Below are 82,048 nucleotides of genomic sequence, written 5' to 3'. Positions count from 1 at the left end.
GGGATGGGGGCAAGCGGCATACCCAGGAAGCGCTCTGCTGCCCCCATCCCACCTTCCCCCAGAGGGGGAAGGTGCAAGACGGGATCAGGCAGCGCCGATGCCGGCAACCAAGCTGCCCGGCGCCTGCCCGTTCTTCAGCCCGGCCGTAAACGCCAGCATGCGGTCGATCGGCACACGCGCCCGCAGCCCCAGTGCCGGATCGACGTGGATCTCGCCCGCACCCGTCTCCAGCGCATTCGCCAGCTCCACCAACCCATTCATCGCCATCCACGGGCAATGCGCGCAACTCTTGCAGGTGCCGCCGTTGCCGGCGGTTGGCGCCTCGATGAAGGTCTTGCCGGGGTTCAGCGTGCGCAGCTTGTGCAGCATGCCGGTGTCCGTGGCGACGATGAATTCGCTGGCGTCCATGCGCTGCGCGGCATTCAGGATGGCCGAGGTGGAACCCACCGCATCCGCCAGCGCGATCACGTCCGACGGCGATTCCGGGTGCACCAGCACCTTCGCCTTCGGGTGCTCTTTCATGAGCAGTTCGAGCTCCAGCGCCTTGAATTCGTCATGCACGATGCAGGCGCCGTTCCAGCTGACCATGTCCGCACCGGTCTGGCGCTGGATGTAGTCGCCCAGGTGGCGGTCGGGGCCCCAGAGGATCTTCTGGCCCGCCGCGTGCAGGGCACCCACCACGTCGAGCGCGCAGCTCGACGTGACGAGCCAGTCGGCGCGCGCCTTCACGGCGGCGCTGGTGTTGGCGTAGACGACCACGGTGCGGTCGGGGTGCTGGTCGCAGAAGGCACTGAATTCGTCGACCGGGCAGCCCAGGTCGAGCGAGCAGTTCGCGTCGAGGTCGGGCATCAGCACGCGCTTTTCGGGCGACAGGATCTTCGAAGTCTCGCCCATGAAGCGCACGCCCGACACCACCAGCGTCTGCGCGGCATGGTCGCGGCCGAAGCGCGCCATCTCGAGCGAATCGCTCACGATGCCGCCGGTTTCCTCGGCCAGGTCCTGCAGGTCGGGGTGCACATAGAAGTGCGACACCATCACGGCATTGCGCTCACGCAGCAGGCGGCGGATGCGCTCCTTCAGCGCGGTGCGTTCATCGGGCGAAGGCTCGGGGGGCACGCGGGCCCAGGCGTGGCGCGTGTCGCAGGCTGAACCTTTCAGCGCGGGCTGTTCGTAGTCGATGTCGATGACCGGAGACGACATGGGCGGATCAGCCTTCCTGGAAACGCATCGAATAGTCGATGGCTTTGACATCCTTGGTCAACGCGCCCACCGAGATCCGGTCGACACCGGTTTCGGCCAGGGCGCGCAGGCCGTCCAGCGTGACGCCACCGGATATTTCCAGCACGGCCTTGCGGCTTTCGCCGGCTTCGTCATTGATGCGCACGGCCTCGCGCAGCGTGGGCAAATCCATGTTGTCGAGCAGCACCATGCGCGCGCCGGCGTCCAGCGCCTCGCGCAGCTGGGCCAGCGTTTCGACCTCGACTTCGACGAAGGCGGCCCGCGCAGCCACCGGCGCCACGGCGCGCAGGGCGGCCGCCACGCCGCCGGCCGCGGCGATGTGGTTTTCCTTGATGAGCACCGCGTCGTACAGGCCAATGCGGTGATTCAGGCCACCACCGGTGCGAACAGCGTATTTCTGAGCGAGGCGCAGGCCCGGAATCGTCTTGCGGGTGTCGACGATGCGGGCACGCGTGCCTCGCACGGCGTCGGCATACAGGGCGGTCTTGGTGGCGACCGCGCTCAGCAATTGCAGGAAGTTGAGCGCGGTGCGCTCGGCCGTCAGCAGTGCACGCGCAGAGCCTTCGATCTCGACCACGGTCTGGCCGGCCGCGCAACGCTCGCCTTCGGCGCAGAGCCAGTGGATGCGCACTTGCGGGTCGAGCTGCCGCAGGGCCGCCTCGACCCAGGGCGCGCCGCACACCACGGCAGCTTCGCGCGCCAGCACACGGGCGCGCACGGTACGGACGGGATCGACCAGCGACGCGGTGAGGTCGCCGTCGGCAACGTCTTCCTGCAATGCGCGGATGGCATCGGACAGGGCCAGCGCGGCCACGGCCGACGCTGAAAAATCGAAGCGAAGGCTCATGGCTCTTTGTCTCTGCGTTTTTTCTTCAGGAGGATTGACGAGGGGAAGCCGCGGCGCCCGGCTGGACCGATTCCGGCACCGGGTCGCGGCCCGTCAGGGCGGCCACGGCGTCCTGCGGGCTCACGCGGCCGTCGAGCAGGGCGACCACGCCCTCGGCGATCGGCATCTCGACACCAAGGCCGCGCGCGCGCTGCACCACGGTGCGGGCGCAATACACGCCTTCGGCGACGTGGCCGAGCGAATCGACGGCCTGCGCCAGCGTTCGGCCCTGGGCCAGCAGCAGGCCGACCTTGCGGTTGCGCGACAGGTCGCCGGTGGAGGTCAGCACGAGGTCTCCCAGGCCCGAAAGGCCCATGAAAGTCTCGGCGCGGGCGCCCAGCGCGAGGCCGAAGCGGGTCATTTCGGCGAGGCCGCGGGTGATGAGTGCCGCCCGGGCGTTGAGCCCCAGCGCAAGGCCGTCGCACAGCCCGGTGGCGATGGCGAGCACGTTCTTGACCGCGCCGCCCACTTCCACGCCCACGATGTCTTCGTTGGCGTACACGCGCAGCGCGGGTCCGTGGAAGGCATCGACCAGCGTGTCGCGAACCGCGGCATGCGGGCTGGCGGCCACCAGCGCGGTCGGCCGCCCTTCGGCGACCTCCTGCGCAAAGCTGGGGCCGCTGAGCACGCCCGCTCTCAAATCAGGAGCAACCTGCGCCCATATTTCGTGGGCCAGCAGGCCAAAGGATTCGGGAGAACTGTCGAGTGCGGGCTCGACGCCCTTGCACAGCCACGCCACCGCCGCGGTGGTGCCGCGCAGTGCGACGAGCTGCTCGCGCAGGGCGGCCATGGGCGTGGCCACGATGACGAGGTCGGCGCCGGCCTGCGCCTGGGCGATGTCGCCGGCGCGCACGGCGAGCGAGGCCGGCAAAGCCAGCCCGGGCAGGTAACGGGTGTTTTCGCGCGCGGCCGACATGGCGTCGGCCTGAGCGGCATCGCGCGCCCAGAGCGTGACCTCGTGGCGAACCGCCGCGTTGACGGCGACTGCCGTGCCCCAGGCACCGGCGCCATGAACGCAGATCTTCATCGGCGTTGGCGGCGTCTGTGCCGGTTTACTGCGCGAGGGTCGGCGCGGCTTGGCCGGCGGCCTGCGCCTGCTGCTGTTCGTACATCGCCTGGAAGTTGATCTCGGCGAGGTGCACTGGCGGGAAGCCGCCGCGCTGGATCACGTCGGCGACGTTGCCGCGCAGGTACGGGTAGACGATCTGCGGGCATGCGATGCCCAGAATCGCGCCCATCTGGTCTTCCGGCAGGTTGCGGATCTCGAAGATGCCGGCCTGCTTGGCCTCGACCAGGAACACGGTCTTGTCGCCGATCTTGGTCTGCACGGTGGCCGAAACGGTGATCTCGAAGATGCCGTCGGTCACCGGCTGGGCGTCCACGCCGAGCTGGATGTCGACCGTGGGCTGTTCCTGTTCCAGCAGGATCGCGGGCGAATTGGGTTGCTCGAGCGACAGGTCCTTGAGGTAGACGCGCTGGATCTGGAACACGGGATCTTGGGCTTGCTGGTCGGCCATGGCTGAACTTTCGAGGATCAAAACAATGCCCGCCGGGGAAAGGTTCCCGCAGCGGGCTGCAGATGAATGGACTCAAGATTATCGCCCCACGACGAGGCTCATCCGTGAAACACCGCGGAACCGGCTTTGCCGGGCCGCTGGTGTTGCCCCCGGTAGGGGGTTGGAGAAGCGACACGAAGTGCGCGAAGCCTGGGGGAGAGCCTATTTACGCACCCTGCAGCAGAGGCACGAGGCCGCCGCGGCCGTCGAGGGCCATCAGGTCGTCGCAGCCGCCCACGTGCGTCTCGCCGATGAAGATCTGCGGCACCGTGCGGCGCTGGGTGATCTCCATCATGGTGTTGCGGGCCTGCGGGTCGGTGTCGATGCGGATCTCCTCGATCTGCTCGACCCCCTTGGACTTCAGGATCTGCTTCGCACGAATGCAGTAAGGGCAGACGGCGGTGGTGTACATCTTGACGGCTTGCATGCTCTCTACCTTGGGAAGACTCAGGCTTTTTCAACCGGCAGGTTAGCGTCTTTCCAGGCTTTGAGTCCGCCGGCCACGGCTTGGGCCTGCTCGTAGCCCAGCTTCCTGGCCATGGCCACGGCACGCTGGGCGCGGGTGCCGGTGGCGCATACCAGCAGCAGCGGCACGGTCTTGTTCTTGACCGCGCCCGTCAGCTTTTCCTCGAGCTGGTTCAGGGGCACGTTCTTGGCGCCGATCATGTGGCCGGTGGCGAATTCTTCCGGCTCGCGCACGTCGACCAGCACCGCGCGCTCGCGGTTGATGAGCTGCACGGCGCCCTGGGCCGTGAGCGTTCCGCCGCCCGCACCCCGTACCAGCGGCCAGGCCAGCATGGCGCCGGAGCTGAGCGCGATCAGGATCAGCATCCAGTTCGCGGTGACGAATTCGATCAATTTCACGGGGGTTCCTTGAATGGCAAACCGAGGATTTTAGAATGCGAGGTTTCGCAAGCGCAGCCAAAGGCCTCCCACATGCACAAACTGGTATTGATCCGTCACGGCGAATCGACCTGGAATCTCGAAAACCGCTTCACCGGATGGACCGACGTCGACCTCACGGAAACCGGCGTCGAGCAGGCCAAGCAGGCCGGCCGGCTGCTCAAGGCAGAAGGTTACGACTTCGACGTCGCCTACACCAGCGTCCTGAAGCGCGCCACCCGCACCCTGTGGCACACGCTCGACGAGCTCGACCGCACATGGCTGCCGGTGGTCCATTCCTGGCGCCTGAACGAGCGCCACTATGGCGGCCTGCAGGGCCTGAACAAGGCCGAAACCGCCAAGAAGTACGGCGACGAGCAGGTGCTGGTCTGGCGCCGCAGCTACAACACCCCGCCCCCGCCGCTGGAAGCCGACGATCCGCGCAGCGAGCGCAGCGACGTGCGCTATGCCAAGCTGTCGCCCGAGCAGATCCCGCTGACCGAGTGCCTGAAGGACACGGTGGCGCGCGTGCTGCCGTTCTGGAACGAATCGATGGCGCCAGCCATCCGCACGGGGCGCCGCCTGGTCGTCGCGGCCCACGGCAACTCGATCCGGGCGCTGGTGAAATACCTCGACGGCATCTCCGACGACGCCATCGTCGGCCTGAACATCCCGAACGGCATCCCGCTGGTCTACGAGCTCGACGACGACCTCAAGCCCATGCGCCACTACTACCTGGGCGATGCCGCGGCCGCCGAAAAGGCCGCCGCCGCGGTGGCCTCGCAAGGTAAAGGCTGAAGAAACCCTTTTCTGCCGGGCCCTACGTGGAACCCCGGCAGGCAATTTGCTTCCAAGCTGTGTATATTGGTTTGACAGCCGCCGACAAGGACAACCACTCATGATGGGCCAGAAACTGAAGATCACCGGCTGGGTCGCCGCCGGCGCCGTTGCCGGCGTCCTGACCACCGTCTCGTTGCAGACCGTCGCACGCGGATCGCTTGCGCCGCTACCGCTCGAGGAATTGCAGCAGCTCGCTGCCGTCTTCGGCATGGTCAAGAGCGACTACGTCGAGCCGGTCGACGAGAAAAAGCTCATCTCCGACGCCATTTCGGGCATGGTCGCGGGCCTCGACCCGCATTCCCAGTACTTCGACAAGAAGTCCTTCAAGGAATTCCGCGAGGGCACCACCGGCCGCTTCGTCGGCGTGGGCATCGAGATTTCGCAGGAAGACGGCCTGATCAAGGTCGTCTCGCCCATCGAAGGCTCCCCGGCCTTCCGCGCCGGACTGAAGCCCAACGACCTGATCACCAAGATCGACGACACCGCCGTGCGCGGCCTGTCGCTGAACGAGGCGGTCAAGCGCATGCGCGGCGAAGCCAACACCAAGGTGCTGCTGACCATCTTCCGCAAGGACGAAAGCCGCACCTTCCCGGTCACGATCACGCGCGAGGAAATCCGCACGCAATCGGTCCGCGGCAAGATCATGGAGCCCGGCTACGGCTGGATCCGCCTGTCGCAGTTCCAGGAACGCACCGTCGACGACTTCGTGAAGAAGATCGACGAGATGTACAAGGAAGATCCGAACCTCAAGGGCCTGGTGCTCGACCTGCGCAACGACCCGGGCGGCTTGCTCGACGCGGCGGTGGCGGTGTCGTCCGCCTTCCTGCCCGAGAACGTCACGGTGGTCACCACCGACGGCCAGCTGGCCGAAAGCAAGTCCGTCTACAAGGCGGCGCCGGAGTTCTACCAGCGCCGTTCCGGAAGCGACCCGCTGCGCAGCCTGCCCGCCGCGCTGAAGAACGTGCCGCTGGTGGTACTGGTGAACGAAGGCTCGGCCTCGGCCAGCGAAATCGTGGCCGGCGCGCTGCAGGACCACAAGCGCGCAACCGTCATGGGCAGCCAGACCTTCGGCAAGGGCTCGGTTCAGACGGTGCGCCCGCTCGGCCCTGATACCGGCCTGAAGATCACCACGGCGCGCTACTACACGCCCAGCGGCACCTCGATCCAGGCCAAGGGCATCGTGCCCAACGTGCTGATCGACGAAAGCGCCGAAGGCAGCCCGTTTGCCGCCCTGCGCATGCGCGAAGCCGACCTCGAGAAGCACCTGGCCAGCGGCCAGGGCCCCGAAGTCAAGGACCCGGAACGCGAAAAGGCCCGCGACGAAGCCCGCAAGCGCCTCGAGGAAGAAGCCAAGAAGCCGCCGCAGGATCGCAAGGTGCCCGAATTCGGCACCGACAAGGACTTCCCGCTGGTGCAGGCGCTCAACCGCCTGAAGGGCCAGCCGGTGCTCGTGAGCAAGACGCAGGTCATCATCGACAACAAGGAAGAAAAGAAAGAAAACTGAGCCGGGCGGCGCATGGAAGATAGCGATCTGCTGCGCTACTCGCGCCACATCCTTCTGGAGGAGTTCGGCATCGACGGGCAAACGCGCGTCAGTGCCGGGCGAGTTCTTGTCATAGGTGCCGGCGGGCTGGGCTCGCCGGTTGCCCTGTACCTTGCGGCAGCAGGCGTCGGCCACATCGCGCTGGTCGACGACGACGAAGTGGATCTCACCAATCTCCAGCGCCAGATTGCCCACACCCATGCGCGGGTGGGCCTCGCCAAGGTCGAATCGGCCGCGCGGGCCATGCGCGACATCAACCCCGACATCACCATCGAAACCCACGCCCTGCGCGCCGACGAGGCGCTGCTGTCGCGCCTGGTGGCCGAGACTGACGTGGTCGTGGACTGCTGCGACAACTTTGCCACGCGGCATGCCGTCAACCGCGCCTGCGTGGTCCATGGCAGGCCGCTGGTGGCCGGTGCGGCGATCCGCTTCGACGGGCAGTTGAGCGTCTACGACACCCGTGACGCCGCCTCGCCCTGCTACGCCTGCCTGTTCCCGACCGATGCCGCCTTCGAGGAAACGCGCTGCGCCGTCCTGGGTGTGTTCGGTCCCGTGGTTGGGACCATCGGCACGCTGCAGGCCAGCGAAGCGCTAAAGCTGCTGGCCGGCATCGGGCCGTCGCTGGCAGGCAGGCTGCTGATGTTCGACGGACGCAGCACATCTTTCGACACGCTGCGCGTGGCGCGCGACCCGCACTGCAGCGTCTGCGCGCAGCGCCCCGCCCTGCCCGTCCACGGCGTCGTTTAAGGCTGCTTTGCGCCCTTCGCGCGGGCTGCCCCCTTGGCGGGCGCCCCAGCCGCGGGGGTGTTTGCCTGAGCCAGCACACTCTTGCAATCGGAATCCGCACCCGGCCCGGTTTCGACGGTCGCGGCCAGTGCCAGCAGCGGATTGACGGCGCCCAGCGCCAGCGCGGCCAGGCCGCGTCCCGCCAGCGGCCCCGCCTGCAGGCCGCCCTTCGGCGCTCCGAAGGTGCCATTCAATACCAGCGGCGTGCGGATCGACAGGATGTTCTTGCTCTTGGGCTCCGGGTGGATCACGAAGTCGAGCCCCTCGGTTGCCAGGTTGGCCTGGCCGGTGGCGATGAACACGGCGTTGGTCGTGTCCACCATCATCGTGCGCCCCGTCATCAGCCCCTTGTTTACGTCGAAGGCCAACGCCGCGCAGCGCAGCTCGACGTTGCGGTCGCCGCGCAGCACGAACTTGATGATGTCGCCGCCCACCAGCGTCGCGAACACCGGCAGCAGGTTGCCGAACTGGCCACGCCCCGACATGACCGCCACGTCGCCCGACACGCCCCCGAGCCAGTTGGCCACGGTAGTGCCGGAGCCCGACAGGTTGATGCGCCCGTCCAGCCGCCCCACACTGTTGCCCGTCGTTTCGAGCTTGGGAAAGAGGCGGGCCAGCTGCATCGCCCGTACGTCGAGCGAGGCGCGGATATCCGCCGGGTTCTTCGAGGCATCGATGCGGATCGCGCCGGCGAACCTGCCGCCAGCCATGCCGAGGTCGAGCGGATCTAGCGTGAGCACGCCGTTGGCCAGCTTGACCTGAACGCTGCCGCGCTCGAGTGGAATGTCGCGCACGTTGCGGATGCGGTCGGCCGTGTACTTCACGTCGGCGTTCATTGCGCGCACGCGCTCGAAGTCAAGCGGGGTCGCAGGGAGCACCTTGCCGCCCGGGCGCCTGACCTGCGTGATGGTCGGGGGCGGGGCTACGCCTTCCACGGCGTTGGCAGTGCGCGCCGTGGGCTGCAGGCCGATCAACGGGCCGAGGTCGTCCATGTCCATCACGCGCGAACGCAGGTCGCCCGCCAGGTACGGCAACTGGCCGGCCTGGTCGAAGCGCATGTCGCCGGCGATGTCGGACAGTCCCAGCCTGCCGTTGAGGCCGGTGGCCTGCCACAGCTTGCCGCGCTTGCCCAGCTTGCCGCTCAGGACATAGGGCGAAGTCTGTGGCAGCGCGATGCCGAGCAGCGGGTATAGCGCGCCCAGCGTCTGGCCCTTGATCTCGAATTTGGCATCGATGCCGTCGAGCCCCGACAGCTCGGCCACGGTGCCGGCGGCCTTCAGCTGGGTCTGGCCGGCAGCCGCATTGATTTCCATCGGGAACGGCGGCGCACCCGCGGCATTGATCTGCAGCACGTTGCCAGTGCGGCCACTGGCGGTCAGCGGTTGGCCCTTGTAGCGGCCCTTGATTCGGTAGTTGAGCGGCATTTCACCGCGGCTGCTGTCGTAGCTCAGGTCGGCGTGCAGGTCGACGCCGAGGTGCTTGGCAAGGAAGTCGACCACGCCGGTATCGACCTGGATGAGGCCGATGTCGGGCACCGTGCCGGGGTCGGAGGTGTCCTTGCCGAGCGCCCAGGTTCGGCGCCCGTCGGCCTCCATCTGCAACCCGAGCGTCGGCGAGAAAAGCAACAACCGGGGAATGACGACCTTGCTCGTGATCAGCGGCCAGACGCGGATGTCGAACTCGGCGCGGTCCGCCTTGACCAAGTACGGGTCGCGCGCCCAAGAGGGATTGGCAAACTCGATGCCGTCCAGCTTGACCGTTGCCTGCCCCCAGCCAAGGCCCACGTCGAGCCGCCGCGTGATCTCGAACTTGCGCCCCGTTTGCTCGCTGACATAGCGGTTGACCGGTCCGCGCAGCGTGTCCCAGGGGAAGAAGGCGAGCACGATGACCAGCGCCGCGAACAGCAGCACGACGAATGCGAGCAGCTTCTGCCAGAGGGGCCGGTTGCGAAGGATCATCGTTGCCATGGGTCATTGTCACTACGGGCCTCGCGTCGTCCAGGTCGGCGGCGGGCCGCAAAAACCGTGAGGCGCCGCCTACGAAGGTGCGTTGCAGACTGGGCCGGGTATACGCGTCGGAACCCGCCTACAACAGCCGCACGTTGAAGCTTGCATGATGGGGTGACAGAAGCGTCTCACACTCGATATGCAGGCGGTCATGGAGCTAGGCGCCGCGAATGCGCCTGCCAACCTCAGAGGAAGCGCGGTTCGGCATGGATTCCAGATTGCAGACCTACGTCGTCGAAGACAACCTCACGATCCGTGAAAACCTCATTGGTACGCTGGAAGAACTTACCTGCACCACGGTGGTTGGCTTCGCCGAAACCGAGAGCGGCGCGCGCGCGTGGCTGCTCGGCCACCACGGCGAGTGGGACCTCGTCATCGTCGATCTCTTTCTCAAGCAAGGCAGCGGCCTGGGGGTGCTCCAGGCCTGCCAGTCGCGCAAGCCCGTGCAGAAGGTGGTGGTTCTCAGCAACTATGCGACGCCCGATATCAGGCGGCGTTGCGCCGAGTTCGGGGTCGATGCGGTGTTCGACAAGTCGAACGAAATCGACGCGCTGGTCGACTTCTGCATCGGGCAGGCCAAGGCGCTGCATTCCTCGTCCGGAACAGGTTGAAGAAGGAGCCGCTGCATGGGGCCCCTTCCCGCTCGCAGGCCGATCTCAATCGATCAGCTTGTTCTTCAGTGCGTAGTACGTGAGGTCGCTGTTGGAGGAGAGGTTCATCTTCTCCATCAGGCGCGTGCGGTAGGTGCTCACGGTCTTCACCGACAGCGACAGCGTCTTGGCGATATCGCCTGCGGTCTCGCCCTTGGCGAGCTTCAGGAACACCTGGAACTCGCGCTCCGAGAGCTGCTCGTGCGGCGCGGCGTCGTCCTTGCGGTCGAGCTGGCGGGCCAGCAGTTCGGCCACGGCGGGCGTGATGTAGCGCCGGCCCAGCGAAATGGTGCGGATGGCGTTGACGATCTCGATGGGATCACATTCCTTGTTCAGGTAACCGCTCGCGCCCTGCCGGATCAGGTTCATCGCGTAGTGCTCTTCAGGATAGCCGCTGAGGATCAGGATGCCCACGTCCGGCGCCTTGGCGCGGATCATGGCGAGCGCGTCGATGCCGCTTTGGCCCGGCATCGAAAGGTCCATGACCAGCACGTCGAGTTCCGTGGTGCGCACCAGTTCGATGGCCTCGCGCCCGCTTGCTGCCTCACCCGCCACGCGCAGGTCCACGTGCTCGGAGAAGAACTGCCGGAGGCCCGATCGCACGATGGCGTGGTCGTCCACAATTCCGATTTTGATCATCTGTTACTTTCGTCGTTGTGTTGCGGGCATGCGGGTCGCAACATACCGGTCCCTGATTGTTATCAATTATTCACGAACTTGCGCGTCAAGCGACCTTGAAAGTTTCATGCACTGGTTAGCCCCTCCACGAATGGCCGTGAGCCTGCTGCTCGCGGCGCTGGCTGCACTGGCCCTCGTCGGCATCAACGAGGCCGGCTACCGGCAGTCGAGCCGCGCCCTGGCCGACATCGACGAGGCGCAGCAGGTGCGCGGCACGCTCAACCAGATCCTGCAGAACATGCTGGATGCCGAAACCGGCCAGCGAGGGTACCTGCTGACCGGAGAGGCGAGCTACCGAAAGCCCTACGACGACGCGGTCAAACAGGTCGACGGCCATCTCGCCACGCTGCGCCGGCTGTACGCCGCCAGGCCGGCCGAACTCACCCAGCTGGCCGAACTGTCGAAGCACGTGCTGCGCAAGGTGGCCGAGATGGACATGAGCGTGCGGCTGCGCCAGGACGGCAAGGACGACGCCTGGAAGTTCGTCATCACGACCGATGTCGGCCGCGAGGAGATGGAGGCCATCCGCACGACAGCGAGTGAACTGGTGAAGACCAGCAACAACACCTTGCAGCGAAGCCAGCAGCAGGTGCTGCGCTCGCTGCAGCTGGCGCGCGTCGGCACCGCCATCGTGGCGCTGGCGGCGCTGATCGCCTTTTTCCTGTACCTGCGCCAGACGCATGCGCTGCGCTCCATCGGCGAGCGCCAGCAGGAGGCCCTGCAGCGCGAGCGCAATGCGCTGGAGGACGAAGTGCTCGAACGCACTGCCTCGCTGGCCGAACTGGCAACCCATCTGCAGGATGTGCGCGAAACCGAGCGCGGCTACCTCGCGCGCGAGCTGCACGACGAACTGGGCTCGCTGCTCACCGCCGCCAAGCTGGACGTGGCGCGGCTGAAGTCGCGGCTGACGGACGCACCCGACGCCACCCAGCGGCTGCAGCATCTGACCGAGCTGCTCAACAGCGGCATCGCGCTCAAGCGCCGCATCATCGAAGACCTGCGGCCGTCGTCGCTCTCAAACCTGGGGCTGGTCGCATCGCTGGAGATCCTGGGGCGCGAGTTCGGGGAGCGCTCGGGCCTGCAGATCGAGATGGCGCTGGAGCCGGTGACCATGGATGAATCGCGCCAGCTCACCATCTACCGCATGGTGCAGGAGAGCCTCACCAACATCGGCAAGTACGCCGAGGCCAGCGAAGCCACCATCGTGCTGAAGAACTATGAAAACCACGTGATCGTGGAAGTGGCGGACAACGGCAAGGGCTTCGACACGCAGCGCATGCGGCCATCGACACACGGCCTCGCGGGCATGCGGCATCGGGTGGAGGCGGCGCGCGGCAAGCTCACGGTGTCGTCGACGCCGGGCAGAGGCACGCGCCTGAGCGCCATGCTGCCCATCGTCAAACCCGTTTGAGACGCCGGACAGCGCTACTCCTTCACATATCGGCGCAGGGCGACTCGGCCATCTCCTACGCACCCCGCCCCCGGCCGCTGACAGGTCTGCGGCAGTGCCCCACTTAAGGTTGCACCTGTGCCATCCGGTACTTCCTCTGCGGGAGTCCGGCATGCGCCGCTTACAACACAACGAGGGCAGCCTCGAAGGAGTTCCGCATGTTGCATTACGCCGTGGTGTTTCTGGTCATCGCGTTGATCGCGGCCCTGTTCGGGTTCGGTGGCATCGCCGCCAGCGCGGTCGGCATTGCCAAGATCCTTTTCGTGATCTTCGCGATCCTCGCGATTGCGAGCTTCCTTGCCGGCTTGCTACGACGCAAGTAGCGTCGTTACGATCAACAGGCTTGCGCATTTCATTTTTCCGGAAAGGACTTTCACATGAACACGACGACCAAGACTCCCTCGCAACTCGCCGACGACGCCCGCCAGACCGCGCGCGAAGCGGTCGAAACGACCCGCGCCTATGCACAGAACGCGGTGAATGCGGCGGGCGAAAAGGTCCGCGACCTGCAACGCGATGCCGAACCCGCTGTCGAGCAGCTGGCTGCCCGCGTGCAGCAGGCCGTTCAGCGCGGGCTGGACGCCGCGTCCACCACCAGCGCACGTGCGCAGCGCCGACTCGAACAGGCTGCCGACGTCACGGGCCGCTACATCTCCGACCAGCCGGTGCGCTCGGTGCTTCTGGCCGCGGCCGCCGGCGCTGCCATCACGGCGCTCATCGTGCTGGCCAGCCGCCGCAGCCGGGACGACTACTGATCCGCCGACCTTTTTCGCTCCACCCATCCCGGCACCATGCTTCATCCGATTTTCTCCACGGTGCTCGGGCATCCGGAACTGGTCGCTGAACACCTTGCCAACTACGCCGCCCTCGTGCGCCAGGAATCAGCGCAGGCGGGACGCGGGCTCGTCGCCCGCATCGTCGCAGGCGTGCTGGCTGCGGCCTGCGCCGCACTGGCCCTTGGACTGACGGGGGTCGCAGTGCTGCTGGGCGTGATGCACGGCAGCTTTCACTGGGTGCTCGTGGCCGTGCCGGGCGTGGCGCTGGTGATAGCGGCCATCTGTACGTGGTACGCGACGAAGTCCGTTCCGAGCTACGGTTTCGACGATCTGCGCTCGCAGCTGGGCGCCGACCTGCAGGCCTTGCGCGACGCCGGAGCTGCCCATGAACAGCGATGAACGCTCCTCCCTCACCCCGCAGCAGCGCCTGGCCCTCTCGCGCCGCGCGCTGGTGCGGCAGCTGAACGGCGATGCGGACGCCGCGAACGACGACGCACAACCCCGGGCGGAACGCGACCGCGAGCCCGAGGACGAACTGGAATACGCGTTCGACGACCCATCGGCCGCCGCGCCGCGCCGCAAGCGGCACCCGCAAAACCCGCGGCGGGGACGAAACAACGTGTGGCTCTCGATGGGCCGCGGCGTGGTGGAACGCTGGTGGCGCCGGCATCCGGCACACGCGGTCGGCCAACTGGCCCGTCCGCTGCTCGAGCACTATGCGCGCAAGGAGCCGGCCAAGCTGATGGCCGCGGCCGCGGCCACAGGCGCGGTGCTGGTGCTCGTAAAGCCGTGGCGCCTGCTGTCGGCCACGGCCGTGCTTGCAGCGGTACTGAAGACATCCGACGTGGCCGACCTCGTCAACACCTTGATGCGCAAGACCACAAGCCTCCCACGAAAGGACCCTCCATGAAAGTCGATGTTTCCTCATCCTCCAAGGCGGCTCAGCACAAGCACCTGGTGCTGGACCAGGGCGGCCTGGACGCCGCGCGCAACAGCCTCGACGAAGGCGCCGTCACGCCCAGCTATGGCCCCTGGCGCGACGACGTCGTCAAGCTCCTGAACGACGCACTCGCCACCGAACTGGTCTGCGTGCTGCGCTACAAACGCCATTACTTCACCGCCAACGGCGTGGACTCGCCCGCCATTGCCGACGAGTTCCTCGTGCATGCCAACGCCGAGTCGGCACACGCCGACCGCATCGCCGAGCGCATCGTGCAGTTGGGCGGCGAGCCCGACTTCGCACCCAGCCACCTGCTGGACCGTAGCCATGCAGCCTACGACGAGTCGACCGACCTGCAATCGATGGTGCGCGCCAACCTCGTCGCCGAACGCATTGCGGTGGAGGCGTATCGCCAGATGATCACCCTGATCGGCGACAAGGACCCGACCACGCGCCGCATGCTCGAGGACATCCTCTCGGAGGAAGAAGAGCATGCCGACGAACTGAAGGACTGGCTCGGCCATTGACCATCAAGCCGAGGGCCCGGAGAGCTCTCGCCAAAAAAAAGCCCGGCAGAGACCGGGCTTCTTCATTTTTTGCGCCTGGCGCAGGGTGGCGATCAGCCCTTCACTTCGAGCTGGTTGTTCACCGATGTCACGCCCTGCACGCCCTTGGCGATCTCCTCAGCGCGCGCCTTGGCGGCGGCGGTGGGCGCGGGTCCCTTCAGGCTCACGGCGCCGCCCTTCGTGTCGACGTCGATCTTGATCGCGCTGAGGTCCGGGTCCTTGGCGAGGCCTGCGGATACGGAGGCCGTGATGGCGGCATCGTCCATCGTCGCGCTCATCGCGGCGCCGGCGTCCTTGGCAGCTTCCTTGGCACGAGCCATGCCTTCCTTCACCTCGGCCGTGGTGCTGGACGACTCAACCTTGGCCTTGGCATCCCTGACAGCCTCGCCGGTCTTGGCCGCCGCGGTATCGGCCGCTTTCTCGGTCTTGGCTACCGCACTGTCGAGCTTCTCGCCCGCCGTGCGGTTGTCGGACTTGTCGCAGCCGGCCAGCGTCAGCGCAACGCCGGCCACGAGCACGGCGAGCCACGCGCGCGAGTGCGGCGTGGTGATGGGGGTAATGTGTTCGTTCATATGGAAATCCTCCTGTCCGTCGCTCGATTGCGCACGGGAAATGGGCGTCACAGCTTGTTGGCGCCCGACTTGATAGCGTCCTTGGCCCGCTCCTTGACGTCGCCGTAGGTCTTCTGAACCTTGCCGGCGGCCTGTTCGGCAATGCCCTTGCCTTCGAGCTTTTCGCTGCCGACGGCCTTGCCGGCCACTTCCTTCAGCTTGCCCTTGGCTTCTTCCATGCGGCCTGCCAATTGGTCCTTGTTCATGTCGTTGTCCTTCCTGATCGGGTGATGAAATGCGCGGTCCGCAACGGCCCGCCGATTTCAATCTAGGCTTTCGCCGACGGCCGCGGACGCCGACGGAAGCCCGAAGCGGTGTAGGACAACGAGGCTCAGGCGGTGACGATCCATCCTTCAAGCGGATCGAAATTTCGCGGCAGGCCATGGCCGGGCCCGGGGCTTTGCGCGCGCTGCAGTGCCCAGGCCGCCTGCACGAGGCACAGCACCGCGTCGATGTCGTCGCCGCGGGCATCGGCCAGCAGTTCGGCGCGCTGCGGCGCGGTGACGCCAAGCCGCAGGCCGAGGCGCGTGGTGCCCGCTTCGAGCGCGACGAGCAGGTCGGTGCGTGCGGCGAGCCGTTCGGGCGTCTGCTTCGGCAGCTCGTCGCTCTTGTAGCTGCGGCGCCCGATCAACTCCCGCGCCAGCAGGCCGGGATAGGCCTCCAGCGCAATGCGGTCCGCGCCAGGGCCGGCGTGCAGGCCGGGAATGCGTGCACCGGCGGCCAGCAGGCGCGGCACACCTGCGTGGAGCATGTAGGCCACCGGCGGATTGACCCACTTCATCGACGGGCTGGAACCTGCGGGTCCATCGGTCGCACGGTGCGCGAACTTGCCGCCGAGGGGTCGCACCGCACAGAATGCGGCGAAGGTCTCGCGGATTTCGGCGCGGCTCAGGCTGGCGTAATGGGCCATCAACGGCGCCCATTGCACCGGCCATCCCAGATGCTCGACGAGTTCGCGCGGCAGGCTGAATGGAAAATCGAAACCGCCGGTCCAGGCGGGCGTGGCGCACAGCCATTCGCCCCATGCTTCGAGCGTCGAGAAGCGCTGCAGGCCGGTCAGCACGACGCGATTGCCATCGGCGAGTTCACCGGCAGCCACCACGATCGGCTTGCGTGCCGTCGGCGCGCTGGAAAAATCGCAGCCGAACAGCACCATGGCCTCAGCCCATCGCGAGCGCGACGACGCCGGCGGCGATGAACAACGCGCCCAGCAGCCGCAAGAGCCGGTCGCCTTCGCGCAGCAGGTGGCCGCCGACCAGCGCGGCGAACAGCATCGACACCTCGCGCGCCGGCGCGACGTGCGAGATCGGCGCCTGCTGCACCGCGTAGAGCACGAGCACATACGACACGGGGCTGATTGCCGCCACCAGCAGCGCGTACTTCCATTGCGCGCGCCACATGCGCGCTGTGGTCGCGCGGTCCTGCAGTGCGGCGGGCAGCAGCAGCACGAGCCGCACGAAGTTGCTCATGTAGTCGAGCAGGATCGGCGACATCGCCAGGAACTTGACCGCATAGCTGTCGGCCACCGTGTAGGCCGCGATGAAGGCGCCGGTCAGCACGCCGTAGCGGATGCCTTTGTACACACGCTCGCGCTGGGCCGGGTCATGCTTGCCGTGCCACAGGCGCGGGCCACCCGCCACGAGGAACACGCCCAGCGCCACGCCGAAGATGCCGGCCACGCCGACAAGGCTGATCGTCTCGCCGAGGAACAGGATCGCGACCAGCGACGACAGCAGCGGGCCCGAACCGCGCGCCAGCGGATAGACCACCGTAAGGTCGGACTTGCGGTAGCCCCGCAGCAGGATCACATAGTAGAAGACGTGCAGCACGCCGCTCAACGCGACGAAGCCCCATTCGCGCAAGCCCCAGGCCGGCACCACGCGCCAGCCGAGCACGATGCCCACCGGCGCCCACACGACGGCCATGAATACGCCGCTCTGGAAGGCGAAGCGCGCATCGCCGTTCGCCTTCTTGGCGGCGATGTTCCAGCTGGCATGAATGACCCCGGCGAGCAGGATCAGGGCGAATGCGGAGAGCGGCACCTCGATCTATGCGAGGCAGAGCGCGGGGGCCACGTTCTAGTGTCGGCCGACGATGGCCGCGGTGGCCATCAGTTCCTCGAGCAGCGCCAGCGAAACCTTGCCCGAGACCGCATACGGGTTGAGCTCGGGTTTCTCGGAATACTTCAGCAGCGTCGAGGCATTGAGCTTCGACAGGTTGACCTGCCCCATCGTCCAGCCGCCGAAGCGGCGTTCGGAAATCTCCTCGTAGTGCAGCAGCACCACGTCCTTGTGGCGCCCGTCCCGCTGGATGTGGCCGTACAGCTCGCTGATGGCCATGCGGCCACCTTCGATGGCCTGCAGGAAGGTGCCCGCGCCATAGCAGAGGATGCCGGTGATGCCGCAGGTCGTGTTGTGCGAGCGCGATTGCGCAAGGATCGCCTCGATGGCCTCGGGGCTGGTGTCGACGGCGCGGCTGGCGTAGAGAAGTCGGACCAGCATGGCTCAGCCCTTTCGGGGAAGGAGGGAAAGGAATTCGCGGCGCAGGCTCGGATCTTTCAGGAACACGCCGCGCATCACGGAGTTGATCATCTTGCTGTCCATTTCCTTCACGCCGCGCCAGGCCATGCAGAAATGCTCGGCCTCCATGACGAGGGCAAGGCCGTCGGGCTGCGTCTTTTCCTGGATCAGGTCGGCCAGCTGCACCACGGCTTCTTCCTGGATCTGCGGACGGCCCATGACCCACTCGGCCAGGCGCGCGTACTTCGACAGGCCGATCACGTTGGTGTGCTCGTTGGGCATCACGCCGATCCACAGCTTGCCGATGATCGGGCAGAAGTGGTGCGAGCAGGCGCTGCGCACGGTGATCGGGCCGACGATCATCAGCTCGTTCAGGTGCTCGGCGTTGGGAAACTCGGTGAGCGAGGGCGGCGCCACGTAGCGGCCCTTGAACACCTCATTGAGGTACATCTTGGCGACGCGGCGCGCGGTGTTGTCGGTGTTGTGGTCGTTCTCGACGTCGATGACCAGGCTTTCGAGCACGCCCTTCATCTTGACCTCGACCTCGTCGAGCAAGGTCTCCAGCTCCCCGGGCTCGATGAACTCGGCGATGTTGTCGTTGGCGTTGAAGCGCTTGCGCGCTGCGGTGATGCGCTCGCGGATCTTCACGGAGACGGGCGTGCCCTCGTCATCGTCGTTTCGATCGGGGCGCGGGTCGACGTCGGTTTTCCTCAGCATGGCGGGGATCGTACCAGTGAATGGCTCCAGACATTCGGGCCCGCAACGCCCGTCCCTTCTTGGAGCAATGCTATCAATTGAGGAGCGTGAAATCAGCCACCAGCGGCAGGTGGTCGGACATGCGGGCCCAGATCGGCCCGCGCGGCACCGTGCAGGCCTGCGGCTCCAGCCTGCGCCCGTAGACGAAGTCGAGTTGCGCCACCGGCAGGCGCGAGGGGTAAGTGAGCGTGCGCGCACCACGCAGGTCGCTGGTGTCGCGCAGTCCCATGGCGTTCATGGCGTAGCGCATGCGGGCACCCCAATCGTTGAAGTCTCCCGCGACCACCACGGCCTCGTCGGGCGGCACTTCGCGGTCGATGAACTCGCGCAGGCGTGCGACCTGCCGCACCCGGCTGCCCCTGATGAGCCCCAGGTGCACCACGATGGCGTGCACCCTGCGGCCCTCGACGTCGATCACCACGTGCAGCAGCCCGCGTTGCTCGAATCGGTGGTCGGAGATGTCCTGGTGGCTGGTGCGCAGCACCGGCCAGCGCGTGAGCAGCGCATTGCCGTGCTCGCCGTGGCGCGTAACGGCATTGGTCTCATAGACTGCGGTGTAGCCCTCGGGCGCGAGGAAGTCGGCCTGCGGCAGTTCGGGCCAGTGCGCGAAGCGTGTGGCGGCCTGCCGATTCATCTTGCGCACCTCCTGCAGGCAGACGATGTCGGCGTCGAGCTGCTCGATCGCGTGGCCCAGGTTGTGGATCTCGAGCCGCCGCGCGGGCCCGATGCCCTGCACACCCTTGTGGATGTTGTAGGTCGCGACCCGGAGGTTCTGCGCTGCTGTTGCTGCCGGCTGGTTCATCGCGCAAATTCTGGCAGCAACAGGATGGCTTCGGCGTTCGACGGGGAAAAGCACGCGTCCGCCGCTTCGCGGTACGGCAGCCACTTCCAGTCGGTGTGTTCGCGCGGATCGAGCGTGGGCGTCAGGCGATCGGGTACGCAGAGGCCGAACAGGTGCTCGGTGTTGTGCGTCACGCCGGGCGCATAGCGGGCGCGCCACCGTGGATAAATTTCGTAGACATTGCGCAGCTGCCAGTCGGCCAGCCGCGGGGCGAGCGCGGTGCCCTCGCCGCACCGGATGCCGGTTTCCTCGGCCACCTCTCGCGCCGCGGTGAGCGCGAGGGGCTCGTCGGCGGCGTCCTTGCTGCCGGTGACCGACTGCCAGAAGTCGGTCTCGGCATCCGCACGCCGGATCAGCAGCACATCGAGCGCCGGCGTGTGGATCACGACCAGCACCGACTCCGGGATCTTCCAGGGTCGGGGGCTGGTCGTCATGGCCGTATCAGGCTGCCTGGGGCGTGTTGCGCAGCTTGATGTGCAGCTCGCGCAACTGCTTCTCGTCGACCGGGCTCGGCGCCTGCGTCAGCAGGTCTTGCGCGCGCTGGGTCTTGGGGAAGGCGATCACGTCGCGGATCGACTCGGCGCCGGTCATGAGCATGACGAGGCGGTCCAGGCCGATGGCGATGCCACCGTGCGGCGGCGCGCCATACTGCAGCGCGTCGAGCAGGAAGCCGAACTTGAGCTGCGCGTCCTCGGCGCTGATCTTCAACGCGCGGAACACCTTGCTCTGCACTTCCTCGCGATGGATACGCACCGAGCCGCCACCCATCTCGATGCCGTTGAGCACCATGTCGTAGGCCTTGGCGATGCACTTCTCGGGTGCGGTGTCCATGAGGTCTTCATGGCCGTCCTTCGGCGCGGTGAACGGATGGTGCACGGCGCTCCAGCGCTGGCCTTCCTCGTCGAACTCGAACATCGGGAAGTCGACCACCCACAGCGGCGCCCAGCGGTCGTCGAAGAGGCCCGCCTTCTTGCCGAAGGCGCTGTGGCCGATCTTCACGCGCAGCGCGCCGATGGCGTCGTTGACGACCTTTTCCTTGTCGGCACCGAAGAACAGGATGTCGCCGTTGCGCGCACCCGTGCGGGCGATGATCTCGGCCAGCGAGGCGTCGTCGAGGTTCTTGACGATCGGGCTCTGCAGGCCTTCGCGGCCGGCCGCGGCGTCGTTGACCTTGATGTAGGCCAGGCCCTTGGCGCCGTAGATCTTGACGAACTCCTGGTACGCATCGATTTCCCCGCGCGACAGGCCGCCTTCGGCACCGCCGCCAGGCACGCGCAGCGCGACCACACGGCCGCCCTTCATGGTGGCGGCATTCGAGAACACCTTGAATTCCACGCGCTTCATCAGTTCGGTGAGCTCGGTGAACTCGAGCTTCACGCGCAGGTCGGGCTTGTCCGAACCGTACTTGAACATCGCGTCGCCGTACGTCATGGTCGGAAATACCGGCAGGTCGATGCCCGCGGCATTGCGGAACACGTTGCGGATCATGCCTTCGAACATCTCGCGGATTTCTTCTTCGGCGAGGAATGAGGTCTCGATGTCGATCTGCGTGAATTCGGGCTGGCGGTCGGCGCGCAGGTCTTCGTCGCGGAAGCACTTCACGATCTGGTAGTAGCGGTCATAGCCGGCCACCATCAAGAGCTGCTTGAACAGCTGGGGCGACTGCGGCAACGCGAAGAAGCTGCCGTCGTGCACGCGGCTGGGCACGAGGTAGTCGCGCGCGCCTTCGGGCGTGGACTTGCCCAGCATCGGCGTCTCGATGTCGATGAAGCCGTTGGCATCGAGGAACTTGCGCGTTTCCATCGTCACCTTGTAGCGCAGCATCATGTTGCGCTGCATGGCCGGACGGCGCAGGTCGAGCACGCGGTGCGTGAGACGGGTGGTTTCCGACAGGTTGTCGTCGTCCAGCAGGAACGGGGGCGTGACCGAGGGGTTCAGCACCTTGAGCTCATGGCACAGCACTTCGATCTTGCCGCTCTTGAGCTGGTCGTTGGTCGTGCCTTCGGGGCGTGCGCGCACGAGGCCGGTGATCTGCACGCAGAACTCGTTGCGCAGGTTCTCGGCGACGGCGAAGGTCGAGGCGCGGTCGGGGTCGCACACCACCTGCACATAGCCTTCGCGGTCGCGCACGTCGATGAAGATCACGCCGCCGTGGTCGCGGCGGCGGTTGACCCAGCCGCACAGGGTGACGGTCTGGCCCAGCAGGGCTTCGGTCACGAGACCGCAATAGTGAGTACGCATGGCCATAGGAATCCATTCCGGCGCCTTGTGGGCGCGTTCGTTTTTATGAGTTGGAAGACTTCACCGCCACCGTGGCGGGGCCGCCTGGAACGACCACCCCCATCGAGACGATGTACTTGAGCGCTTCGTCCACGCTCATCTTCAGTTCGATGCAGTCGCTGCGCTTGAGCATCACGAAGTAGCCGCCCGTCGGGTTGGGCGTGGTCGGCACGTAGACGCTGAGGAATTCCCCCTCGCCGAGGTGCTCGGCGACTTCGTTGCCGGGCGCGCCGGTCACGAAGGCGATGGTCCACACGCCCTCGCGCGGCCACTGCACCAGCACCGCCGTGCGGAAGGCATTGCCGTTCTCGGAAAACAGCGTATCCGACACCTGCTTGACGCTGGAGTAGATCGAGCGCACCACTGGAATGCGGCGCACCACGGCGTCGCCCCACCCGAGCAGGCGCTTGCCGACGAAGTTGCTGGCCGTGGCGCCCACCACCAGCAGGATGGCCAGCGTGAGCAGCACGCCCAGACCGCGCACCTTGTGGTCGCTGAGCCAGGTCTGCCACTGCGCGGGCAGCAGCCACAGCGTCTGGTCGAGCGTGCCGATGATCCAGTTCAGCACGCCGAGCGTGATGACCAGCGGCACGATGACCAGCAGGCCGGACAGCAACCATTTGCGCAGGGCGAGCATGGCGGTCGGGATCGATCAGTCGCCGCTGGCCGCGGCCGGCGCGGGGGCCGGTGCAGCGGGCGCCGGAGCAGGGCTCGGCGCGGCGACGGTTGTGGAAGAGGAAGACTCGGCGGACTTGCCGCCGTCGCTGGACGCGGGCGCCGTGGACGGTTCGGACTTCTTGCCACCGCCCTCACGGAAATCGGTCACGTACCAGCCCGAGCCCTTGAGCTGGAAGCCGGCGGCCGTGACCTGTTTTTCGAACGCACTCGCGCCGCACGCCGGACACACCGTGAGGGGCGCGTCGGACATCTTCTGCAAAGCGTCTTTGGCAAAGCCGCAGGCACTGCACTTGTAGGCGTAGATGGGCATGGGAAATGAGGTCAAAAAAGCGGCGCAGCTGCCGCTCGCAAAGCCCTCGATTATAGGGCTGCCCCCTGCTTCAGGCCGGTTCCGTCGTCAAAGGCCGGTGCGGCGTGTGAGTGTTCGCCAACCATTGCGGCAGCAGCGATCCGGCCACCATGCCCGCGAACGAGCACAGCACGCCTGCCAGCTGGGCCGGAAACGCACTGCCCCAGGGCATCCACAGGAACAGCAGCCATATGCCGATGCCCAGGACGATCGAGGCGATGGCGCCCTGCGTGGTGGCGCGGCGCCAGTACAGGCCGCACACCAGTGGCACGAAGGCGCCGACCAGCGGCACCTGGTAGGCGCCCGACACCAGTTCGTAGATTGGCGTGCCCTGCATGCGGATGGCGTAGGCAAGCACCGCGGCGCTGAACAGCAGGACCGTGATGCGCATCGTCATGAGGTTCTGGCGGTCGGTGCCGGCGGGGCGGAACTGGCGCCAGATGTTCTCGGTGAAGGTGACGCTGGGCGCCAGCAGCGTGGCCGAGGCGGTCGACTTGATGGCCGACAGCAGCGCACCGAAGAACAGCACCTGCATCACGAACGGCATCTTCTGCAGCACCAAGGTGGGCAGCACCTTCTGCGGATCTTCCTTCAGCAGGGTGGCGGTCTGCTCCGGCATGATCAGCAGCGCGCTGGCCACCAGGAACATCGGCACGAAGGCGAACAGGATGTACGCCAGGCCGCCGATCACCGGCCCGCGCTGCGCCGCCTTGGCACTGTTGGCGGACATCACGCGCTGGAAAACGTCCTGCTGCGGGATGGAGCCCAGCATCATGGTGATGGCGGCCGCGAGGAAGAAGACCATGTCGTGCCAGTTGGGTTCGGGCCAGAACTTGAAGAGGTCCTTGCTGACCGCGAAGGCCACCACCTTGTCGGCGCCGCCGGCCATGTTGCCCGCGAACATCGCGATCACGGCAAGGCCGGCCACCAGGATGATCATCTGGATGAAGTCGGTGACGGCCACCGACCACATGCCGCCGAACAGCGTGTACGCCAGGATCGAGACCACGCCGATCACCATGCCCACGGGAATGCTGATGACGCCACCCGACAGCAGGTTGAACACCAGCCCCAGCGCCGTGACCTGCGCCGACACCCAGCCCAGGTAGCTCAGCATGATGATGAGCGAGCAGGCCACCTCGACGCCGCGGCCGTAGCGCTCGCGGTAGTAGTCGCTGATGGTCAACAGCGTCATGCGGTAGAGCTTGCCCGCGAAGAACAGGCCCACCAGGATCAGGCAGGTGCCCGCGCCGAATGGGTCCTCGATCACGCCGTTGAGCCCGCCCTCGATGAACTTGGCCGGAATGCCGAGCACCGTTTCGGAGCCGAACCAGGTCGCGAAGGTGGTCGTGACGATCATGTAGAGCGGCAGGTGCCGCCCGGCGATGGCGAAGTCGGTGGTGTTCTTCACCCGCTTGGCGGCATAAAGACCGATCGCGATGGTGACCAGCAGATAGACGATGACCAGCGTCAGCAACACGGCAGAAACTCCTCTAGAACAGACGCACGCGCACCAGCAATTGCATGGCGAGCAACCCCAATACAAAACCTATGCCACCGTAGACGATCGTCTGCAGCAAACGGTTGGTGCGTTTCTGCTCGGCCAGCAGTTCGAGCAGCTCGCGGCGGTTGTCGACCGGCCGATTTTCGAGGAAATCGTGCAGCAGGCGCGGCAATTGGGGCAGCAGTTTGGCGTACCGCGGCGCCTCGGCCTTGAGCTGCTGGAACAGCTTTTTGGGGCCGATCTGGTCGACCATCCATTTCTCGAGAAAGGGCTTGGCCGTGGCCCAGAGGTCGAGCTCGGGATCGATGTTGCGGCCCAGGCCCTCGATGTTGAGCAGCGTCTTCTGCAGCAGCACCAGCTGCGGCTGGATCTCGACGTGGAAGCGGCGCGAGGTCTGGAACAGGCGCATCAGCACCATGCCCAGCGAGATTTCCTTCAGCGGCCGGTCGAAGTACGGCTCGCAGACGGTGCGGATGGCCGCCTCCAGCTCGTCGATGCGGGTGCCCACCGGCACCCAGCCGCTCTCGAGGTGCAGCTCGGCCACGCGCTTGTAGTCGCGCCGGAAGAAGGCCACGAAGTTCTGCGCCAGGTATTCCTTGTCCGACTCGGTCAGCGTGCCGATGATCCCGAAATCCAGCGAGATGTAGCGCCCGAAGGTCTCGGGCGCCAGGCTCACCTGGATGTTGCCGGGGTGCATGTCGGCGTGGAAGAAGCCGTCGCGGAACACTTGCGTGAAGAAGATGGTGACGCCGTCGCGCGCCAGCTTGGGAATGTCGACGCCGGCCGCGCGCAGGCGGTCCATCTGCGCAATGGGCACGCCCTTCATGCGCTCCATCACGATGACTTCGGGATGGCAAAAGTCCCAGAACATCTCGGGGATCAGCACCAGGTCGAGTTCGGCCATGTTGCGGCGCAGCTGGGCGGCGTTGGCCGCCTCGCGCACCAGGTCGAGCTCGTCGTGCAGGTACTTGTCGAACTCGCCGACCACCTCGCGCGGCTTCAGGCGCTTGCCGTCGGCCGAGAGGTTCTCGATCCAGCCGGCCATCATGGCCATCAGCGCCAGGTCTTTCTCGATCACGCCGCGCATGTTGGGACGCAGCACCTTCACCGCCACTTCACGCAACTCGCCCTGGTTGGTGCGGATGGTCGCGAAGTGCACCTGCGCGATCGAGGCGCTGGCAATGGGTGTTTCGTCGAACTGCACGAACACGTCGCCCACCGGACGGCGGAACGCACGCTCGATGGTCGCGATGGCCACCGCCGACGGGAACGGCGGCACGCGGTCCTGCAGGAAGGCCAGTTCGTCGGCGATGTCGGGCGGCAGCAGGTCGCGCCGGGTCGACAGCACCTGGCCGAACTTCACGAAGATGGGGCCGAGCCGCTCGAGCGCCTCGCGCAGGCGCTGGCCGCGCGGCGCATCGAGGTTGCGCCCGAACGAGACGACGCGCGCCACCACGCGCAGCCAGGGCTTCTGGAAGCTCGTGAGCACGAGCTCGTCGAGGCCGTAGCGCAGTGCGACCCAGACGATGAACAGGCCGCGGTAGAAGCGCCTCATTCGGCCGCGCTCGCCGAGCCGCCAGCCTTGGCCGAGCGATCGCCGACGAACTGGCGCAGCGCGCCCACGACGCGACGCACGCCGTTGCCGAGCGTGTGAGCGGGCACGTCGCCGATCAGGCGGGCCAGGTCGTCCTCGACGTCCCAGCGCACGTGGTCGACCAGCCAGTTGACCTCGGCCGCCAGCTGCACGTCGCCGATGATCTGCACGGCCGGCTTGTCGCCCCGCAGCGTGGCGCGGGCGATGTCGAAGGGGGATTCGTCGATGACGGTGAGCGTCAGTTCAGGCACCGAGCCCTCAGGTGCCAGGTCGAGGAGGCCGGCCGGCGTGGCCACCAGCTCCATCGTCACGAAGCGCCACTGGAAACGCACCACCCGCCCCTGCTGGCGCAGCAGCCGCTGCTGGGCCTCGGGCTCCTGCTGCAGCACGTGGTTCAGGAACAGGACCGCGCGATGCTGGATCTCGTGGACCGCCCAGTCCGGGGGCTGCAGACGCTCGCCGATGCGATTGAAAAGGTCGCCGAGAAAAGAAAATGGGGACGATGGTGTGGCCATGTCCCCATTATCCCGTCACTGTAGCGCCCCGCGACCCATGGACCACATGCCCTTTTCCAGAAACACCGCGGAACCGGCTTTGCCGGGCTGCTGGTGTTGCCCCCGGCAGGGGGCAGGAGAAGCGACACGAAGTGCGCGAAGCCTTGGGGGGCGAGCCTTTATTTACTGCAGTGCCTGCACCCCAGCCACGAGCCAGCCGCTGTTGCCGCTGGTCGGCTTCGTCATGTTCCACACTTCGCGGAACGGACCCGGGCCGGCCGAGGCGTCTTCGCGGATCATGCCGGAGAACTCCACGCTGGCCATGTAGGCGTCGGGCAGTTCCTCGATGCCGAGCAGCTTGGCGTCGAGCATCACGACTTCGGTCTTGTTCGAGGCGCCGCCCGTGTGGCTGGCGCGGTCGGCCAGCTGGGTACGGATCTCGTCGACCATGCCGTCGGTCATCATCGAACGCAGCATCGAGACGTCGGCGCGGTCCCAGGCATCCTGCAGTGTCACGAAGTTGCGCTTCGCGGCGCCGAGGAAGCCGTCGACGTCGAAGCCCGCGGGGATGCCCCAGGACTGCGAACCGCCGAGCGCCGAGCCGATCATGCTGCCACCGGCCGCGGCACCCGCTGCCGAGAGGCTGCTGCCGTGCGGCGCGTCGTTCGACGGGGTGGCGTCGAAGGCGGCGGCATTGCGCTCCCATGGACGTGCCGATGCGTCGTTGCCCACGTTGGCCGGGCTGTATTGCGCCGGCGCGCTGGCATTGCTCGGGCTGGCGCCCGCGCCCTGGAAGGCGAAGCCGCCCTGGCCGTTGCCGGCAGGCTGCGAGCGCGACTTGATCATGCGCCACACCACCACCGCGGCAAGCACGAGCAGGCCGATCAGCAGGATGTTGCCGAAGCCAGCGCCGAGGCCGAGCGAATGCGCGAGCCATGCGAGGCCCAGGCCGGCGGCCAGGCCGCCGAGCATGGCGCCCCACGGACGCTTCGGCGCGGCCGCCGCGGGTGCGGGCGTTGCGGGCTTCGCCGCTGCAGCGTTGGTCGCGCTCTGCGTGGGGGCGCCGGGCGCTGCCGACGGGACGGCCTCACGCTGCGTCACGTTGGACGACTGCCGTCCGACGGACTTGCCACCGCCCAAGCGCGCAGCCTCGGCCTGGACACTGACCAGCACCAATGCAGCTGCCAGAAACAAAGAACCCAAACTCTTCATGTCGTCTCCTCTGAGCGAAAGATTCGCGTCATCAACACTTGATTCCAACATGGAGGGCGGCGATTCCCCCGGTCATGTTGTGATAGTCCACATGTCCGAAACCGCCCTCTTTCATGAGGGTCTTGAGCTCCTCTTGCGAGGGATGCATCCGGATCGATTCGGCGAGGTAGCGATAGCTCGCGTCGTCGCCGGCCACCAGCTTGCCCAGGCGTGGCAGCACGTTGAAGGAGTACCAGTCGTAGGCCTTGGCGAGCGGCTTCGCGACCTTCGAGAACTCGAGCACGAGCAGCTTGCCGCGAGGCTTGAGCACGCGGTTCATTTCCTTGAGCGCGATGTCCTTGTGCGTCATGTTGCGCAGGCCGAAGGCCACCGTCACCACGTCGAAGTGGTCGTCGGGAAAGGGCAGCTTCTCGGCGTCGCAGACCATGGTGGGCAGCGACACGCCGGCGTCGAGCAGACGGTCGCGGCCGGTGCGCAGCATGGCTTCGTTGATGTCGGTGTGGACCACCTGGCCGGTGGCGCCGACCTTCTTCGCGAAGGCGAGCGCGAGGTCGCCGGTGCCGCCCGCGATGTCGAGCACGCGCGAGCCCTCGCCCACGTTCGCGACCATCACGGTGTATGCCTTCCATGCGCGGTGCAGGCCGGCCGACATCAGGTCGTTCATGACGTCGTAGCGCGAGGCGACCGAATCGAAGACGCCGCGCACGCGGCGTGCCTTCTCGCTTTCGTCGACCGTTTCGAAGCCGAAGTGTGTGGTACTCATGCAACCGATGTTAGGCCCGAAGCCCTCACATCAAGCCGACGACCCCGCGCGTACGGCGGACATTTGTTGCTTTTTCCGCCCGTCCTTCCTGGACGCAGGGCTATCTTTTCGAGAGCACCGCGCAGATTCGCGGCTCAGTGGCTACCGCAGGCGTGGCCGCCCTTGTCGAGCATCGGCGTGTCGCGCTCGACGCCCGCTTCGGCCAGCCGGCGCTCGTAGGCAGCCCACAGCTCGGCCTGCTTCGCGCCCAGTTCGTAGAGCAGGTCCCACGAGTAGATGCCGGTGCTGTGGCCGTCGCTGAAGGTCGGCTGCACGGCGTAGTTGCCGACCGCTTGGAGGTCGACGAGTTCGACGTCGCGCTTGCCCGTCTGCAGGATTTCCTGGCCCGGGCCGTGGCCCTGCACTTCGGCCGACGGCGAGTAGATGCGCATCAGCTCGAAGGGAATGCGGAAGGTCGCGCCATCCGAGAAGCCCACTTCGAGCACGCGCGACTGGCCATGCACGATGATCGACTGCGGCGTCGGTGCGCCCTGTTTCAAGCCTGCCATCAGAAGCTCCTTGTACCCAGGCGTTCGATCATCGCAGCCTCGACGGCCGGCAGGCGCGCGGCGACATGCGCCTCGTGCGCGGTATTCCGTGCGCGCTGCACGGGTGCCCATACCGAGCCCGGGAAATGGCTGTCGTCGGCGAAACGCGCAATCACGTGCCAATGCAGGTGCGGCACCATGTTGCCGAGCGCGGCGATGTTCACCTTGGCGGGATGCAGGTGCTCGCGCAGGCACTGCTCCACCGCCACCACCGCGTCCATGCACAGCGCGCGGTCGGCGGCATCGAGATCCGAGAACTCCGGCGCATGCGCGCGCCAGACCACGCGATAGAAGGCCGGGAAACCTGCCTCTTCCGCGTGGACGACGCGCAGCTTCGCACCCTCGAACACGACGCGTCCGCCAGGGCCTTCGCAGAGCGGGCAGCCTTGCGCCGTCATACCAGCACCCGCTCGATCCCGCCCTGGCTGGCCGCGGCCACGTATTCGGGCATCCAGTCCTTGCCGAGGAGCTTGTTGGCCATCTCGACCACGATGTAGTCGGCCTCGAGCAGTCCGTTGTTCAGGTCGTTGCCGTAGCGCGAGAGGCCTTGCAGGCAGCTCGGGCAGCTGGTGAGGATCTTCACGTTGTCCTTCGCGCCGACCTTGCCGCTGTCGCGCAGCGCGGCCTCGCCCTTTTTCAGCTCTTCTTCCTTGCGGAAGCGGATCTGCGTCGAGATGTCGGGCCGCGACACGCCCAGCGTGCCCGACTCGCCGCAGCAGCGGTCGTTCTTGAGCACGTTGTCGCCGACCAGCGCCTTCACGGTCTTCATCGGGTCCTGCTGCTTCATCGGCGAATGGCACGGGTCGTGATAAAGATAGCCGCCACCGCCGGCATCGGCCAGCGTGATGCCCTTCTCCAGCAGGTACTCGTGGATGTCGATGATGCGGCAGCCCGGGAAGATCTTGTCGAACTGGTAGCCCTGCAGCTGGTCGTAGCAGGTGCCGCAACTCACCACCACCGTCTTGATGTCGAGGTAGTTGAGCGTGTTGGCCACGCGGTGGAAGAGCACGCGGTTGTCCGTGATCATCTTCTCCGCCTTGTCGTACTGGCCGCTGCCGCGCTGCGGATAGCCGCAGCACAGGTAGCCCGGCGGCAGCACCGTCTGCACGCCCGCGTGCCACAGCATCGCCTGCGTGGCAAGGCCGACCTGCGAGAACAGGCGCTCCGACCCACACCCCGGAAAGTAGAAAACCGCCTCGGTTTCCGACGTGGTCGCCTTCGGGTTGCGGATGATCGGCACGTAGTCCGCATCCTCGATGTCGAGCAGCGCGCGCGCCGTCTTCTTCGGCAGGTTGCCCGGCATCTTCTTGTTGATGAAGTGGATCACCTGCTCCTTGACCGGTGCCGGGCCGAGCGTGGCCGGCGGCGCCGAGGTCTGCTTCTTCGCGAGGCCGCGCAGCAGGTCGTTGGCCAGGCGCTGCGCCTTGAAGCCCACGCCCACCATGCCCGCGCGCACCGCCTTGATGGTCTGCGGATTGGTCGCGTTGAGGAAGAACATCGCGGCCGCGTTGCCTGGGCGGAAGCTCTTCTGCCCCATCTTGCGCAGCAGGTTGCGCATGTTCATCGACACGTCGCCGAAATCGATCTTCACCGGGCATGGCGTGAGGCACTTGTGGCACACGGTGCAGTGGTCGGCCACGTCCTCGAACTCCTCCCAGTGCTTGATGCTGATGCCGCGCCGGGTCTGCTCTTCGTAGAGGAAGGCCTCCACCAGCAGCGAGGTCGCGAGGATCTTGTTGCGCGGGCTGTAGAGCAGGTTGGCGCGCGGCACGTGCGTGGCGCACACCGGCTTGCACTTGCCGCAGCGCAGGCAGTCCTTCACGCTGTCGGCAATGGCGCCGATGTCGCTCTGCTGCATGATCAACGACTCGTGCCCCATGAGGCCGAAGCTCGGCGTGTAGGCGTTGGTCAGGTCGGCGTGCAGCGTCTGAGCCTGGCCTGCCGGCGCACGCAGCAGCTTGCCCTTGTTGAAGCGGCCTTCGGGGTCGACTTTGGCCTTGTACTCGGTAAACGGACGCAGCTCCTCGTCGCTCAGGAATTCGAGCTTGGTGATGCCGATGCCGTGCTCGCCCGAGATCACGCCGTCGAGGCTGCGTGCCAGAGCCATGATGCGCACCACCGCGGCATGCGCGGTCTGCAGCATGTCGTAGTTGTCGCTGTTGACGGGGATGTTGGTGTGCACGTTGCCGTCGCCCGCGTGCATGTGCAGCGCGACCCACACGCGGCCCTTGAGCACCTGCTTGTGGATGGCCGCGCATTCGGCAACGATGGGGGCGAACTCCACGCCGCTGAAGATTTCCTGCAGCGGCTGGCGCAGCTGGGTCTTCCAGCTGGCGCGCAGGGTGTGGTCCTGCAGCTGCCGGAACAGCGTGTCGACGTCGCGCAGCCATTCGGCCCAGAGCGCGCGCACGCCCTGCACCAGCGCGACGGCCTGCGCCACGCGGTCTTCGAGCAGCTCGGCCGCCGGGATTTCATGCGCGTCGTCGGTCTTGCCCAGCGGCAGGTTGCCGCGCAGCAGGAAGGCTTCGAGCGCGTCGGTGAGCGCGAGCTTGTTCTGCAGCGACAGCTCGATGTTGATGCGCTCGATGCCGTCGCTGTACTCGGCCATGCGCGGCAGCGGGATCACCACGTCCTCGTTGATCTTGAAGGCGTTGGTGTGCTTGCTGATGGCGGCCGTGCGCTTGCGGTCGAGCCAGAACTTCTTGCGCGCCTCGGGGCTGATGGCGATGAAGCCTTCGCCGCTGCGCGAGTTGGCGATGCGCACCACTTCGGAGGTGACGCGCGCCACCGCATCGGCGTCGTCGCCGGCGATGTCGCCGAACAGCACCATCTTCGGCAGGCCGCCGTGCTTCTTCGACTTGGTGGCGTAGCCCACGGCCTTCAGGTAGCGGTCGTCCAGGTGTTCGAGGCCGGCCAGCAGCACGCCCGAGCGCTTCTGCTCGGCGAACATGAAGTCCTTGATCTCGACGATGCTGGGCACGGCGTCCTTGGCGTTGCCGAAGAATTCGAGGCACACGGTGCGCGTGTGCGCGGGCATCTTGTGCACCACCCAGCGGCAGCTGGTGATGAGGCCGTCGCAGCCCTCCTTCTGGATGCCCGGCAGGCCCGAGAGGAACTTGTCGGTCACGTCCTTGCCGAGGCCTTCCTTGCGGAAGGTGCGCCCCGGAATGTCGAGGCGCTCGGTGCGCAGCTTCGTCTTGCCGTCGGCCGCGTAGTACTGCAGCTCGAACACGGCGCTCTCGGCGTCATGGATCTTGCCGAGGTTGTGGCCGATGCGAGTGACTTCGAGCCATTCGGCCTGCGGCGTCACCATGCGCCACGAGGCGAGGTTGTCGAGCGCGGTGCCCCAGAGCACGGCCTTCTTGCCGCCGGCGTTCATGGCGACGTTGCCACCGACGCACGAGGCCTCGGCCGAGGTCGGATCGACGGCGAACACGAAGCCCGCGCGCTCGGCCGCATCGGCCACCCGCTGGGTGACCACACCGGCTTCGGTCCAGATGGTGGGCACCTGGGCTTCGAGGCCGGGCAGCGAGACGTGTTCGACCTCGGTCATCGCCTCGAGCTTCTCGGTGTTGATGACCACGCTCTTCCATGTCAGCGGGATGGCGCCGCCGGTGTAGCCGGTGCCGCCTCCGCGCGGGATGATGGTCAGGCCCAGCTCGATGCAGCCCTTCACCAGCAGCGCCATCTCGGCCTCGGTGTCGGGGCACAGCACCACGAACGGGTACTCCACGCGCCAGTCGGTGGCGTCGGTCACGTGCGAGACGCGCGACAGGCCGTCGAACTTGATGTTGTCCTTGGCCGTGAGCCTGCGCAGCGCGCGCGTGGCCTTGCGGCGCAGGGCGGCGACCTCGCGGAACTTGGTGTCGAACGCGGCCACCGCCTCGCCCACGAGGCCGGTGAGTTCGCCCACGAGCTGGTCGCGCGGCAGGTCGCTGTCGGGGGTGCGGCGCTTCTGCACCTCGGCCAGGCGGTGCCGCAGGGCATCGACCAGCTGGCCGCGGCGGCGCGGGTTGTCGAGCAGGTCGTCGACGAGGTAAGGGTTGCGCTGGACGACCCAGATGTCGCCGAGCACTTCGTAGAGCATGCGCGCCGATCGGCCGGTGCGGCGCTCGGCGCGCAGGGTCTGGAGCAGTTCCCAGCCGCGCTCGCCCAGCAGGCGAATCACGATCTCTCGGTCGGAGAAGCTGGTGTAGTTGTACGGGATCTCGCGCAGTCGTACGGGCTCTGCGGCCTGTGACAACAGCGTATTCAACGCAGTCGGAGCATTCATCGGGTGGGGCCCTTGGCCAGGCGCTGCGCGCCCATGTAGCCGGGGGAATGATTTTAGGGCAGGGCTTGGGGTCTTGCCTTGGGGTCCTGGCGTTGTCCTTGTGCCAGGGACATCGCGCGGGCTGGGCCGTACCGCATACCGGACGCCTGTCGTGGCTTTGATGCCGCTGCCCTCACCCCAACCCTCCCCTGGAGGGAGAGGGAGCAAAACCGGGAGCGGGCTCCAAGGAAAGGGGCACAGCACCCAGCGCCGTACCCGGGGAAACCCAAATCAGAACAGCACGCGGCTGCGGATCGTCCCGCTCACCTTCGCCAGCTTCTCCAGCGCCAGGTCGGAAGAAGCCGCGTCGATGTCCATCACCACGTAGCCGATCTTCTCGTTCGTCTGCAGGAACTGCGAGGAGATGTTGATGTTGTTGTCCGAGAAGATCTTGTTGATCTCGGACAGCACGCCCGGCACGTTGCGGTGGACGTGCAGCAGGCGGTGCTTGCCCGGGTGCGCCGGCAGCGCCACCTCCGGAAAGTTGACCGAAGAAGTCGAGGTGCCGTTGTCGCTGTACTTGACCAGCTTCTCGGCCACTTCCAGCCCGATGTTGGCCTGGGCCTCCATCGTCGATCCGCCGATGTGCGGCGTCAGGATCACGTTGTCCAGCCCCCGCAGCGGCGACAGGAACTCGTCCTTGTTGGTGCGCGGCTCCACCGGAAACACGTCGATGGCGGCGCCCAGCAGCTTCTTGCTCTTCAGGGCCTCGGCCAGCGGCTCGATCTCGACCACCGTGCCGCGCGAGGCGTTCAGCAGGATGGCGCCCGGCTTCATCGCGGCGATCTCGGCCGCGCCGATCATCCACTGCGTGGCCTGGGTCTCGGGCACGTGCAGCGTCACGATGTCGCTCTGCGCCAGCAGCTGGTGCAGCTCGCGCACCTGGCGCGCATTGCCCAGCGGCAGCTTGGTGACCACGTCGAAGAAGGCCACATGCATGCCCAGCGCCTCGGCCAGCACCGACAGCTGCGCGCCGATCGAGCCGTAGCCCACGATGCCCAGCGTCTTGCCGCGGATCTCGAACGCGTTGTCGGCCGACTTGAGCCAGCCGCCGCGGTGCGCCACCGCGCTCTTTTCGGGCACTCCGCGCAGCAGCAGGATGGCTTCGGCCAGCACCAGCTCGGCCACCGAGCGGGTATTGGAGTAAGGGGCATTGAAAACGGCCACGCCGTGCTCGCGCGCCGCCTCGAGGTCGACCTGGTTGGTGCCGATGCAGAAGCACCCGGCGGCCACCAGCTTGTGGGCGGCTGCGAACACCTCGGCCGTCAGCTGGGTGCGCGAACGGATGCCCAGGAAGTGGACATCGGCGATCTTGGCCTTGAGTTCGGCGTCGGGCAGTGCGCCCGGCAGCGACTCGATGTTGGTGTAGCCGGCGGCGCGCAGCACCTCCACGGCCGAGGGGTGGATGCCTTCGAGCAAGAGGAACTTGATCCTGCTTTTGTCGAGGGAGGTTTTGCTGCTCATGGCGGTCTCGCGGAAGCCCCGGCCATGGCGACAAGCTAGGCCAGAAAAAGGGAGGGCGATGCTAGCATGGTGCAGCGCAGCATGCAGGGTTGTCGCCCGCGCCGGGCATGAGGCCAAAGGGGTTTCCCTGATTGGAAGAAAGCGGCGCTCCGTGCGCCAATGTGACGCGGCTGTGTCATGCACATGCCCTAGCATCCGCGCTTTCCATTTTCCCCTTCAGGAGTCTTCATGCGATTCAAGACGCTCGCGCTGGCATCGGCGTTGGCCGCCACCACGCTGTTCAACGTGGCGCAGGCCCAGACCGAGATCCAGTGGTGGCACTCGATGACCGCCGTCAACAACGAATGGGTCAACGACCTGGCCAAGCAGTTCAACGAGAGCCAGAAGGAATACAAGGTCGTGCCGACCTTCAAGGGCACGTACGACGAATCGATGACGGCGTCCATCGCGGCCTTCCGCGCCGGCAACGCACCGCACATCCTGCAGGTTTTCGAAGTGGGCACCGCCACCATGATGGCCAGCAAGGGCGCGATCGTGCCGGTCGGCCAGGTCATGAAGGACGCGGGCGAGAAGTTCGACCCGGCCGCCTACATCCCCGCCGTGGCCGGCTACTACACCGCCCCCAATGGCCAGATGCTGAGCTTCCCCTTCAACAGCTCGACCACCATCTTCTATTTCAACAAGGACGCCTTCAAGGCCGCCGGCCTGCCCACCGACAAGGCGCCGTCGACCTGGCCCGAAGTGGTCGCCGCCGCCGCCAAGCTCAAGGCCAGCGGCCACAAGTGCCCGTTCACCACGGCCTGGCAGAACTGGACGCAGGTCGAGAGCTTCTCGGCCTGGCACAACGTGGAGTTCGCGAGCAAGTCCAACGGCCTGCAGGGCCTGGACGCGCGCCTGAAGGTGAACTCGCCGCTGCACCAGCGCCACATCGAGAACCTGGCCAGCATGGCCAAGCAGGGCCTGTTCATCTACAAGGGCCGCGGCAACGTGCCTGAAGCCTCGTTCGTCTCGGGCGAGTGCGCCATGATCAACACGTCCTCGGGCTTCTATGGCAACGTGGCGAAGAACGCCAAGTTCGCCTACGGCCTGGCGCCCCTGCCCTACTACCCGGACGTGCCGGGCGCACCGCAGAACACCGTGATCGGCGGCGCCAGCCTGTGGGTCATGTCGGGCAAGAAACCGGCCGAGTACAAGGGCGTGGCCAAGTTCTTCAGCTTCATCTCGACGCCTGAAGTGCAGTCCGCCAGCCACAAGCGCACGGGCTACCTGCCCGTGACCATGGCCTCGTATAAGCTCACCGAGGACTCGGGCTTCTACAAGCAGAACCCCGGCACCGACGTGGCCGTGACACAGATGATCCGCAAGGTCACCGACAAGAGCCGCGGCATCCGCCTGGGCAACTACGTGCAGATCCGCGCCATCGAGGACGAAGAGCTCGAACAGGTCTGGAACGGCAAGAAAACCGCCAAGGAAGCCCTCGACGCCATCGTGACCCGCGGCAACGAGCAGCTGGAACGCTTCCAGAAGGCCAACAAGAGCTGACGATCGACGACCGGACCCCTCGCGTGTCCGGCTAACATCGCCCGCCCCCGTCCGCTCTTGCGCAAGAGCGGGCCGGGCGGGATTTTTTATGTAGAGGGTTCATGGAAAAACGCGTTTTCTTTCGCTCGGGCTGGTTGCCCTGGCTGCTGCTGGCACCGCAGATGGCGGTGATCCTCGTGTTTTTCTTCTGGCCGGCGGCACAAGCCATCCTGCAATCGATGCAGCAGCAGGACGCATTCGGCACATCCGTCGACTTCGTCGGGCTGCAGAACTTCAAGGACCTGTTCCACGACCCGGCCTATGGCGAGTCGTTCAAGACCACCGCCGTCTTCTCGGTGCTGGTGGCCACCATCGGCCTGAGCCTGTCGCTGACGCTGGCCGTCTTTGCCGATCGCATCGTGAGCGGGGGCATGTTCTACAAGACCATGCTGATCCTGCCCTACGCCGTGGCGCCCGCCGTGGCAGCCGTGCTCTGGGTCTTCATGTTCTCCCCTTCGCTGGGCGTGGTCGCCTATGCGCTCGGCAAGATCGGCATCGACTGGAACCACCTGCTCAATTCAAAGCACGCGATGACGCTGATCGTGATGGCCGCGGTGTGGAAGCAGATCTCGTACAACTTCCTGTTCTTCCTGGCTGGCCTGCAGTCCATTCCCAAGTCGCTGATCGAGGCGGCGGCCATCGACGGCGCGCGCCCATGGCGCCGCTTCTGGACGGTGCAGTTCCCGCTGCTGTCTCCCACCACCTTCTTCCTGCTGGTGATGAACGTGGTCTACGCGTTCTTCGACACCTTCGCCATCGTTCACGCGGCCACCGAAGGCGGTCCGGGCAAGGACACGGAAATCCTCGTCTACAAGGTCTATCACGACGGCTTCAAGGCGCTGGACCTGGGTGGCTCGGCCGCGCAGTCGGTCGTGCTGATGGTGATCGTGATCGCGCTCACCATCGTGCAATTCCGCTACGTCGAGAAAAAGGTGCAGTACTGACATGGTTGAAAGAAGAAGCACTCAGGGCGTCCTGGCCCACGTGGTGATGATCCTCGGCGTCCTGATCGTCGCCTTCCCCATCTACCTCGCCTTCGTGGCGTCCACCCACACCGCACAGGAAATCGTGCAGCGGCCGATGCCGCTGCTGCCGGGCTCGAACATGCTCGACAGCTACAAGGGCGCGCTCTTCGGCCGCGCGAGCAGCGCAGGCTCCAACGCCCCGGTGGCCCACATGATGTGGGTCAGCCTGGTGACGGCACTGGTCATCGCCATCGGCAAGATCGCCATCTCGCTGCTGTCGGCCTTCGCCATCGTCTACTTCCGCTTCCCCTTCAAGAAGATCTGCTTCTGGGCGATCTTCGTGACACTGATGCTGCCGGTGGAAGTGCGCATCCTGCCCACCTACAAGGTGCTGTCTGACCTGAGCATGCTGAACAGCTACGCAGGCCTCACGGTGCCGCTGATCGCGTCGGCCACGGCCACCTTCCTGTTCCGCCAGTTCTTCCTGACCGTGCCCGAGGAACTCACCGAGGCATCGCGAATGGATGGCGCGAGCCCGATGCGCTTCTTCTTCGACGTGCTGCTGCCGCTGTCGAAGACCAGCATTGCCGCGCTCTTCGTGATCCAGTTCATCTACGGCTGGAACCAGTACCTGTGGCCGCTGCTGGCGGTCACCAACGAGGACATGTACCCGATCGTGGTCGGTATCAAGCGGCTCATCGCCGGCGGTGACGGCCAGAACGAATGGAACGTCGTGATGGCCACCGCCATCCTCGCCATGCTGCCGCCCGCGCTGGTGGTTGTGCTGATGCAAAAGTGGTTCGTCAAGGGCCTTGTTGATACAGAGAAATAGGCTCGCCCCCAGGCTTCGCGCACTTCGTGTCGCTACGCCTTCCCCCTACCGGGGGCAACACCAGCGGCCCGGCAAAGCCGGTTCCGCGGTGTTCCTGAAAAATATCGGAGAACTCGAATAAACATGGCTGCACTTTCCCTACGCAACGTCATCAAGCGCTACGGCCACGGGCCGAAAGCCAACCAGGTCATCCACGGCGTGAGCGCCGAGATCGCCAACCATGAATTCATCGTGATCGTCGGCCCCTCGGGCTGCGGCAAGTCCACGCTGCTGCGCATGGTGGCCGGCCTGGAGGAAGTCTCGGCCGGCGAGATCGCCATCGGCGGCAAGGTGGTGAACCAGCTCGAACCCTCCGAGCGCGACATCGCCATGGTGTTCCAGAACTACGCGCTGTACCCGCACATGAGCGTGTTCGCGAACATGGCTTACGGCCTGAAGATCGCCAAGGTACCGGTCGATGAGATCAAGGTGCGCGTCGACAAGGCCGCGAAGATCCTCGAACTCGGCCACCTGCTGGAGCGCAAGCCGCGCGAACTCTCCGGCGGCCAGCGCCAGCGCGTGGCCATGGGCCGCGCCATCGTGCGCCAGCCGCAGGTTTTCCTGTTCGACGAACCGCTGTCGAACCTCGACGCCAAGCTGCGCGCGCAGACGCGCCTCGAAATCCAGAAGCTGCACCGCGAACTCGGCATCACCTCGCTGTTCGTCACGCACGACCAGGTCGAGGCGATGACGCTGGCGCAGCGCATCATCGTGATGAACGGCGGCGTGATGGACCAGTTCGCGACGCCCGAAGAGGTGTACTCGCGTCCGGCGACCACCTTCGTGGCGAGCTTCATCGGCTCGCCGCCGATGAACCTGCTCAAGCATGCGCCGGGCGTGCGGCCCGGCCAGATCCTGGGCATCCGCCCCGAACACCTGAAGCTCGACGAGAGCGGCTGGACGGTGCAGGTCGAGCAGGTCGAGCTGCTGGGCGCCGAGCGCCTGGTGTACGGCCGCATCGGCGATGAGCAGATCATCATGCGCACTGACGAAGGCGACCATCCGCCGGTGGCAGGCGACACGGTGAAGATCGCCGCACGCGAAGACAAGCTGCACTGGTTCGACGCCGGCTCCGGCAAGCGCGCGGATTAATGCTCGCCCCCAGGCTTCGCGCACTTCGTGTCGCTTCTCCTACCCCCTACCGGGGGCGGCACCAGCGGCCCGGCAAAGCCGGTTCCGCGGTGCCCCACGAAGAAACCGGGGCCTCACTCAAAGAATGATCATGAATTCCTGGCCCTACCCCCGCTGGGTCGCGCATCGCGGCGCCGGCAAGCTGGCCCCCGAGAACACGCTGGCCGCGTTCCGGTTAGGCGCCTCGCACGGCTACCGCATGTTCGAGTGCGACGCCAAGCTCAGCGCCGACGGCGTGGTCTTCCTGATGCACGACGCCACGCTCGACCGCACCACCAGCGGCCACGGCACCGGTGGCGCCCAGCCCTGGAGCGCGCTGGCGCAGCTCGATGCGGGCAGCTGGCACTCACGCGCCCATGCGGGCGAACCGCTGCCCACGCTGGAGAACCTCGCGCGCTACTGCCTGGCGAACGGCCACCTGCTGAACATCGAGATCAAGCCGACGCCGGGCGTCGAGCGCGAAACCGGCGAGGTGGTGGCGCGTGAGGCTGCGCGCCTGTGGCAAGGCGCGGCCGTACCGCCGCTGCTCACGTCCTTCCAGGTCGAATCGCTGAAAGGCGCGCAAGCGGTGCAGCCAGAGCTGCCGCGCGGTCTGCTGCTCGACACGCTGTGGAACGGCTGGCTCGAAGCCGCGCAACAGTTGGGTTGCGTGACCATCGTCTGCAATCACGCGCTGTGGGACGCCGCAGTAGTCGCGCAGGTGCACGGCGCCGGCATGCGCGCGCTGAGCTACACGGTGAACGACGAATGGGCGGCGCAGCGGCTGATCGGCCTGGGTACCGACGGCATCATCACCGACCGGGTCGACCTGTTCAGCCCGGCCGGCTGAGGCGCACGTTTCTTACAGGCTCTTACCTCATGGCCGCTTCTATGATGCGGCCATGAATCGGACCTCTCGCCTGGCGGGCTTCGGCCTCGCCATCCTGCTGGCCCTGTCGGTGTGCGGCGCGTTCGCGCAGCCCGATGCCAGCATGAACGCCGGCACCGGCAATCCCAACAACAGCGCCAACACCGCCGCCGCGGCAGCCCCCGCGCCCACCGTGGCCGAACTGCGGGCGCAATTCAACAAGCTCACCGCCGACCCGGGCAAGGGCGGCGACGCCGAGGACGACCCGCGCAAGCAGATCGGGCAGATCAACGACATCGGCGCGCAGGCGGACAAATTCGTCGCCGCGCGCACCGGCGACCTCGCAGACCTCAACGCACGCCTGGGCGAGCTCGGCAACCCGCCCGCTGCCGGCAGCACCGAAGACCCCGGCATCACGCGCCAGCGCGCGCAGCTGACGAAGGAGCGCAACGCGCTCGACGCCGACATCCGGCTTGCGAAGCTTCTGTCCATCGACGTGCGCCAGCGCGGCGCCGACCTGGTCACGCAGCGCCGCGCACTGTTCGAGGCCCAGCTCACCGAGCGCGCGGCCTCGCCGCTCACCGAGGCCTTCTGGAACGACCTGCAGGAGGCCTGGCCCGACGACCTGGCGCGGCTGCAGGCCATGGGCACGGCCCTCGGCGACGGCATCGAACAGGCGCTGGCACCCGCATCGCGCACGGCGGTGATCGCCGCGCTGATAGGCGCGCTGCTGTTGGCCTTCCTGGGCGTCTGGGGTGCCGAGCACCTGCTGGCGCGGCTCTCCATGCGGGTGCTGCCGGCCGGCAGGCTGCGCCGCTCGTTGCTGGTGATCGCCATCGTCGCGAGCCACGTGCTGCTGGTGGCGGTAGCCGCGCACGGTTTCGTGGAAGTGCTCAAGACCTACGCCACCTGGGACCCGCAGGCGCGCAAGGCGCTGCAATCGGCGGCGCAGGCGCTGACCTTCATGGCCTTCGTCATCGGCCTGGGCCGCGCGCTGCTGGCCACTTCGCGCCCCTCATGGCGGCTGCCGCCGATCCCCGACGCCACGGCCAGCCGGCTTGCCGCGCTGCCCTGGCTGGTGGCGCTGGTGGCGGCACTGGCCTGGACGCCGGCCGAGATCAATGCGCTGATCGACGCCAGCTTCGCCGCCGTGGTGACCACGCATGTGCTGACGGCGCTGGTGCTGACGGCCCTGGTGGGCACGGTGATCTACCGGCTCAAGGCGCTGCGCGCCGATGCGCCCGAGGCCGGCCTGCCCGAGCGGCCGATGTGGGTCGGCCTGCTGGTGGCGCTGATCGGCATGCTGATGATCGCCATCTGGGTGCTGGTGGCGCTGGGCTACGTGGCGCTGGGCAGCTTCCTGGCCTCGCAGCTGACCTGGAGCGGCATCGTAGCCGCTGCCTTCTACGTGCTGTTCAAGTTCGCCGACGACGTGTTCATGGCCAGCGTAGCCTCGCGCAGCACCTTCGGCCAGAAGCTGCAGAAGAGCTTCAGCCTCGCACCGCAGACGCTGGACCAGGCGGCCACGGTGCTGTCGGGCATCAGCCGCGTGGCGCTGTTCGTCTATATGCTGATCGCGCTGGCCGCGCCGCTGGGCACATCTCCGAGCGAAGTGTTCCAGCGCAGCGGCAAGCTCGGCACCGGCGTGAAGGTGGGCGAATTCCAACTGGTGCCAGGCGCGATCCTGAGCGCGGTGGCGGTGGCGGTGTTGGGCTTCATCGTCCTGCGCATCTTCAAGCGCTGGCTCACGCGCAGCTACCTGCCGAACACGCAGTTCGAGCCGGGCATGCAGAACTCGATCACCACGCTGCTGGGCTACGTGGGCGGCATCATGGTGATTGCGTTCTCCCTGTCGGCGCTGGGCATCGGCATCGAGCGCATCGCGTGGGTGGCGAGCGCGCTGTCGGTGGGCATCGGCTTCGGGCTGCAGGCGATCGTGCAAAACTTCATCTCCGGGCTGATCCTGCTGGCGGAGCAGCCGGTGAAGGTGGGCGACTGGGTGGTACTGGGCACGGCCGAGGGCGACGTGCGGCGCATCAACGTGCGCGCCACCGAGATCCAGCTTGGCGACCGTTCGACACTCATCGTGCCGAACTCGGAGTTCATCACCAAGACGGTTCGCAACATGACGCTGGCCAATGCCGAGGGCCGCGTGCTGATCCGCCTGCCGATGCCGCTGACCACCGACGCGCAGCGCGTGCGCGATCTGATCCTCGCGGCCTGCAGGGGGCACGAAGGCGTGCTGGAAACGCCGGCGCCGTCGCTCACGCTCGAGGGTATCGAGAACGGGCTGCTGATCTTCCAGGCGATCGCCTATGTGGCGAGCCCCCGGCTCGCGGGCGGCGTGCGCAGCGACCTGCTGTTCGTGATCCTCGACGAGCTCAGGAAAGCCGCGTTGCCGATGGCGACGCCGACCACCTTCATGATGGCGCCCTCCGAGCCGGCCGCGGCGGCGCCGGCACCCGCGACGTCCAACTCGCCGATCCCCGGCATGCCGACCTGAGCCTCGTTGCGGCGGCAGCGCGCCAAGGCAGGCCAGGTTCGGGGCTGGCTGGCCCTATCGGCGCCAGCCGCGCATCGCCAGCCACTGGACGGTGCCGCAGGCCACCACAAGCGCAGCGTAGGTCGCCATCATCCCGTCGCGCCCGAACACCACGAGGCCGATCACCGACACGCCGACACCCACGGCAAAGGTCAGCGCCCACTGCACCCACCAGCGCGGGACGCCGGCGCGCCCGCCGCCCAGGAACCGGCCGGCAAGAGCCAGCACCAGGGCCAGGAAGGCCGCCGGAGCGACGAAATTGAACAGGTGATCGAGGAGGGCCAGCAGGTCCATCGGAGGGAATTGCGCGTGCGCCGGGACATGCGGCGAAGGATATGGCTGTCATAGGGAAAGCCATTTGTCCCTCCGCAAGGCTCATGCGGCTGCTGATTTTATAATCACGGCCATGTCAGTCTGGGCTCTCGGCTTGAACCACACGACCGCGCCGCTCGACCTGCGCGGTCGTTTCGCGTTCGCGCTCGACCAAATCGCCCCCACGCTGCAGAGCCTGCGCAGTTCCTTTGCCTCCGGCCGCCACCCCCAGGTCGAGGCCGCGATCATCTCCACCTGCAATCGCACCGAGATCTATTGCGCCTCGGAACAGGCCGCACTCGACCACACCTTCGGCTGGCTGGCGCAAAGCGGCGGCGTGGCCCCGGCCCTGCTGCGATCGCACGCCTACACGCTTCAGGACGACGAGGCCGCCCGCCATGCCTTCCGCGTGGCCAGCGGGCTCGACTCGATGGTGCTCGGCGAAGCTCAGATCCTCGGCCAGATGAAAGATGCCGTGCGCGCGGCCGAAACCGCCGGCGCGCTCGGCAGCACGCTGAACCAGCTGTTCCAGCGCTCTTTCGCGGTGGCGAAGGAAGTCCGCACCGCCACCGAGATCGGCGCGCACTCCATCAGCATGGCCGCCGCGGCGGTCCGGCTCGCTGGCCAGCTCTTCGAAGACCTTCATCAAACGCGCGTGCTGTTCGTCGGCGCAGGCGAGATGATCGACCTCGCGGCCACGCACTTCGCAGCCAAGGAACCCAGGTCGATCGCCATTGCCAACCGCACGCTCGAGCGCGGCGAAAAACTGGCGTCGCGCTTCGGCGCCGAAGCGATGCGCCTGGCCGACCTGCCGGCGCGACTCGCCGAGTTCGACATCATCGTGAGCTGCACGGCGAGCACGCTGCCGATCATCGGCCTGGGCGCCGTGGAGCGCGCGCTCAAGGCACGCAAGCACCGCCCGATGTTCATGGTCGACCTGGCCGTGCCGCGCGACATCGAGCCCGAAGTGAAGGCGCTCGAGGACATCTACCTCTACACCGTCGACGACCTCGCACAGGTCGTGCAACAGGGCCAGGCCAACCGCCAGGCGGCTGTCGCGCAGGCCGAAGTCATCATCGACGCCGGCGTGCAGAGCTTCATGCACTGGCTGGGCCAGCGCGGCACCGTGCCGCTGATCCAGCAGCTCAATGCGCAGGCCGACGAATGGCGTGCCGCCGAGATGGCGCGCGCGCGCAAGCTGCTGGCCAGGGGCGAATCGGTCGATGCCGTGCTCGAGGCCATGTCACGCGGGCTCACGCAGAAGATGATGCACGGCGCCATGGCCGAACTGCACGCGGGCGATGCTGCCTCGCGAGAGCAGACGGCGCAGGCCATCTCGCGCCTGTTCCTGCGCAAAGAGCGTTAGCGACGCTCGTCGTCGCCAGGCCCGATCGGCCGCGGTCTTCATGCGCGCTGCCCTTTTGCGGCAGCACCTCCATATTTTTCGAGTCCCGTTCCTCCGTGAAATCCTTTCTGCGCCACCAACTCGAACGCTACGCCCAACGCCTCGGCGAGCTCGACTTCCTGCTCTCGCGCGAAGACATCATGAGCGACATGGCCCAGTACCGCACCATCTCGCGCGAGCATGCCGAAGTCACGCAGATCGCCGGCCGCTACGAGCGCTACAGGCAGCGCGAGGCCGACATCGCCGGTGCCAGGGAGATGCTCGACGACCCCGACATGGCCGAGATGGCAAAGGAAGAAATCGCGGGCGCCGAAGCCGAGCTGGTGCAGCTCGAAGAAGAACTGCAGCGCCTGCTGCTGCCGAAGGACCCCGACGACGCGCGCAACGCCTTCCTCGAAATCCGCGCCGGTACCGGCGGCGACGAATCGGCCCTGTTCGCGGGCGACCTGCTGCGCATGTACACGCGCTACTGCGAGCGCGCCGGCTGGCGCTGCGAGGTGGTGAGCGAGAGCGAAAGCGAGCTCGGCGGCTACAAGGAAGTGGTGATCCGCGTCGTCGGCGACGAGGTGTTCGGCCACCTGCGCCTCGAGTCGGGCGGCCACCGCGTTCAGCGCGTGCCGGCGACCGAAACACAAGGCCGCATCCACACCAGCGCCTGCACGGTCGCCGTGCTGGCCGAGCCCGACGAGACCGTGGCCGTGCAGATCAACCCGGCCGACCTGCGCATCGACACCTACCGCGCAAGCGGCGCGGGCGGACAGCACATCAACAAGACCGACTCGGCCGTGCGCATCACGCACATCCCCACCGGCATCGTGGCCGAGTGCCAGGACGACCGCAGCCAGCACCGCAACAAGGCCAAGGCGCTGCAGGTGCTGTCGGCGCGCATCCAGGAGAAGGACCGCAGCGAGCGAGCGGCCAAGGACGCGGCCATGCGCAAGGGCCTGATCGGCAGCGGCGACCGCTCGGACCGCATCCGCACCTACAACTTTCCGCAGGGCCGGCTCACCGACCACCGCATCAACCTTACGCTCTACAAGCTGCTCGCGATCATGGAAGGCGACCTTGGCGACGTGCTCGAGGCGCTGCGCGCCGCGCGTGAGGCCGAACAGCTGGCCGAGCTGGAATCGAGCCTGCCAGCGTGATGACCGCCGACGACCCGAAGCCGTCCACCGTGGCGCAGGCACTGGCCGCGGCCGTCGCGCTGGGCGTGGAGCGGCTCGACGCGCAGTTGCTGCTGCTGCACGCGCTGGGCCGGGCGCCGCATGACCGCGCCTGGCTGCTGGCGCACGACACCGATGCGATGCCCGACGCGGCGTGGGCCGCGCTCTGCGCGCAGTTGTCGCGCCGCCTCGCAGGCGAGCCGGTCGCGTATCTGCTCGGCGAGAAGGAGTTCCACGGCCTCGCCCTGCACGTCGACCCACGCGTGCTGGTGCCGCGGCCCGACACCGAGGCGCTGGTCGAATGGGCGCTGCAGTGCCTCGAGGGCCATGTCGCCCCGCGCGTGCTCGATCTCGGCACGGGCAGCGGTGCGATCGCACTGGCCCTGCAACATGCCCGCCGCGATGCTCAAGTCGACGCGGTCGACGCCAGCGCCGATGCATTGGCGGTCGCCCAGGCCAACGCGCAGCGCCTCGGCCTGCCGGTGCGCTTCACCGAAGCGAGCTGGCTCGACGGCGCCGGCAGCGGCTACACGGTCATCGCGAGCAACCCACCGTACATCGCCGCCGGCGACCCGCACCTGCCCGCCCTGCGCCATGAACCCGTTTCCGCATTGGTCGCGGGCGCCGACGGCCTCGACGACATCCGCCAGATCGTGCAGAACGCTCCCGGCCACCTCGCCGAAGGCGGCTGGCTGCTGCTCGAACACGGCCACGACCAGGCCGCGGCCGTGCGTCAACTGCTCGCCGCGCGCGGTTTCGCCGAAGTGCAAAGCCGCGACGACCTCGCCGGCATCCAGCGCTGCTCCGGCGGAATCTGGCGCACGGTGAAATAATCCCCCCAGCCCACTTTTCAGGAGTCCCCATGTCCGACGCCCAGCAACGCATCGACGACCTCGTCAAGACCAACGACCTCGTGCTCTTCATGAAGGGCAACGCAAGCTTTCCGATGTGCGGCTTCTCTGGCCGCGCGATACAGATCCTGAAGGCGGTCGGCGTCGACACCCGAACGCTCAAGACCGTCAACGTGCTCGAAGACGACGGCATCCGCCAGGGCATCAAGGAATACAGCAACTGGCCCACGATTCCGCAGCTCTACGTGAAGGGCGAGTTCGTCGGCGGCTCGGACATCATGATGGAGATGTACGAATCGGGCGAACTGCAGCAGGTCATCGGCGGCGGCGCGGCCTGATTCCACGGGGCCCGCAATGAGCCACGATCACGCGGATCACGGCCATTCGCATGAAGAAGGCGACCAGGCCTGGAAGCACGATGGCGTGCGCGTGATCGCGGCCAACCAGCTCGACACCAACACCGCCCAGACGCCCGGCATGAACCGGGCAGCGGCCATCAACTTCGCCCGCGTGGGCGCGCAGAAGCTCTGGGCCGGCACCGTGACCATCCACGCCGACGCCAAGACCGGCGCCCATCACCACGGGCATCTCGAATCGGTGATCTACGTCGTGCGCGGCCGGGCCCGCATGCGCTGGGGCGAAAAGCTCGAGTTCACGGCCGAGGCCGGACCGGGCGACTTCATCTACGTGCCGCCCTACGTGCCGCACCAGGAGATCAACGCCAGCGCGACCGAGACGCTCGAATGCGTGCTGTGCCGCAGCGATGGCGAAGCGGTGGCGGTCAACCTCGACATCGAACCCGTCGAAAAGCCCGAATCGGTACTCTGGGTCGACCCCACGCATCCGCAGGGCGGGGTCTGAGCACTTTTCGGGTGCCGAGTCATGGCACCATGGTGGCCGTCTTCGACGTGCCACCATGACCCTGACCCAAAGCCTGCTCATCATCGCCATGCTGATCGCGATGAGCGCGTTCTTCTCACTTGCCGAAATCACCCTGGCCGCCTCGCGCCGCCTGCGCCTGCGCCAGATGGCCGACGAGGGCGACCCCCGGGCCGAGAAGGTGCTGCGCGTGCAGGAGCAACCCGGCCACTACTTCACCGTGGTGCAGATCGGCCTGAACGCGGTGGCGATCCTCGGCGGCGTGGTCGGCGAGGGCTCGCTCAGCCCCTACTTCGCGGTGTTCTTCGAGAAATGGCTGAGCGTCGAGGCCTCCACCAACGCGGCCTTCCTGTGCTCGTTCGTCATCATCATCGCGGTGTTCCTGGTGTTCGCCGACCTGTTCCCCAAGCGGCTGGGCATGAGCAACCCCGAGCAGTTGGCGGTGCGCATGGTCGGGCCGATGCAGGTGCTGATCACCACCTTCAAGCCGCTGGTGTGGTTCTTCACGCGTTGTACCGACCTGCTTTTCAAAGTGCTCGGCATGCCGATGGCGCGCGACGACAAGATCACCTCGGCCGACATCCTCGCGATGACCGAGGCCGGCGCACGGGCCGGCGTGCTCGCGGTGCGCGAGCAGCAGGTGATCGCCAACGTGTTCGAGCTGGAGACGCGCCTGGTCAGCAGCGTGATGACGGCGCGCGACAGCATCGCCTGGTTCCTGCACGACGACCCCGAGACGGTGCTGCGTGCGCGCATCGTGGCCGAGCCCTACTCGGCGTATCCGGTGTGCGACGGCGACATCGACCACGTGCTCGGCTACGTCGATGCCAAGGACATGTTCCAGCGTGTGCTGAGCGGCCAGCCGCTGGCCTTCGACCAGGGCCTGCCGCTGCACAAGGCGCTGGTGATTCCCGATCGCCTGTCGCTCACCGAGGTGCTCGAACAGTTCCAGCAGGCGCACGAGGACTTCGCGATCATCGTCAACGAATACAGCCTCGTGGTGGGCGTGATCACGCTCAACGACGTGATGAGCACGGTGATGGGCGACCTCGTCTCCATGCCCGACGAGGAGCAGATCGTGCAGCGCGACGAGAACTCGTGGCTGATCGACGGCGTCACGCCTATCCAGGACGTGCAGCGCGCACTGCACATCGACGAACTGCCTCACTCGGAGGAGTACGAGACGCTGGCCGGCTTCCTGATGGTGATGCTGCGCCGCGTACCCAAGCGCACCGACAACGTGACCTGGGGCGGCTACACCTTCGAGGTGATGGACGTGGACAGCTACCGCATCGACCAGGTGATGGTCACGAAGGGCTCGGCCACCGCCAAGGCGCCGGCCGGCTGACGGAGGCTCAGCCTGCGGAGGCGGGGTCCTTCTCGCGCTCGCGCTCCCTGTCGTTGAACACCCAGAGCCGCTGGTTCGCGAACACTGCGTTCGGGTACGGCGACTTGCCGCGGCTGCCGTTGTAGCGGCCCAGCGTCATGTACAGGTCGCCGTTCTCGCGGTCGAGGTAGTGGCGAAGAATGACGCAGCCGAAGCGCAGGTTGGTCTGCATGTGAAACAACTTGGCCGGGTCGGCGTCGCCGATCACGCGCGTCCAGAACGGCATGACCTGCATGTAGCCACGCGCACCGGCGCTCGACACCGCGAACTTGCGGAAATTGCTCTCGACCTGGACGAGCCCGAGCACCAGGCTCACGTCGAGCCCCGAGCGCTTGGCTTCGTACCAGGCGGTCTGCAGGAATTCGATGCGCGATGGCGCGTCGGCAACCTTCTTGCGCAGCCGCTCGCTCATCTCGCCCAACCAGCGCAGGTAGGCGAGCCGGGCCTCGGTGTTCGCGAACTGGGGCACCGGCGGTGCCTTGTTGTGGATGGCCGAGCTGAGCGCAGTGCGCACCGAGTCGATCAGCGGCTCCTCGATCTGCGCACCGGCCAGGGCGGTCTGTGGCAGCGACAGCATGGCGAGGGCGCTTGCCGTCACGGCGCCGCCCAGGCACTGGCGTCGCGAGAGGCCGCCCTCCACGCTCATTTTGCGAGCTTGCCGGTGATGAACTCCGCAATGCCGGCCGCAGGCACCTTGGTGGCCGCCGTGTCACGGCGGTGCTGGTATTCGAGCTGGCCTTCCTTCAGACCGCGGTCCGAGATCACTACGCGGTGCGGCACGCCGATGAGCTCCCAGTCGGCGAACATCGCGCCGGGGCGCTCGCCGCGGTCGTCGAGCAGCACGTCGACGCCGGCAGCGAGCAGTTGCTCATACAGCGCTTCGGCGGCCACCTTGACCTCAGGGCTGCGGTCCATGCCGATCGGGCAGACCACCACCGTGAACGGTGCCAGCGCGTCGGGCCAGATGATGCCGCGCTCGTCGTGGTTCTGTTCGATGGCCGCCGCCGGCAGGCGCGTGATGCCGATGCCGTAGCAGCCCATCTCGAGGAACTGCGGCTTGCCACCTTCGTCGAGGTAGGTGGCGTTCATGTCCTTGCTGTACTTGGTGCCGAGCACGAACACGTGGCCGACCTCGATGCCGCGCTCGATGGCCAGCACGCCCTTGCCGTCGGGCGAGGCGTCGCCGGCGACCACGTTGCGCAGATCGGCGACCAGGTCGGGCTCGGGCAGGTCGCGGCCCCAGTTGACGCCGGTCATGTGGAAGTCGATCTCGTTGGCGCCCGTGATCCAGTCGGCCATCACGGCCACCTCGCGGTCGGCCACCATCCTGACGGGCTTCTTGAGGTTCAGCGGGCCAAGGTAGCCTGGCTTGCAGCCGAAGTGCTCGTCGATCTCGGCCAGGGTCGCGAAGCGAAAGCCCTTGTCCAGGCCTGGCAGCTTGCCGACCTTGATCTCGTTCATCTCGTGGTCGCCGCGCAGCAGCAGCAGCCAGACCTGCGAGCCCTTGGGGTTGCCTGCGTCGTCGACAATGTCGGTGGCCAGCACGAGCGACTTGACCGTGGTCGACAGCGGCACGCCGAGCAGCACTGCAACGTCTTCGCAGGTGGCCTTGCCCGGAGTGGGCGTCTTCTCGAGCGCCTTGGCGGCGGCAGGGCGCGGGCCGGCCGGGGCCAGGGCCTCGGCCTTTTCCATGTTGGCGGCGTAATTGCTGTCGGGGCAGTAGACGATGGCGTCCTCGCCCGTGGCGGCGATCACCTGGAACTCTTCGCTCAGGTCCCCGCCGATGGCGCCGCTGTCGGCCGCCACGGCGCGATAGCGCAGGCCGAAGCGGTCGAAGATGTTGCGGTAGGCCTGCGCCATGACCTGGTAGCTGGCCTTGGCCGCGTCGAGGTCCCGGTCGAAGCTGTAGGCGTCCTTCATGATGAATTCGCGCCCGCGCATCAGTCCGAAGCGCGGGCGGCGCTCGTCGCGGAACTTGGTCTGGATCTGGTAGAAATTCTTCGGCAGCTGCTTGTAGCTGCGGATTTCCTGGCGCGCGATGTCCGTCACCACCTCTTCGCTGGTCGGCTGGATCACGAAGTCGCGGTCGTGCCGGTCCTTGATGCGCAGCAGCTCGGGGCCCATCTTCTCGAAGCGGCCGGTCTCCTGCCAGAACTCGGCGGGCTGCACCACGGGCATCGTCATCTCGACGGCGCCGGCGCGGTTCATCTCCTCGCGCACGATGGCTTCGACCTTGCGGATCACGCGCAGTCCCATGGGCATATAGGTATAGATGCCCGTGCCGAGCTTCTTGATCATGCCGGCGCGCATCATGAGCCGGTGGCTCGCGACCTCGGCGTCAGCGGGCGCTTCCTTGAGGGTGGAGACAAAAAATCGGGAAGCTTTCATCGGGATTGCGGTGATGGATTCGCTGGATTCGAAGTTTGGAAGTGGGGGACTGCTCCCCCGGAGAGACCCTGAGAGCCTGGCATCGGCAGCTTGCCGACGGCAACCCGGCATGCATAATCGACTCAGTTCAAAAATTGGGGTTTGATTATGCTCGACCGGGACGGCTTCAGGCCCAACGTCGGCATCATCCTGCTCAACCAGAGAAACCAGGTTTTCTGGGGCAAACGCATACGCACGCATTCCTGGCAGTTTCCGCAAGGCGGCATCGACCGCGGCGAAAGTCCCGAGCAAGCCATGTTCCGGGAACTGCACGAGGAAGTCGGGCTCCATCCGGAGCATGTGCGCATCGTGGCCCGTACCCGCGACTGGTTGCGCTACGAGGTGCCGGATCGGTTCATCCGCCGTGACGCACGGGGCCACTACAAGGGCCAGAAACAAATCTGGTATTTGCTGCAACTCACCGGCCACGACTGGGATCTCAACCTGCGTGCCACCGACCATCCCGAATTCGACGCCTGGCGCTGGCATGACTACTGGGTGCCGCTCGACGTGGTCGTCGAGTTCAAGCGCGGCGTCTATGAGATGGCGCTGACCGAGCTTGCTCGCTACCTGCCACGGCAGGATTTCCGCAACCGCTTCCTGCGCAGCAACGTGCGCGCCCGAGAATTCGAGCGCCATTCGCTGGACGCCGGGGCGCCTCCCGGACTGGACCTGCCGCCCGGCGGCAGTTTCGATCCGCATCCCGACATTCCTTCTGCGAGCGATGAACCTCCTGTCCACGACAACAAAGCGCCGTTCCTTCCGACGCAACGCTGAACGCGCCCTTCTTCTGGCCTGCTTCGGCATCCTTGCGGGATGCGCCTCGGGGCCGCACGACACGGACAATCCCGACTGGGCCCAGGGGGGCATGCCGCTGCCGCCCAAGCGCTACGAGACGGACAAGGAGTGGGAGGAAACCGCAACGCCCCCACCGCCGGCCTTCAGCGAAAGCCGCCTGCTGCCGATCGAAATGCCGCCGTACATGAGCTTGAAGTTCGGCATCGACCCGAACACGATCGCGATCACGGGCGACGGCATCGTGCGCTATGTGGTGGTGGCACACAACCGCAATGGCGGCGCCGTCAATGCCTTCTATGAAGGCGTACGCTGCTCGACCGCGGAAATGAAGAGCTATGCGCGCTACAACAACGGCGCCTGGCAAGACGTCGCCAAGCCCGAGTGGAAGCGCCTGAACGACCTGAATTCGAGCTACACCAAGGCGCTGTCGCGCCAGGCCCTGTGCCGCGGCAATGCGCCCCGCGCCTCGATCGGGGAAATGGTCCAGAACATACGCAACCCGATACGGGAAGTGCAATAGTCAATCCACCAACGGGGCTTTGCGCCCCGTTGTTGTTTTCATCAGTTGGGCATCAGCACCATGTTGTCGCGATGGACCATCTCCGGCTCCGCGACATAGCCCAGCAGGCGCTCGAATTCGCTCGAGGGCTTGCGGCACAGCAGGCGCGCTTCCACGCTCGAATAGTTGGCCAGGCCCCGGGCCAGTTCGACGCCATCGACGTCGCGCACCGCAATCACGTCGCCGCGCGAGAACTCGCCCGAGACGCTGGTCATGCCGATCGGCAGCAGGCTCTTGCCTTCGGTCCGCACCTTGGCGGCAGCGCCCGCGTCGACAACGACGGCGCCGCGCAGTTGCAGGTGATCGGCCATCCAGCGCTTGCGGGCCTGGTGCTTGGCTGTCTGCGCCACCAGCAGCGTACCGATGGACTCGCCTCGTGCCAGGCGCAGCAGGGCATCGGACTCGCGCCCCCAGGCGATGACGGTGGAGGCGCCCGAGCCGGCCGCGCGCTTGGCCGCAAGAATCTTGGTGATCATTCCGCCGCGGCCGATGCTGGAGCCGGCGCCGCCCGCCATGGCCTCGAGCGCCGGGTCGCCGGCGGCGGCTTCGTGCACGAACTTCGCGTCGGTGTCCTTGCGCGGGTCGGCCGTGTACAGGCCCTTCTGGTCTGTGAGGATGACCAGTGCGTCGGCCTCGACGAGGTTCGCCACGAGTGCGCCGAGCGTGTCGTTGTCGCCGAACTTGATCTCGTCGTTGACGACGGTGTCGTTCTCGTTGATGACCGGCACCACGCCCAGCTTGAGCAGCGTGACCAGCGTCGAACGGGCATTGAGGTAGCGCTCGCGATCGGCCAGGTCGGCATGGGTCAGCAGCACCTGCGCACTGCCTATCTCGTTTTCGCGCAGCTTGGTTTCGTACATCTGGGCCAGGCCCATCTGCCCCACAGCCGCGGCGGCCTGCAGTTCATGGACCTCGTGCGGCCGGGTTCGCCAGCCGAGACGCTTCATGCCTTCGGCGATCGCTCCGCTCGACACCATGACGACCTCGCGACCCTCGCGCACCAGCGCGGCCAGTTGCCGGCACCATTCGCCGATGGCTGCCTCGTCGAGGCCGCGCCCCTCGTTGGTCACGAGGCTGGAGCCCACCTTGACGACGATACGGCGGGCATCCCGCAAGGCTGTGGATCCGGAGTTCGAGGTCATTTTGCGGTGAATGCTGCGAGGTTGCTTTTTGTCTGTCTATCTGTCCGTTGGCAGCATCACGGGCAATGCTGCGGTGCCGCTAAGCGCCCTCGGGAGGCAGCGGCGTGAAGCGCGGGTCGACGACCACCGGCGCATGCTCGGCCACCTGCTGCGCCTTGACCTGCTGATAGATGGCCTGCACCAGATGTTCGCAGCCTTCGCGCGTGAGCGCCGAGATTTCGAACACCGGCCCCTTGAAGCGCAGGCGCTTCACGAAGTCCTTGACGCGCGCTGCGCGTTCGTCGGCCGGCACCATGTCGAGCTTGTTGAGCACGAGCCAGCGCGGTTTTTCGTAGAGTGCGGCGTCGTACTTCTTGAGCTCGCCGACGATGGCCTTGGCCTGTGCGACCGGGTCGACGTTGTCGTCGAACGGCGCCATGTCGATCACATGCAGCAGCAGGCGCGTGCGCTGCAGGTGCCGCAGGAAGAGATGGCCCAGGCCTGCGCCTTCGGAAGCGCCTTCGATCAGGCCGGGAAGGTCTGCCACCACGAAGCTCTGTTCCGGGCCCACGCGCACGACGCCCAGGTTCGGGTGCAGCGTGGTGAAGGGATAGTCCGCGATGCGCGGGCGGGCGTTCGAAATCGCGCTGATCAGCGTCGACTTGCCTGCGTTCGGCATGCCGAGCAGGCCGACATCGGCCAGCACCTTGAGTTCGAGCTTGAGGCTGCGCTTCTCGCCGGGCCAGCCCGGGGTCTTCTGGCGCGGCGCGCGGTTGATGGCGCTCTTGAAGCGCATGTTTCCGAAGCCGCCGTCGCCGCCCTTGGCGATGGTGATGACCTCGCCCTCCTTCAACAGCTCGAACAGCACTTCGCCCGTTTCGGCGTCGGAGATGATCGTGCCAACCGGCATCTTGAGCGTGATGTCGTCGCCAGCGGCACCGAACATGTCGGAGCCCATGCCGTGCTCGCCGCGCTTGGCTTCGTGCCGGCGCGAGTAGCGAAAGTCGACCAGGGTGTTGAGGTTCGAGTCGGCCACCGCGAACACGTGGCCGCCACGGCCGCCGTCGCCGCCGTTGGGGCCGCCGAATTCCTTGTACTTCTCATGACGGAACGACACGCAGCCGTTGCCGCCATCGCCCGCGGCGATGTCGATGAAGGCTTCGTCGACGAACTTCATGGGATGTCCAGTTTACAAATGAAGAAGCCCCGGCAATGCGGGGCCTCGGGCAGTTCGAAGTGACTCGAGGCTTACGCCGCGGGGGTCACGTTGACCGTGTGCTTGTTGAGTGCACCCTTGTGACCGAACGACACGTGGCCGTCGACCAGGGCAAACAGCGTGTGGTCCTTGCCCACGCCGACGTTCACGCCGGGATGGAACTGGGTGCCGCGCTGGCGCACGATGATCGAGCCTGCGCTGATCAGTTCGCCGCCGAAAGCCTTCACGCCGAGCATCTTGGGCTTGGAATCGCGCCCGTTTCGCGTTGAGCCGCCGCCTTTTTTCTGTGCCATGGAATGTGCTCCTTAGCCGGCGATCGCGCCGATTTGCAGTTCGGTGAACTGCTGGCGATGGCCTTGACGTTTCTGATAGTGCTTGCGACGGCGCATCTTGAAGATGTGCACCTTGTCGTGCTTGCCGTGCGACAGTACCGTGACTGTCACCGTTGCGCCGGACACCAGGGGCGTGCCAACCTTGATTTCAGCGCCGTTTCCGACGGCCAGAACCTGGTCGATCACGATTTCCTGGCCTACGTCCGCAGCAATCTGTTCTACTTTAATTTTTTCGCCGGAAGCAACGCGATACTGCTTGCCGCCGGTTTTTATGACCGCGTACATGTAAACCTCTTAGAAATGAGTCTCCGCAGCGAATTCCGCAGAGCCCAAGATTATAGCGCGGTTTGTGCTTGCTAACCACTTCCAGCCCAACGCGCTCCCGGCAAACCTTGGCGGCTCCCTATAATTTGCGCCTTCCGCCCCTTCCCCAGCCTGGGTCGCCCTCATCCTCCGCAGCGCTCCGCGCCTCCGCTTTGCCAGTTCCCGCCGCCGACACCTCCCCCACCGCCACCGTGCTGGACCTGATTGCCGGCGACATGGTCGAAGTCGACCGTGTGATCGCCCGCCGCCTCGACACGGGCGTGCCGCTGGTCAGCCAAGTTTCAAGATACATCATCTCGGCTGGCGGCAAGCGCCTGCGGCCGGCGCTCCTGCTGCTGATGTCGGGCGCCTTGGGCTATACGGGCGAGCAGCGCTTCAATCTGGCGGCCGTCGTGGAGTTCATCCACACAGCCACCCTGCTGCACGACGACGTGGTCGATGAATCGACCCTTCGGCGCGGCCGGGCGACTGCCAACGAATCGTTCGGCAACCCGGCCAGCGTGCTGGTCGGCGACTTTCTCTATTCGCGCGCGTTCCAGATGATGTTGGATGCCAACAACATGCGCGTCATGCAGATCCTGGCTGAAGCAACCAACGTGATCGCCGAGGGCGAGGTACTCCAGCTGATGAACATGCACGACGCATCGCTGGATGAGGCCGCCTATCTGCGCGTGATCCGCTCCAAGACCGCGAAGCTGTTTGAAGCCAGCACCCGCCTGGCGGCCGTGCTGGCGGGCGCCACCGCCGAAGTGGAGGAAGCCTGCGCCACTTACGGACAGGCGCTCGGCACCGCCTTCCAGGTGATCGACGACGTACTGGACTACGCGGGCGATGCCAACGAGACAGGAAAGAACGTCGGCGACGACCTGCGCGAAGGCAAGACCACGCTGCCGCTCATCTTCGCGATGCAGCACGGAACCCCGGCGCAGAGCGAACTGGTGCGCGCCGCCATCGAAGCGGGCGACACCGCCCAGCTGGGCAAGGTCGTCGAGATCGTGCGCGAAACCGGCGCCCTTGCTGCCTCGCGCGCCGCCGCCGCCGCCGAGGCACAGCGAGCAATTCATGCATTGAAGGGCCTCCCGTCCAATTTGCATGCTTCAGGTTTGCTACAATTGGCGGCTCAGTTGCTTGAGCGACGTGCCTGAACACCTCACCTGAGTTGGCATCTAGGACGATTTCTCTTTTTTCTTGCAACCATCGGGGTGTAGCTTAGCCTGGTAGAGCGCTACGTTCGGGACGTAGAGGCCGGAGGTTCGAATCCTCTCACCCCGACCAGCCATTGGCTGGCATAAATAAATGGCCATGCCTGTTGCTGTGTAGCGATTTACAGCAAAGGACTGTTCAGCGATGATCGTGAAGCATTTTTTCACATCTTTTTCATCCGTTGAATGGCCGCAGCCGAACTTCCAGTTAAAGAAACCTCGCAGATTGCCCTCCCAGGGCTTGCACGCGCCCTGGTGTCGGCAGGCAAGCTTCCTGCCAGGGTGGCCGAGGACATCTACCAGAAGTCCCTGAGTGGCCGCACCAGCTTCATCGCGGAGCTGACCGGCTCTGGCGCCGTCTCGGCCGCCGATCTCGCCCACACCCTTTCCACCGCCTTCGGCGCCCCGCTGCTCGACCTCGACGCAATCGATCCCCAGCGCCTGCCCAAGGACCTGCTCGACCCGAAGCTGTGCCATGCGTACCGCATCGTCGTCCTCAGCAAGCGCAACAACCGTCTGATTGTTGCAACAGCCGACCCCTCGGACCAACAGGCGGCAGAGAAGATCAAGTTCGCTTCCCAGATGGGCGTCGACTGGGTCATCGCGGAATACGACAAGCTGTCGCGAATGATCGAAGCCGCCGCCGTCAGTGCAGCGGAAACGATCAACAACATCGTCGGCAGCGAGTTCGAGTTCGACGACGTCACGGCCGACACCTCGGGCGACAGCAACGAGCAGGCGGTCGCCGAAGTCGAAGACGCGCCGGTCGTGCGCTTTCTCCACAAGATGCTGCTCGACGCGATCGGCATGCGCGCATCGGACATCCATTTCGAGCCCTACGAGCACCAGTACCGCGTACGGTTCCGGATCGACGGCGAGCTGCGCGAAATCGCCAGCCCGCCCACCGTCATCAAGGACAAGCTGGCGTCGCGCATCAAGGTCATCTCGCGGCTCGACATCTCGGAGAAGCGCGTGCCGCAGGACGGCCGCATGAAGCTCAAGATCGGGCCCGATCGCGTCATCGACTTCCGCGTGAGCACTTTGCCCACGCTGTTCGGCGAGAAGATCGTCATTCGTGTCCTTGACCCCAGCAGCGCGCGCCTGGGCATCGACGCTCTGGGCTACGACGCAGACGAAAAGGAACGGCTCCTTCACGCCATCGGCCGGCCCTACGGCATGGTCCTGGTGACCGGTCCCACGGGCTCTGGCAAGACGGTGTCGCTCTACACCTGCCTGAACCTGCTGAACCAGCCGGGCGTCAACATCGCGACGGCGGAAGATCCGTCGGAAATCAACCTGCCCGGCGTCAACCAGGTCAACGTCAACGAACGGGCGGGACTGACCTTCGCGGCCGCGCTGCGCGCCTTCCTGCGGCAGGATCCGGACATCATCATGGTCGGCGAAATCCGCGACCTCGAAACCGCCGACATCTCGATCAAGGCCGCGCAAACGGGCCACCTGGTGCTCTCCACGCTGCACACCAACGACGCGCCGACGACGCTCACGCGGATGCGCAACATGGGTATCGCGCCGTTCAACATCGCATCGAGCGTGATCCTGATTACCGCGCAGCGCCTGACCCGGCGGCTGTGCACCCTCTGCCGCATGCCGGCCGACGTTCCGCGCGAAACGCTGCTCGACGCAGGGTTCAGGGAAGAAGATCTGGACGGCACCTGGAAGCCCTACCGCCCCGTCGGCTGCTCCGCCTGCAACGGCGGATACAAGGGCCGCGTGGGCATCTACCAGGTGATGCCGATCTCGGAAGCCATCCAGGAAATCATCCTGCGCGACGGCAGCGCGCTCGACATCGCTCAGCAGTCCGAAAAAGAAGGCGTGCGTTCGCTGCGCCAGTCGGGTCTGCGAAAAGTCATGCAAGGTCTCACTTCGCTGGAAGAAGTGGTGGCCTGCACCAACGAATAACGAACACACACTGAGAACCGGAGATCGAATGGCAACAGTGGCATCCACCCGCTCCCAGCCCACGCACAAGGAATTTGTCTTCGAATGGGAAGGCAAGGACCGCAACGGCAAGGCGGTGCGCGGCGAACTTCGGGCCGCCGGCGAAAACCAGGTACAGGCTGCACTGCGCCGCCAGGGCGTGCTCGCCTCCAAGATCAAGAAACGCCGCATGCGCTCCGGCAAGGCGATCAAGCCCAAGGACATCGCCATCTTCACGCGCCAGCTGGCGACCATGATGAAGGCCGGCGTGCCCTTGATGCAGTCCTTCGACATCGTCGGGCGCGGCAATGCGAACGCGAGCGTGGCCAAGCTGCTCAACGACATCCGCAGCGACGTGGAAACCGGCACCTCGCTGTCGGCCGCCTTCCGCAAGTTCCCGAAGTATTTCGACAACCTCTACTGCAACCTGGTGGAGGCCGGCGAAGCGGCCGGTATTCTGGAAGACCTGCTGGACCGCCTTGCCACGTACATGGAGAAGACCGAGGCGATCAAATCCAAGATCAAGTCGGCGTTGATGTACCCGACCTCGGTGGTGGTCGTGGCCTTTGTGGTGGTCGCGATCATCATGATCTTCGTGATTCCTGCGTTCAAGCAGGTGTTCACCTCGTTCGGGGCCGACCTTCCCGCACCAACGCTGTTCGTGATGGCCATGAGCGAATTCTTCGTCTCGTACTGGTGGCTGATCTTCGGCGGCATCGGCGGCGGCCTCTACTTCTTCATGCAGGCGTGGAAGCGCAACGAGCGCGTGCAGAAGGTCATGGACCGCCTGCTGCTTCGCATTCCGATCTTCGGCACCTTGATCGAGAAATCCTGCGTTGCACGCTGGACACGAACGCTTGCGACGATGTTCGCGGCGGGCGTCCCCCTCGTCGAAGCCCTCGACTCGGTGGGCGGCGCCTCGGGCAACAGTGTCTATGGCGACGCCACGGCGAAGATCCAGCAGGAGGTTTCCACGGGCACCAGCCTGACCTCGGCCATGACCAACGCCAACCTGTTCCCGTCGATGGTGATCCAGATGACCGCGATTGGCGAGGAATCGGGCTCCATCGACCACATGCTGGGCAAGGCCGCCGACTTCTACGAATCGGAAGTGGACGACATGGTCGCGGGCCTCTCGAGCCTGATGGAACCCATCATCATCGTGTTCCTCGGCACCATCATCGGCGGCATCGTGGTGTCGATGTACCTGCCCATCTTCAAGCTCGGCCAGGTCGTCTGATGCTCGTTTCGAGGGAGTTCGACACCGCGTTCGCCGGTGTGCTGGGGCTATTGATCGGCAGTTTCATGAACGTCGTCATCTACCGCACACCGGTGATGATGTATCGCGACTGGCTCGCCGATGCCGTTGCCAACCTCATGCCGTCGAAGGATGCGCCCTCGCTGTGGTCGCTGGCCTTCGGTCCAAAGGTGTCGCCTCCCGCGGGGCTGGAAGCGGCTGCCGACAAGGCCGCCGCAGTCCTCGAAGCGCAGCCCCCTTTCGACCTGACCCGCCCCGCATCGCGCTGCGGAAACTGCGGGCACAAGATCCGCTGGTACGAGAACATCCCCGTGCTGAGCTATCTCGTGCTGCGCGGGCGCTGCGCGTCTTGCAAGACTTCGATCAGTCCTCGCTACCCGCTGGTCGAACTGGTCACGGGCGCGCTGTTCGCGCTCTGCGCCTGGCGTTTCGGCATCACACCGGCCGGGGTGCTCTGGGCCGCATTCGGCGCCCTGCTGATCTGCCAGTTCCTGATCGATTTCGACACCCAGTTCCTGCCCGACTCGCTCAACTACCCCCTGCTCTGGCTCGGCCTGGTCGGTGCGGCCATGGGCTGGACCGGCGTGCCGCTGAGCTCTGCCGTCTGGGGTGCCGTGTTCGGCTACCTGAGCCTCTGGCTTGTGTACCATGGCTTTCGCCTGGTTACGGGCAAGGAAGGCATGGGCTATGGAGACTTCAAACTGCTCGCCGCGCTGGGCGCCTGGCTCGGCGCCGACTACCTCATCGCGATCATCCTCGTCTCTTCTCTGGTGGGCGCGGTGATCGGTGTGACGCTGCGCGTCGCCGGCAAACTGGCGCACAAGGACATTCCCATCGCCTTCGGCCCCTTCCTGGCCGGCGCGGGCCTCGTCTGCCTCGTGGCGGGCCCCGAAATCGTGAGGCAATGGATTCCGTTCGCCTTTCCCCTCGGCGCACTGATCCATTGACACACCGCATGGTGCGGCGCATCGGCCTGACGGGCGGTATCGGAAGCGGCAAGAGTACCGTCGCGGGGCTGTTGGTCGCCCAGGGGGCGGTGCTGGTGGACACCGACGCCATCGCGCGGGCCATCGCGCTCCCGGGCGGCATTGCCATGCCGGCCCTCGAAGCCGCTTTCGGCGCCGAAATCATTGCCCCCGACGGCGGCCTGGACAGGGCCGCCATGCGGCAGATCGTGTTCGCGGATGCAGGCGCCAAGGCCCGCCTCGAATCCATCCTCCACCCCTTGATCGGCGCCGAAACGCAGCGCCTGGCCGCGGCGGCCGGCGAGGACGCGGTCGTCGTGTTCGATGTTCCCCTGCTCGTTGAATCCGGCCGCTGGCGCGCCCTCGTCGACCGGGTGCTGGTGGTCGACGCCACCGAGGAAACGCAGCTGAAACGCGTCGTCGCACGCTCGGGTTGGGCACCCGAAGCGGTCAAGGCGGTGATTGCCCAGCAGGCCACGCGCCCGGCACGCCGGGCCGCCGCCGATGCGGTCATTTTCAACGAGTCCCTGACGCTGGAGGAACTCGGCCAGCAGGTTCAGGGTCTCTGGGAACGGTGGATTCGGGCAGGCACGCGATAATTTGGCGTTGACGCCGCGACGGCTACACGACGACCACGTCAAACGGCGCACGCCTCAGCGCCCCTCACGATGCTTTTCAATTCGTATTCCTTCATCTTCGTTTTCTTCCCGCTGGTCCTGATCGGCTTCTTCCTGATCGGTACGCGCAGCCCCCGGTCGGCGGCGGGTTTCCTGGCACTGGCGTCACTGTTCTTCTACGGGTGGTGGAGCGTCAAGGCACTGCCCCTCCTGCTGGGGTCGATCTGCATCAACTACTGGTTCGGGCTGCGGCTGACGCCTTCTCCGGGCCGCGAGGACAAGCATCGCAAGGCCTTGCTGATCATCGCGCTGGTGGTCAACCTCGGGGTGCTGGCCGTCTTCAAGTACGCCAACTTCTTCCTGGAAAACGTCGATGCCGGCTTGGCGGCTGCGGGCTTCTCGCAGATCGATCTGGTGCACATCGTGCTGCCGATCGGCATCTCGTTCTACACGTTCACGCAGATCGCCTTTCTGGTCGACTGCTGGCAGGGCAAGGTGCACGAGCGCAGCTTTGTCCACTACGCGCTGTTCGTGACCTATTTCCCGCACCTGATCGCGGGCCCGGTGCTGCATCACGCGCAGATGATGCCGCAGTTCAACAATCCGGCCACCTACCGGTTCAACGCGAACAACGTGGCGCTCGGACTGGGCATCTTCGTCTTCGGCCTGGCCAAGAAGATGCTGATCGCCGACCCGCTGGGGCAGTACGCCGACATGATGTTCAAGGGCGTGCACGAAGGCGTGATGCCCTCGCTGTACACGGCCTGGTTCGGTGTGCTGGCCTACACGCTGCAGATCTATTTCGACTTCTCGGGCTACTCCGACATGGCGGTGGGCCTGTCGCTGTGCGTGGGCGTGCAGCTGCCGCTCAACTTCAGGTCGCCCTACAAGTCGACCAACATGATCGAGTTCTGGCGGCGCTGGCACATCTCGCTGTCAACTTTCCTGCGCGACTATCTCTACGTGCCGCTCGGCGGCAACCGCAAGGGCCCGGCGCGGCGCTACATCAATCTCTTTCTCACGATGCTGCTGGGCGGCCTGTGGCACGGCGCGGCCTGGACCTTCGTCATCTGGGGCGCGCTGCATGGCGCGTACCTGATGGTCAACCACTTCTGGAACGCGAAGGTCCGGCGCGGCAAGACCGGAAGCACGGTGCTCGGCCGCGTGGCCGGCTGGTTCATCACCTTCCTGTGCGTCATGATCGCCTGGGTGGTGTTCCGGGCCGACAGCATGACGGCCGCCGTCGAGATCTACAAGGGCATGCTGGGCCTGCACGGCGCGCCCGTGTCGGCCTTCAGCGAATTCCGCGTACCGTTCCGCAAGCCCGAGTTCTTCCAGACCGTCTTCGCCGGCCTGGTGATCTGCCTGGCGCTGCCGCCCACCATCACGCTCGACCGCTGGATTCCCAACGTCGCGGGCCTGGCCGGACGCCCCCGCCTCCAGCGCCTGGCCACCTGGGTCACGGGCCTGGGCTGCGTCTATCTTTTTGGCCTGTGCGTGTCGAAGTTCGGCAGCTACAGCCCGTTCCTCTATTTCCAGTTCTGAAATGAATCTCCCCCAGGCTTCGCGCACTTCGTGTCGCTTCTCCTACCCCCTCGCCGGGGGCGACGCCGGTGGCCCGGCAAAGCCGGTTCCACGGCGTCCCGCGAATGGAGCATGCCCGGTTCATGCGCTGGAGACCATTCGGAGTGCAGTGGAGAGCTGAGATGGAAGACACGAAATCGGCCAGGACCTGGCTTCGCATCTTCGCCGCGGGCTACCTGGTGTGCTGCGCGCTGCTGGTCGCCAGCCTCTTCACCCCCGTTCCCTACGGCGACCTGACTCGCATCGGCCGCATCTCGGAGCGCGAATTCGGCTGGCAAGTGCCGCCGCCGCCGATTCCCGACGCCGACGTCAAGACCTGGCCAATCAACGAATCCGACATCCTGGTGATCGGCGACAGCTTCTCCGTGCGCTACGCCTGGCAGGCGTCCCTCGTGGGCGCAGGCTACAAGATGACGACCACCCACTGGGACAATCTCGGCGGCACGCTGTGCGACGACTTCCCGGGCTGGCTCGAGAAGTCGGGCTTCAAGGGCAAGGTCGTGATCGTCGAGAGCATCGAGCGCCTGCTGCAGGACCGCATCGAGAAGTCCGAGAGCTGCAAGGCGATGAAGCACGCCTTCAAGCCGACGCCGCCGCCGTTCGAGAACCCGGCCAGGCCCGCGCCCGGCTTCCAGCTCAACTGGGACGCCCAGCTGCTCAGCGGCTGGTTCACGTACCACAACACCAAGGCCATCCTGGCCTCCGACAGCTGGACCAACACGCCCGAGCGCTGGGGCCCGCTGATCGACGCGCGCGTGGTGCCCGATGGCTGCAAGCAGTTCAGCCACCGCGCCTGCGACAAACTGCTGATGACCGCCGAAGACCGCGTCAACGCGGCGCTGACAGCCGAGTCCGCGCAGTTCATGAAGCGCTTCGAGCGCACGGCCGCCCCCTACAAGGTGATGTGGATGGTCGTGCCCAACAAGACCACCGTGTATTTGCAACAAAACCATGCCGATGCATTCCGCGCCGCATTCAACCCGCAAAATATCGGGCCGGACCTGTTTGCGCTGGCCGAGCAGAACCGATTCAAGGTGAAGGATCTTTTCCCCGCCAACGAGACCCACGTTTCGACCCGGGGTTACATTCTTTTTGGGCAGCGTATGCTGGAGGCTGTGCGCGAGGTGTTCCCGCCACCGGTCGCCAAATCGCAATGAGCTCGAACCCGACGTGAAAAACCGATACGCGTGATCCTCTACGAATACCCTTTCAACGAGCGCATCCGCACGTACCTGCGGCTCGAGCACCTGTTTCGCCGCCTCGGCGAGCTGGTGCCCGCTGAATCGCCGCTGTCCCATCACTACGCCCTGGTCACGATCTTCGAGATCATGGACGTCGCCGCGCGCGCCGACCTCAAGGCCGACGTGCTGCGCGACCTCGACAAGCACAAGAACGTCTTCAACAGCTACCGGGGCAATCCGGCCATCGCCGAGGCCGTGCTCGACCAGGTCGTCGGCCAGCTCGAAGGCAACTTCACCGCCCTCAACAGCGTGGCCGGCAAGGCCGGCCAGGCGCTGACGGAGAACGAGTGGCTCATGAGCATTCGCAGCCGCGCCGGCATTCCGGGCGGCACCTGCGAGTTCGACCTGCCCGCCTACTACGCCTGGCAGCACCGCCCCGCCGCCAGCCGCCGCGCCGATCTCGAACGCTGGTCGAACACGCTCTCGCCGCTGGCCTCGTCGATCTACCTGCTGCTCAAGCTGCTGCGCGATGCCGACGTTCCCTACAAGGTGATCGCCAGCAGCGGCCAGTTCCAGCAGAACCTGCCGCAGGGCCGCAGCTTCCAGCTGCTGCGCCTGCGCATCGACCCCAAGCTCGGCCTGATCCCTGAAATCAGCGGCAACCGCCTCATGGTCTCGGTGCGCCTGATGCGCCACGACGCGGACGACCGCCTTCATCAAAGCTCGGACGACGCGCCCTTCGAGCTGACCCTCTGCGCATGACAACGCGGTTGAACAGCAAGGGCGAGCGGATCGTCCGCTGCCCCACATGCGGCGGCGACAGCATCTACGCGCCGAGCAACGCCTACAGGCCCTTCTGCAGCGCGCGCTGCAAGGGCGTCGACCTGGGCGCCTGGGCCAGCGAAGAATTCCGCATGCCGGCCGAAGCGCCACCGGACGACGAGCCTTTCGGCGACCCGAAGATCCAGTAGGCGGCCGCAGGACTACTTGCCGCCGGCGTCCTCGTCGAGCAATGCAGGGTCGACGTACGTCGCAAAGCTGCGTGCGTACCTGGGCCGGAGGTGGCCGATGTCCTTGTAGGCCGGCGAACCGTCGTCGGGCATGCTGCGAATGCACTGGCCGTCGGCGCACAGGCTCGCAAAAGGCTCGATGACCCGTGCGCCGTTGGCCTCGGCCACCTGCTTCAGCCGCGCGTTGAGCACGGCCTGGTCTTGCGGCATCGGGGCCTTGAGCTGTCCGCCGGCGGCCGTCATGCCCCCGAGCCGGCTGCCCTGGATCTGCTTGAGCGGATCGAAATCCATCCCGACCGGATTGCCGAGCACGAGGTAGACCGTCTTGTGCGCCGACAGGCGCTTCAGCACCTCGCCCAGCGACTTAAGCGACAGCTCGATGCCGTCCCCGTTGAGGAACGGGTGCACGGCCTTCCTGTCGTCCAGGAAGTAGTTCACCGTGGGCCCGGCGCCGGTGAAATAGCAGCTCCAGCAGCCCCCGATCACCACCGAATCGATGTCCGGCTTGAGCGCCAGGTCGAGCACGGCCTGGCGCCGCTCCTCGCATCCCGTGTCGGCGCTGCTGAACAGGCCGGGCACGGGCGGGCACGAGCCCTTGGTCGCAAAGTACACCGTGCGGGCCTTGCCGGGCTGCGTGCGCACCAGCTCGAGCGCGCGCGGTGCGTATTGCTCGACGTGGCTGTCGCCGATCAGCAGCACGTTGTGCCTGCCGCTGCCGGTGCGGTAGACGAACTGCCCGCCCAACGCGGTCTCCTCGAAGCCGCCGTAGTAGTTGTCTTCGCGCGTCGCGTCGGCCACCGCCTGCAGGGCCTGGCTGTCGTTGCGCGGAGGAGGCATGCCCAGGAAGACCAGCGCGCCGGCCAGCGCCAGCGCCGCGCCGCCGCCCGCCAGTCCGCGCAGCATGCCTTGCGAGAGATGAAGCTTGACGAAGCGCTCCAGGAAACGATAAGTGGCCCAGGCCAGCACCACCGCCGCCGCCACCAGCACGACGCGCACCTGCAGCGGCGGCTCCCCGCCCGCCACGATGCGCGCATACGAAAGCAGCGGCCAGTGCCAGAGGTACAGCGGATAGCTGATCAGCCCGATCCACACCATGACGCGGTTCGACAGCAGATACCGGTTGAGCACGCCGTTGGGACCGGCGGCGATGCAGCTCACCGCGCCCAGCACCGGCAGCAGCGCCCACCAGCCCGGAAACGCCTTGGTGCTGCGCGTCATGAAGAGGCCGAGCACGATCAGGCCCATGCCGACGACGGACTGCGCATGCTTCGTCCACGGACGCGGTTGCGCCGAACCATTGCTGGCGGCCTGCAGCCGCATCGCCGCCAGCAGGCCGCCGGCCATCAGCTCCCACGCACGCGACAGCGGCGAATAGAACGCCGCCGCGCGGTGCGGCTGCACGGTCAGCACGTTGACCAGGAACGAGATCACCGCCACCGCCAGCGTCACGCGCAGCATCGGCCAGCGCCTGCGCCAGGCCAGCCCCAGCAGCAGAGGCCAGAAGATGTAGAACTGCTCCTCGATGCCCAGCGACCACAGATGCAACAGCGGCTTGGTCTCGGCCGTCGCATCGAAGTAGCCCGCCTCACCCAGGAAGACGAGGTTGGCAAAGAAGGCGGCCCCGCCGGTGGTCTGCTTGCCGAGCTGCGAGAACTCGCCCGGCAGCAGCACGTACCAGCCGAAAGCCAGCGTCGCGAGCAGCACCAGCACCAGCGCAGGAAAGATGCGCCGGATGCGCCGCGCATAGAAATCGCGGTAGCTGAAATCGCCCGCGGCCAGGCTCTGCAGAAGAATGGTCGTGATCAGGAAGCCCGAGATCACGAAGAAGATGTCGACCCCGATGAAGCCGCCCGGCAGCAGGCTCGGAAAGGCGTGGTACGCCAGCACCGAGCCCACCGCGATGGCACGCAGGCCGTCGATGTCGGGGCGGTACTTGGGATGCATGGTTGGCGAAGGCCCGCTCAGCGCGACGGCTGCTGCGCGGCAGGCGCGGTGCGCACCGTGCGGTCGAAGTAGCTCGCCTCTTCCCGGGTGTAGCGCGGACGCAGGTGGTCGGCGTCCTTGTAGGCGGGCGAACCGTCGGGCATCGTGCGCAGGCACTGGTCGGCCTTGCACAGCACCGCCATCGCGTCGATGGCTTCGGCCCCGCTCGCGGCTGCGATCGCGCGCAGCCGGTCATTGAGCTGCTTCTGGTCGGCCGGCAGCGGCGCCGTCGGCGTCGAGGTCATGACCTCCATGTGCGTCAGGCGGCTGCCCTCGATCAGGCGCTTCGGCGAAAACTCCGTGCCGGCGGGGTTGTCGAGCAGCAGGTAGACCTTCTTGCGGCGCGCCAGCTCGCGCAGCGTGAACTCCATCGAAGCCAGCGAACGCTCGATGCCGTCGCCGTTCTGGAACGGGTGTACCTTGTTGCTGCTGTCGCGGAAGTAATAGTCGGTGGCGCCCTGGCCGACGAAGTAGCAGTTCCAGCAGCCGCCGATCACCACCGAGTCGACCTCGGGGCCCAGCGCATAGGCCAGCATCGCGTCGCGCCGCTCGGCGCAGCCGATGTTCTTGTCCGCGTACACGCCGGGCACGGCGGGGCAGGCGCCCTGGGTCGCAAACCAGGCCGACTTGCCTTCCATCGCCAGCGTGCGTGCGAGTTCCATCACGCGCGGCGCGTACTGCTGCACGTGGCTGTCGCCCAGGAACAGCACCCGCCTGGGCCCGCCACCGACCTTGTAGATCAGTTGCTCGCCGATCTGGTCGAGCTTGAAGCCCCCGTAGTAATCGGCGTCCAGCGTGGCGTTGGCCACGGTCTGCAGCTTGGGGCTGCTGTTGCGCGGCTCGGGCACGCCCAGGAAGATGGCGGCGCCCGCCACGGCCACCAGCACCATGCCGGCGCCCAGCGCCTTCAACGTGCCTGCACCCGGGCGATTCCTCGCGAAGCGCTCCACGAAGCGGTACGTCGCCCAGGCCAGCAGCACGCTCGCCACCAACGCGGCGGCGCGGTAGGCCGGCACCGGATGCAGCGGATCGGCTTCCACGATGCGCACGAACGCCAGCAGCGGCCAGTGCCACAGGTACAGCGGATAGCTGATGAGGCCGACCCACACCATCACGCGGTTCGACAGCAGGTATCTGTTCAGCACGCCGGCCGGCCCCGCGGCGATGCAGCTCACCGCGCCCAGCGTGGGCAGCAGCGCCCACCAGCCCGGGAACGCCTTGTTGCTGCGGATCATCACCAGCCCGAGCACGATCAGCCCGACGCCCAGCACCGATTGCACATGGCTGCGCCATGCACTCGGCGCTGGCGGCTTCAGCCGCATGCAGGCCAGGATGCCGCCGACCATCAGCTCCCAGAAGCGGGAGGCCGGCGAGTAGAACGACGCCGCCGGCAGCGGGTGCACCGTCGCCACGTTCACCACGAACGAGACCGCCGCCACCGCCAGCACCACGCGCACGATCGGCCAGCGCTTGCGCCATGCGAGCCCAAGCAGCAGTGGCCAGAAGATGTAGAACTGTTCCTCGATGCCCAGCGACCACAGGTGCAGCAGCGGCTTGGTTTCGGCGGCCGTGTCGAAGTAGCCCGATTCCCCCCAGAACACCAGGTTGGCGACGAACGCCGTGCCGCCCACGGTCTGCCTGCCCAGCTCGCCGAACTCGTCGGACAGCAGCAGGTACCAGCCGGCAAGCAGCGTTGCCAGCAACACCACGATCAGTGCCGGAAAGATCCGCCGGATACGCCGCTCGTAGAAGTCGCGGTAGGTGAAGTCGCCCGCCGCGAGGCTCTGGAGAATGATGGTCGTGATCAGGAAACCCGAGATCACGAAGAAGATGTCGACCCCGACGAAACCGCCCATCAGCGTCTTCGGGAAGGCGTGATAGACCAGCACGGAGCCCACCGCGATGGCGCGCAGCCCGTCGATGTCCGGACGGTACTTGGGGTGCATCAATCAGGAAGCCGGCGCGACAACCGGCGGCGCCACGAACGGCAGGCCACGCTCTTCGCACAGCCACTGCAGCACCGGGAAGGCACCCGGCAGCACCGGCGCCACCTCCAGCGGCAGCTGTTGCCAGGCCATCTGCTGGCCCTCGCGCATCTCGAACTCGCCGCTCCAGGCCGTGACCTTGCACCAGTGCAGGCGCACCAGCGCATGCGGGTAGTCGTGCTCCGTGACCTTCCAGACTTCGGCGCCGTCGATGGTGATGCCGAGCTCTTCATGCAGCTCGCGCCGCAATGCCTCTTCGACCGTCTCGCCCGCCTCGATCTTGCCGCCGGGAAACTCCCAGTAGCCCGCATAGGCCTTGCCTTCGGGCCGGGTCGAGAGCAGCAGTGCGTCGTCGGACAGGCGGATCAGCACGCCAACCGCGACCTCGGTGTGCTTGCGCGCTTCGGTCACGCGTTGCTCCGGCCCGCGTAGTCGCGCGCGAACTGGTAGGCCACGCGGCCGCTGCGCGAGCCGCGCTCCAGCGCCCAGACCAGCGCCTCGGGCCGCGCGGCCTCGATGGCAGCCTTGTCCACGCCGAACGACGAAAGCCACTGCGCGACGATCGCCAGGTACTCGTTCTGGCTGAAGGGATAGAAACTCACCCAGAGGCCGAAGCGCTCCGACAGGGAGATCTTTTCCTCGATCACTTCGCCCGGATGCACCTCGCCATCCTCGGTGTGGGTGTACGAGAGGTTGTCCTTCATGTACTCGGGCAGCAGGTGGCGCCGGTTGCTGGTCGCGTAGATCAGCACGTTGGGCGTCGAGGCCGCGATCGAGCCGTCGAGGATCGACTTGAGCGCCTTGTAGCCCGGCTCGCCCTCGTCGAAGCTCAGGTCGTCGCTGAACACGATGAACTTCTCGGGCCGCTGCGAGACCACCTCGACGATGTCGGGCAGGTCGGTCAGTTCGGCCTTGTCGACCTCGATCAGGCGCAGGCCCTGCGGCGCGTAGGCCTGCAGGCAGGCGCGGATCAGCGACGACTTGCCCGTGCCCCGCGCGCCCGTCAGCAGCACGTTGTTGGCCGGCTTGCCTTCGACGAACTGGCGGGTGTTGCGCTCGATCTTTTCCTTCTGGACGTCGATTTCCTTCAGGCTGTCGAGTGCCATCGCGGCCACGTGCTTCACGGGCTCGAGCACGCCGTGGCCCGAGCTGCGGCGGCGGTAGCGCCAGGCGATCGACGCGTTCCAGTCGGCGGGCGCGGCCAGGGGCTGCGGCAGGATCGACTCGATGCGGCCGATCAGCTGTTCGGCGCGCTCGAGCAGCTTCTGGAACTGCTCGTTCATCTGCGCCCGCCCGGCCGTTCGAAGGGCGTAGAGCGCCCCCTCGGGGGGCAGCGACGACACGAAGTGCGGAGCGTGGGGGTCATCAGGATCTGTAGTCGGCGTTGATCGTCACGTATTCGTGGCTGAAGTCGCAGGTCCACACGGTCTCGCTGGCATTGCCGCGGCCCAGGCCGATGCGCACAGTGATCTCGCTCTGCTTCATCACGCGCTGGCCGTCTTCCTCGCGGTACGACGGGTTGCGCCCGCCCTTGACCGCCACGTGCACATCGTCGAGGAACAGGTCGATGCCGGTCTGGTCGAGGTCGGCAATGCCCGCGTAGCCCACAGCCGCGAGGATGCGGCCCAGGTTCGGGTCGCTGGCATAGAAGGCCGTCTTGACCAGCGGCGAATGCGCCACCGCGTACGCCACCTGCCTGCACTCGGCAGCGTCCCTGCCGCCGTCGACCTGGATGGTGATGAACTTGGTCGCGCCTTCGCCGTCGCGCACGATGGCCTGCGCCAGCTGGCGCGCCACATTCTGCATCGCGGCCACCAGCGCTTGGCCATCGGCCGAGTCGAGCGAGGTGATGGGGGCGTGCGCCGCCTTCTGCGTGGCGATGACCACGAACGAGTCGTTGGTCGAGGTGTCGCCGTCGATGGTCACGCGGTTGAACGAAGCGTCGGCCAACAGCTTGGCCAGCGGCTGGATCAGCGAGGGATCGATCTTCGCGTCGGTCGCCATGAAGCCCAGCATGGTCGCCATGTTCGGGCGGATCATGCCGGCACCCTTGCTGATGCCGGTGATGGCGACCGTGGCACCGCCGATCTGCACCTGCTGGCTGAAGGCCTTGGGGATCGTGTCGGTGGTCATGATGCCCTCGGCCGCGCGCGCCCAGTGGTTCGCATCGGCATCGGCCAGTGCGGCCGGCAGGCCCGCCTCGATGCGGTCGACGGGCAGCGGCTCCATGATCACGCCGGTGGAAAACGGCAGGATCTGCTCGGGCGCGATCTCCAGCTTGCGCGCGAGCGCAATGCAGGTGGAGCGCGTGCGCATCAGGCCGTCTTCGCCCGTGCCGGCGTTCGCATTGCCGGTGTTGATCACCATCGCACGGATGCCGTAGTTCGCGGCCAGGTGGTCGCGGCAGACCTGCACCGGCGCGGCGCAGAAACGGTTCTGGGTGAACACCCCGCCGACCGCCGAGCCTTCGTCGATCAGCACGACCGTCAGGTCCTTGCGGTTGGCCTTTCGTACGCCTGCTTCGGCCACGCCGATGCGGACGCCGGGCACCGCGAACAAGGCGGCAGGATCGGGAGCGGACAGGTTCACTGGCATGGCGATTTCTCTAACGAATGGGTTGCGGGGTCAGCTGAGCTTGCCGTGGCACTGCTTGTACTTCTTGCCACTGCCGCAGGGGCACGGATCGTTGCGGCCGACGCGCGCGAAAGCCGCGGCCTCCGCGCTGAGCGCGCCCAGGCCGGCAGCCGCGATGCGGCGCTGGTTTTCCTCGTCGACGCGGATCTCGACCTCGCCCGTCTCGGTCGGTGCCGAGTAGGTGATGTTCGAGACGTTCTCGCCACGGTTTTCCATCGCTTCCGCGGCTTCCTCGAGCTGCTCGCCCGACTGCACGCGCACTGTCATCAGCTGGCGCGTGACTTCGTTCTTCACCGAGTCGAGCAGCTGGCCGAAGAGCTCGAAGGCTTCGCGCTTGTATTCCTGCTTGGGCTGCTTCTGCGCATAGCCGCGCAGGTGGATGCCCTGGCGCAGGTAGTCGAGCGAGGCCAGGTGTTCGCGCCAGTGGGTGTCGATGCTCTGCAGCAGCACCATGCGCTCGAACTGGGTGAAGTTCTCCTGGCCGATCAATGCGACCTTGGCGTCGAAGGTTTCGTTGGCGTTCTTGAGCACCTTCTCGACGATGTCATCGTCGGCGATGGCGTCCGAGGCTTCGACTTCCTTCTTGAGCGGCATGTCGATGCCCCACTCGTTGAACAGGCTCTTCTCGAGCCCGTCCAGGTCCCACTGCTCTTCGACCGATTCGCTGGGCACGTACTGGCGCACGAGGTCGGTGAAGCAGCCTTCGCGCAGCGCCGCGATCTGCGCCGTGAGGTCGCCCGCATCGAGGATGTCGTTGCGCTGCTGGTAGATCACCTTGCGCTGGTCGTTCGACACGTCGTCGTATTCGAGCAGCTGCTTGCGGATGTCGAAGTTGCGCGCCTCGACCTTGCGCTGCGCGCTCTCGATGCTGCGCGTGACGATGCCGGCCTCGATGGCTTCGCCGTCGGGCATCTTCAGGCGGTCCATGATCGCCTTCACGCGGTCGCCCGCGAAGATGCGCATCAGCGGATCGTCCAGGCTCAGGTAGAAGCGCGAGGAGCCCGGGTCGCCCTGGCGGCCCGAACGGCCGCGCAGCTGGTTGTCGATGCGGCGCGATTCATGGCGTTCGGTCGCGATGATGCGCAGGCCGCCGAGCGACTTGACGAACTCGTGGTCCTTGGTCCACTCGGCACGCACGTGCTCGATGTCGGCCTGCTTGGTGGCTTCATCGCGGCCTTCGTCGTTCTCGATCGCCTCGATCATCTTCTCGATGTTGCCGCCCAGCACGATGTCGGTGCCGCGGCCGGCCATGTTGGTCGCGATGGTGATCATCTTCGTGCGGCCGGCCTGCGCCACGATGTCGGCTTCGCGCGCATGCTGCTTGGCATTCAGCACCTGGTGCGGCAGGCCCACCTGCGTGAGCAGGCCGTCGATGATTTCCGAGTTTTCGATGGACGAGGTGCCCACCAGCACCGGCTGGCCGCGCTCGTAGCACTCGCGGATGTCCTGGATGGCCGCCTCGTACTTCTCGCGCGTCGTCTTGTAGACGCGGTCGAGCTGGTCTTCGCGCTTGCTGACGCGGTTGGGCGGGATGATGACGGTCTCGAGGCCGTAGATCTCCTGGAACTCGTAGGCTTCGGTGTCGGCCGTGCCGGTCATGCCGGCCAGCTTGCCGTACAGGCGGAAGTAGTTCTGGAAGGTAATGGAAGCCAGCGTCTGGTTCTCGGCCTGGATCTCCACGCCTTCCTTGGCTTCCACGGCCTGGTGCAGGCCGTCGCTCCAGCGGCGGCCCGTCATCAGGCGGCCGGTGAATTCGTCGACGATGACCACCTCGCCCTGCTGCACCACGTAGTGCTGGTCGCGGTGGTACAGGTGGCGTGCACGCAGCGCCGCATTCAGGTGATGCATCAGCGTGATGTTGGCCGGGTCGTAGAGCGATGCGCCCTCGGGAATCAGCTTCAGCTCGCCCAGGATGCGCTCGGCATTCTCGTGGCCGTCTTCGGTCAGGAACACCTGGTGCGTCTTCTCGTCGACCGTGAAGTCGCCGGGCACCGTGACGCCCTCGCCCGTGCGCGGATCGGCTTCGCCTTCCTGCTTGGTGAGCAGCGGCACCACCTTGTTGATGGCAAGGTAAAGGTCGGTGTGGTCTTCGGCCTGGCCGCTGATGATCAGCGGCGTGCGGGCCTCGTCGATCAGGATCGAGTCCACTTCGTCGACGATCGCATAGTTCAGCCCGCGCTGGACCCGGTCGCCGGGCTCGTAGACCATGTTGTCGCGCAGGTAGTCGAAGCCGTATTCGTTGTTCGTGCCGTACGTGATGTCGCTGCGGTAGGCCTCCTGCTTTTCCTCGCGCGGCATCTGCGGCAGGTTGATGCCCACCGAGAGGCCGAGGAAGTTGTAGAGGCGGCCCATCCAGGTCGCGTCGCGGTTGGCCAGGTAGTCGTTCACCGTGACCACGTGCACGCCCTGGCCCGACAGCGCATTCAGGTACACCGGCAGCGTGGCGGTCAGCGTCTTGCCTTCGCCGGTACGCATTTCGGAGATCTTGCCGTTGTGCAGCGCCATGCCGCCGAGCAGCTGGACGTCGAAGTGGCGCATCTTCATGACGCGCTTGGAGCCTTCGCGCACGGTGGCGAAGGCTTCCGGCAGCAGGTCGTCGAGCGTTTCGCCCTTGGCGATGCGGTCCTTGAACTCCTGTGTCTTGGCGCGCAGCGCATCGTCGCTGAGCTTCTCGAACTCGGGTTCGAGCGCATTGATGCGTTCCACCGTCTTGCGATACTGCTTGAGGAGCCGGTCGTTGCGACTGCCGAAGATCTGGGTCAGGAAGTTGGTTGCCATTGGGTGGAGATGGGCGGGCGCCTGATACGGCAGGCACTGCGACCGGATTCCCTAAGATATGGTGAAAGCAGTTGGGCGCGCCCGCTTCAAAATCAAGCTTGAAAGCAAGCGGCCTTTTTCCGGCGCGAACGCCGGCAAACCGGGCATTTTAGCTGTCTTGTTTCTAACCCCTGGATTACCCATGTATCGCCGCACGCCCCCTCCCATCTCGCTGCAGGACGCAGCGGAAGGCTCGCCCACCCTGGGCAGCCTGATGGCGCGCGCACGCGACGCTGCGGAGCGGCTCAAGGCCGTCGAGGGATTGATCCCGCCGGCCATGCGCAGCGCCATCCAGGCCGGACCCGCAGAGGGCGACGTCTGGTGCCTGCTGGTCAAGGGCAGCGCCGCGGCCGCCAAGCTGCGCCAGCTGTCGCCGATGCTGGTGACGCGGCTCAAGAACCGGGGATGGGACGTGGCGACCATCCGGATCAAGGTTCACACCGGACGCTGACAGCCCGCCAATGCCCGGAGTTTGATGTTTTGTCTGGAAGTAGATAATATTTCCAAATGACATCCGCGATCGCGCCTTCCAATGCCCAGCTCCTGCTGCTCGACAAGCACCAGGTCGACACCCTCCTCTCCCCCGACGACGTGCTGCAGGCCGTGCGCGAGGCCTTCGTGCTGCACAGCGAACGCGAGGGCCGCGTCTTTCCGGTCGTGCGCGAGCCGCTGCGCACGGGTGGGGTGTTCGGCATCAAGTCCGGCGACGTGCAGGCCCAGGACCTGCTCGGCTTCAAGGCCGCCGGCTTCTGGCCGGACAACCGGCAGCGCGGCGGCGAGCCGCACCAGGCGACGATCCTGCTGATCGACCCCGCGACAGGCCGGCCGCTGTGCGTCATCGACGGCAACACGGTGACGACCGTGCGCACCGGTGCGGCAGGCGGGCTCGGCCTGCAGCAGCTCGCACGTGCCGACAGCACGCGGCTGTGCCTCTTCGGTACCGGCGTACAGGCGCGCATCCAGCTCGACTTCGCGCTGCGGCTGATGCCCTCGCTGCGCGAGGTTCTTTATGTGAGCGCAAACGGCCAGCGCAATGCGGCGTTCGAGGCGCATTTCGCCGGCCGCTGCAACATCGCGCCGGCCACCGACCGCAACGCTGCAGTCGCCCGGAGCGACATCGTGATCACCGCCACCCCGGGCGGCGGCGGCGCGCTCTTCGATCTCGAAGCCGTTCGGCCCGGCACGCACCTGAACTGCGTCGGCGCGGACACCCGGGGCAAGCGCGAACTTCCCGACGGCCTGCTGCCGCGCGTGCGGCTGTTCGTCGACGACCGGACGCAGGCGCAGCAGATCGGCGAAACCCAATGGGCGCCCGACACGGCATGCATCGAACTGGGCGACCTGCTGAGCGGCAAGACGCCCTTCGAGCGAGCCGTCGCCGACATCACCGTCTTCGACATGACCGGCCTCGCGCTGCAGGACCTGACCGTCGCTCGCCTGCTGCATGCGCGCGCCGACGAAACGGGAACGGGCACACGCATCGCGTGGCCCTGGTAGTGCTGGCTACACGGCGACGGCGGCGCCGAACAGCTCGGTCATGAACTGCGTCGATTTCAGGCCAGTGCCTGTCAGCAACGCGACCGTCGTCTCGCTGGCCTTGATGTCGCCGCGCTGCGCCAGCACCTCGATGGCCGCCGCTGCCGAGGCGGACGTCGGCTCCGCGTAGAGCCCGCTCGCTGCCAGCCGGCGCACCGCCGCCGCGATCTGCTCCTCGGTCAGCGCCACCGTCTTGCCATCCGTCTCGCGCAGCGCCTGCAGGATTTCCTGCAGGCGCACGGGCCGCCTGATCGCCGTGCCTTCGGCAATCGTCGGCCGCACGATGCGCTCCACCAGGGTCTCGGCACCCGCCATGAAGCTCGCATCGATCGGCGAGCAGTTCAGCGGCTGCGCCACGAAGATGCGGGGCAGCTTCGCGATCTGCCCCGCCGCCAGCAGTTCCTTGAAGCCGATCCAGCAGCCGAGCACATTGCTGCCCGCGCCGGTCGGAATCACGACGTTGTCGGGCGCGGTGAAGCCCAGGTCTTCCCACAGCTCGTAGGCCAGCGTCTTCGTACCCTGCAGGAAGAACGGATGCCAGTTGTGGCTCGCGTAGAAGATCGATTCCGACTGGCGCACCGCCTCGTATTCGGACTCTTCGCGCCGCCCCGGCACCAGCTGTACCTCCGCGCCGAAGGCCCGGATCTGCGCCACCTTCGGCGCGGGCGTGTAGCTCGGCGCGAGCACCTTCACGCGCATGCCCGCCGCCGCGCCGGCCGCCGCAATCGCCGCGCCGCCATTGCCGGAGCTGTCTTCCAGCACCGCATCGACGCCGATCTGCCGCAGGAAAGACATCATCACCGCCGCGCCTCGGTCCTTGAAGCTGCAGGTCGGATTGAACCACTCGAGCTTGAAGTAGGGCTCGAAGCCGCCCCACCGCTTCTGCACCAGCGGCGTGCAGCCTTCGCCCATGCTCGCGGGCTGCTCGATCGCCACGGGCAGCGCCGCGCGGTAGCGCCACAGCGAGCGGACGCGCGAATCGATGTCGTCGCGCCCGATGCCGGGCAGCGGCGTGACCATCATCGGGTGGCCGTCGTCGGAGCGCCATCGGCGTTCGGACAGGTCGTAGTGCCTGCCGGTGCGGGGATCGACATAGCGTGCGCGTTCTCTCGCGGTCATTCGCGGGCTCCAGTACAAAATTAGATAATACATCCAACACTGTACTTTTTGTATTAATTGGATTGTCCGTCCAGAGCTGGATACATTCCACGGCATGAAGAAGAAGCCGAACAAGCAGCTCCTGGACATGCTGCGCAACATGGCCGAAGGCCTGGGCCAGACCTTTGCGCCCTTCTGCGAAGTGGTGGTGCACGACCTGAGCAACCCGAAGAACGCGATCTACGCCATCGAGAACAGCCTGAGCGGCCGCGAGGTCGGCCAGCCGGTCACCGAGCTGGGCCTCGCTCGCATCCGCGACCCGGAGTTTCCGGCGGTGATCGCGAACTACGCCAACACCTTTCCCGACGGGCGCAAGGTCAAGAGCACGTCCATCGGCATCAAGGACGACAGCGGCGAATACGTGGCCGCGCTGTGCCTCAACGTCGACCTCACGCTGTTCCAGAGCTTCCAAGGCGCGATCTCGCAGTTCACGAAGATCGACGACAAGGATGTGCACGAGCACCTCGAGAGCGGCGGCAACCACTCGGACCGCATCCACGCGCGCATCGACGAGTTCGCGGCGTCGCGCGCGACCACGTCGCGCTCGCTGAAGCCCGCCGACCGCAAGCAGCTGGTGCAGGAACTGAAGAAGGCCGGCATGCTGGAGGTCCGCCGGGGCGCCGAGATTGCCGCGGCGCACATGGGCGTGTCGCGCGCCACGGTCTACAGCGACGCGAAGTAAGGGGCTCGCCTTCTACTGCGGCTGCAGGCCGAAGGCTAGACAGGACGGTCGGGCCAGCTCGGATCGCCGGCCGCGCTGGCGGTCAGCATCAGCACCACATGCGCGTCGGCCGCGACGGCGTTGCTCTCGCGCAGCTGCCGCAGGGCGGCCAGGCCGCCGGCCGCGCACAGCTCGGCGCTGATGCCGGACGCCGAGAGCAGCCGGCGCGCGGCGCGCGCTTCGTTGTCGCCCACGACCACCGCGCCGCCGCCCGTCGCGGCGGCGGCCTGCCATTGCAGGTAGGTGACGGTGGCTCCGGCGGTGGAGAACTGCGCGGTGTGGCCCGGGTAGCTGTCGTTGAGGGGGCCGCCCGCGAGCACGCGCGCCAGGCGCGGGAACGGCTCCACGAGCCAGAGCTTCGGCAGGCGTGCGATGCGCCCCGCGGCCAGCAGGTCGCGAAAGCCCGCGTAGATGCCCCAGGCCAGGTCGCCGCGCGCGGTGGGAATCACGATGTGGTCCGGTAACCCGCCATCGGCCACGCATTCGAGCGCGATCGGCTTGTAGCCTTCGATTGCCAGCGGCGCGCTGCCCAGCGCGGGCAGGCGGTAGTTGGTCAGCGCAAAGTAGCCGGGGTGCTGCGCACGCTCGCGCACGAAGGCCCAGCGGCCCGCGTTGTCGGCGAACACATAGCGCCGCGCGCCGAGTGCATCGAGCTGCCGCGCACAGGTGGCCGGCATGCCTTCGTAGGTGGCCACTTCGCAGCCCAGGCCCGCGGCCCATGCATAGTGCGCCGCCGACACGGCCGCGTTGCCCGACGAGGCCAGCACCAGCGTGTGGGCGTCGAAATCGAGCGCCTGCGCCACGCCCACCGCGGTCATGCGGTCCTTGTGCGAGCCGGTGGGATTGCAAGACTCGTCCTTGATGGCCAGCCGACCCACGTCGAACTGCCGCGCCAGCTCGGGCACGTCCTGCAGCGGCGTCTGCCCTTCGCCCAGCGCGAAACCGGAGGTGTAGGGCATGGGCATCGCTTCGGCACTGCCGGACAGGTAGCTGGCGCGCAGCGCGACGTGAAGGCCTCCGCGCCTGCACGGGGGACATCCGTCGTGCGCCAGCGCGAGGGGGAAGAGCGCATCGCACCGCAGGCACTGCAGGCCGCGCAGGTTCGGGTTGCGCACGGGCCTGGGTGTCCGATTGCGTGCCGCCATGCCCAAGGGGTTGCCCGAAGGATGAGCCGCGGAATCGAGGGGAGGAGCAGCGAACTTGAAGTCCAGCACGGGCGATGTCGTCACGGGATCAGGCATGGGAGGTTGTCACCAAATCTTTTGCAGTCGGAATCAAAAATTGCGCAGGGCCGGATACTCGATCGACAACCAGGCCCATCGATGGGATTCGCGGAAATCGGATACAGCGCCTCCTGCGGCAGGCTCACTTCCAGGTGAATTCGTGGTTCAGCCCGATCGCGAAGCCGCGCACGCCCTGCGGCCCGGTGCGCGACGCGCTCACGTCCACGCTGATCAGCGGCGTGAGGCTGAAACGCCCGCCGATGCGCGAAGTCCAGACGCCCGCCGCACGGTTGCGTTCTGCGATGAGCGACACGGTGTCGTTCAGCGCCCATTCGACGCCCACGCCGCCGCGCGGCGTGCGAAGGCCGGTGCCCAGCGCCCAGTCGGCACCGAAGTTGACATGCACCTGCAGGCTGCTGGCCGGGCGCCACGTCATCGGCACGACGAACTGCCCACCCATGCGGCCGCCGCGCCGCAGGTCCGAGACGATGCCGGCCGACACGGCGGCGCTGAATGGCGCATCCGCCGCCTGCCCGTAGAAGTTCCATTTGACCTGCGGCCCGCCGGTGACCGAGTGCACGCCCTGCATCGAGGTGCGGTCGAAGTTCAGGCCCAGCTCGATGGGACCCACCCGGCAGGCGGGCCCGAGGTGGAACCCCGTGACCGGCTCCGTGCCCGTGCGGCTCCACCAGGTCTCGTACTGGCATTGGCCCGGGTCGAGCGTGCTGGCGTCGTCCACGTCGAAATGGCCGGCGGCTCGTGCGCCAGGACTCGCGCCCAGGCTCACGAACAGGCAGGAAGCAGCAAGCATCCAGCCGCGGCATGTCGGTCGGGTTGTTGTCCTGTTGTGCCTGTTGTTCTTCATCGCGCGCGTCCGGTGGACCTTGAACCATTCTAGGGACGCTGCAAGCAGGCGCCATGACACGGCGCGGGGAACCGGCGGCCATCGAACCTCAGATCTCGAACTGCGGCTGCAGCTCGCGGATGCGCTTGATGGCCACGCCGGCCGCGGCTGTGCGCGTCTCCACGCCGAGCTTCACGTACACCCGCTCGAGGTGCTTCTTGGCGGTGGCCGGGCTGCTGCCGAGGATCTCGCCGATGTCCTTGTTGGTCTTGCCCTTGACCACCCAGTACAGCACCTCGGCCTCGCGCGCCGTGAGCTTCAGGCTCAGGCTCATGGCCTCGATCACGCCGGTGTCGGACACCTCGCGCATGACGATCATCCACTCGTCGCCGTCGTCGTCGCTGCTGGTCTGCTGGTGCAGGCGCAGCGTGAGGCTGCTGGCGCCCTGCACGATGGACAGCGCCGGCGGCTCGATGCCGCGCTGGCGCGCGTCGGGCGTGTGGCTGCGCAGCCATTCGAGCACCGCGGGCGGTGTCTCGGGCGCGCGCGTGTCGCAGTAGCGCTGCAGCAGGTCGCGCGCGAGGGCCGTCTGCCAGATCAGCCGGCCTTCGGGCAGGCGCACGGTGATGCTCGCGTAGCCGAAGGCATCGAGCGCGTTGCGCGCCTGCCCGGCCTGCCGCGCGTCCTGCCGCGCGCGGCGCGCGCCCTGCAGGTGCACGTTCATGCGCGCGAGCACTTCCTTCGGCTTGATGGGCTTGGTGACGTAGTCGACGCCCCCGGCTTCCAGCGCGGCCACGAGGTGCTCGGTCTCGGTGAGCCCGGTCATGAACACGATGGGAATGTGCGACGTGGCCGCATCGGCCTTGAGCCGGCGCGCCACCTCGAAGCCGTCGATGCCCGGCATCATCGCGTCGAGCAGCACGATGTCGGGCCGCGCCTGGGCGGCGCGCTGCAGCGCCTGTTCGCCGTTGGTGGCGATGAGCACGGTATAGCCCGATTCGTCGAGCGCGTCGTGCAGCACGGCGAGGTTGTCGGGCACGTCGTCGACGATCAGCACGAGATCGCTGTTGGCGCCCTGCTGCTCGCGCAGCGTCCTGGCGAGCGGCGATGTTTCCGCGGCGGGAGGTGGCGCCTGTGTCATGCGGCGCTTTCGACGGCGTCGGCGAGCGCACGGCTCATGGCTTCGAACTGGAACTGGCGCGCCAGCGTGCGCTGGGCCTCAGTCCATGCACTGCATTCGGGCTGCGCCGCGTCGATGGCGTCGAGCTGGTTCATGATGCCGCGGAAGTAGCCCAGCCCCACTGCCTCCTCGAGCACGCGCAGGCGCTCCAGCGAAGGTGGCAGCAGCGGGCGCGCAACTGCAACCGGCGCAGGCCCGGCGGCGGTGTCGGTCCATTGCAGCCCGAGCCGGCGTTCGAGCCAGTCGAGCAGCTCCGAGTGGCGCACGGGCTTCACGAAGAAGTCTTCGGGCGCAATGCCCACGTCGTTGTCGAGCCCCTTGTCGAAGGCGTTGGCCGAGACGATGGCCACCGAGGCCTCGGTCAGCCCCAGCTTGCGCGCGCGGCGAATCGTCTCCCAGCCGTCGATGCCAGGCATCGCGAGGTCGACGAACATCGCGTCGGGCCGGTAGCCGGCGGCGATGAGGTCCAGCGCATCGTGCCCGCTGGCCGCGCTGCGCAGTTCGAAGCCCAGCGGCGCGAGCACATGCCCCAGAAGGTCGCGGTCGGCCTCCTCGTTGTCGACCACCAGCAGGCGGCGGCGCGGGCCTTCGTAGCCGCGCCGCCCGCGCTGCACCGGCAGCGGGCGGGCGGGGGCGGGCCAGGGGGGGGGGCCGCCCGGGCGGGGCACGGGCCCCCCGCACACCCCGCCCCCCCCCCGCCGGGGGGGGGCCGGGAAAAAGCCCCCCCGCAGGGGGG

The 82,048-nt window shown here is 66.6% G+C and carries 82 protein-coding genes and 1 tRNA gene; 37 read left to right on the top strand and 46 right to left on the bottom strand.

The genetic code is table 11. The features are described 5' to 3' along the window. Window positions 1-84: 84 nt before the first annotated feature. The 6 genes from nadA to ACCD11_RS17275 all read right to left on the bottom strand — a co-directional run bounded on the left by nadA (window position 85) and on the right by ACCD11_RS17275 (window position 4,545). Window positions 85-1,200 (bottom strand): quinolinate synthase NadA, encoded by a 1,116-nt coding sequence (gene nadA / locus ACCD11_RS17300; protein ID WP_413314808.1) that lies wholly within the window; start codon window positions 1,198-1,200, stop codon window positions 85-87. Window positions 1,201-1,207: 7 nt separating this feature from the next. Further along, window positions 1,208-2,086 carry a carboxylating nicotinate-nucleotide diphosphorylase gene (gene nadC, locus ACCD11_RS17295; protein ID WP_413314807.1) on the bottom strand — a complete coding sequence of 293 codons (879 nt, stop codon included), beginning with the start codon at window positions 2,084-2,086 and terminating at the stop codon, window positions 1,208-1,210. Between the two features lie 25 nt (window positions 2,087-2,111). Continuing rightward, window positions 2,112-3,152 carry an NAD(P)H-dependent glycerol-3-phosphate dehydrogenase gene (locus ACCD11_RS17290; protein ID WP_413314806.1) on the bottom strand — a complete coding sequence of 347 codons (1,041 nt, stop codon included), beginning with the start codon at window positions 3,150-3,152 and terminating at the stop codon, window positions 2,112-2,114. Window positions 3,153-3,177: 25 nt separating this feature from the next. Further along, window positions 3,178-3,642, bottom strand: a complete 465-nt coding sequence (gene secB / locus ACCD11_RS17285; protein ID WP_007837580.1) for a protein-export chaperone SecB — start codon at window positions 3,640-3,642, stop codon at window positions 3,178-3,180. Window positions 3,643-3,847: 205 nt separating this feature from the next. Continuing rightward, window positions 3,848-4,108 (bottom strand): glutaredoxin 3, encoded by a 261-nt coding sequence (gene grxC, locus ACCD11_RS17280; RefSeq protein WP_007837180.1) that lies wholly within the window; start codon window positions 4,106-4,108, stop codon window positions 3,848-3,850. Between the two features lie 20 nt (window positions 4,109-4,128). Then, on the bottom strand, window positions 4,129-4,545 hold the full coding sequence (locus ACCD11_RS17275; protein WP_007837177.1) for a rhodanese-like domain-containing protein: 417 nt from the start codon (window positions 4,543-4,545) through the stop codon (window positions 4,129-4,131). A 72-nt stretch (window positions 4,546-4,617) separates the two neighbouring features. On the opposite strand from ACCD11_RS17275, the gene gpmA reads away from it, so the two are divergent. The 3 genes from gpmA (at window position 4,618) to ACCD11_RS17260 (ending at window position 7,696) form a co-directional block, all read left to right on the top strand. After that, window positions 4,618-5,361 carry a 2,3-diphosphoglycerate-dependent phosphoglycerate mutase gene (gene gpmA / locus ACCD11_RS17270; RefSeq protein ID WP_007837175.1) on the top strand — a complete coding sequence of 248 codons (744 nt, stop codon included), beginning with the start codon at window positions 4,618-4,620 and terminating at the stop codon, window positions 5,359-5,361. 103 nt (window positions 5,362-5,464) lie between these two features. Then, window positions 5,465-6,907: a S41 family peptidase gene (locus ACCD11_RS17265; protein ID WP_042674053.1), complete on the top strand. Its 1,443-nt coding sequence runs from the start codon at window positions 5,465-5,467 to the stop codon at window positions 6,905-6,907. A gap of 12 nt (window positions 6,908-6,919) precedes the next feature. Beyond that, a complete protein-coding gene (locus ACCD11_RS17260; protein WP_413314805.1) occupies window positions 6,920-7,696 on the top strand; it encodes a HesA/MoeB/ThiF family protein in 777 nt (258 codons plus the stop codon). Here the strand turns inward: ACCD11_RS17260 and ACCD11_RS17255 are convergent. Continuing rightward, window positions 7,693-9,702, bottom strand: a complete 2,010-nt coding sequence (locus ACCD11_RS17255; RefSeq protein ID WP_042674051.1) for an AsmA family protein — start codon at window positions 9,700-9,702, stop codon at window positions 7,693-7,695. The two genes, ACCD11_RS17260 and ACCD11_RS17255, sit on opposite strands and share 4 nt — an antisense overlap. A gap of 245 nt (window positions 9,703-9,947) precedes the next feature. On the opposite strand from ACCD11_RS17255, the gene ACCD11_RS17250 reads away from it, so the two are divergent. After that, a complete protein-coding gene (locus ACCD11_RS17250) occupies window positions 9,948-10,352 on the top strand; it encodes a response regulator (RefSeq protein WP_413314803.1) in 405 nt (134 codons plus the stop codon). 45 nt (window positions 10,353-10,397) lie between these two features. Here ACCD11_RS17250 and ACCD11_RS17245 read toward each other — a convergent pair whose 3' ends face one another. Next, complete coding sequence (locus ACCD11_RS17245) at window positions 10,398-11,030, bottom strand: response regulator transcription factor (protein WP_007837167.1); 633 nt, start codon at window positions 11,028-11,030, stop codon at window positions 10,398-10,400. Between the two features lie 130 nt (window positions 11,031-11,160). Here ACCD11_RS17245 and ACCD11_RS17240 point away from each other — a divergent pair, with 130 nt between their 5' ends. From ACCD11_RS17240 to ACCD11_RS17215, 6 genes are all read left to right on the top strand, one after another. Further along, window positions 11,161-12,480 (top strand): CHASE3 domain-containing protein, encoded by a 1,320-nt coding sequence (locus ACCD11_RS17240; RefSeq protein WP_007837166.1) that lies wholly within the window; start codon window positions 11,161-11,163, stop codon window positions 12,478-12,480. Window positions 12,481-12,677: 197 nt separating this feature from the next. Continuing rightward, window positions 12,678-12,842 (top strand): DUF1328 domain-containing protein, encoded by a 165-nt coding sequence (locus ACCD11_RS17235; RefSeq protein WP_007837165.1) that lies wholly within the window; start codon window positions 12,678-12,680, stop codon window positions 12,840-12,842. Between the two features lie 54 nt (window positions 12,843-12,896). After that, window positions 12,897-13,274 carry a hypothetical protein gene (locus tag ACCD11_RS17230; protein WP_007837164.1) on the top strand — a complete coding sequence of 126 codons (378 nt, stop codon included), beginning with the start codon at window positions 12,897-12,899 and terminating at the stop codon, window positions 13,272-13,274. 36 nt (window positions 13,275-13,310) lie between these two features. Beyond that, window positions 13,311-13,694 (top strand): hypothetical protein, encoded by a 384-nt coding sequence (locus ACCD11_RS17225; protein WP_413314802.1) that lies wholly within the window; start codon window positions 13,311-13,313, stop codon window positions 13,692-13,694. After that, window positions 13,681-14,205: a hypothetical protein gene (locus ACCD11_RS17220; RefSeq protein ID WP_413314801.1), complete on the top strand. Its 525-nt coding sequence runs from the start codon at window positions 13,681-13,683 to the stop codon at window positions 14,203-14,205. The genes ACCD11_RS17225 and ACCD11_RS17220 overlap by 14 nt, the downstream gene beginning before the upstream one ends. Further along, window positions 14,202-14,762, top strand: coding sequence for a ferritin-like domain-containing protein (locus tag ACCD11_RS17215; RefSeq protein WP_007837161.1), 561 nt, complete (start codon window positions 14,202-14,204; stop codon window positions 14,760-14,762). Before ACCD11_RS17220 ends, ACCD11_RS17215 begins: the two co-directional genes overlap by 4 nt. Window positions 14,763-14,854: 92 nt before the next feature. On the opposite strand, the gene ACCD11_RS17210 is transcribed toward ACCD11_RS17215, so the two are convergent. The 20 genes from ACCD11_RS17210 to serA form a co-directional block, all read right to left on the bottom strand. Then, window positions 14,855-15,373 (bottom strand): BON domain-containing protein, encoded by a 519-nt coding sequence (locus ACCD11_RS17210; RefSeq protein WP_413314800.1) that lies wholly within the window; start codon window positions 15,371-15,373, stop codon window positions 14,855-14,857. A gap of 47 nt (window positions 15,374-15,420) precedes the next feature. Beyond that, a complete protein-coding gene (locus tag ACCD11_RS17205) occupies window positions 15,421-15,618 on the bottom strand; it encodes a CsbD family protein (RefSeq protein WP_007837149.1) in 198 nt (65 codons plus the stop codon). A 125-nt stretch (window positions 15,619-15,743) separates the two neighbouring features. Continuing rightward, on the bottom strand, window positions 15,744-16,568 hold the full coding sequence (locus tag ACCD11_RS17200; RefSeq protein WP_413314798.1) for a DUF429 domain-containing protein: 825 nt from the start codon (window positions 16,566-16,568) through the stop codon (window positions 15,744-15,746). Between the two features lie 4 nt (window positions 16,569-16,572). Further along, window positions 16,573-17,454: an EamA family transporter gene (locus ACCD11_RS17195; protein WP_413314797.1), complete on the bottom strand. Its 882-nt coding sequence runs from the start codon at window positions 17,452-17,454 to the stop codon at window positions 16,573-16,575. A gap of 36 nt (window positions 17,455-17,490) precedes the next feature. Beyond that, window positions 17,491-17,913: a BLUF domain-containing protein gene (locus tag ACCD11_RS17190; protein ID WP_007837143.1), complete on the bottom strand. Its 423-nt coding sequence runs from the start codon at window positions 17,911-17,913 to the stop codon at window positions 17,491-17,493. A 3-nt stretch (window positions 17,914-17,916) separates the two neighbouring features. Further along, window positions 17,917-18,648: a GTP cyclohydrolase I gene (gene folE / locus ACCD11_RS17185; protein WP_007837141.1), complete on the bottom strand. Its 732-nt coding sequence runs from the start codon at window positions 18,646-18,648 to the stop codon at window positions 17,917-17,919. Between the two features lie 73 nt (window positions 18,649-18,721). Beyond that, on the bottom strand, window positions 18,722-19,489 hold the full coding sequence (locus ACCD11_RS17180; protein ID WP_007837139.1) for an endonuclease/exonuclease/phosphatase family protein: 768 nt from the start codon (window positions 19,487-19,489) through the stop codon (window positions 18,722-18,724). Then, entirely contained in the window at window positions 19,486-19,962 is a 477-nt protein-coding gene (nudB, locus tag ACCD11_RS17175; RefSeq protein ID WP_413314796.1) for a dihydroneopterin triphosphate diphosphatase, read from the bottom strand. The genes ACCD11_RS17180 and nudB overlap by 4 nt, the downstream gene beginning before the upstream one ends. Before the next feature lie 7 nt (window positions 19,963-19,969). Next, window positions 19,970-21,775, bottom strand: a complete 1,806-nt coding sequence (gene aspS, locus ACCD11_RS17170) for an aspartate--tRNA ligase (protein ID WP_413314795.1) — start codon at window positions 21,773-21,775, stop codon at window positions 19,970-19,972. 37 nt (window positions 21,776-21,812) lie between these two features. Beyond that, window positions 21,813-22,445 (bottom strand): DUF502 domain-containing protein, encoded by a 633-nt coding sequence (locus ACCD11_RS17165; protein WP_007837133.1) that lies wholly within the window; start codon window positions 22,443-22,445, stop codon window positions 21,813-21,815. Window positions 22,446-22,460: 15 nt separating this feature from the next. Further along, window positions 22,461-22,796, bottom strand: coding sequence for an FmdB family zinc ribbon protein (locus tag ACCD11_RS17160; protein WP_007837132.1), 336 nt, complete (start codon window positions 22,794-22,796; stop codon window positions 22,461-22,463). A 70-nt stretch (window positions 22,797-22,866) separates the two neighbouring features. Beyond that, window positions 22,867-24,315 carry a sodium:solute symporter family protein gene (locus ACCD11_RS17155; RefSeq protein ID WP_413314794.1) on the bottom strand — a complete coding sequence of 483 codons (1,449 nt, stop codon included), beginning with the start codon at window positions 24,313-24,315 and terminating at the stop codon, window positions 22,867-22,869. Between the two features lie 13 nt (window positions 24,316-24,328). Then, window positions 24,329-25,894: a ubiquinone biosynthesis regulatory protein kinase UbiB gene (gene ubiB / locus ACCD11_RS17150; protein WP_413314793.1), complete on the bottom strand. Its 1,566-nt coding sequence runs from the start codon at window positions 25,892-25,894 to the stop codon at window positions 24,329-24,331. Next, on the bottom strand, window positions 25,891-26,448 hold the full coding sequence (locus tag ACCD11_RS17145) for an SCP2 domain-containing protein (RefSeq protein ID WP_007837122.1): 558 nt from the start codon (window positions 26,446-26,448) through the stop codon (window positions 25,891-25,893). Before ACCD11_RS17145 ends, ubiB begins: the two co-directional genes overlap by 4 nt. A 162-nt stretch (window positions 26,449-26,610) precedes the next feature. Beyond that, the gene (locus tag ACCD11_RS17140) at window positions 26,611-27,639 is read right to left on the bottom strand and encodes a Tim44 domain-containing protein (RefSeq protein ID WP_413314792.1); all 1,029 of its coding nucleotides are present in this window, start codon (window positions 27,637-27,639) and stop codon (window positions 26,611-26,613) included. Window positions 27,640-27,670: 31 nt separating this feature from the next. After that, the gene (gene ubiE, locus ACCD11_RS17135) at window positions 27,671-28,402 is read right to left on the bottom strand and encodes a bifunctional demethylmenaquinone methyltransferase/2-methoxy-6-polyprenyl-1,4-benzoquinol methylase UbiE (RefSeq protein WP_007837120.1); all 732 of its coding nucleotides are present in this window, start codon (window positions 28,400-28,402) and stop codon (window positions 27,671-27,673) included. Between the two features lie 134 nt (window positions 28,403-28,536). Continuing rightward, entirely contained in the window at window positions 28,537-28,950 is a 414-nt protein-coding gene (locus tag ACCD11_RS17130) for a gamma-butyrobetaine hydroxylase-like domain-containing protein (protein ID WP_413314791.1), read from the bottom strand. Continuing rightward, the gene (locus ACCD11_RS17125; protein ID WP_413314790.1) at window positions 28,950-29,387 is read right to left on the bottom strand and encodes an HIT family protein; all 438 of its coding nucleotides are present in this window, start codon (window positions 29,385-29,387) and stop codon (window positions 28,950-28,952) included. The genes ACCD11_RS17130 and ACCD11_RS17125 overlap by 1 nt, the downstream gene beginning before the upstream one ends. Beyond that, on the bottom strand, window positions 29,384-33,262 hold the full coding sequence (locus ACCD11_RS17120; RefSeq protein WP_413314789.1) for a DUF3683 domain-containing protein: 3,879 nt from the start codon (window positions 33,260-33,262) through the stop codon (window positions 29,384-29,386). Before ACCD11_RS17120 ends, ACCD11_RS17125 begins: the two co-directional genes overlap by 4 nt. Before the next feature lie 270 nt (window positions 33,263-33,532). After that, a complete protein-coding gene (gene serA, locus ACCD11_RS17115) occupies window positions 33,533-34,765 on the bottom strand; it encodes a phosphoglycerate dehydrogenase (protein WP_056593990.1) in 1,233 nt (410 codons plus the stop codon). Window positions 34,766-34,993: 228 nt separating this feature from the next. On the opposite strand from serA, the gene ugpB reads away from it, so the two are divergent. The 6 genes from ugpB to ACCD11_RS17085 all read left to right on the top strand — a co-directional run bounded on the left by ugpB (window position 34,994) and on the right by ACCD11_RS17085 (window position 42,663). Next, window positions 34,994-36,307 (top strand): sn-glycerol-3-phosphate ABC transporter substrate-binding protein UgpB, encoded by a 1,314-nt coding sequence (gene ugpB, locus ACCD11_RS17110; RefSeq protein ID WP_007837114.1) that lies wholly within the window; start codon window positions 34,994-34,996, stop codon window positions 36,305-36,307. Between the two features lie 101 nt (window positions 36,308-36,408). After that, on the top strand, window positions 36,409-37,290 hold the full coding sequence (gene ugpA / locus ACCD11_RS17105) for a sn-glycerol-3-phosphate ABC transporter permease UgpA (RefSeq protein WP_007837109.1): 882 nt from the start codon (window positions 36,409-36,411) through the stop codon (window positions 37,288-37,290). A 1-nt stretch (window position 37,291) separates the two neighbouring features. Continuing rightward, window positions 37,292-38,143, top strand: a complete 852-nt coding sequence (gene ugpE / locus ACCD11_RS17100; protein ID WP_007837107.1) for a sn-glycerol-3-phosphate ABC transporter permease UgpE — start codon at window positions 37,292-37,294, stop codon at window positions 38,141-38,143. A gap of 123 nt (window positions 38,144-38,266) precedes the next feature. After that, a complete protein-coding gene (gene ugpC, locus ACCD11_RS17095; RefSeq protein ID WP_042674438.1) occupies window positions 38,267-39,274 on the top strand; it encodes a sn-glycerol-3-phosphate ABC transporter ATP-binding protein UgpC in 1,008 nt (335 codons plus the stop codon). Between the two features lie 124 nt (window positions 39,275-39,398). After that, window positions 39,399-40,142, top strand: coding sequence for a glycerophosphodiester phosphodiesterase (gene ugpQ, locus ACCD11_RS17090; RefSeq protein ID WP_413314788.1), 744 nt, complete (start codon window positions 39,399-39,401; stop codon window positions 40,140-40,142). A gap of 52 nt (window positions 40,143-40,194) precedes the next feature. After that, complete coding sequence (locus ACCD11_RS17085; protein WP_413314787.1) at window positions 40,195-42,663, top strand: DUF3772 domain-containing protein; 2,469 nt, start codon at window positions 40,195-40,197, stop codon at window positions 42,661-42,663. Between the two features lie 54 nt (window positions 42,664-42,717). On the opposite strand, the gene ACCD11_RS17080 is transcribed toward ACCD11_RS17085, so the two are convergent. Beyond that, window positions 42,718-42,996: a hypothetical protein gene (locus ACCD11_RS17080; RefSeq protein WP_007833272.1), complete on the bottom strand. Its 279-nt coding sequence runs from the start codon at window positions 42,994-42,996 to the stop codon at window positions 42,718-42,720. A 112-nt stretch (window positions 42,997-43,108) separates the two neighbouring features. Between ACCD11_RS17080 and hemA the strand changes: the two genes are divergently transcribed. The 6 genes from hemA to ACCD11_RS17050 all read left to right on the top strand — a co-directional run bounded on the left by hemA (window position 43,109) and on the right by ACCD11_RS17050 (window position 48,660). After that, window positions 43,109-44,380, top strand: a complete 1,272-nt coding sequence (gene hemA, locus ACCD11_RS17075; RefSeq protein WP_413314786.1) for a glutamyl-tRNA reductase — start codon at window positions 43,109-43,111, stop codon at window positions 44,378-44,380. 95 nt (window positions 44,381-44,475) lie between these two features. Then, on the top strand, window positions 44,476-45,564 hold the full coding sequence (gene prfA, locus ACCD11_RS17070; RefSeq protein WP_413314785.1) for a peptide chain release factor 1: 1,089 nt from the start codon (window positions 44,476-44,478) through the stop codon (window positions 45,562-45,564). Further along, entirely contained in the window at window positions 45,564-46,415 is an 852-nt protein-coding gene (gene prmC, locus ACCD11_RS17065) for a peptide chain release factor N(5)-glutamine methyltransferase (protein WP_413314811.1), read from the top strand. The genes prfA and prmC overlap by 1 nt, the downstream gene beginning before the upstream one ends. 29 nt (window positions 46,416-46,444) lie before the next feature. After that, window positions 46,445-46,771, top strand: a complete 327-nt coding sequence (gene grxD, locus ACCD11_RS17060; RefSeq protein WP_007833264.1) for a Grx4 family monothiol glutaredoxin — start codon at window positions 46,445-46,447, stop codon at window positions 46,769-46,771. Window positions 46,772-46,787: 16 nt separating this feature from the next. Then, complete coding sequence (locus ACCD11_RS17055) at window positions 46,788-47,294, top strand: cupin domain-containing protein (RefSeq protein WP_413314784.1); 507 nt, start codon at window positions 46,788-46,790, stop codon at window positions 47,292-47,294. Window positions 47,295-47,349: 55 nt separating this feature from the next. Then, window positions 47,350-48,660: a hemolysin family protein gene (locus ACCD11_RS17050; RefSeq protein ID WP_413314782.1), complete on the top strand. Its 1,311-nt coding sequence runs from the start codon at window positions 47,350-47,352 to the stop codon at window positions 48,658-48,660. A 7-nt stretch (window positions 48,661-48,667) separates the two neighbouring features. Here ACCD11_RS17050 and ACCD11_RS17045 read toward each other — a convergent pair whose 3' ends face one another. Together ACCD11_RS17045 and ACCD11_RS17040 are read right to left on the bottom strand one after the other, a co-directional pair. Beyond that, window positions 48,668-49,345: a lytic transglycosylase domain-containing protein gene (locus tag ACCD11_RS17045; RefSeq protein ID WP_007833257.1), complete on the bottom strand. Its 678-nt coding sequence runs from the start codon at window positions 49,343-49,345 to the stop codon at window positions 48,668-48,670. Continuing rightward, window positions 49,342-51,087, bottom strand: a complete 1,746-nt coding sequence (locus ACCD11_RS17040) for a proline--tRNA ligase (protein ID WP_413314781.1) — start codon at window positions 51,085-51,087, stop codon at window positions 49,342-49,344. Before ACCD11_RS17040 ends, ACCD11_RS17045 begins: the two co-directional genes overlap by 4 nt. Before the next feature lie 147 nt (window positions 51,088-51,234). Here ACCD11_RS17040 and ACCD11_RS17035 point away from each other — a divergent pair, with 147 nt between their 5' ends. Together ACCD11_RS17035 and ACCD11_RS17030 are read left to right on the top strand one after the other, a co-directional pair. Further along, the gene (locus ACCD11_RS17035; protein ID WP_007833253.1) at window positions 51,235-51,903 is read left to right on the top strand and encodes an RNA pyrophosphohydrolase; all 669 of its coding nucleotides are present in this window, start codon (window positions 51,235-51,237) and stop codon (window positions 51,901-51,903) included. Next, on the top strand, window positions 51,851-52,444 hold the full coding sequence (locus tag ACCD11_RS17030; protein ID WP_413314780.1) for a CNP1-like family protein: 594 nt from the start codon (window positions 51,851-51,853) through the stop codon (window positions 52,442-52,444). The genes ACCD11_RS17035 and ACCD11_RS17030 overlap by 53 nt, the downstream gene beginning before the upstream one ends. Before the next feature lie 41 nt (window positions 52,445-52,485). Here the strand turns inward: ACCD11_RS17030 and proB are convergent, their stop codons facing one another. The 4 genes from proB to rplU form a co-directional block, all read right to left on the bottom strand. Further along, window positions 52,486-53,625, bottom strand: coding sequence for a glutamate 5-kinase (proB, locus tag ACCD11_RS17025; protein WP_413314779.1), 1,140 nt, complete (start codon window positions 53,623-53,625; stop codon window positions 52,486-52,488). Between the two features lie 79 nt (window positions 53,626-53,704). Next, the gene (cgtA, locus tag ACCD11_RS17020; RefSeq protein WP_413314778.1) at window positions 53,705-54,781 is read right to left on the bottom strand and encodes an Obg family GTPase CgtA; all 1,077 of its coding nucleotides are present in this window, start codon (window positions 54,779-54,781) and stop codon (window positions 53,705-53,707) included. A 71-nt stretch (window positions 54,782-54,852) separates the two neighbouring features. Beyond that, window positions 54,853-55,113 (bottom strand): 50S ribosomal protein L27, encoded by a 261-nt coding sequence (gene rpmA / locus ACCD11_RS17015; protein WP_007833244.1) that lies wholly within the window; start codon window positions 55,111-55,113, stop codon window positions 54,853-54,855. Between the two features lie 12 nt (window positions 55,114-55,125). After that, entirely contained in the window at window positions 55,126-55,437 is a 312-nt protein-coding gene (gene rplU / locus ACCD11_RS17010; RefSeq protein WP_007833243.1) for a 50S ribosomal protein L21, read from the bottom strand. A gap of 191 nt (window positions 55,438-55,628) precedes the next feature. On the opposite strand from rplU, the gene ACCD11_RS17005 reads away from it, so the two are divergent. The 10 genes from ACCD11_RS17005 (at window position 55,629) to ACCD11_RS16960 (ending at window position 65,192) form a co-directional block, all read left to right on the top strand. Beyond that, complete coding sequence (locus ACCD11_RS17005) at window positions 55,629-56,621, top strand: polyprenyl synthetase family protein (RefSeq protein WP_413314810.1); 993 nt, start codon at window positions 55,629-55,631, stop codon at window positions 56,619-56,621. A 53-nt stretch (window positions 56,622-56,674) separates the two neighbouring features. Beyond that, window positions 56,675-56,751, top strand: a tRNA-Pro gene (locus tag ACCD11_RS17000). Window positions 56,752-56,864: 113 nt separating this feature from the next. Continuing rightward, on the top strand, window positions 56,865-58,598 hold the full coding sequence (gene pilB / locus ACCD11_RS16995) for a type IV-A pilus assembly ATPase PilB (RefSeq protein WP_413314776.1): 1,734 nt from the start codon (window positions 56,865-56,867) through the stop codon (window positions 58,596-58,598). A gap of 28 nt (window positions 58,599-58,626) precedes the next feature. Continuing rightward, entirely contained in the window at window positions 58,627-59,856 is a 1,230-nt protein-coding gene (locus tag ACCD11_RS16990) for a type II secretion system F family protein (protein ID WP_007833240.1), read from the top strand. Further along, a complete protein-coding gene (locus tag ACCD11_RS16985; RefSeq protein ID WP_056594048.1) occupies window positions 59,856-60,821 on the top strand; it encodes a prepilin peptidase in 966 nt (321 codons plus the stop codon). Before ACCD11_RS16990 ends, ACCD11_RS16985 begins: the two co-directional genes overlap by 1 nt. 8 nt (window positions 60,822-60,829) lie before the next feature. Further along, on the top strand, window positions 60,830-61,438 hold the full coding sequence (gene coaE, locus ACCD11_RS16980; protein WP_007833238.1) for a dephospho-CoA kinase: 609 nt from the start codon (window positions 60,830-60,832) through the stop codon (window positions 61,436-61,438). Between the two features lie 69 nt (window positions 61,439-61,507). Next, complete coding sequence (locus ACCD11_RS16975; RefSeq protein WP_413314775.1) at window positions 61,508-63,001, top strand: MBOAT family O-acyltransferase; 1,494 nt, start codon at window positions 61,508-61,510, stop codon at window positions 62,999-63,001. A gap of 161 nt (window positions 63,002-63,162) precedes the next feature. Beyond that, entirely contained in the window at window positions 63,163-64,197 is a 1,035-nt protein-coding gene (locus ACCD11_RS16970) for a hypothetical protein (protein WP_007833234.1), read from the top strand. Between the two features lie 30 nt (window positions 64,198-64,227). Then, window positions 64,228-64,983, top strand: coding sequence for a cell division protein ZapD (gene zapD / locus ACCD11_RS16965; RefSeq protein WP_413314774.1), 756 nt, complete (start codon window positions 64,228-64,230; stop codon window positions 64,981-64,983). Then, entirely contained in the window at window positions 64,980-65,192 is a 213-nt protein-coding gene (locus ACCD11_RS16960) for a DNA gyrase inhibitor YacG (RefSeq protein ID WP_007833230.1), read from the top strand. The genes zapD and ACCD11_RS16960 overlap by 4 nt, the downstream gene beginning before the upstream one ends. Before the next feature lie 12 nt (window positions 65,193-65,204). Here the strand turns inward: ACCD11_RS16960 and ACCD11_RS16955 are convergent, their stop codons facing one another. The 6 genes from ACCD11_RS16955 to secA all read right to left on the bottom strand — a co-directional run bounded on the left by ACCD11_RS16955 (window position 65,205) and on the right by secA (window position 74,611). Beyond that, window positions 65,205-67,175, bottom strand: a complete 1,971-nt coding sequence (locus tag ACCD11_RS16955) for an acyltransferase family protein (protein WP_413314773.1) — start codon at window positions 67,173-67,175, stop codon at window positions 65,205-65,207. Window positions 67,176-67,192: 17 nt separating this feature from the next. Next, window positions 67,193-69,160, bottom strand: a complete 1,968-nt coding sequence (locus tag ACCD11_RS16950; RefSeq protein WP_413314809.1) for an acyltransferase family protein — start codon at window positions 69,158-69,160, stop codon at window positions 67,193-67,195. Between the two features lie 3 nt (window positions 69,161-69,163). Continuing rightward, window positions 69,164-69,610 carry an NUDIX domain-containing protein gene (locus tag ACCD11_RS16945; protein WP_413314772.1) on the bottom strand — a complete coding sequence of 149 codons (447 nt, stop codon included), beginning with the start codon at window positions 69,608-69,610 and terminating at the stop codon, window positions 69,164-69,166. Continuing rightward, complete coding sequence (locus ACCD11_RS16940) at window positions 69,607-70,482, bottom strand: ATP-binding protein (protein WP_042673371.1); 876 nt, start codon at window positions 70,480-70,482, stop codon at window positions 69,607-69,609. The genes ACCD11_RS16945 and ACCD11_RS16940 overlap by 4 nt, the downstream gene beginning before the upstream one ends. Before the next feature lie 82 nt (window positions 70,483-70,564). After that, window positions 70,565-71,794, bottom strand: coding sequence for a bifunctional glutamate N-acetyltransferase/amino-acid acetyltransferase ArgJ (argJ, locus tag ACCD11_RS16935; RefSeq protein ID WP_413314770.1), 1,230 nt, complete (start codon window positions 71,792-71,794; stop codon window positions 70,565-70,567). Window positions 71,795-71,824: 30 nt separating this feature from the next. Then, window positions 71,825-74,611 carry a preprotein translocase subunit SecA gene (gene secA / locus ACCD11_RS16930; RefSeq protein ID WP_413314768.1) on the bottom strand — a complete coding sequence of 929 codons (2,787 nt, stop codon included), beginning with the start codon at window positions 74,609-74,611 and terminating at the stop codon, window positions 71,825-71,827. A 181-nt stretch (window positions 74,612-74,792) separates the two neighbouring features. On the opposite strand from secA, the gene ACCD11_RS16925 reads away from it, so the two are divergent. Both ACCD11_RS16925 and ACCD11_RS16920 read left to right on the top strand, forming a co-directional pair. Then, window positions 74,793-75,101 (top strand): hypothetical protein, encoded by a 309-nt coding sequence (locus ACCD11_RS16925; protein ID WP_007833220.1) that lies wholly within the window; start codon window positions 74,793-74,795, stop codon window positions 75,099-75,101. 56 nt (window positions 75,102-75,157) lie between these two features. After that, window positions 75,158-76,147, top strand: coding sequence for an ornithine cyclodeaminase family protein (locus tag ACCD11_RS16920; RefSeq protein ID WP_413314767.1), 990 nt, complete (start codon window positions 75,158-75,160; stop codon window positions 76,145-76,147). 6 nt (window positions 76,148-76,153) lie between these two features. On the opposite strand, the gene ACCD11_RS16915 is transcribed toward ACCD11_RS16920, so the two are convergent. Further along, the gene (locus tag ACCD11_RS16915) at window positions 76,154-77,305 is read right to left on the bottom strand and encodes a threonine synthase (protein WP_413314766.1); all 1,152 of its coding nucleotides are present in this window, start codon (window positions 77,303-77,305) and stop codon (window positions 76,154-76,156) included. Between the two features lie 94 nt (window positions 77,306-77,399). Between ACCD11_RS16915 and ACCD11_RS16910 the strand changes: the two genes are divergently transcribed. Further along, window positions 77,400-78,026 (top strand): transcriptional regulator, encoded by a 627-nt coding sequence (locus tag ACCD11_RS16910; RefSeq protein WP_413314765.1) that lies wholly within the window; start codon window positions 77,400-77,402, stop codon window positions 78,024-78,026. Window positions 78,027-78,061: 35 nt separating this feature from the next. Here the strand turns inward: ACCD11_RS16910 and ACCD11_RS16905 are convergent, their stop codons facing one another. The 4 genes from ACCD11_RS16905 to ACCD11_RS16890 form a co-directional block, all read right to left on the bottom strand. Further along, window positions 78,062-79,306, bottom strand: a complete 1,245-nt coding sequence (locus tag ACCD11_RS16905; protein WP_413314764.1) for a threonine synthase — start codon at window positions 79,304-79,306, stop codon at window positions 78,062-78,064. A gap of 124 nt (window positions 79,307-79,430) precedes the next feature. Then, entirely contained in the window at window positions 79,431-80,099 is a 669-nt protein-coding gene (locus ACCD11_RS16900; RefSeq protein ID WP_413314763.1) for a hypothetical protein, read from the bottom strand. Window positions 80,100-80,241: 142 nt separating this feature from the next. Continuing rightward, on the bottom strand, window positions 80,242-81,273 hold the full coding sequence (locus ACCD11_RS16895) for a response regulator transcription factor (RefSeq protein ID WP_413314762.1): 1,032 nt from the start codon (window positions 81,271-81,273) through the stop codon (window positions 80,242-80,244). Further along, on the bottom strand, window positions 81,270-82,048 hold a 779-nt coding region (locus tag ACCD11_RS16890; RefSeq protein ID WP_413314760.1), incomplete at its 5' end, for a response regulator. The genes ACCD11_RS16895 and ACCD11_RS16890, both read right to left, overlap by 4 nt.

This window comes from Variovorax sp. Varisp36 (assembly GCF_047304235.1).
In the GTDB taxonomy this organism is placed as follows: domain Bacteria; phylum Pseudomonadota; class Gammaproteobacteria; order Burkholderiales; family Burkholderiaceae_C; genus Variovorax.
This window is presented reverse-complemented; position numbering and strand designations above follow the sequence as displayed.

Coding starts and splice junctions, on each gene's coding strand:
- ACCD11_RS17190 (WP_007837143.1), bottom strand. CDS start 17,913: ATGCTGGTCCGACTTCTCTACGCCAGCCGCGCCGTCGACACCAGCCCC.
- ACCD11_RS17290 (WP_413314806.1), bottom strand. CDS start 3,152: ATGAAGATCTGCGTTCATGGCGCCGGTGCCTGGGGCACGGCAGTCGCC.
- ACCD11_RS16985 (WP_056594048.1), top strand. CDS start 59,856: ATGCTCGTTTCGAGGGAGTTCGACACCGCGTTCGCCGGTGTGCTGGGG.
- ACCD11_RS17245 (WP_007837167.1), bottom strand. CDS start 11,030: ATGATCAAAATCGGAATTGTGGACGACCACGCCATCGTGCGATCGGGC.
- ACCD11_RS16915 (WP_413314766.1), bottom strand. CDS start 77,305: ATGACCGCGAGAGAACGCGCACGCTATGTCGATCCCCGCACCGGCAGG.
- ACCD11_RS17035 (WP_007833253.1), top strand. CDS start 51,235: ATGCTCGACCGGGACGGCTTCAGGCCCAACGTCGGCATCATCCTGCTC.
- cgtA (WP_413314778.1), bottom strand. CDS start 54,781: ATGAAGTTCGTCGACGAAGCCTTCATCGACATCGCCGCGGGCGATGGC.
- ACCD11_RS17145 (WP_007837122.1), bottom strand. CDS start 26,448: ATGGCCACACCATCGTCCCCATTTTCTTTTCTCGGCGACCTTTTCAAT.
- ACCD11_RS17255 (WP_042674051.1), bottom strand. CDS start 9,702: ATGGCAACGATGATCCTTCGCAACCGGCCCCTCTGGCAGAAGCTGCTC.
- ACCD11_RS16955 (WP_413314773.1), bottom strand. CDS start 67,175: ATGCATCCCAAGTACCGCCCCGACATCGACGGCCTGCGTGCCATCGCG.
- rpmA (WP_007833244.1), bottom strand. CDS start 55,113: ATGGCACAGAAAAAAGGCGGCGGCTCAACGCGAAACGGGCGCGATTCC.
- ACCD11_RS17040 (WP_413314781.1), bottom strand. CDS start 51,087: ATGAAAGCTTCCCGATTTTTTGTCTCCACCCTCAAGGAAGCGCCCGCT.
- folE (WP_007837141.1), bottom strand. CDS start 18,648: ATGCTGAGGAAAACCGACGTCGACCCGCGCCCCGATCGAAACGACGAT.
- nudB (WP_413314796.1), bottom strand. CDS start 19,962: ATGACGACCAGCCCCCGACCCTGGAAGATCCCGGAGTCGGTGCTGGTC.
- ACCD11_RS16975 (WP_413314775.1), top strand. CDS start 61,508: ATGCTTTTCAATTCGTATTCCTTCATCTTCGTTTTCTTCCCGCTGGTC.
- ugpB (WP_007837114.1), top strand. CDS start 34,994: ATGCGATTCAAGACGCTCGCGCTGGCATCGGCGTTGGCCGCCACCACG.
- ACCD11_RS16900 (WP_413314763.1), bottom strand. CDS start 80,099: ATGCTTGCTGCTTCCTGCCTGTTCGTGAGCCTGGGCGCGAGTCCTGGC.
- ACCD11_RS17230 (WP_007837164.1), top strand. CDS start 12,897: ATGAACACGACGACCAAGACTCCCTCGCAACTCGCCGACGACGCCCGC.
- rplU (WP_007833243.1), bottom strand. CDS start 55,437: ATGTACGCGGTCATAAAAACCGGCGGCAAGCAGTATCGCGTTGCTTCC.
- grxC (WP_007837180.1), bottom strand. CDS start 4,108: ATGCAAGCCGTCAAGATGTACACCACCGCCGTCTGCCCTTACTGCATT.
- ACCD11_RS16940 (WP_042673371.1), bottom strand. CDS start 70,482: ATGAACGAGCAGTTCCAGAAGCTGCTCGAGCGCGCCGAACAGCTGATC.
- ACCD11_RS17045 (WP_007833257.1), bottom strand. CDS start 49,345: ATGAGCGTGGAGGGCGGCCTCTCGCGACGCCAGTGCCTGGGCGGCGCC.
- secB (WP_007837580.1), bottom strand. CDS start 3,642: ATGGCCGACCAGCAAGCCCAAGATCCCGTGTTCCAGATCCAGCGCGTC.
- proB (WP_413314779.1), bottom strand. CDS start 53,625: ATGACCTCGAACTCCGGATCCACAGCCTTGCGGGATGCCCGCCGTATC.
- ugpA (WP_007837109.1), top strand. CDS start 36,409: ATGGAAAAACGCGTTTTCTTTCGCTCGGGCTGGTTGCCCTGGCTGCTG.
- ACCD11_RS17125 (WP_413314790.1), bottom strand. CDS start 29,387: ATGACGGCGCAAGGCTGCCCGCTCTGCGAAGGCCCTGGCGGACGCGTC.
- argJ (WP_413314770.1), bottom strand. CDS start 71,794: ATGCCAGTGAACCTGTCCGCTCCCGATCCTGCCGCCTTGTTCGCGGTG.
- ACCD11_RS17140 (WP_413314792.1), bottom strand. CDS start 27,639: ATGAAGAGTTTGGGTTCTTTGTTTCTGGCAGCTGCATTGGTGCTGGTC.
- ACCD11_RS17165 (WP_007837133.1), bottom strand. CDS start 22,445: ATGCTCGCCCTGCGCAAATGGTTGCTGTCCGGCCTGCTGGTCATCGTG.
- secA (WP_413314768.1), bottom strand. CDS start 74,611: ATGGCAACCAACTTCCTGACCCAGATCTTCGGCAGTCGCAACGACCGG.
- prmC (WP_413314811.1), top strand. CDS start 45,564: ATGACCGCCGACGACCCGAAGCCGTCCACCGTGGCGCAGGCACTGGCC.
- nadC (WP_413314807.1), bottom strand. CDS start 2,086: ATGAGCCTTCGCTTCGATTTTTCAGCGTCGGCCGTGGCCGCGCTGGCC.
- ACCD11_RS17235 (WP_007837165.1), top strand. CDS start 12,678: ATGTTGCATTACGCCGTGGTGTTTCTGGTCATCGCGTTGATCGCGGCC.
- ubiB (WP_413314793.1), bottom strand. CDS start 25,894: ATGAGGCGCTTCTACCGCGGCCTGTTCATCGTCTGGGTCGCACTGCGC.
- hemA (WP_413314786.1), top strand. CDS start 43,109: ATGTCAGTCTGGGCTCTCGGCTTGAACCACACGACCGCGCCGCTCGAC.
- ACCD11_RS16920 (WP_413314767.1), top strand. CDS start 75,158: ATGACATCCGCGATCGCGCCTTCCAATGCCCAGCTCCTGCTGCTCGAC.
- ugpC (WP_042674438.1), top strand. CDS start 38,267: ATGGCTGCACTTTCCCTACGCAACGTCATCAAGCGCTACGGCCACGGG.
- ACCD11_RS17210 (WP_413314800.1), bottom strand. CDS start 15,373: ATGAACGAACACATTACCCCCATCACCACGCCGCACTCGCGCGCGTGG.
- ACCD11_RS17260 (WP_413314805.1), top strand. CDS start 6,920: ATGGAAGATAGCGATCTGCTGCGCTACTCGCGCCACATCCTTCTGGAG.
- ACCD11_RS16905 (WP_413314764.1), bottom strand. CDS start 79,306: ATGCCTGATCCCGTGACGACATCGCCCGTGCTGGACTTCAAGTTCGCT.
- nadA (WP_413314808.1), bottom strand. CDS start 1,200: ATGTCGTCTCCGGTCATCGACATCGACTACGAACAGCCCGCGCTGAAA.
- ACCD11_RS17120 (WP_413314789.1), bottom strand. CDS start 33,262: ATGAATGCTCCGACTGCGTTGAATACGCTGTTGTCACAGGCCGCAGAG.
- aspS (WP_413314795.1), bottom strand. CDS start 21,775: ATGGCCATGCGTACTCACTATTGCGGTCTCGTGACCGAAGCCCTGCTG.
- grxD (WP_007833264.1), top strand. CDS start 46,445: ATGTCCGACGCCCAGCAACGCATCGACGACCTCGTCAAGACCAACGAC.
- ACCD11_RS17250 (WP_413314803.1), top strand. CDS start 9,948: ATGGATTCCAGATTGCAGACCTACGTCGTCGAAGACAACCTCACGATC.
- gpmA (WP_007837175.1), top strand. CDS start 4,618: ATGCACAAACTGGTATTGATCCGTCACGGCGAATCGACCTGGAATCTC.
- ACCD11_RS17130 (WP_413314791.1), bottom strand. CDS start 28,950: ATGGCAGGCTTGAAACAGGGCGCACCGACGCCGCAGTCGATCATCGTG.
- ACCD11_RS17240 (WP_007837166.1), top strand. CDS start 11,161: ATGGCCGTGAGCCTGCTGCTCGCGGCGCTGGCTGCACTGGCCCTCGTC.
- ACCD11_RS17215 (WP_007837161.1), top strand. CDS start 14,202: ATGAAAGTCGATGTTTCCTCATCCTCCAAGGCGGCTCAGCACAAGCAC.
- ugpQ (WP_413314788.1), top strand. CDS start 39,399: ATGATCATGAATTCCTGGCCCTACCCCCGCTGGGTCGCGCATCGCGGC.
- ubiE (WP_007837120.1), bottom strand. CDS start 28,402: ATGAGTACCACACACTTCGGCTTCGAAACGGTCGACGAAAGCGAGAAG.
- ACCD11_RS17085 (WP_413314787.1), top strand. CDS start 40,195: ATGAATCGGACCTCTCGCCTGGCGGGCTTCGGCCTCGCCATCCTGCTG.
- ugpE (WP_007837107.1), top strand. CDS start 37,292: ATGGTTGAAAGAAGAAGCACTCAGGGCGTCCTGGCCCACGTGGTGATG.
- ACCD11_RS16970 (WP_007833234.1), top strand. CDS start 63,163: ATGGAAGACACGAAATCGGCCAGGACCTGGCTTCGCATCTTCGCCGCG.
- ACCD11_RS16910 (WP_413314765.1), top strand. CDS start 77,400: ATGAAGAAGAAGCCGAACAAGCAGCTCCTGGACATGCTGCGCAACATG.
- ACCD11_RS16950 (WP_413314809.1), bottom strand. CDS start 69,160: ATGCACCCCAAGTACCGTCCGGACATCGACGGGCTGCGCGCCATCGCG.
- ACCD11_RS17030 (WP_413314780.1), top strand. CDS start 51,851: ATGAACCTCCTGTCCACGACAACAAAGCGCCGTTCCTTCCGACGCAAC.
- coaE (WP_007833238.1), top strand. CDS start 60,830: ATGGTGCGGCGCATCGGCCTGACGGGCGGTATCGGAAGCGGCAAGAGT.
- ACCD11_RS17080 (WP_007833272.1), bottom strand. CDS start 42,996: ATGGACCTGCTGGCCCTCCTCGATCACCTGTTCAATTTCGTCGCTCCG.
- ACCD11_RS17205 (WP_007837149.1), bottom strand. CDS start 15,618: ATGAACAAGGACCAATTGGCAGGCCGCATGGAAGAAGCCAAGGGCAAG.
- ACCD11_RS16990 (WP_007833240.1), top strand. CDS start 58,627: ATGGCAACAGTGGCATCCACCCGCTCCCAGCCCACGCACAAGGAATTT.
- ACCD11_RS17050 (WP_413314782.1), top strand. CDS start 47,350: ATGACCCTGACCCAAAGCCTGCTCATCATCGCCATGCTGATCGCGATG.
- serA (WP_056593990.1), bottom strand. CDS start 34,765: ATGAGCAGCAAAACCTCCCTCGACAAAAGCAGGATCAAGTTCCTCTTG.
- ACCD11_RS17200 (WP_413314798.1), bottom strand. CDS start 16,568: ATGGTGCTGTTCGGCTGCGATTTTTCCAGCGCGCCGACGGCACGCAAG.
- ACCD11_RS17265 (WP_042674053.1), top strand. CDS start 5,465: ATGGGCCAGAAACTGAAGATCACCGGCTGGGTCGCCGCCGGCGCCGTT.
- ACCD11_RS16925 (WP_007833220.1), top strand. CDS start 74,793: ATGTATCGCCGCACGCCCCCTCCCATCTCGCTGCAGGACGCAGCGGAA.
- ACCD11_RS17225 (WP_413314802.1), top strand. CDS start 13,311: ATGCTTCATCCGATTTTCTCCACGGTGCTCGGGCATCCGGAACTGGTC.
- ACCD11_RS17055 (WP_413314784.1), top strand. CDS start 46,788: ATGAGCCACGATCACGCGGATCACGGCCATTCGCATGAAGAAGGCGAC.
- ACCD11_RS17160 (WP_007837132.1), bottom strand. CDS start 22,796: ATGCCCATCTACGCCTACAAGTGCAGTGCCTGCGGCTTTGCCAAAGAC.
- pilB (WP_413314776.1), top strand. CDS start 56,865: ATGGCCGCAGCCGAACTTCCAGTTAAAGAAACCTCGCAGATTGCCCTC.
- ACCD11_RS16960 (WP_007833230.1), top strand. CDS start 64,980: ATGACAACGCGGTTGAACAGCAAGGGCGAGCGGATCGTCCGCTGCCCC.
- ACCD11_RS17220 (WP_413314801.1), top strand. CDS start 13,681: ATGAACAGCGATGAACGCTCCTCCCTCACCCCGCAGCAGCGCCTGGCC.
- ACCD11_RS17180 (WP_007837139.1), bottom strand. CDS start 19,489: ATGAACCAGCCGGCAGCAACAGCAGCGCAGAACCTCCGGGTCGCGACC.
- ACCD11_RS16895 (WP_413314762.1), bottom strand. CDS start 81,273: ATGACACAGGCGCCACCTCCCGCCGCGGAAACATCGCCGCTCGCCAGG.